The following is a 91,277-nucleotide window of genomic DNA, read 5'->3' on the forward strand; positions in this document are numbered from 1 at the left end:
ATATTTGACAATCTCAGCTAAGAAGAACTTGAATAAAGATGAAAAGAATAAAGATGGACAATATATCCGACAGGAAAGATACGCAGGAAGCATGAGTCGAAGCTTCTATGTAGGAGAAAATGTTCCACAGAGTGATATTAAAGCAAAATTTGAAGATGGTGTTTTAAGAATTTCAATTCCAAAACAGGATATGAAAGTCATTGAAAACAACAACACAATCATGATTGACTAAGCAGGGAAAAATCCCTGCTTTACTTATTCTTAATCAAAACTTTAGGTAATGAGATAGTAGATAAGAAAAAAAGTTTATATATTATAAGCAGTTATCAGGTTTTCTCTCCACATTTAACATTCTTTATACTGATAACCAAGTGGGCAACCACTTTTTATAAATAAAAAGATTCCTTTCATTTTGAAGGAATCTTTTTGGTTATCTGACAATCACAGCAGTTCCAGATACTGTCACCATTAACATGCCATTATCAGCACCTAAAACTTCATAATCAACATCAATACCCACTACAGCATTTGCCCCTTTTTCACGAGCACGTTCTTCTAATTCCTGTAATGCTTTTTCTCTGGCTTCCAAAAGTTCATTTTCATATGTTGCTGATCTGCCACCAAAGATATTAGATAAACCAGCCGTGAAATCTTTGATAAAATTAATACCAGAAATCACTTCACCAAAAACAATTCCTTTGTATTCCATAATTTCTTTTCCTTCAATAGAAGGAGTTGTTGTTAAAATCATATTCTCGCCTCCTAACTTTAATATATCATATTTGTTTGGAAAAGATATGAATAAGAATTGCCTTTTTAATAATTTTTCGCTAAAATGGAATGGAGTTAAGGAGTGATGAAAAGATGGCATTAACAGCCGGAATTGTTGGACTTCCTAATGTGGGTAAGTCAACATTATTTAATGCAATTACAAATGCACAGGTTGAAGCAGCAAACTATCCATTTGCGACAATTGATCCTAATGTAGGTGTTGTGGAAGTTCCTGATTATCGTTTAGATGAATTAACAAAGATTTTCAATCCTAAAAAGACAATTCCTACAACATTTGAATTTACTGATATTGCAGGTTTGGTCAAAGGAGCAAGTCGTGGAGAAGGTTTAGGAAATAAGTTTTTAGCAAACATTCGTGAAACAGATGCAATTTGTGAAGTTGTTCGTTGTTTTAGAGATAAAGATATTACTCATGTAGATGGGGATGTAGATCCTGTTAGAGATGTGGAAACAATCAATTTAGAATTGATTTTTGCTGATTTGGAAACAGTGGAAAAGCGTATTGGTAAAATTGAAAAGAAAGCTAAATCTGGTGATAAAGAAGCAAAGGCTGAAATGGAAGTTTTAGAACCTTTAAAAGAAACTTTAGAAGCTGGAAAACCAGCGAGAGTATTATCTTTTTCTAAAGAGGAAATGGATATTGTTAAACAATACACATTATTGACAATGAAGCCTTTAATTTATGTAGCTAATCTTGGAGAAGAAGATTTAGAAAATCCAGAAAGTAATCCTTATTATGTTCAATTAAAAGAATATGCTGAAAAAGAAAACTGTGATGTTGTTCCTATCTGTGCCAAGATTGAAAGTGAACTTGTTGGTTTAGATAAAGAAGAAAAACAGATGTTCTTGGATGATTTAGGTATTGATGAAAGTGGTTTAGATAAGTTAATTAAAGAAGCTTATGCTTTGCTAGGTTTAAATACTTTCTTTACCGCTGGAGCAGATGAAGTCAGAGCCTGGACCTTTAAAAAAGGTATGCTGGCACCAGAAATGGCAGGAATTATTCATACTGATTTCCAAAGAGGATTTATTAAAGCAGAAACATATAGCTATGATGATTTAATGGAATATGGTAGTGAACATGCTTTAAGAGAAGCTGGAAAAATTCGTCAGGAAGGAAAACAATATGTAGGGCATGATGGTGATATTATGTTCTTCAAGTTTAATGTTTAATGAAAAAGATTATTAGAAGAATATTACTTGTTGTTTGTATATGTGTTTTTCTTTTTTCAGCTTTTCAATTGGGAAAGATATTCTATAATTATTATACTATTGAAAAAGAGAGTACAGAACTTATTACAAAATATGTAGAAGAACCCAAAGAAGATGAAAATGATCCATTAAAACGTGTTATTAATTTTGAAGAACTTCAAAATATCAATTCAGATGTGATAGGATGGTTATATATTCCAGATACAAAGATTGATGAGCCTATTCTTAAAGGGGAAAATAATGATACATATTTACGTACAGATTTATATATGAAAGCAAATACGGCAGGAAATCTTTTTATTGATGAAATCAATTCAAGAGATTTTAGTGATGATAATACAATTATCTATGGACATAATATGAAAAATGGTTCTCGTTTTCATGATTTAAGATACTTCGTAGAAAAAGATTATTTTAATGAACACCAAAATATTTATATTTACTTACCAGATGGAAGTATTAATATTTATCAAGGTGTAGCTTCTGCGGTCATTGATTCAAGAAGTGATTTATATCAAAAAGGTATTGATTATCAAAAATATATGAATCAAGTCAAGAGTGAAGCTTCTGTTTATCAAAATGTCAGTGAAAAACAAGTCAATATGATTATGTTAAGTACATGTTATACTGGAACTGAAAATAGATATGTTGTTTATGGACAGTTAAAAGAAAATGTAAAGAGGTAATGTTGAAGCATTATCTCTTTTTTTGGTAAATAATGCAAAATAATAAAATGATTAAATATAAAGAAAACGTTAATAATTTCAAATAGAGTTCATATGATAGAAAGGAAAAGAGGTGTCATATGCTTACACAATTTCATGAACAGGCACAAAAAGCCATTGTTATTGCTGAAAGTATAGCGTTTGATTTGGGGCATAGTCATGTAGGAAGTGAGCATCTTTTATTATCAGTATTAAAAATGAAAGAAATCCCTTTAACAAAAATGTTAAAAACCTATCATGTTGATGATGATGTCATTTATAAAGATATAGTCAGGTTGTTTGGCAAAAAAGATATTCAACCTTTTTATATGGAATATAGTGAAGTTGTAAAAAAGATATTAGAAGAAGCTATTCGTCTCACACATGAAAGAAAAGAAAGTAAAGTGACAATCAATACTTTATGTTTGGCTTTACTATTGCAAAGAGAAAGTGTTGCTGTAGAATTATTAAACAAATATCATGTTTCATTTAATCAGTTAAAAGAAAAATTAAGTGAAAAACAATCCCTTCTTTATGAATTAGATAAAATACATGAATTAATTAATTTTAATGAACGTGTAAAAAACGAAAATCGTTTGATGATTGGAAGGGAACAGGAGTTAGAACAACTTTTTTTAACGCTTTGTAAGAAAGAAAAGAATAATGTTTTATTGATTGGTAAAGCCGGTGTAGGAAAGACAGCATTAGTGGAAAAACTGGCATATAAGATTAATCAAAAAGAAGTTCCTGCCTTATTACAAAACAAAGTGATTTATGAATTAAGTTTATCAAGTATTGTTGCTGGAACAAAGTATCGTGGAGAATTTGAAGAAAAATTCAAAAAATTAATTGATAAGGTCATTCAAGCTAAAGATGCAATTTTATTTATAGATGAAATTCATAATTTAATAGGGGCTGGAGGAGCTGAAGGAGCTATTGATGCATCTAATATTTTAAAACCTTTTTTAGCAAGAAAGGATTTAACTTTGATTGGAGCGACAACCATTGAAGAATATTATCAATACTTTGAAAAAGATCAAGCGATGAACAGACGTTTTTCAATATTGAAAATCAATGAAAATACAAAAGAAGAAACCAAAGATATTCTTTTAGGACTTAAAAAGCAATATGAAAATTATCATCATATTCATATCCCCAATGAACGACTTGATGAAATTATAGACCTTTGCGATCAATATTTACTTTCACGTGTTTTTCCAGATAAAGCCTTAGATGTTTTGGATTTATCTTGTGTCAAAGCTATATTTCAAAACGAACAGGTTTTACAGACATGTCATATTGAAAAAGTGATAGAAGAAATTTCAGGAAGTTGTTTACAAGAAAGTTCTTATCTTGATATTGAACAGACACTTCATCAACATATTATTGGACAACAGGAAGCAATTCATCAATTGGTAGAATCTTTAGAATCACTTGCTCAATATCCTCATTCACATCGTCCTAAAGGTGTTTATTTATTAACAGGAAGCAGTGGTGTTGGAAAAACCGAAACAGCAAAGATTCTAGCGAAAACTTTGCATAAACACTTTATCAAATTAGATATGTCAGAATATAGTGATGCAACTAGTGTCAACAAACTTATAGGGTCTTCTCCAGGTTATATTGGTTTTGATCAGCAATCTTTTTTATTTCATGATATGATTTTATATCCCGATAGTATCGTTTTATTAGATGAAATTGAAAAAGCCCATCCACAAGTTATACATTTATTTTTACAAGTCTTTGATGAAGGTATTTTAAAGGATCATCAACATCATATTCTTTCTTTTAAAGATACTATTATTATGATGACATCTAATATTACAAGACAAAATCAACCTGTGGTAGGTTTTAAAAAGAAACTTCAATCACACCAATATTTAGAATCGTTCTTTTCTAAAGAATTTTTAAATCGTATAGATGAAATTATTGAATATCAACCATTACAAAAACAACATCTTCAACAAATTCTTTTAAATCAAACTCCAATCCCTTTAACAGATTGTATGATTAAAGATATTTTAACAAATTATGATTGTCAACAAGGAGCAAGAACGCTTTTAAAAGAAATGAAGAAGTATCTTGTTTCTAGAAATAGATAGTGCCATTGTGAAGTGGCACTTTTTGCATGAAAAGAAATTGATAGTTAGGTTATTTATGCTAAAATAGGATTTCGTGAGGTGAAAGAAATGAGGAGAATATGGGGAATCATAAAGAAAGATACGGTTTTAATGATAGCTTGGATTTTAGCTATCTTATCTTGCTTTTTTGTGAAACCTTCTTTTGAGTATTTAGGATATATTGATTATACAACTTTAGCTTTATTATTTTGTTTAATGGTTATAGTGAATGGTTTGCAAAATATCCAATTATTTCAACAGATTGCTATCTTTTTTATGAAGAAAATCAAAACAACCAGACAATTAGACTTATTGCTTGTAGGATTATGTTTTTTATTGAGTATGTTAATAACAAATGATGTTGCATTAATTACTTTTGTTCCTCTAACAATTGTTGTTTTAAAAATATTAAGGATGGAAGAAAGAGTCGTTCATATCGTTGTTTTACAAACTTTAGCTGCTAATTTAGGGAGTATGTGTACACCAATAGGAAATCCACAAAATCTTTTCTTGTATACTTATTTTGATATGTCCTTGAGTCATTTTATGATAATGATTTTACCATTTGTCATGTTATCTTTGATACTTTTATTGATACATATATTTATGCATAGAAATCAATCCATTGAAACACCAAAGATTTATCAAAAAGAAGATACGAATATCACTTATCTATGGATTTATATGATTTTATTTGTATTATGTATTTTAAGTGTTTTGCATCTTTTAAGTATTTTTTATTTATTACCTGTTATAATGATTGTATGTGGTTTTATGGACTATAAAACCATCGTAAAAGTAGATTATTTATTATTGTTGACATTTGTTGGTTTCTTTATTTTTATAGGAAATTTAAAGAATATAGATATGATTGCACAATTTTTAAATCAGATTGTCAATGGTTATGAAATGATTATCAGTGTTATTTGTTCACAAGTATTTTCTAATGTTCCAACAGCAATATTATTATCTGGATTTACAAAGAATGTTTATGATTTATTGATAGGTGTCAATATTGGAGGGTTAGGAACATTCATTGCTTCAATGGCTTCGCTTATATCTTATAAGTATATAACACGTATTTATCCGCAATATAAAAAACGTTATTTTATGTCTTTTACAAAATATAATATCATTGATTTAATTGTATTAGTGATTGCAGCAGAAATATTTTTGTTGATTGTATAAGGAGTGAAGGAGTATGTTTGATAGAGATTCACAGGAATGTGTACCAACTTTATCTATGATTAGTCAATATATCCATAATACATTGTGGGATGAATGATACTTATATATGGAAAATGAATTTCATGCAAAGCCACAGTATGAGTTCAGCCATTGTAGCTGGGAACATGGCTGGAATGTGAAATTTAAAAAAGGGAGTCATTCGATATGTACGGTTTATCCACGATAGGGATTTTTGACTGTCATGGTTGTGATTGGACCAAAAGAAAAAGAACTGTTTGAAAAATTGTTACCGACAATGGATATACGTATTCAAGACATTTATATGCATACAAAGGAAGGGAATTATCAAAAATGGTTAATGATTGATGTAGAAGATAAAAATCAAGTCTATGAAGATTTAAAAACAATATTGCATATAAGAGCTGATAGAAAAATAAAGTGATTGTGAAGTAAAATTATTTTGATTATACCGTTACTTATTGACAAAAAGGTGGATTTATGGTATAAACTTTTTTGCATGTAATATATTTACTGCCTGTCTATATGAAGAATATAGACCATTAGACCATAGGAGGAGGTAAAAAGATGAATAAATACGAAATCATGTTTATTGTAAAACCTGACGTTGAAGAAGAAACAAGAAATGCATTAATCGAAAACTTCAAAAACATTTTAACAAATGGTGAAGGAACTGTAGATAATGTCAACGAATGGGGATTACGTGATTTTGCTTATGAAATTCAGGATTACAAAAAAGGATACTATGTTGTTATTGATACAACAACAACTCCTGCAAACATTTCTGAATTTGAACGTATTTCACGTATCAACGCAAACGTTATCCGTCATATGACTCTTAGAAAATCTAAATAAGAGGTGAGTTCTGATGATTAATCGTGTTGTATTAGTTGGAAGAATGACAAGAGATCCTGAGCTAAGAACAACAAATACTGGTGCTTCTGTAACAAGTTTCACTTTAGCACTTAATCGTAACTATAATTCGGCAGATGGACAACAAGCAGATTATATTAACTGTGTTGTCTGGAATAAAGTTGCTGAAAATGTAGCAAAATATTGTTCTAAAGGATCATTAGTAGGTGTTGAAGGAAGACTTCGTTCACGTAGCTATGATAATGCTCAAGGTCAAAAAGTATATGTTGTTGAAGTTGTTTGTGATAGTGTACAGTTTTTGGAAACAAGAGCTGCCAGAGAAAGAGCACAGCAACAACAACCACAAGTATCACAAGATAACTTCTATGATATGAAGACAGTAGAATTAGAGAAAGATTTTGATAATTCTTTTGATTCATTTGATATCATGGAAGATGATATTCAATTTTAAGGAGGAAATGGTTTATGGCATTCAAAAGACAAAGACCTAGAAAAAAAGTTTGCTATTTTACAAAAAACAAGATTGATTACATTGATTACAAAGATGTTGAATTATTAAAAAGATTTATATCTGCTAATGGGAAAATCATTCCTAGACGTGTAACTGGTACAAGTGCTAAATACCAAAGACAATTAGCAGTAGCAATCAAAAGAGCTAGACAAATGGCTTTATTACCATACGTTGGTGAATAATAAGTATTAAAAAACCTTGATAAAATCAAGGTTTTTTTGTTTCTTGAGGAGTTTCTGGTACTAATTTGGTACTATTGTTTAATTCATCAAGCTTATTAACGAGATGAATTTGTTTATCAGGGTATAAATGACTGTAAGTTTTTAATGTTGTTTCAACGGTATCACCTATACGTTCTGCTATCATGAGTGCACTATAACCTAATTCAATAAGCATGGAAACATGACTATGTCTAAAGGAATGGATGGTAAACTCAGGATTAAGATTTGCTTTTCTTTGTGCATATTTCAATCGCCCTCTAGCTTTTGTGTAATGATTCATAAAAATATAATCATCATCCTTTGGCTTATAGAGATTATCAATATATTGCTTAATAATATCTACAAGGAATTGTGGAATACTAACATCCCTATAGCTATTGTGCGTTTTAGGAGATGTAATGACATCCTTTTTATTAATACGTTGATATGATTTTGTAATGTGAATAACTCCTTTATCTAAATCTATATCTTTTTTTTGTAATGCAAACAATTCATCCTTTCTCATACCTGTGTAAAAAAGAGTAGAGAATATAGTGTAATCATTATAGTCTTGTACGTTTTCTAATAAAGTTTTCATTTCATCGATAGTACAAATTTGCATTTTTTTGCTTTTATGGCTACCAATGCTTCCAGCTTTAGTACAAGGATTCGTTTTTAAGTCATAATATTTTGTAGCGTGATTAAAAATGGCATTTAGTATTCCATTTATCTTTTTTAAATAGGCTTCAGAATAGTTTTGGCTTATAAGCTCATTTTGCCATCGTCTTATTATTATGGCAGTAACCTCGTTCATTTGATATTGTTTAAAAAAAGGAAGAATCTTTTTCTCGATAATATTGTTTTTAACATGTAATGTCTTTGGTTTCAGTCGAGGCGACATATCATCTTGGTAAAGTTTTACAAAGTTCTCAAATGACATATTAAGATCTGTACTTTGTTGTTCTAGAAAATGTCGTTCAAACTCTTTAGCTTCACGTTGTAATTTGAATCCTCTTTTTTTCTTTTGTTTTTTCTCACCTTTATAATCAGTATAATAAAACTTACAAAACCAAGTTTTGGTTTTCTTATCATAATATGTTGGCATTGTATTTCGCTCCTTTTCATGTTAAAATTGGAGCATGAAAAATGATTGCTGTGGTAGGTAATTCTTTTTCATGCTGTGCACTCTAGTTGGCGCTGGAGTGCTTTTTTTATTTACTGTAATATTTTTTTAATGCGACACGATACATCGTATCAATTGATTGATCATCTTCTAAATCAAGGTCTAATTCTTTGTTTGTAAAGAGAACTTTGTAAATAATATCTTTCTTATAATTTGGATTATTTGCTTTATATTGATTAATTGTTTCTTCATTCATAAATTGAGATTCATATACAACTTTTTGATATTGGTATTGAGCATCTTGTAAACTTCTATTAATGAGAAGATAAGCATCATTACGCAATTGTTCAAATTGAGACTGATTAACAGAAACAAAAGAGAGTTTGCGAAAATCCTTTAGTAATGTATAGAATTCATCAAAATTTGTGTAAATATCTATCTCATAATCTTCTATTTTTTCATGTTCTTTATCAAAATTTTCTTTCATGTCAAAGAATTTACCAGAATCGTACAATAAAATATCATTTAGTTCGTCGTGTTGTACAGGATGGTAGCTATGATCAAAAAGAAAATCAGTATTCTCTAAGTCAAAAAATATGCTCGGACAAATAGAGAGTTCATCAGATATTTGTTTGATAACATCTATTTTTGGTTCACGACCATTTTCATAATTTTGATAAGTTGTATAAGGGATATTGAGCCGTCTGGCTAACTCGGCTTTAGATAGACCTTTTTTCTTACGTTCTCTTGCTAATATATCTGAAAAAGTAGCCATATATATGTATTTAACCTCCTTTCTTGAGTTAATTATATCAAATTTGTACAACTTGTAAATAAATATAACTCATTTTGAATAAAAATATATGAAAATTATTTAAAATGAGTTATTTATATTGACAACAACCTAATATATGCTATTATTTAATTGAAAATAACTCAAATTGGGTATAAAAGGAGGTGGAAATATGAAGATTGATTCAACAAGAATTAAAATATTACTGATAGAACGTCAATTATCGGTAAAGGAGTTTTGTAAAATCAACAACTTGTCTTATAGTACGATCTCTGCAATATTAAGAGGTCAAAGGATTGGGCAACTCAAAACTATCGGACAAATTGCTGATGCGTTAGATGTAAGTATTGATAGTATATTAAAAGAAGGAGAATAGAAATTATGGAAATTGAAAAAAGTTATTATGATGTATACGATGTAATTAAATTATTAGGAGTTAGTAAAAGTAAAGCTTATGCAGTGATGAGAGAGATGAATGATTATCTAGAAGAACAAGGATATTTAGTTATTTCTGGTAAAGTCCCTGCAAGATATTTTAATGAAAAGTGGTATGGTGGAACACATGCCTAGTTTAAAAGAAAGTGCACTAGCCTATGCTAAAGAAGGGCTACGAGTCTTTCCACTGGCGCCAAACAGTAAAGGAAAGCAAGTTCTTCATTCATGGATAAAAGAAGCAACCACGAATCCAGATACTATTGAATATTGGTGGGATACAAATCCACAATATAATATTGGTATCGTAACGGGCGAAAAACTATTTGTTATAGATGTTGATATAAAAAATCAACATAATGGAATTGAATCTTTAAAACAATATGGAAAAGAATTACCTACCACAAAAATGGTGAAATCTCCCTCAGGGGGATTTCATCTTTACTATTATGATGATAGTCAAGAAGTTAAAACACGTACAGGATTGTATGATGGTATTGATATACGAGGAAAAGGTGGCTACATTGTAGCACCGCCAAGTATGATAGATGGTAATAAATATCAGTTTGTTAATAAAGAACCGGTTGCAAAAATAAATGATGCATTACGAAACTTTTTAAATAGACATAAAGAAAACGGAGAGAGTTCATTTACAAGTCAAGATATCGTTAATGAAGGATGTAGGAACGATTATCTATTTCGTATGGCGTGTTTCTTACAACAAAAAGGTTTTAGTGATGAAGCCATCAAAGAATGTATTAAAAAAGAGAATGAAGCAAAATGTCAACCATCATTGGGAATCCAAGAAATAGAACGTATTATTCAAAGTACACTAAAGTATAAAAAGGGTATAGTTCAATTACGAAATGAAAAAAAGTATGAAGGATCGTTTACTTTAACACAACTTTATGCTTCTAAAGATGATGATGAAGATGATATTGTTGAAAATATGATATCGGTAGGCCTAACTCTTTTAGGTGCACCACAAAAATCAGGAAAAACTTTTTTTGGATTGCAGCTATGTGATGCTATTGTAGAAGGTAAAAATTTCTTAGGAAGGAAAGTACAAAAAGGAACAGCGGTCTATCTTGCCTTTGAAGATAAAAAGACAAAAATCAAAAAAAGATTGCAAAGAATGCAAGTAGACCCAAATGATAAATTTGTTATTGATATTCTAAAGCCGAATCATTTGTATGATTTAGAATTAAGAATTGAACAAGAGCTTCAAAGAAATGCAGATTTAAAACTTGTAGTGGTTGATACATTCCATAAGATAAGAAAATCAAAAGATAGATACTATGATAGTGAGTATGCTGAAGCGACAGCTTATCATGAATTAGCTTGTAAATATCATATTGCGATTATCTTAATAACACATGTAAAAAAAGAGGTAGATGTCAATCATCCTTTTGATTCAATCTATGGAAGTAGAGGTTTAACAGCCGGGTCTGATTCGATCCTTGTTATGTATAAGAAAAACCATTTATCCAAGATACGTCAGTTAGCAATACAAGGGAAAGATATACCGGATGATGAAATAACACTATTACAAAATGATAGTATGATTTTAGAAATCACTGAAAATGAGGATGATGGTGATGTTGATGAGAATGTTATGAAAGTTATTAATTTTATCATTCGAAAAAAAGAATTTATTGGTTCTCATGAAGATTTGTCATCCATTCTTTCACTTTCGCTGACAGGAAGACAGCTTCAAGCTTTACTAGCAAAAAACAGTACTATCCTAGAGTCAACATTTATCTCTTACGAGAAGCAACCACGACAAAATAAAGCAAGACCAATTTGTTTAAGATATCATGGAAATGAAGAAATTTAGTGACAGTGTGACAGTTGTCTGACAATACCTTTTGACCGTCACACCGTCACTCCTTAAATAAGTTAAATTTAATATTTTATGTATTAGCAAGCAACGTATTTTGTCCCCAAAATACAACATCATAAGCTGGTATGACCAGCAAGATTGGAGGTTCATATGAAAAGAAATCATGAAATAAAGATACGATTCAATGACGATGAATTTGAAACGTTAGTTAAGAAATTAAGAAAAACAAAATTAAGTAGAGAAGCATTTTCTAGAGCTTGTATATTAGGTAAAGAGATAAAAGTACCACCTGATCTAGAGTATTATAAGTTAAAAAATGAGTTCAATCATATCGGTAATAATTTAAATCAGATTGCTAGAACGTTGAATAATAGACAAGAAATATCTCCAAAAATCATTGAGGTAACAATCGAAGAATTAAGACAGATGATCAAGAATCTTGATGAAAAAGTAAGGGGCTGATCAAAGCAGTAACATCAATTTGGGCTATCCGGGATCGTTTGGATAACGCCATCAATTATGTCGAAGATGAAAAAAAGACGATGCAAACGCTCTTGGATTACATCAGCCAAGATAATAAGATCAAACAAAAACAGTATGAAACTTGTCTTAATTGTGATGCATTTGATCCATTAAAATCGATGCAGATGACCAAGAAATTGTTCCATGATCATAAAAGAATCGTAGCGTTTCATGGTTATCAGTCATTTAAAATAGGTGAGGTCGATGCAAATATTGCACATGAAATTGGAGTAAAGTTAGCACAAAAAGTATTTGGAAATCGTTATGAAGTTGTCGTTAGCACACACCTAGATAAAGACCATATTCACAATCATATCTTATTAAATTCAACTTCATTCATCGATGGAAAACGGTTCTGTAATACTAAAAAAGATTACTGGAACATGAGAAATAAGTCCGATGAACTATGTAAAGAATACGGATTATCTATTATCGAAGATCCATCCTACGATTCAAAAAAGTTGAATTATCATATCATGAAAACCTATATGAATGACATTAAAAAAGATATTGATGCTCTTGTAAAGGAAAGTAATTGTATTAGGGATTTAAAGGATAATATGAAAAAGAAAGGGTATGAGTTCGAAAGAATCGATGGAGAAGATGTCGTTTATCATCCGTATTGTAATGAACCGATATATCTAAAGTCATTAGGAGAAAGATATCATCTTGATGAAATTGAAGAAAGATTGACCGATAAATGGATCCTTCCTCAAAACGTTGAACATACAAAAAGTTATTATCGGTGTAAGGAATACTATCAACTTTATAGAAGAAAACAGTTACCAAAACTTGCAGGAATCCATGTTGCTTATCTTATTTCGATCAATATCTTACCTACAAGAAAGCAACATATATCCAAAGAAGCAAGACAAGCACTCAAGAAAATGGATCAATATTCAAGAGAAATCGAACTTCTTGCCAAGAACAAGATAGAAGATATCGATCAATTAAATGGCTATCAACAACAAAAACAAGATGAACTCAATGACTTATTAAAACAAAGACAAGGGTGTTATTATCAACGACAACGAGCAAGAACGAAGGATGAAAAAGAAGAATGGTCAGCAAGAGCCAAGTTATTTACATCAGAAATCAAGAAGCTAAGGCTTCAAATCAAAGCGTGTGAGAACATCAGGAATCGTAGCTTTGATAAAGATATTTATAAATGCTACTATTAATATGTACAAAAACGATCATATAAAAATGTACAAAATCAATTCAACATAATATAATAATTCAGTTTTTATTGGAGGTTATATTATGATTATGAATTTAACAGTTAGTTCAAGTATTGAGATTAATTGTTTGCTTGATTTACCAAAATTGAAAGTATTAGTAGAGGAGTTAAAATTGAAAATAAATAAATCACAAATTGCCCGAGAGCTTGGTGTAGATAGAAGATTGATTGATAAATATATGAATGGTTATACTAAGCCAAAGAAAAGAGAAAGAAAAAGTAAGTTAGATAATTTTTATCAAATAATATATGACTTGCTGATCAATCAAAATACTCAGGTTTTCTTTTATAAAAGAGTTTTATGGCAATATCTAAAAGATAATCATGGATTAGAGTGCTCAGCTTCCCATTTTAGAAAGTGGATCAGCCAGCATGAGGAATTTGATAAATACTTTAATGGCAGAACAAACAGGACAGTAAATGGTAAAATTAGAAACAATATGACAAATCATCGGTCAATCAAAAGAGAGACTGGTATGGGAGTTGAGGCACAATTGGATTGGAAGGAAAATATGCATTATACCTTAAGCACAGGTGAGGTTATTGAATTAAATATCTTTGCACTTGTATATTCCTATTCAAGATATAGGATTAATTTCATCTCACTTACAAAAAAGCAGGGTGCTCTATTTCATTATCTTGATCAGGCATTTGAAGCAGCTGGTGGTGTGCCTGACATCTTAAAAACCGATAATATGAAAACAGTCATGGATGAGGCAAGAACAGAATATTCGAGTGGAAAGGTCAATGCAAAGTTTCAACAGTTTGCGGATGATTATGGCTTTATAGTGAAACCTTGTATTGCCGGAAAACCATGGAGTAAAGGGAAGGTTGAAGCGCCAATGAAATTATGGGATGAACTATATGCTTATAATGGGAAGCTGAACTATGCACAACTGAATGAAAAAGTAATGGAAATCAATGAAAGAAATAATTGCCAGGTGCACAGTGAAATAGGAAAAATTCCGAAACTTCATATCCAAAAAGAAAAAGATTTCTTATCTCCTTTACCACAAGAAAAGATAAGAAATCAGTATAAAATCACCATTAGACCAGTAAAAGTAGATTCACAGAGTTTGTTTTCCTATAAAGGTAATAAATATTCCGCACCACCAGAATATATTGGTAAAACAGTGAAACTACAGATATTTGATGATTATATACATGTGTATTCTAACACAAGACTTATAACAATTCATCAAATATCTCAATCAAAATATAATTATCATGAAGAACATTATCAAAAAATATATGAAGTAAGTTTTAAAGACAGTTCGGATGAAATCAAACAATTAGCCAAGGCAAATTTAAATTTGATAGGAGAAATATACAATGAGTAGTACATATATGCAATTGAAAAATAACCTGAATTACTTGAAGTTAAGTCAAATGAATGAAAATTTAGATGAGATGTTGGATTATATAACCAGAAACAATCTATCTTTTACAGAAGGATTGATCAAATTGACGCAGATAGAAATCGATCATAGAGAAAAGAATATGGTCAAGTCAATGGTTAAGGTAGGGGCATTTCCTCATCATAAAGAATTAAGGGATTTTGATTTTGATTTTCAGTCATCAATAAACAAACAGCAGATATTGGATTTTGAGACACTCAGATTCATCGAGAATTGTGAAAACATCGTATTTCTGGGTAATAGTGGTGTAGGTAAAACACACCTGGCTGTAAGTATAGGCATTGCCGCGGCAAAGCGTAGAAATAGTACATATTTCATCAAATGTCATAATCTTATTCAACAATTGAAGAAAGCAAATAACGAGAACAGATTGGAAGATAGACTTCGCCATTTTACCAAATATAAAGTACTGATCATAGATGAACTTGGCTATCTTCCGATTAATAAAGATGATGCGAAATTGTTTTTTCAATTGATAGATAGACGTTATGAAAAAAGAAGCACGATATTAACTACAAATATCAATTTTAGTGAGTGGGATGAAGTCTTCTGTGATGTGGTCATGGCAAACGCTATTTTAGACAGAATCCTTCATCACGCGCACGTGGTAACTATAACGGGTAAATCCTATCGATTAAAAGATCAAATGAAGCCAAATGAAGAGGAATCCTAATACTTAAAAATGCTCTTGATTATATTGAGAAGGAACACAATTGTACATCATAAATGATCATTTTTGTACAAAATTATATTGACATTTATAATATTGAAAGAATAGCACAGAAGAAAATTAAACAAAGAGATGCAAGATAGGAGGGAAATGACAATGAAAAAGATCAAATATAACAAAGTAGGAGATTATGAGTTTCCATCATTAAAACAAGAAAGACCTTTACCCAATTTATCAAGATTTGGAAGAGAATATCTAAGAATATTAAAAGAAAAACATCCAGGACATTACCTTGCTTTACGAGTAAGAGACGAACTGAATGAAGAATTGATTCGTTTTGATAAAGAGTTAAATCAACAATATGAAACCTTTGTTGAACAATACAAAATATCAAGAAATATAACAGAAGAATTAAAGAAACAAGATCAAATGAAGTGGGTGAAGGAAATGAATGATATCAAATATTTTGCTAAGAATATGTTAATAGATGAATATAAGTATTTGATTTTGATCTGGTGATTTATAGTATAAATATAGGAAAAAGACCTGTTTTTTCAAAAAAATCAAGTGTAACATACTTACACTTGATTTTTTTTGAAAAATATGTGATAATGATTTTGTCAAATGAAAAAGCTCTATATCCCAAGGCTGAGTAAGGACATAGAGCTTAGCATCTTGCGATACTATAACACACATTCATTTTATTAAAAGATGCTGCATTTGTCAATATAAAATGAAAGGAGGACCTTGGTTTATGGTCTATATTGATGCAGTACATTATGAAAAAAATATATATGGTTTTGAAGTGATTTCACACTTGAAATGGACAAATACTTTGTCGCAACCTGCCACAAACATTTGTACTAAAAGTGAGTTGATTGATTTTATTAACAAAAATCCTAACAGTACAAAAACTAAATATTATAATTCATGGAAAGGCTGGGTTGTTGGCGAAGATGTGAGAGTAGTAGATAATAGCTATTTGAGAACTGATTCCAATAATATTAAGGCTGATAATTTGGGCTCTCTCCCTAGATTTTAAAAAAATAGACCAATGAAGCTCAGCATCGATTGGTCTTTTTTTGCGAAGGTGGTTTGATGAAAAAGAAATTAAAAGATGTGGCTAAAATAAAATTTTGTTTATCACAAAAAGTGATTTCAGACGAAAAACATAAAATAATAACGCCAATTAATTTATTGGAGAATAATGTCATAGATAATTTTGTTTTTGATGATAGGGTTCGAGTTAATAAAGATACAAAAGTACATAAAGGAGATATTCTTATAAAAAGAGTAAGTCCTTCATTTGTAAATTATATTGATGAGATTGATGAGGATACGTATGCTTCTGGAAATTTGATAATAATTTCGGCAGTATCTGTTGAATCTAAATATCTTGCTTATATTCTTAACAAAGAAATTTCAAAGATTACTCAATCTCTATCTGGAGCAAAAATCCCGTCTATTGGAAGAAATGATTTAGAAGAGATAGAGGTTCCAATCCTTTCTATAAAAAGGCAAAAAGCAATTGGCGATTTGTGGCATAAAAGTATTGAAGTTTATAAATTAAAAACAAGGTTAAATGAGTTAGAGTTTATTAAAGTAAAAGGGATTTTAAGTGAATTGGTGAATGGAGGAGAGCAAAATGTCAACTAAAAAAACAACTTTTGAAGATATCAAAAATGCTTTGTGGGCAGGTGCAAATACATTTAGAGATAATATTGATGCTTCTAATTATAAAGATTATGTCTTGTCTATGTTGTTTGTAAAATATTTAAGTGATACTTTTGAAGAAAGTGTAGAAAATCTAAAGAAAGAATATGAAGGGCTTCGACTAGAAAGACAAATTTCTAATCTTCCTTTTGTCCTTAAAGAGGAATATACATTTAATTATTTGTTAAAAAATAAATTTTCTGTAGACATAGGATCTAAAATTAGTGAAGCTTTAACTGGAATTGAGAGCACAAATGCGATTTTGTCTGGAATTTTTAGAGGCATTGATTTTAATAGCGAAGCTAATTTGGGCAAGAAAGAGCAAAAGAATCCACTTTTAAGGACGTTACTTGAAGATTTTGCTGATTTAGATTTAAGACCTAGCCATATTGAAACGAAGGATAATGAAGTTCCAGCTGATGTTGTAGGAGATGCTTATGAATATATGATAGGTGAATTTGCAACTATGGCTGGGAAAAAAGCAGGAAGTTTCTTTACTCCACAGCAAGTATCAGAGGTTATGGCGCAAATTGTATCTCCACAGGAAAAAGACCGTATATATGATCCTACTTGTGGATCTGGCTCTTTGCTTATTAGAGCAGCAAAAAAAGGAGGACTTGACAAAGTTTCAATATATGGTCAAGAGGTAAATAATTCAGCTATATCTATGGCAAGAATGAATATGTTTATTCATGATATAAAAGATGCACATATAGCTTGGGGAGATACTCTCGCAAATCCTCAACACCTAGATAGCGATGGAAATCTTATGAAATTTGATTGTATTGTTGCTAATATGCCTTTTAGCAAGAACAAATGGGCAGAAGGTTTTAACCCCGGCGGTGAGGTTTCAGTTGACGAAGATGAATCTAATGCTAAATCAACTAAAAAGGGTAAGAAAAAAGAGTTTAAGATGGAGCCGTCTCTTGATAGACATCATCGATTTGACTTAGGTGTACCACCGGCAAGTAAGGGAGACTGGGCATTTTTGCTCCATATGATTGCGAGTATGAGCGGAAATGGAAGAATTGCGGCAGTTGCTCCTCACGGAGTTTTGTTCAGAGGTGCATCTGAAGGACGAATTCGTCAAGCGATAATTGAGAAAAATCTGATTGATGCTGTTATTGGGTTGCCGGAAAATTTGTTTTATGGTACTTCTATTCCTGCATGCATTGTTGTATTTAGAAAAGGGCGTACCACAACTGATGTTCTTTTTGTTGATGCTTCGAAAGATTTTAAAAAGGAAAAAGCAAAGAATAAATTGCGTGACGGTTCGAACGGAGAACCGAACGACATCAAGAAAATAGTTGATACTTATAAGGCATTTATAAATGGAGAAGAAACAGCAGAACAAGAAAAATACAGTCATGTTGCAACTCTCAATGAAATTCAAGAAAATGAGTACAATCTGAATATTCCACGCTATGTGGATACTTTTGAGGAAGAGGAACTTATAGATTTGGAGAGTGTAAACAAGGAAATTGCAGAGATTAAAACTCAAATTGCTTCACTTGAAAAAGAGATGAATCAATATATGAAGGAACTTGGTTTATGATTGATATTGTGACATATAGTGAAAAACTATTGAAAACATTAAATATATAAACGAGTACGAAGAATTTTGGTATACAAGAGAGCTGCGGGTAGTTCTTATATATGTAAAATGGTTGAGATCGGTTCAGGAGCAGAACGCAAAATCGATGACATTATGCTTTCCTGATATGCGTGCTATCTAATTGTAATGAAAGAAAATCTAAAAAAGGAAGCCATTGCAGTATGTCAAACCTATTTTGCTGTTAAAACAAGACAGCAGTAAATAGTTGCTAATTTTGACATACTAACAGAAGTAAAGTGGCATTTAGCAATCTAAAATGAAATTTTCTGCTGGGTGTCATTTGTGGTAGGCACTGTCATTGGGATTGTGGGTATTTTAATTGGAATTATCGTTTAGGAGGTCGGCATATGACTGAAGAAATAAAACAAAGAATAGAAATTATAAAAGCCGGAAAAGTGCCTGTCGGCTATAAAAAAACTCAATTTGGTGTTTTCCCCGATGATTGGGTTACTGATAAAACATTAGGCGACATGTTTCTTTTTTATGGCGGTTTAGGGATATCAAGAGAACAGTTGGGTAGTAAAGGAATAGCATATTTGCACTATGGAGATATGCATAAAGGAACTTTCAAAAAAGTTTCTTATGAACAATATAGTTTATTACCAAAGTATGATATACAACTAGATGGAAATGAAACATTTCTTATGAAAGATGGAGATATTGCATTTCTCGACGCATCTGAAGATTTAGAAGGGACTTCAAGATCAGTGTTGATCGATAATCCTGATAATAATTTTTTTATAGCTGGTTTACATACTACTCTGGGTAAATCCAAAGATGATTTTTTAGATAAGTGGTATAAACAGTATATTACAACAACAGATGTTGTAAAAAAACAGTTTCAGGAATTGGCTGTAGGATTTAAGGTGTACGGCGTTAATCGCAAAGAGATTACCAAAATAGTAATACCATGTCCTAGCAAAAAAGATGAGCAAAACCGTATCGCAAAAATCCTGTCTAAGTGGGACAAAGCAATTGAGTCACAGGAAAAACTGATTGAAAAGTTAGAATTGCAGAAAAAGGCTTTGATGCAGAAAATTTTTATTCCCTCAAAGGAATGGGATGAAAGAACTTTTAAAAGTCTTTATGATAAGGCTGGAGAAGGAGGTACACCTAGTACTTCTGTTGCGAAGTATTATGATGGTGGTAATATTCCTTTTATAAAAATCGAGCATCTTAGTCATAAATACATTGAAGAAGTTGATTCGTATATCACGAAAAAAGGACTGGAAAATTCAGGAGCGTGGTTGATACCAGAAAACTGTATTTTATTCTCTAATGGTGCAACTATAGGAGAAGTTGCTATAAACAAGATATCTGTAGCTACTAAACAAGGAATTTTGGGTATCGTTCCTGCTAACAATATTGATGTTGAGTTTCTTTATTATTATTTTAGTACAAGTTATTTCTTATCTTTAGTTGCTTCGATAACAACTAAAGGAACAATGCCAATTGTTTATTTAAAAGATTTAGATAAATTGAAAATTAAAATTCCACCATATGAGATGCAAAAAAAAATATCGCAGTATATCTCTTTGTTCGATAATGAAATAGCTCTTAATAAAGAAAAGTTAAAGAGCATAACACAACAACAAAAAGCAATGCAGCAGTTGCTGTTAAAAGGAATCGTAAGAGTATAAGGAGGAATTTTGATATATGAAAGAATGGTTATCTATACAAGGTGAATTCAAAAAAGAAAATAACGCAATTAAATTTATTGGAGGAGATGCGCCGTATAAAGATATTCAAACTAATGAGATGAAAGATGGAAGTAAATATGGTATATTGCTCTTCGATGAAAACTTTTTTAACGGAACCATAGAAATGACTTTAGAATTTGATGACTTATGCGAAGGCGACGAGGCAGAAATAATATATAATTATACTGGAGATACTAATTTCTCTTGTGTCGGAATTGCGAACACCTTTTTTAAGTTTGAATATAAAAATTTTAATGGTAATTGGAATTTAAATAAATGTGTTGGTCAAACCACATTAGAAAAGTGTAAAAAATATTTATTGAAAGCAGAAATTATAGGATCTATTTTGACTCTATTTGTTAATAATATAAAAATTTTCAGTACTTATTTAAAAGATCCTCAAAATCGCACACAAGTGGGAATTTGGGCAAGAAGTAAAAGTTCAATAACTATACACGATTATAAAGCTATTACTGAAAAACCAAAAGCTTTTGTGGTAATGCAGTTTGGTGAAAATTATAATGATTTATATCAAGATGTAATAAAAGATGTGTGCGAAAAAAATGGCTATAGTGTATATAGAGCTGACGAAGGATCAGGTACAGGATTAATATTAAACGATATTGTATCTGCTATAAAAAATTCAGCTTTAGTAATTGCAGATATTACACCAGATAACCCTAATGTCTTTTATGAGGTAGGTTTTGCACATGCTTTAAATAAGCCAACAATATTATTAAATGAAAAAAGTCAGCGTGAAAAATTGCCTTTTGATATATCTGGTTTTAGAACTATATTTTATGATAATTCTATCGGAGGTAAAAAACTAGTAGAAAAAAAGCTAACTCAATTTATTCAAAATATTAATTTAAATATACCATCTGGATATTTCACAGAAAAGTAAAGGAGTATTCATTATGCCAAACCATACAATTTTTAACGAACGTCCGGAATGTCAGGATAGGCTTATACAAATTTTAGTCAATATGGGATATGAATATGTTTCACGCAGTGAAGCAGAAAGTAAAAGAAAAAATTTGTCTTCCGTACTGTTTGAAGATGAGTTGATTCGCTTTTTACGAAAACAAACATATATATACTATGGACACGAATTGCTTTTCTCGGGGAAATCTATTACAAAAGCGATTAAGGAATTGGATGCTTCTCTTTTGCAAGGTCTTTCTATGGCAAGCAAAGAAATTTATAATCTCATTACTTTGGGAATCAGTTTGGAGGAAAGCATTGCAATAGACAGTGATATTCCAGTAAAACAGTCGTTTGACTTGCATTATATTGATTTTGAGCATCCTGCAAATAATATTTGGCAGGTAACAGAAGAATTCAGCGTTCAGCGTCCAAACGGAAGTTATGCTCGCCCTGATGTTGTTTTAATGGTCAATGGTATTCCTCTTGTTGTAATTGAATGCAAAAAGTCCAGCATCGATGTTATGGAGGGTGTTCATCAAAATGTCCGCAATATGATGCCTGACTTTATCCCTCAGCTATTTAAATTTTCCCAACTTGTAATTGCAATGAATCCACAGAAAGTTCTTTACGGTACAGGTGGGACAACATCTGACTATTTTGTAGAGTGGAGAGAAGATGAAGTTGAATGGCAGGATGAAATCTGCAGAAAATGTTCGCCGTACAGTTCAATTTTGGAGCAGGATAAAATTGCAGTCTCTTTGCTCAGTAAAGTAAGACTACTTGATCTGGTTCAGAATTTTATACTTTTTGATAATAACATCAAAAAGATTGCAAGGCATCAGCAATACTTTGCAATTAATAAATCTATGGACAGAATTAATGGTAAAGATGGAAGTTCTTCAAAAGGCGGCGTTATTTGGCATACACAGGGAAGTGGAAAATCTCTGACAATGGTTATGCTAGTTAAAAAAATTCAGGCAGTAAAAGGATATGAAAATCCCAGGTTTATCATTGTTACAGACCGTATAAACCTTGATAAACAAATCCGTGATAATTTTGCTAATTCTCAAATGGCACCTGTTCGTGCTGCGACCGGAAAAGGACTTAATTCTTTGTTGAAGAATAAAGATAACATCGTTATCACAACACTAATAAATAAGTTTGAAACAGTGTACAAAAATAGATATTTAGAGCCTGACAGCGATAAATTCTATGTATTGGTAGATGAGGCGCATCGTTCTCAGTATAAATCGATGTTTAATTATATGAAAGAAGTTTTGCCGAATGCAACGCTGATTGCGTTTACTGGCACACCGCTTATTGCAAAATCAAAAAAGAATACTTACAAAACTTTTGGAGAGCCGATTCATAACTATACAATGAAGCGAGCGATAGAAGATGGTATTACGGTTCCGCTTGTTTATGAAGGGCGTAAAGTCAAACAGGAAGAACCTGCATTGACGATCAACAACTATTTTGAAAGTTTGACTGATGGTCTTCCGCAAGAACTTAAGGATAAACTTTCAGACAAGTTTAGTAGATTTAAGGCTATATCAGAAGCCAGAAGCCGTATCAATTTAATAGGATTTGATATTGCAGATCATTTTAAAAATTATTGTGTTCCAAAAGGCTTAAAGGCGATGGTTGTGTGTTCTTCACGAGCAGCAGCGGTTGAAATGTATGAAGTGCTAAAAGGTATGTCCGGAATTAACCCTCGTGTAGTAATCACATTTGGAGATAAGAGAGAGGGTGATGATGACGAAACCACAGATGAAACTATAAAAAAAATAAGGGCATATTATCAGAAAATGGTAAAGCCTTTATTTGGCGACAATGACGAGAAATATGATGATCATGTTTGTGAAGATTTTAAAAACCCGGAAGGCGAAATCAATATGCTCATTGTCAAAGATAAGCTGTTGACCGGATTTGATGCCCCTGTTGCCGGTGTTTTGTACTTAGATAAATCTATTCAACAACATTCCCTATTACAGGCTATTGCAAGAGTGAATCGAGTTTATAAAGGGAAAGATTTCGGCTTGATTGTAGATTATTGGGGAGTTTTTAAAAAGTTAAATAAAGCAATAGATATGTATGAAGACGCTGAGTCCGGAATGAATGGATTTGATAAAGCCGATATTGAAGGCGCTATCTTTGGTCCGATTGATGAAAAAAATAAACTGGCAGCAGCGTATGAAAATCTAATTACTATGTTTGAATCGATTAAAGATTCCCAATCTTCTGATGTTTGGCAAAAAAGTCTTGCTGATGAAAAAACAAGAAAAGAGTTTTATAATAAACTAAAAGAATTTGCTAACTTACTCAATTTGGCATTATCTAATCGGGATATATTTGTAGAGGTAGGTTTTGAGTTAATCGAAAAATACCGCAAGGAATATTTATTCTATCGAAAATTAAAAGATAGTGTTATGCTACGATATGATGATGAAGTTGATTTGTCTAAGTATGAACAAGGGATAAAAAACCTAATTGATACTTTTGTGAATGCAACAGATATTGTATCTGTAGTTAAGCCGGTTTCTATCGGCGATGAAAAAGCGATGAAAAGGCTTCTTGAGAATATGGATTCAAATGAATCTCGAGCTGATGCGATAAAAACAAGAATGGAATCTAAACTCAAACAGATAAGATATGATGATCCATTGCTGTTCGAGGAATTTTCGTCTAAAATTAAAAAAACTATTGATTTATACAATGAAACACGCGACGCAGATGCGTATTTAGAAAGTATGAAGATAATGGCTGATGATTTTAGAAACGGAATAACCTCACAAGATTATCCTTCTCAAATTGCAAACGACAGTGATTCAAAAGCATTTTATGGTGCTATTATTACTCAACTCAAAAAAAATGAAACAATAAAAGTTATAACTGATAAAGAGGAATTGATTGCAAAATATTCGTACCGAATTAAAAAAGTTATCAGCGATAATGCAAAGCGAGACTGGAAACACAACGAGGTTGTACATAAAGCGATGCACAGAAATTTAGATGATTGTTTATTTGATATGTTTGAAGATATGGGCATTGTCATTGATAAATCAAATATTGATTTGCTCGACTTAATTATTGATGAAATAATGAAAGTTGCGGTGGCGAGATACTGATGAATAAGTATATTCTAAAATTAACATCCCCTTTTGATAAAACCATTGTCTGTATCCATCATAAGAATATCAAAAACATTCATCTTAAAGTTTTTAGGGATTTGAAAGTTGTTTTGTCTGTGCCAAATGGAGTAACAGACGAGTGGATTACTGAGTTTCTTATTAGTAAATCAAGTTGGATAGAAAAGCAACTACAAAAATACAAACAATCGAGCGGATATAATAACTTAATTGATATCAAAAGTGGAACATCTACTCAATTGTTAGGAAAAGATTGTAGAATCATTAAGAAAATCTCTGAAAAAAATTATGTGCTTGAGGATGAGAAAAATATTATTGTTTATGCAAATAAAATGAGCAAGAAACATCAACAAGTATTAGAATATTGGTGGCGTGAAAAAGCATATAAGACTTATCAGAATGAGATGAACGAACTCTATAATAAGATTTTTAAAAAGTATGGAATAGAAGAACCGTCTTTATATGTCAGAAAGATGAAGACTTTATGGGGAAGCTGTACACCGTCAAAAAATAAAATTACAATAAATGAGTATTTGTTAAAAGCTAATATTCGTTGTATACAATATGTTATCTTGCATGAATTAACACATCTTATTTATCCGTATCATAATAATGAATTCTATACTTTTCTGACTATTCATATGCCTGATTGGAGTGAAAGAAAGAAACAATTAGATTTTGAGGTTGTACAAGGAATATGATAAAAATAGAGCATATATATTAATGTGAAAAATAATTTTATATACATAAAACATGAGTTTAATGTAAATTTTGTTAAATGAATATGATGAGTATAACAATTCATTTTGTTTATATTTGATTTATTCATAGAATATAGAAAGTATTTTGAGATGCTCTGAATTAGAATTTTATTTGTAAATTAGTTTTTAATGTTACAGAAAGTATGATAAATCAAGATATTAAAATGATATACGTATTTTGTAAAAATATATTACAGTAAGGAATCGTAGGAGGAAAATTTATGAAAGGCTCTGAAGCTAAAATGACTGGCTTTATGGAAGGTGCTGACAAACGTTATGTGATTCCGGTATACCAGAGAAAGTATGATTGGAAATACGAAAACTGTCGTCAATTATACGAAGATTTAAAGAAAATAGCAATTGATGGTAGAGATAGCCATTTTTTTGGTAGTATCGTTTCTGCTATCGTTCCTAATGGCAGTAAAATAGAATATCATATCATAGATGGTCAACAAAGATTAACAACTATAACATTATTGCTTTTGGCAATTCGTAATCTTATAGCTCAAGGTAAGGTAAAGACAGACGAAGATAAACTAGATGATCAGATTAGCCAACGTTTTCTTATTTCGCCATGGGCTAGTGAAGATGATAAGATAAAGCTTCGCCCAGTTAAGAGTGATAGAGATGCACTTGCAAAATTGTTTGGAGATGAAGAAGATTATGATCATAGTTCTAATCTTACAATAAACTATCAATTTTTCTATGATATAGTAAAAAAAGAAGAAATTCCAGTATCAGACTTATATGCTGCAATTGGTAAATTAGAAATTATCAGTATTACGTTGGATCAAGGAGATAATGCGCAACTAATTTTTGAAAGTCTAAATTCAACTGGTTTAGCACTTACTGAAGGTGATAAAATCAGAAACTATGTATTGATGGGACTTCCTGCTCAAGAACAGACAAAGTATTATGATACATATTGGGCAAAAATTGAAAAATGCACTAATAATGATGTAAGTGGTTTTATAAGGGATTATTTAAGTATAAAACAGCAAGTTACACCAACAATCAGTAATGTATACAAAGCATTTAAAGATTATGCAGAATTTATTTCTCTTCCTATTGATGCATTGCTTTACGATCTTCTTCGTTATGCGAGATTCTTTGAAAAACTTCTTACTTGTAAGAGTGGATTAAAAGAACAAAAACTGGATGATTGTCTGTATCGCTTAAAACGACTAGAAATTGTTGTTACCCGTCCATTTTTAATGGAAGTGTTAAGGTTACATCAAGATAAAAAATTGTCGACAGAAGATGTACTAAGAATTTTTTTGATCACAGAAAATTATTTATTTAGAAGAAATATCTGTGAAGTTCCCACAAACGCATTGAATAAGATTTTTTTAAACTTAAATAAAGAGATTTTTCGATACGATAATACTGTAGATGATTATGTTTCAAAATTTATTTATGCTTTGCTTTCCAAAAGAGAGAGTGGGCGTTTCCCAGATGATGATGAATTTAGAATGGCTCTTTCTGAGAAGCAAGTGTATCTGATGCGCGGTAAGTATAAAGCATATTTATTTGAACGTTTTGAAAATTATGGAACTATTGAAACTAAGGATGTGTACACTCATCTTGATAATAATGTATATACTATTGAACATATTATGCCACAGCATTTGACCCCCGCCTGGAATGAAAGTTTGGGAACAAATGCAGCTGAAATACATGAAACATGGCTTCATCGGTTAGCAAATCTTACTTTAACCGGATATAATCCTAATTTGAGTAATAATACTTTTATTGAAAAACGTGATGCCAAAGTAGGTGGTTACAAGGAAAGCGGATTAAAGATGAATCAGAAAATCTCTACATTGCAGAAGTGGGGGTTAGAAGAATTAAAAGAACGTAATGAAGAAATGTTAGAACTAGCAATGAAAATCTGGAAATATCCGAAAACAGATTTTTCACCATTAGAAAAGGAATTTGATTCATGTACTTTAGATGATGAAAATTTTGATTTTACTGGAAGAGATATTGCTAAGTATAGCTATTTAAATATTGAACAACCTGTAACGAGTTGGACTGACATGTTTGAACATGTTATTAAATACCTCCATCAGAAAGATAAATCTGTACTTATGACGCTTGCTTATAGTAAGAAGGAAAATACTGACCTTGCTAATTATGTTTCAAATAATGAATCTAATTTGCGTAGTGCACTCAAAATAGATGAAAATCTATATATTGAAAAAAATACAAGTACAGCACTTAAAATGTCTATTCTAAGAAGAATTTTTACGTTGTATAAAGTGGATCCGATGGATTTGATTTTCTATCTAAAAGATTTTAAAATCAAGAAACTTTCCTATGCGAATAGATTTGATATTAGGAGGCGATATTGGGAATATGCACTTCCAATTATACAAGAAAAAAATATGTATAGAGGTACATTTAGTGGATGTAATCCAACTACTTCAAACACTGAGTCTGGTTTTTTTGGTATAAGAGGAATATGTATAAGTTGTATTGCAAACTACGATAATGCGCGAATTGATTTCTATTTAGGCAATGGAGAAAAAAAGAAAAATAAAGAAATTTTCGATACATTGTATAAATATAAAAATGAAATTGAAATCAAATTAGGAATATCATTAGATTGGAATAGAGCGGATGATTATAAAGCATCATGGATTAGTTATTATCTTAATAATGTAAGTATTACAAACGAAGCTGATTGGCCAATAATGGCGAAGTTTCATGCAGAATGGAGTGATAAGATTTCTTCCATAATGTTAGAATACTTGCTTACTGATGAAGAGAAACGTATGGATAATATTGTAGCTATTTTCAAAGAATGGGCACAATCAAAATCAGAAATTCATCTTGATGTTTCTAGATGTAATCGAACTTATACCCGATTTACTACAAATAAAATGAGTTCAATTCTACCAAATATTCCTGGATCACCAAGTGGGTGGAATACGGATAATCATTATTTTTACGAAATAGTAAATAGAAATGGAAAGCAATCTTATATTCAGTTAGTAATTAGTTCAAAAAATATTACTGATGATTTTCGAGGCATATGTGATGAAATTAATCAACACTATCCTGCTAAGTTGAAAAAAGATAATTGGCAGTGGCGAACTCCATTTAGGACAAAAACGTTTGACCTTGGTGAAAATTTAGATAAGATGGATATTTTATCTAAATTGAATTCTTGTATGGATGAGGTACTTGCGTTTGAATTGGATTTGAGTAACAAAATGGGAAAAAGTTTAGAATGATAAGTTACTATAGTTTATTTCATTAATACTGTAACTACATATTTATTGTGATATCCTCCTATGCTTGTGCTACCGCTTTGATACCACGATGGTTAAAAGAATTAATAAAAAGAACAAATTATAGTGAAAATAGCTAAATTTCCATACACAACGTTAACAAATATGTTCACTATAGATATTTCATTTTGGATTTCGAACAGCGTATTGTCTGCTACAAAACTAACACAACTCTTACCGTGCAACACAAGCTGCTGGGCGAGGAAAAGTTCTGTCCGATGACATTGCGTGGTATCAGTTACACCGAAAAAGCCGCCGCAGGTGAAATGCTTCTTGCGATTTTCAATGAATATCCTTTGTCCGCACCTATCGAAATCGGCTCATATCGCTGCTTCAAAATGGAGAATTTCTACGATAAGGTGGGTACTCATTACTACCTTAACTTCACGGGCAAACAAAGTATAAGGTGGAATTAGGCTCTGACCCTTTAGAAAACCTGATCTGAATTGAAAACGAGCTTGCCAAGCTCCCCCGCACAATTGGAAGATGCACAGACTAAACGGGAGGAAACTATCGCACAGCCTGAAACCGCAAAAGTCGAGGTACAAAAGCCATTTACCTTTGAGGAAGAACTGAAAGAAAAGTCGGAACAGCTAAATGTTCTCAATATCGAGCTAAATCTGGATAAAAGAGACCCTATCGTACTATATGCAGAGCTAGAACAAACCGATGAACAACCCAAAAGAAAATGTGCAAATCATGAGAGATAAAGCGGTTTGCAGATTTATATTGCATTATTTGGGGCAATATAATAATGACAGATAGAACAAGTCGGAGGTGCAAAAATGTCTGGAGAGTTCAGATTTGAAACCTTTGTAGATACCCACAGCAACATTTTTAATGAGTATTTAAGCTCTGTTATCGCTCATCTTTCTAAGAAAAACGAGGAATATAAAGCCATTCAGAATAGGATTGAGAGTCTGTATCAGCAATACCCTAAAGTGTTGAGCGTGTTTGATAAGGAACAGGCGGCAGAACTGACAAAGGAAGAATGCACGGCGGTTATTAAAGTGACGGAATTAAAAAACAGGCTTACCGATATGGAATTGCAGTCGGTTTACTTCCGTGGTTGCTATGACAGTGTTGGGTATCTCAAAAAAGCAGGAATATTATAACAGACAAAAGCGTCATTGGCGTGAAGCTGATGCCGCTTTTACATAGTCGAAAAGTGGAAAAATTAACATATACATGCTATAATAACGATAATAAATCTTATCAGACAGGAGAAAAGAAAAATGAAGTATGATAAGGCAGAATTAAAAACTGGTATTCCAAAACTATAAATTAATTATCATGGCTTTATAATAAGTTTTTATGTAGATAGTAAGCAAATAAAAAACATATATCGATTTAAATAAAGTGTTTAATTGTTCGAAGGGTGTGAAAAATATGCTTAATGTTAATTATGATTTAAGATATGTTGCTTTTTTAGATTTGATGGGGTTTAAAAATATGGTTAGTCAATCAACTAAAGATACTGTTATTTTAAAGACCATAAATCAGGCGTTAGATTATACTGGTCATATACAACACGATAATTATAATGGAATAATTCCGATGGTTGAATTAGGAAAGCGAGTAACAGCATTTTCTGATAGCGTTGTGATATCGTATGATGCATCAATGCCAGGTGCGGGTTTTCATGTTTTAATGGATCTTGTGCATATATGTAATGATTTGTTGGGACTTGGAATTCCTGTCAGAGGAGCGGTTACAGTGGGACAACTTATTCATACCGAAAGAAAATGCTTTGGACCTGCGATGGTTGAAGCTTATTTAATGGAGTCTGAAAAGGCAAAATTTCCAAGAGTAATTGTTGATTCAAAAGTAATTGAATATGATTTGAAGAATCCAGGCAAAGCAAATACAGTTAAATATGAAGCAGAATATTTAGACAAAATAATACAAAAAGATATTAATGATGATGAATATTTTTTAGACTATTTAAAACAGTGGAATGAATTTGATGAGCCTGAAATTTATGATAATTATATATTAAGAACAAAAAGATTTATTATTGAAAAATTATCAACATATAAAGATGATGAGAAAATATATGAAAAGTATGTGTGGTTAAAAAAATATTACAATACAACAATCAGAGAGGTTTATTCAAGTCCAGAACAATTACTTATTCTGTAAATTACTAACGAATTCGTATTGTTCAATTCCATTTTTTTACTTATCAGCAAACTATATATTCGCTTACATAGCCGAGAGGTGTAAAAATCATACTTATATGGTATTATTCAATTAGAAAGGATGATGAATATGGCTACATTTAAGGATAGAGATGTATTTGAATTTTGCGAAAAACTATTTGAGCAGTTGAAGAAACAGGATAATGGTTATTTTCCACATAGACATGATAAACAGGTTTTTGATAAGGCTGCGGAGCATTTTAGTATGAATGTTGATGAAGTTGATAGGATATATGGTTCATACACAAAACTTGCTGCCAAAGTAGAGATGATGAAAATCAATAGATTGCCAAAGGTAAAGCGACAAGATGCAATGATGCGTAAGATACAAGATATTATGTTGAATAATAAAGATTTACCATTTTATAAAATGGAAGGTGATCCATCAGAGCCAATAATCCCCGCAACAGATATTATTGAAGAAGAATTTAAAGATTGCATAGCTGAGATTGCACAGTCAGGGTGGACAATTCCGTTGACAATAGATGTTGAGAGATTGGACGAGTTGAGGGCTTGTTCTTCAAACCATACAGATATTGATGCGTTTTTCTCAGCATTTTATTCTGATGATGTATTAGATGGTTTGTACGATACTATTTATAATTCTATTGATAATTTGGGACAAAAGAAAAGGTTTGAAGAGTGTTATATAATTTTCAAACAGGGATTATATTCATCTTGCTTGACAACTTTGACCACAATTTTAGAGGGTGCTATTTCTACTTTTGGCGATGACCCTAAAGATGTAAGAATAAAGAGAATATGTAATTTCCACGCAGAAGAAGAAAGAAATAATGGAAATAAAATCAAAAGTTTATGTTGGCAATCAATGTATGAATATACAAAGTTACTATTTGAAAAAAGCGATTTTTCAAAAGCTGAGCCAGATGAAGCTAATCGTCATTGGTTAGTTCACGGAAGAACAAGCCAAATTGGAGATAAATTGGATTGTATTCGTTTAATAAATGCACTTACTACCTTATCAAATCTAAAATAATACAGAATATATAGCCGAGAGGTTTTCCTTGTGAAAATCCATCGGCTTTTTCTCTTATATTTTGATAAGCCCACCAAATAAAAAACAGTGTTTTTGTAGTGAACCCAAAAAGTTAGACCAACTTTAGGAGGTCACTACAACTACAGCTTCTATTTTTCATCATCTTGTGGAACGTAACCATCATGAATACTAATAATTTTCTTTCCAATTTTTTTGGAAGAAGTTTTTACATCATCAAATGATTTTTGTAATGTAGCAATATTACTATCCACTTTATCTAATCGTGTATATAACCTGTCTACATCTTCATACATTCTTACTATATCTTTTTCTAATGATTTGATATTTTTACTTCTTTTGAAATCTTTTGTCACATTTACTAATGTAAAGACTATACCAATTAGCGTAGTTGGACATGTAATAAGAACATGTTTTTTATGTGCAATCTCTATTAATTCACTACAATATCCGCATAAATACATATAAATTGCTTCGCTAGGAATAAACATTATAGCATTTTCAACAGTTTCAGATGTTATATATTTTTGAGATATATCATTTATGTGTTTTTTAATATTTAATTTAAATTCTTTTTCGAAGTTGACTTTTTCTAATTCAGAAAAATTATCATTAATCATATTTTGATAATTTTCTAATGGGAATTTTGAATCAATAATCATAACTTTTTCTGTTCCAGGTAAATGAAGAGCAACATCGCCAATACTTCCGCTTTTTAATGAATATTGTATTTCAAAGATTTCTTGATTATCACCAGCATAAACACTTAACAGATTATTTAATTGATATTCTCCCCAATTCCCTCGAGCTTTTTTATTAATCATGATATTATTTAAAGAAATGACTTTTGAAGCAATATCTTCAACTTTTCCTGAAGAAATCGTAGATTCTTTTAATAAATCTTGAACATTCTGATTCATATTTCTTAAACGTTCTGCAATTGTTTCTTCTTTTTCTATAGATTTAAGGCTATTTTGATTCAAAGAATCAATTGACTTTTGTTGGCTGTTTATTAATGCATGTAGTTGGTTCATTTCTTCGTTTTTCTTAGACATTGTTTCAGTCATTGATTGAAGTTTTAATACTAGTCCTAAAAGAATGATAATACCAATAAGTAAAATTATTTCCAATTAAATCCCCTCCCAAAATGTTAAATATTGTTAATTTTACTTTCAAAATTAATATATCAAAAATGTAACTTTTTATCAATTAATGACAATCCAATGATTAAGTAAAAGCAAATATTATTATTAATATAAGAAATTAATGGTACTATTTTGGTACTAAGATGTGTTGTATATAAAAATAATCAGAAGATACAAAGACAAAATTGCGCTAAAAAGTAAGTTAAAAGTACTCATTAAATCTAAAAAATAATAAGACTTATCATACGTTGGTGAATAATAAGTATTAAAAAACCTTGATAAAATCAAGGTTTTTTTGTTAATTTTAGTTCACAAAATTAAATGTTGATCAAATTTATACGATAAAAATAAAGAAAAACAACCAGTATTGGAAGCTACAAAGAATTTTTTATGTTACTTTGTAAAAAGAATAGATAATTTAAAAATATGCTTTATACAGAAATTTAATTCATTTATATCAAAATATTTATTGCATATTCCTATAAAGTCATACTTTTTCCATAAAGAGATGCTACTATAAAAGTAGGAGGGAAAGTTATGGATACACACAATATAGGAAGTTTTATAATAAGATGTAGAAAGAAAAAAGAAATGACTCGAAAAGAGTTGGCAGAACAATTAGGTGTAAAAGAACAATTAGTCAAAAAATGGGAAACGAATCTGTCATTTCCCAAAGGGACAGTTTTATCTTCTTTATGTGATTGCTTAGATATACGTGTTGAAGAACTGATTTTAGGTGAACATATAGAACAAGACGAACTACTAGAAAAATCAGAACAGATTATTTTAGAACTTTATCATAAAAAGAGTGATGATGCATTTCTAACATATAAAATGATATGGTTTTTTATCCTTTTGCCTGTTGCTGTTTTTCTATTTGCATCTATACAAACAAATTCTTTCATTAATGATTGTATAAATATGCTTTTTATCTTTACACCATTTACACTTATATATGGCTTTATAAAAATAATATCTTGTCTTTTACAAAATCGAGATTATTTTAAATATTTCTTACTCACTTCATGGAGTTTATTTATACTTGTTTTCTTCTTTTTTAAATAGAAATGTAGAATATAATAAGGATAGTCTATATTTTTAATCCTGAAAAATGTTATGATATAGAGGGTGATAACATGTTATTAAAGGATAAAATGACAAGTATAACTTTGACAAGAGTAGAACAGGATATTGTTGATTATCTTCTTAGTCATCAATCTTTACTTCACAAATTATCAACGAGAGATATTGCTAAAAAGGTATATTGTTCATCTTCGGCTTTGATTCGATTAGCCCACAAATTAGGCTTTCAAGGCTATAGTCAATTGAAAGAACAATTAATCAAAGAGCAGGAATATCTTGATTCTCATTTTGATCATATTGATGCTAATATACCTTTTACAGAATATGAAACGATGATGGGGGTTGTAGGAAGTGTTTATCAAGTTATTCAGGAAGCTATGAATGATACAATTTCCCTATTACATCATGATAGTTTGCAAAAAGCTGTAAAAATAATTAATCAATCACAACATATCTATATATTTAGTTTTAGTTCATATATATCATTGGCAACTGTTTTTCAACAAAAAATGTCAAGAGTTCATAAGCATGTTATTGTACAAAGTTGTCCGGGTGAAGACAATTATCAAGTAGATATGATGAATAAAAATGATTGTGCAATTATTATTTCATACTCAGGTGAAAATCAGACATTATTAAGTGCTTCTCGTTTGATTAAGCAGAAAAATATACCTATCATTGTTATAACGAGTCTAGGGGAGAATACATTAAGTCATGATGGAGAAGTTGTTCTTTATATGTCAACGAGAGAAAAACTGTTTTCAAAAATTGCCAATTATACTTCGGAACATTCTGTATCATTATTATTTGATATTCTTTATTCATGTTATTTCCGTTTAAAGTATCAAAAGAATTTAGAACATAAGATACATTATTCTAAATCTGTAGAACAAGAACATTTTTCATCAAATCAAATGATTAAGGAGTGAGAATATGAAAACATATGCAGATGTTTTGAAAAATGCAAGAGAGTGTATAGGACCATATTGTAAAGCGTGTCCGGAATGTAATGGAAAAGCCTGTCGTCATTGTATTCCCGGTCCAGGAGCTAAAGGTGTAGGAGATGTTGCGATTAGAAATTATGATCAGTGGAAAAAAATAAGAGTGCAAATGGATACAATTGTTGAAAACAAGGAACCGGATCTTACCCTTCATATTTTTGATCAGACATTTCGTTATCCGATTTTTGTAGGTCCAGTTGGTGCGGTTCAAACTCATTATGGTAAACAATATGATGATATTACATATAATGAAATCATGGTGTCAACTTGTGCTCAGTTAGGAATTGCTGCTTTTACAGGTGATGGACTTGATCCTCAAGTTATGATTGGTGCCTGTCAAGCTATCAAAAAAGTGCATGGTAAAGGGATTCCAACAATTAAACCTTGGAATAAAGACACGATTCAAGAAAAACTCACTTATATTCAAGAAGCATATCCTATTGCTGTTGCAATGGATATTGATGCAGCAGGTTTACCATTTTTAAAAAATATGAATCCACCTGCAGGAAGCAAAACCGTATCACAATTAAAAGACATAATATCCTTGTGTGATGCACCATTTATTGTTAAAGGAATTATGACGGTAAAAGGCGCAGTAAAAGCTAGAGAGGCAGGAGCAAGTGCTATTGTTGTTTCTAATCATGGTGGGAGAGTTTTAGATCAGACATTGTCAACAGCAGAAGTTTTAGGTGATATTGTTGATGCTGTTGGAAAAGATATGAAAGTTTTTGTTGACGGAGGTATTCGCAGTGGTGTGGATATTTTTAAAGCACTGGCTTTAGGTGCTGATGCTGTGATGATTGCTAGACCATTTGTGACAGCTTTATATGGTGGAAAAGACAAGGGTATTGAAATATATTTAAAGAAATTAGTTAGTGAATTGGAAGATACAATGAAAATGTGTGGAGCAACATCATTAAAAGATATAACACGAGATATGATTGTATGTCTTTAATTCAATCACTGTTCTAATTTAAGGCATAAAAATCAGATGAATATGAGAGCATTGTTTTAAAATGGTACAATGCTCTATTTTTTTATATTAAGTTGTGATAAAAAGATGATATGAAATAAAAGGAGGTAGAAAATATGAGTTTTCCAGAAGGATTTTTATGGGGTGGGGCACTTGCAGCTAATCAATGCGAAGGTGCTTATTTAGAAGATGGTAAGGGATTATGTGTACCAGATATGATTTTGGGTGGTGATCAAAATACACCACGAACAATTTGTAAGATTATTCAAGAAGGAAAGTTTTATCCAAGCCATGAAGCGATTGATTTTTATCATCACTATAAAGAAGATATTAAATTATTTTCTGAGATGGGATTTAAGATTTTAAGACTATCTATCAATTGGGGAAGAATTTATCCTCATGGGGATGATTTAGAACCTAATGAAGCAGGACTCCAGTTTTATGAAAATGTTTTTGATGAATGTTTAAAATATGGTATTCAACCAATGGTGACTTTATCTCATTATGAGATGCCTTGGCATCTTGTTGAAAAATATCAAGGATTTTATTCAAGAGAAGTTATTGATTTCTTTATAAAATATGCGAAAACATGCTTTCAAAGATATCAACATAAAGTGAAATATTGGTTGACTTTTAATGAGATTAATGCTGGAACAATGGGAGATCCTCTTGCTAGTCTAATGGGACTTGGTTATATGACAAAAGAAGATTTACAAAGAGAACAACCATGTTCGTTTGATGAATTGAAAGATAACCCTCAACAACGTTATACAGCTTTGCATCATCAACTTGTTGCCAGTGCATTAGCAGTGATTGAAGGACATCGTATAAATAAAAATTTGATGATTGGCAATATGATTAGTCATATCACATGGTATCCTCATACATGTCATCCTCAAGATATTTTAGCGTGGCAACAAAAAGATGCATTGTTCAATGATTTTTGTGCAGATGTACAGATAAGAGGAGAATATCCAAATTATATGATAGCTTATTTAAAAAATCATCAAATAGATTTATCTTATATTCTAGAAACTGATTTAGATATTTTGAAGAAAGGAACTATTGATTTTTATACTATGTCTTACTATATTTCTAATTGTGTAAGCGCAGATCCTCATGCTGAGCATATTGGTGGCAATCTTGTTGGAGGCGTTAAAAATCCTTATCTTAAAGCAAGTGAATGGGGATGGCAGATTGATCCTCTAGGCTTAAAATACACACTAAAAGCTGTTGCAAGTCGTTATCCTCATATACCGATTATGATAGTTGAAAATGGATTTGGAGCTGTAGATAAAATAGAAAAAGATGGTAGTATTCATGATGATTATCGTATTGAATATTTTAGAGCACATATACAGGCTATGAGTGAGGCTATTGATGAAGGGGTACCTTTAATAGGATATACAAGTTGGGGACCTATTGATATAGTATCAGCGGGGACAGGACAATTTTACAAAAGATATGGATTTATTTATGTAGATAGAAATGATGATGGAACAGGGGATTTGTCAAGATATAAGAAAGATTCATTTACTTGGTATAAAAAAGTTATTGAAACAAATGGAGAGGAAATATAAATAATGAAGGTAAGGCATGAAACCTTACCTTCATAAAGCTTAGATGTCAATATTAACTGATTTCTTCCTTCAATAGTTCTAAAAATCTTTCGGCTTGTTTAGAAAAAAGATGATATTTTTTCCATGCAATATGAATACCATCCTCTAATTGTGGAGAAAGAGGTTTAAAGCATAGTAAACTATTTTCATCAGTGGAAATAATATTGTTGAAAGTTAAAGCATAACCTCCACCTTCTTCGACTAATAAAGCAGAATTATGAATCAAATTGTAAGTGACTTTAATATTCAGTTTTCTTTCATTACCACCAATCCATCCAGCAATTTCATTTTTTACAATATCCTGATCAGATAAAATAATCGGTTGATTTCTTAACATATCAGGTGTAATGGCATCATGTTGAGCTAAAGGATCGTCTTTTCTCATTAATACACCCATCACTTCTTTTCCTGGTAGTGTAAAATAATCATATTGAGAAAGATTGACAGGGTCAAAGAAAATACCAAAATCTAATAATCCACTCTCCAATTTATCAGCAACATCTTGAGCATTACCACTAAAAAGATGAAATTGAATTTTAGGGTGCATTTTTTGCATACTGGCAATCACACGCATAATCAGACGCATAGAAGCACTCTCCCCACCACCAATATAAATATCACCAGAAAGTTCTTCTTGATTTTTTGATAATTCACGTTCAGCTTTTTGGGTAAGAGTGATAATTTCTTGAGCATATTGTTTTAGAATGATGCCATCTTTTGTGAGTGTGATTTTGCGATTACCACGAATAAATAATTGCTTTTGAAATTCATCTTCTAATTCTTTCATCTGTCTTGAAAGAGTTGGCTGTGTAATATGCAAAACTTCAGCTGCTTTAGAAATGCTTTCTTCTCTTGCGATAGCTAAAAAATATTCTAAGACTCTTATTTCCATGATTCATCACCTATTATCATTATAGCCGCATTTGCTATGCCTTACAAGTATAGGAAAATATAAAATATAAGTATTTGATATATGTTGGGTGAATTCATATAATAAAGGCAAAATGAAAGGAGAAAATATATGACAGCTTTATCAACATTATTCCCCGTATTTTTTATGATTGGTTTAGGAGTATTTGCAAGAATAAAAGGATGGATTACACCCCAACAAAAAGAGGGAGCCAACCATATTATATTTAATATTTTATTTCCTATTATGATCTTTAATGTCTTATTTACTGCCAATATATCAGTTTCGGTAATTTGGATTGTATTATATGTTTTTATCGCATTTGTATTAACAATGGTATTAGGAAAATTGTTAAGTCAGTTTACAGGAGCAAAAATGGCTCATATTTCACCCTATTTATTAACAACAACAGAAGGTGGGAATGTCGCTTTACCATTATACACATCTATCGTTGGGTTAAGTTATGCGAGTAATACAGTGATTTTTGATATTGCAGGAAGCTTAATAGCTTTTGTTGTGATGCCTATCATGGTCGCAAAAGAAACATCTGGGAAAACAAGTTTTAAAGAGTTGTTGAAAACAATTTGTACAAGTTCATTTTTGATTGCAGTAGCCTTAGGGTTAATTCTTAATTTAATAGGGGGTTACACTTTTTTACAAACAACACCACTCATAGATATTTATACAAATACAATTAATCAGGCAGCGGGTCCTATTGTAGGAATGATTTTATTAATTATTGGTTTTAATTTAAAAATACAAAAAGAAGCATTACCATCACTTATCAAATTGCTCTTTGTAAGATTTGTATTGTTTGCAGGAATTATTGCAGGATTCTTTATCTTATTTCCATCAATGATGGCAGATCAAATTTATATGATTGCAGTTTTGATTTATTTTATGAGTCCAACAGGATTTGCTGTTCCTATGATTATATCCCCACTTAATAAAACAGAAGAAGATGAAGATTTTCAATCAGCATTTATTTCTTTATATATGGTTATTACATTAATCGTTTACGCTTTGATTGTTGTATTGATTTAACAATATCATTTTAATGGTATTTGAGGGATGCATGACATCGCCTCTTTTTCTTTTTTAAAGAAAGATGTAGACTTGTTTGATATATATTTGAACAACTATAAATATTCTATTCTTACATCCATTGTTTTCATTTAGATAATGATTTTATCAAAAGAAAAAGTAGAAATCCGTATGAAAATTCAATAAGTATTGGTCTATTTTAGCCTATATGAAATAAAAACTAGGAATTATTTTAATATCATTCCTAGTTAAAAATCTATAAATTGGATTCGATGACATTGGGTTATATAACTGATTTTTATTTCATAATTGTCTTAATGAGTTGCATCATAATATCTTTATCTTCTGGTCTTGAAGTAGCTACTAATATAGTCAAGGTTGCAAGCGTATCATTATTGATTCTTTCTATTCCATTTTTATATAAAGCATTGATCTTATCTAAAAAATATAAAAATATCGTTGCCTCTATTCTCTTGTTCCATCAATAAAGCTATGATTCTTAACAATAAAATATAATAATGCACTGGCTTTATCTTCAAGTGTTGGATATAAATCATTTCCGCCAAAACTTTGATAGATGGTTGATATACTACTTTTAAATGAATCATCTCTTTCAATGGCAAATTGATCTCCCTGATCTGCAAACATTGTATTGTGTATTAATTTTATACATTCATCGTATTGAATGATATAAATATCTTTTTGTCCTTTGGGTACTTCTAAACAATGATGATCATAATCATCTAATATTTTAAATCCTCTCTGGTAGGCTTTTAAAAACTCTAGCATAGCATCACTACTTGGCAATTGACCACCTGCTTCTTTGTATTGATCAAGCATTCTTGTAACATATTCAATATCTTGAAAGTGTCTATCATTAACAACATATCCTTTTAATAAATATTCTCTTAATATATTATTAGCCCATTTTCTAAAAAGAATACCATTTTTAGATTTTACTCTATATCCGATACTTATTATCATATCTAAATTATAATATTCAATTTGTCGAGTGACTTGACGATTGCCTTCTTTTTGAACTGTCGCAAATTTTGCGATAGTTGAATTATCTAATTCTTCCTTTAATGCATTGTTAATATGTTTTCCTATTGTCTTAATATCTCTATCAAACAATTGTGATAATTGTTCTCTATTTAGCCATACTGTTTCATTATTGGAATCAATAGTAACATCTAATACAAAATCTCCATTTTTAAATTGAACAACTTCATTTTTTTCTACAGTATTAATCATAGCATCATCTTCTCCTTTTCTATTTTTATTGATGAGTTTATGATAACATTTGTTTGTTTCTATTTTATGACCAAATACAAAAAAGATTGAATAATAGAATAAAAAATAAATAAATGAGAAAGAATATATTTTTATATCATTCTTTGTTGAAACATGTTTTTAATTGATGATAGTGTTTATTGATATTTTTATTTTACGAAGATATGTCCTTAAGATATAATATATAAGTCAGGAGATGAGAAAATGTTTGATTATGAATCAGAAATTATTACAGCAATCAGAGAAAGTCATGAAACAATTCTAGAAAGTATTATCAAAGATACCAAAGAAGTTTATCAACTCTATTATGAAATACGACAACTGTTGGCTCAAGGTGGTCATATTTTGATGAAAGTTTTTATTGGAATGATGACTCTTTTTATAGCGTTATGTATCTTCTTTATCCAACAACATATTTATCCTTTGGGTATTCTCTTTTTTATTCTTGCAATCATTGTTATGGGATTGGTTATCATTGTCCGTTTTATTTTAAGTGTAGATGCTTCTCATTGGATAGATTGTTTAAGAGATGATGAAGCATTAGTTATGAATAGATATTTAAAAGCTAAGCATATTGAAATTCGATTAAAGAATCAAACAATATCTAAATATTTAAGACATCGACATCAAAAAGAAGTTTTATCTTTAGATGAAGATATGAATGAATCATAAGGTATATTCTATTGAAGAATATGCTTTTTTATTGAAAAGAAATAGATAAACCTATGGAAAGACTATCTTAATTTTTATGGAAAGTATATAATAAGATATATCTTTACATAAACAAAGTAGGTGAAATAATGCAAATAGGAAAGAAAAAGATTGTTGTTATGAGTTTATTTATCGTTGTCATGTTAATTGGTACTCTTATTTATAATAATGATTATTTTCCTAAAAGACAGAATTATCTTTTTGGGGTAACATATATGACAATGAACAATACGTTTTATGAAGTTATCAACAATGAATTATTAAAGGAAATTGAAAATAGGGGAGATCAGCTTCTTGTAAGAGATCCAGCTTTAGATATAGATAAACAAATTGAACAAATTTATGATTTTATTGATGAAGATGTAGATGGGATTTTTATTAATCCAGTAGATTCAAAGAAAGTAACTCCTGCTTTAAAAGCAGCTAAAAAAGCCGGGATACCTATTATTGTTATGGATGCATCTATAGAACAGGAACAGTTTGTTGATTGTACGATTGTGTCGGATAATTATGATGCAGGTGTTCAATGTGCTAAAGACATGATGAAAAGATTGAAATCAGCAAATATTGTTCTATTAAAACATACAAATGTCCAATCTGCGAAAGACCGTATAGATGGATTTTTAGAAACAATTGATGGATACTCTCAATATCAAATTATCGATCAGGGAGAATGTGAAGGACAGCTGGAATTAGCCATGCCTATTATGGAAGATATTTTAGAAAAAAATAAAGATGTTGATGTTGTGATGTCTTTAAATGATCCAAGTGCTTTAGGAGCATTAGCGGCTTTACAGGCATATCAATATCATCATACTATCGTTTATGGGGTTGATGGGACACCAGATATTAAAACACTTATTGGTAATCATTCGATGGTTGCAGGAACTGTTGCACAATCACCTATTTCTATTGGCAATATTGCGGCACAAAATATGTATGAATTATTACGAGGGAAAGCTATTGAAAAAAATATTATTATTCCAGTTCAGTTAATCAATGAAAATAACATAACAAAGTATGATCAAACGGGGTGGCAATAATGAAATATTCTTATCAACAAGTTCTATCTATATTACGTCATTCCCTTAGTATATTAAATTTTGTTATTATTCTTTTTTATAGTATGTTGATTTTAATGACAACACAATATATTGTACAAATACAATACGCCAGAGAATTTTTAGATCGTATCACACATCTTCCACAACACCCACTCGTTACTTTTTTGGGTTCTATATCATTATATGCAGTTTTAATTTTTGTTATATATAATAGAAATACAACAAAAGTTTCATATAAAATGAATGTTTTTTATAGTTTTTTAGAAGTTTTGATTGGTTTTCTTTTAATTTATTTTTTATACATGTCCTATAATGGTGTTTTATTCCTTATCTTCTGTGATTCTATTTTTAACCTAAAACAAGAAAAATATTCCAAAGGATTATTAGGTGTATTGATTATTGTGTATATCATATCTAGTTATGATGTTTTTTCTATATTTGTACCTATGACCAATATGTTTGAATATTTTCAGATATATGGTTCACAAGTCAATGGTATTCTTATGATTATTACTTCATGTTTAGAGATGCTCAATATTATCTTGTTTATTGCATTTATGATTGTTTATCTTGCCGATGAAATGCGACAAAATCAATATATTTCAGAAGAATTAGATATGGTGAATCAAGTCAATAAAGAACTTCAAAATTATGCAGCTATTACTGAAAAAATTGGGGAAAACAAAGAACGAAAACGTCTAGCAAGAGAAATTCATGATACTTTAGGTCATGCATTAACGGGCATAGCAGCAGGAGTGGATGCCTGTATTGCGATGATTGATCAAAATCCTACAGCTACAAAGCAACAGCTTCAAGTGATTTCTAAAGTTGTTAGACAAGGAATAACAGATGTGAGAAATTCTTTAAATAAGTTACGTCCTGGAGCTTTAGAAGAACATGGCTTTAAAGAGGCACTTGAACGTATGATTGCAGAATTTTCAAGTGTCAGTGATTTAACAATTGAATTAGATTATCAACTGGAAGATATTGATTTAGAGAAAACAGATGAAGATATTATTTTTCGTATTATACAAGAGTCAATTACGAATGCTTTAAGACATGGACATGCCACTGAGGTTAAAATTAATATGCATTATGATAAAAACTTTTTGCATCTGAAAATAAAAGATAATGGTATAGGGTGTGATGATGTTCATTTTGGTTTTGGTTTAACGCAGATGAAAGAACGCTTAGCGATGATTAATGGAGAAGTTCATTTTGATGGACATCAAGGATTTTTAACAGAAGTGACATTACCAAGAAAGGAGAGGGATAAGCATGATTAAAGTTGTTATTGCTGATGATCAGGAACTTATTAGAGAGTCATTAAAGATTATTTTAGGAACACATGATGATATACAAGTTGTGGGAGTAGCAGGAGATGGATCAGATGTTTTACATATTTTAGAACGTGAAGCAGTGGATGTTATTTTGATGGATATACGAATGCCTGGAATGGATGGTGTTCATTGTACGAAGATTGTCAAAGAACAATATCCCCATATAAAGATTATTATTTTAACAACTTTTGATGATGATGACTTTGTTTTTAGTGCATTGAAATATGGAGCGAGTGGATATCTTTTAAAAGGTGTAGGAATGGATGAACTGTATCAAGCAATTATTACGGTCAATAGTGGTGGTGCCATGATTAATCCGGATATTGCGACAAAAGTCTTTAGTATGTTTTCAAAGATGACTCAAAATAACTATGCTGTCCAAGTAGATGAAAGTTCGATAAAAGATATTAGTCATCCAGAATGGCGTGTTATTCAACAGGTTGCTTTTGGATTGTCTAATAAAGAAATAGCTCAAAAATTATATCTTTCTGAAGGAACAATTAGAAATTATCTAAGCTCTATTTTATCAAAACTCAATCTAAGAGATCGTACACAATTAGCCATATGGGCTGTACAAACCGGTATAACAACAAAGGATTTTCATGATGAATAAGAAAAAGATAATTTGCATCCTTGTGATGATTGCATGTTTTATTTTGATTATTTATCGTCCACGTCAGCTCACTCTTACGATTGGTGTTTTTGCAGGGAGTAATTGGGATGTTCCGAATGGAGATTGTTATAAAATTATTGATCAGGCCATTGAAAGGTATGAAAAAGAATATCCAATGGTTCAAATCGAATATGAGAGTGGAATTTTAAAAGAAGATTATTCAGAATGGCTTTCAGCTAAATATTTAAAAGGGGAAGAACCAGATGTCTTTATGATTCTGGGAGAAGATTTTAATACTTTAAGTGCGTTAGGGGCATTAAAAAATTTAGATAGTTTGATACAGAAAGATCAGCAATTTCATATTGAGAATTATTATGCCAGTGTTTTATATTCTGGACAATATCATAATCATCAATATGCATTGCCTTATGAAAGTAATCCAACGTTAATGTTTGTTAATCAAACGTTATTAAAAAAAGAACATATTCATCTTCCAGATAATGATTGGACATTGGATGATTTCTATACGATTTGTCAACAGGTGACAAAAGATACAAATAATGATGGACAAATAGATCAATATGGTTGTTATAATTATGATTGGTTAGATTCTGTTTATAGCCATAAGGTCAATTTATTTGATGAAAATGGAGAATTTTGTTATTTAAATCAAAAAGATGTTAAAAATGCTATTTCATTTGTACAAAAAATATATAATCTTAATCAGGGGTACACTGTCACATCACAAGATTTTGATATGGGGAAAGTTGCTTTTGCACCTATGTCCTTTGCTGAATATAGAACATACAAACCTTACCCTTATCGTGTTAAAAAATATTCACAATTTGAATGGGATTGCATTCAAATGCCCGGAGCAGATGAAAATAATAGTAGTGAGGTTTCATCGTTGTTGATGGGGATTTCTTCAAGAACATCTCACATACAAGAAGCTTGGGAATTTTTAAAACTATTAACTTATGATACGCAGACACAAAAAACACTTTTCCAGTATTCACAAGGTATTTCATCTTTAAAAACAGTTATTCAGTCTGATGATGTAGAAAGTTTATTAAATAGTGATATTTTGGAAGATACACAAGTGAATTTAAACTTGTTGAATGATGTTATGGAAAATGCTATGAGTCAAAGTCAGTTTAGAAAATATAATTCTGCAATTGTAACTATGAATACTCAAATCAATCAAATGATTCAAAACAATGAAGATTTAGATTTATCATTGATTTCTTTACAAAATGAAATCAATGAATACTTAAGAGAATAAGATAATGATAAAGTCAAGGATTCTTGGCTTTTTTTGTATTGTGACATTTGTCATATTGATTTCCTATCATCTGTCATGATGAAAATATGACAATAGACAGATGGAATAGAACCTTATCATTGATACAATGATAGTGTCAAATGAAGGAGGGGAAAAAGGTGAAATATTTAATAATGGTAAGTCATGGACAGTTTGCTGAAGGATTGAAAGATGCTCTTTCTATGTTAGCAGGGCAACGTGAAGATGTTTTAGCATTAGGGTTACAAAATGGTAAAAGTGCTGATGAATTTGCAGAAGAATTTTCAAATATCATAAACCCGATTTGTCAAGATGATGAAATAATTTTATTAGGTGATTTAATTGGTGGATCACCACTTACAACAGCTATGAATGTTGTAAGTGAAAAAGGACTCCATTGTACAATCATTGGAGGTATGAATTTACCATTAGCTCTTACGGCTGTTTTGATGAAAGATACAATGTCAACAAATGATCTTGTTAGACAAATCTTGAATGAAGCAACCACAGCATTAAGAGAATTGAAAATTGAAAATGATGAAGATGAAGATATTTAAAGGAGGAAAGAAAAATGTCAGTTTCATTTATTCGTATTGATGATCGTATGATTCATGGTCAAACATGTACACGTTGGGCTCGTGAATATCCTTGTGATGGTTTAATTGCTGTAAATGATAAAGCAGCTAAAAATGATGTGTTAAAAGCGGCCTATAAAGCTGCCAGTGGAAAGAAAACATTTGTCTGGACTTTAGAAGATTTTCAAAAGAAAGCACAAAAAGTATTAGATAGTGATACACGTTATTTCTTGATTACAAAAAATCCTGTAGATATGTGCAAAATATTAGTGGATCAGGGATTTCAGTGTGGTATTGATACAGTCATTGTAGGTCCTTGTAATGATCGTGAGGGAGCAGTGAAATTAGGAAATAATCAATCTATTACACAAGAAGAAGCTGATGCTTTTGAAAAAATTGCAAAAGCAGGATATAAAATTAAATTTGCTTTATTGCCAGATGTTTCTATAGGAACATGGGATGATTTTAAAGGAAAGTTCGGTTATTAAAAAGGGGAGGTTTCATTTATGGAAATTAGTTGGTTACAAGCTGCCTTATTAGGTTTATTTGCTTGTTTATCAAGTATGCCTGGTTTAGGTGGAACATCAATTGGGAACTACACATTAGGTAGACCATTAATTGGTGGTTTAGTCTGTGGTATTATTTTAGGGGATATTTATTCAGGTATTTTGGTTGGAGTCGCTATGCAAGTTGTGTATATTGCTTTGGTGACACCGGGTGGAACGGTTTCAGCAGATGTACGTGCCGTAAGTTACATTGGTATTCCATTGGCTATGATTGCTTTAAAGAGTTATGGTTTAGATGCTGGAAGTGCAGATGGACAAGCAATGGCAACTTCATTTGGAACAATGGTTGGAACTTTAGGAACTGTCTTATTCTATGGAACAGCAACAATTAACCTTGTCTGGCAACATATTGGATGGCGTGCCGTTGAAAAAGGTGAGTTCAATAAATTATATGTTGTCAATATGGGATTGCCTTGGATTTCACATATTCTTTGCTCATTCATTCCAACTTTAATCATGTGTAAAATGGGAGCACCAATGGTAGAGTTGATTAAAAATTACTTACCAATGGATGGAATAGCAATGATGACATTATTTACAGTTGGTTCATTACTTCCATGTGTCGGAATTGCGATTTTATTAAAACAGATTGCCACAAAAGCAGTTGACTTCATTCCATTCTTCTTTGGTTTTACTTTAGCAGCTGCATTAGGAATTAACCTTGTATCTGCAACTGTGATTGCTGGTATGTTTGCATTAATTAATTATCGTATTAAAATGTTGACAATCAATAAACCAGCAGTCAATTCAAATGTTGATGATGATGACGAGGAGGATATTTAAGATGGAAAAGAAATTAACAAAAAAGACTCTGACAAAGTCATTTCATAATTGGTATTATGGAAACTTAACATGTTTCTCACAAGAACATATGCAGACTTTTGGATATCTTTGTTCTATGCTTCCAATTGTTAATGAATTGTATAATCAAAAACAAGATAAAGCAAAAGCTATGCAAACTTATACAGCTTTCTTTAATACAGAACCACAGATTGGTTCAGTCATTGTTGGTATGACAGCAGGGTTAGAAGAAGCCCGCGCCAATGGTGAAGATGTAGATGATGAAACAATTAATGGATTACGTGCTGGGTTAATGGGACCTTTAGCAGGAATTGGAGATTCATTAGTCGTTGGAACAGTTATTCCCATTTTATTAGGTGTAGCACTAGGAATGTCTAATGGGGGTTCACCACTAGGAGCTATCTTCTATATTATTGTTTGGAATTTATTTGCTTACTTTGGAATGAAATTCTTATATTTCAAAGGTTATGAATTAGGTGGTAAAGCTGTTGATTTCTTAGTAGGACCTCAAGGAGAGGCTTTAAGAGAATCTATAACAATGTTAGGTGGAATTGTTATTGGAGCTGTTGCAGCTACTTGGGTATCAGTGCAAACAAGTTTTACTTTAATAGCTAAAGGAGCAACAGAACCATACTTGAATTTACAAAAAACATTAGATAGTGTTTATCCAGGATTTTTAACAGCTGCATTTGTTATGCTTTGCTGGTATTTACTAGCAAAAAGAAAAATGTCACCAATCAAAGTTATGTTATTACTTGTTGTGATTGCCTTAGTTGGTGTATTAGTTGGATTTTTTAATCCAGGTTTACAATATTAAAAGGAGGACAGTGTCATGGATACCAAACGCAAAGAAGCTTATATAGCAGAAGTACAATATCAAACAAAAATGCTCAATCATTTAAAAAAATGGTTAAGAAACCTTATCATATTTTCCTCAATTTCTCTTGTCTTTGTTTTGTTTGGATCATCCATTCATCCATTTGTACAAGTCATAAGTGTTATATTCATGATATTAAGCATCCTATCATGTATACTTGTTGGATTGGGATATAAAAATGGATATGATAATGTTCGTAAAATACTTAATATAATGAAATCATAAGAGGATTGTTGTCAAAACAATCCTCTTTCAATAAGGAGAATAAAATGTATCAAATTGTATTCAGTGATGTTGATGGAACTTTGTTGAATGATCAACATCAAATGACACCATTAACACAACAATCTATTATTTGGCTACATAATAAACAAATTCCATTTGTGATTGTATCAGCACGTAGTCCTTCAGGTATTTTTCCAATCATGGAAGAAAATCATTTTAAATCTCATCTCATTGCCTATAGTGGAGCACTTATTATGGATGAGTATCGACATATACTCTATGAAAAAGGGATGAAGACAGCACTAGCTATGTTAATTATTCAGAAGTTAAATGCCATGAATATAACATGGTGTGTATATTCTTTTGATCAATGGTATGTTCAAAATCGCCAAGATGAAAAGATTCAAAGAGAAGAAAACATTGTAAAAGCTCAATCTCAAGAGGCTTCTTTAGATGATTTGTTGTCATTACCAGTTGTTCATAAAATATTATGTATCTGTCGTCCCAATCAGACATTAATAGTTGAAAAGCAATTAAAAAAAGATTTTCCACAACTGACAATCGTTAAATCTTCCGATATACTTATTGAAATCATGGAACAGGGAATTAATAAAGCACAAGCTGTTAAACAATTATGTCAATTATGGAATATTCCTATTCAAAAAGCAGTAGCATTTGGAGATCAGTATAATGATTTAGACATGTTGTTAGAGGTAGGATATGGATGGGCAATGGGAAATGCACCAAAAGAAATCAAAAAACAAGTCAAATATGCGACATTGGATAATAATCATGATGGTATTCATTATGCATTAAATAATATGAATGATGAAGGAAAGAAAATTTGAAATGATTTTCTTTTTTTATTTTCATTTCCTAATTTAGGAAATACATTGTTGAAAGTGATGAAACAGTTTATGATACAGGCAAGAAAGGAAGATGATGGGTATGAAAAAGGTAGCAGTTGTTGTGGCACCGGGATTTGAAGAAGGAGAAACACTCACAATTGTCGATATTATGCGTAGAGCACATATCCAATGTGATATGTTTGGATTTGACAAGGTTGTTCAAGGAGGACATGATATAGAAGTTGCGTGTGATGATGTTTTAAGTGAAAGAGTTCTTGATTATGATATGATTGTTTTACCAGGAGGTTATGGTGGATCGAGAGCTATGCGTGATAGTGATTTGATGATGGATTTATTGCATCAAATGAATGAAAAAGGAAAATATATTTGTGCTATGTGTGCGGCTCCGATTGTATTAGAAAGAGCTGGATTATTAGAAGGAAAAAACTTTACAGCATATCAAGGTTATGATCAAAAGATACATCAAGGAAATTATTTAGAAGATAAGGTTGTTATTGATGGTCAAATTGTAACAAGTCGAGGACCGGCAACAGCCTATGCTTTTGCTTATAAACTGGTTGATTTATTAGATGGAGATTCTTTGGCAGTGAAAAAACGTATGATTTATTTTAATGCTTTTGATGTAAAGGAGGACGAGTCATATGAAGCGTGTTGCTGTATTGATGGAGAAGGGATATGAAGAAGGAGAAACCCTTACGATTGTTGACTTATTAAGGAGAGCCAATATAGAATGTCATACATTTTATTTTGATAATGAATTTGTGGAAGGAATGCATCATATGATGATCAAAGCAGATCAGCAGTTTGGTGATGAAATCAAAGATTATGATGTCCTTGTTTTACCAGGAGGTAGACCAGGTGGAGAAAACTTAAGAAATAATGAAGATGTGATTCAAATGGTTCAATATTTTAATCAACATCATAAAATTTTAGCAGCTATGTGTTCAGGTACAATCGTTCTATCTGATGCTAAAGTCATTGAAGGTAAAAAAGTTACAGGATATACAGGTTATGAAGAAAAGTTAAAAGGTGGTCTATTCTTAAATGATGTTGTTGTTTATGATCAAAATATAATCACAAGTCAAGGACCAGCGACACCTTATCCTTTTGCTTTTCAAATCATTGAAGCATTAGGTCAAGATACAAGTGAAATGAAGGAGAGATTGATGTATAATTTTGCTGGAGGAAGATAAAGAAAGTGAGTGATTAAGGATGATTTATGGAAAGTTACCGGTTGTGTTTTTAAGTGTTTTAACAAGTGAGAAAAAAGATTCAACCAATCATCAAATAGCAACCTATATTTTAGAGCATATTGATGAAATGCAAAATATTGGTATTCAAGATTTGGCTAAGCGTTGTCATGTGGCGATGAGTTCTATTTCTCGCTTTTGTAAGGAAATTGGTTTAAAAGATTTTGCACAGCTCAAAGAATTATTGGCAGATTCTAATTTCTATTTTGAAGAACAGTCACAGTCTACTTCTTTACAAGTGAGAGTAAGAGATTATGGACAGAAGATTTATGAAAGCATACAAATGGTAGAATCATCATTAAATCTCAAACAACTTATCTCTTTGTGTCAAGATTTATATCAATATCAAAGAGTTGGTATTTTTGGTTTATTAAAGGCACAAACAGCTGCCATGAATCTACAGACAGATTTATTAATGACAGGAAAACAAGTTGAATCTTATGTATCTTATTTCCAACAAATGGATTATATTTTAAATGCAGATGAAAATGATTTAATTATTATCCTTTCTTATACAGGTTCCTATTTTGAATATGAAAATTTGAGAGTTTTACAAAAGAAACTAGAAGCACCTAAAATATGGATGATTACAAGCGTTCAAGAAAACTATCCCTATTTTGTTGATGAAGTTTTAACTTTCCAATCTTTACAGGATCAAGGAAGTCATCCTTATCAATTACAGTTTATCGCAAGTTTAATTGCTCAAGAATATAATTACAGATATAAAATATGATTATGAAGGCAAGATGATTCTTGTCTTTTTTTTATATGAGATAAGTTTTGGTTTATGGGAGATGTTTTTATTCAAGAATATATTTAAGAAAGTCACAAAAATGATGCTTTGTTTTTGATGTGTTACTTTTGTGTGACATTAATCAAAGATTTCTATCTTTTTTGTATACTGTTATTTAACTCATAATGTGAAGGAGGAGATAATATGAATTATGGGTATATAAGAGTATCATCTAAGGATCAATGTGAAGATCGTCAATTGATGGCATTAAAACAATATGATATTTGTCACAAAAATATATATGTGGATAAAATCAGTGGAAAGAGTTTTAATCGACCACAGTATAAACGATTAATGAAAAAATTGAAAAAAGGAGATGTGCTTATGATTTTATCTATTGATAGATTAGGTAGAAATTATGATGAAATACAAAATCAATGGCGAATCATCACAAAAATAAAACAGGCAGATATTGTTGTTTTAGATATGCCATTATTAGATACGAGGCAAAAAAATGAAAATGATTTAACTGGTGTTTTTATTGCTGATATGGTTCTTCAAATCCTGGCTTATGTTGCTCAAATTGAAAGAGAAAACATCAAACAACGACAAAAAGAAGGGATTTGTGCAGCTAGACAAAGAGGTGTTGTTTTTGGTAGACCACGTAAAGATGTACCAGAGAATTTTTGGGATATCAGAAATAAATGGCAAGAAAATGAAATATCTTCTAGACAAGCAGCCAGAGCATTAGGTATTGCTCAAAGTACTTTTTTAAGATGGGTTGAAGAAATTTTATAATCGTTATAAATATGATATAATATGAAATCAAGGAGGGATCATATGAAAAAGACAATAATTGTTGTGGATATGCAAAATGATTTTGTGACAGGAAGTTTAGGAACAAAAGAAGCTTGTAAAACAGTTCCTGTAATTGAAAAACTGTTAAAAGAAAATCAAGAAAATCAAATTATCTTTACCCAAGACACACATCATGAGGATTATCTTTCAACGAGTGAAGGAAAAATGTTACCTGTTGAACATTGTATGAAAGGAACAAAAGGATGGGAAATTATCCCAGAATTAAAAGAATGGACACATCAAGCTATAATGGTGGAAAAACCTACATTTGGAAGTTTAAAATTACCTCAACTTATATCTCAGAATCAACCAGAACAAATCGTTCTTGTAGGTGTTTGCAGCGATATATGTGTGATTTCTAATGCTTTGATTTTAAAAGCATATTTCCCTGAAACGCCTATCATCGTTTATGAAAATGCTTGTGCAGGAGTCACACCAGATAAACATCAGGCAGCCATTGAAACAATGAAAAGCTGTCAAATTGATGTTCAAACTTATTTATAGACATATTTTGAAATGGCTAAGGTCATTTCTTTTTTTATAAGTAAAACTTATGGATTGGATTAGAAATTGAAATTGTTACAAAATGATAAAAATCATACAATAAACATAACAAAGGAGGAAGCATTTTATGAACGATTTTATTTTTCAAAATACAACAAAAGTTTACTTTGGTCAAAATCAATTAAAACATTTACACGAAGAAGTTTTACGTTTTGGCGATAAGATTTTAATTGCTCATGGTGGAGAATTTATTAAGAATTCTTCATTATATAGTCGAGTGATCAATGAACTTCAATCACATCATATTACTGTATATGAATTGGGGGGCAGTAGAGCCTAACCCTAGACATACAACAGTCAATCGTGGTGTGAAAATCTGTAAAGAAAATGGGATTCCAACTGTATTAGCTATAGGTGGTGGTTCGACCATTGATTGTTGTAAAGCTATTGCAGCAACAACTTTATCAAAGACCGACAATATTTGGGATTTAGTAGAAGGTAAAGAATGGAATCAAGCCTTAGCTGTCATAGCCATGCCAACAATAGCTTCAACAGGCAGTGAAATGGACAAATCATGTGTCATTGCCAATGTTGAATTAGGAGTCAAGAAGGGGATTCATGGTGAAGCTATTAGACCAAAAGTTGCCTTTTTGGATCCAACGAATACAATGACAGTTCCACCATTTCAAACAGCTTGTGGGGGATTTGATATTATGGCTCATATGTTAGATATGAATTATTTTGTAAATGCTCAAAAATATCCATTACAGTTCAATGTTGTTGAAACATTACTTAAAACAGTCAGACAACAGTTACCGGTTGCTGTTCAAGAACCAGAAAATTATGAAGCAAGAGCAACGATGTTGTGGGCAGCAAGTTGGTCATTAAATAGTTTTTGTACTTCTGGATTTCAAACGCAACCCTCTTTACATACTTTAGAACAGTTTTCAGCAACTTATGATATGACTCATGGTTTAGCTCTAGCAATTATTATGCCACAATGGATGAAATATTTATTGGATAGAGATGAAACAGTCATTGATGATTTTGCAAGATTTGGTGTTAATGTGATGGGTATTGAAGCAAGTGATAATAAAAAGATTGATGCTTATCAAACGATTAAGGCTCTACAATCTTTTATTCAAGATGAACTAGGATTGCCTATGTTTTTATCACAATTGAAGATAGATGATACAAAATTTAAAGAAATTGCAGTCAAAGCTTGTGGTGGTCAAGAAATAATATCTCGAGCATATCGACCATTAACACAAGAAGATTGTTTCAATATTTATAAAATGTGTTTATAGGAGGTAAAAATAATGAAAGATGTGATGATTGTTACAGGGGCAGGACAAATCAGTATGGCTATCGCTAGAAGAATGGGCTATGGTCAAAAGATTATTATGGGAGATAAAAATATCAACAATGCAAAAGCAATTGCAGAAGTTATGAATAAGGCAGGATTTGATGTTATTCCTTTTGAAATGGATTTAGCTTCTAGAAAATCTATATTAAGTATGATAGATGAAGCTAAAAAATATGGACCTATAACGATGCTAATCAATGGGGCAGGTGTTTCACCAAGTCAGGCATCTATTGAAATGATTTTAAAAGTTGATTTATATGGAACAGCTGTTTTATTAGAAGAAGTTGGGAAAGTGATTGAGCCCGGAGGTGTCGGAGTAACAATTTCTTCGCAGTCCGGACATCGTATGGAGCAATTAGGTGAATATAAAGATCGATTGTTGGCGATGACTCCAACAGAAGAATTATTGCAATTGGATTTTTTGCAACCACATCAAATAAAAGATACTTTACATGCATACCAACTTGCAAAAAGGTGTAATGAAAAAAGAGTAATGGCTGAATCCGTCATTTGGGGTCAAAAAAGAGCCAGAATTAATTCTATTTCACCGGGCATTATTGTGACACCGTTAGCTATTGATGAATTCAATGGACCAAGAGGTGATTTTTATAAAAATATGTTTGCTTCATCTCCAGCGAAACGACCGGGTACAGCAGATGAAGTTGCCAATGTGGCGGAACTTCTTATGAGCCCACAAGGTGCTTTTATAACAGGTTCAGATTTTTTGATTGATGGTGGAGCAACAGCAAGTTATTTTTATGGTTCATTACAATCAAAGTAAAAGATATTTATTTTATGATATAGATGATTTGACTATTCTTTTTCGTTATAGCAGATTTCTATATTGATATTGTACAAAAAGAATAAGAATCATTAAAATGAATGATGGAAGAAAGATAAAACATTCTATAAGTTTAAAAATGAAAATGATAAAAAAGATGATAGGAATGTGATGATATTTATTTGTGCTAGAGAACTTTTTGAAAAGACTATCAAAATGATAAATTAATTTCAATATATGAATAAAAGTGCTGATATATAAGAGGAGGTTTAAACAATGGAAAAAAGAAGATTAGGACAAACAGATATGTATGTCAATATGGTTGGGCTTGGATGTATGGGACTATCCCATGCCAGTGGAACACCTGTTGCTAGAGAAGAAGCCATTCATATTTTACAGGAAGCACATCATATAGGTTATGATTTATATGATACAGCTGAATGTTATACGGGTATTTATCCTGATGGAAGTATTAGTCATAATGAAGAAATTGTTGGCGAAGCTGTGAAAAACTTTAGAGATGAGATTGTTCTGTGTACAAAATTTGGTGTAACACACAAAGGTAATCACTTAGAATTAGACAGTTCACCACAAAAGATTAGAGAATCTATCGAAGGATCATTAAAAAGATTGCAAACAAATTATATTGATATTTATTATCAACATAGAATTGATCCTCAAGTAGAACCAGAAATTGTTGCAGGTGTGATGAAAGAACTCATTCAAGAAGGAAAAATCAAAGCTTGGGGAATTAGTGAAGTGAATGAAGACTATTTAAGAAGGGCACATGCTAACTGTCCAGTGACTGTTATTCAAAATAGATATTCAATGATGGCTAGGTGGCATGAACATTTAATAAATGTTTGTCAAGAATTAGGAATCACATATATTGCTTTTTCGCCATTAGCTAATGGTGCATTAACAGGAGCTTATCATTCTCAAGCAGATTTTAAAGATGATAAGCAGGATTTTAGAAGAAATATGCCACAATATAGTGAAACAGGTATGATAAAAACAAATCAATTGTTAAAAATAGTAAGTGAGCTTGCTAAAAAATATAACGCTACAAATGCTCAAATATCTTTAGCGTGGATGTTGTCTAAATTCGATAATCTTATTCCTATTCCGGGTTCTAGAAAAATAGACAGACTAGCATCAAATTTTGCGGCTGGAAACATTCATCTTTCTTATGAAGATATCGAAATAATTGATTATCAATTAGAACATATGGAATTTGAAGTTTTTGGTGGACATTAAATCATAGAGAGTTATAACATCAATTCATTTTATAAAAATATAATAAATAGAGAGTATGATTTCATATTCTCTATTATTTTTCTAAAAAAATAAAATTCACAGACAAAGCATAATTATCATAAACAATTAGCAACATATATAGTCATAGTATTTTACCCTACAAATGTATAATAAAACAAGATAAGAAAGCGGGTGAAAGCATGAGATTATATCTCAATCCAAGAAATAATAGCTTTCAACAGGCACTTAACAATCCTATATATGTAGATAAGTCATTACTAATTAACTCTATACGAATTGATTAATAGGCACTGGTGATAATAAATTATGCATATCAAGACCTAGATGTTTTGGAAAGAGTACAGATGCTAATATGTTAGTTGCCTATTACTCTAAAGGTTGTGATTCTCATCATATTTTTGATTCACTCAAAATCAGTCAAACTGATTATTATTTAGAACATCTTAACCAGCATCATGTCATTCATATTAATATGCAAAGCTTTTTAAGCAATACACACAATATTGATAAAATGATCCAATTACTAACAATAAGAATTTTAAATGAGCTCAAACAGGAATATTCAATCACTTTCTTTGATGAAGCAAATCTTTCATTATCTCTAGAAGATATCTACGTATCCACAAAAGATCAATTTATTTTTATTATAGATGAATGGGATTGTATATTTAGAGAATATGTTCAAGATAAAGAAGCACAGAAACAATATCTTGATTTCTTAAGAAATCTATTGAAAGATCATCCATATGTAGAACTTGCTTATATGACAGGGATATTGCCTATTAAGAAATACGGAACACATAGTGGTTTGAATATGTTTGAAGAAATATCCATGTTGAATGCAACACCTTTAGAATCTTTTATGGGATTTACTGAACAGGAAGTTTATGATTTATGCTTAAAATATAATATGGATTATAATGAGATGAAACAATGGTATGATGGCTATCGCATGTCCAATGATATTTCTGTCTACAATCATCGCTCTGTTGTTTATGCTCTTATGGACAGAAAGTATGAAAACTATTGGACATCAACAGAAACTTATGAAGCCCTACAAGTTTATATAGATATGAACTTTGATGACTTGAAAGATAATATCGTTCAATTATTGTCAGGAGAGAGTGTAGATGTTAATACAAGCAAGTTCCAAAATGATATGACAACGTTCAAGTCAAAGGATGATGTCTTAACACTTCTAATACATCTTGGATATCTGGGATATAATAATTCAGATCATACCTGCTATATTCCTAACAAAGAAGTATCAACAAGCTTTATTGATTCCATAGAAGATTCAAACTGGGAAGAAACGACAAAGGCATTATTAAATAGTCGTGAATTATTAGAGGCAACATGGAGAAAAGATGAAGAAGCCGTTGCCAGATATATCGAAGAAGCCCATCTCAACACAGCAATACTGACTTACAACAATGAAAATGCATTGTCATATACACTCGCTTTAGCATATATCTATGCCAGAAATCATTACACAATGATAAGAGAAATGCCTACTGGAAAAGGTTTTGCAGATGTTGTTTTGATTCCATATCGAGATAAACCAGCTATGATTATAGAGCTGAAATGGAATCAAGAAGTCAAGACAGCGATAGATCAGATCAAAGAAAAGAAATATCCAAAAGGATTAGAGAAGTATAAAGATAACTTACTGATTGTTGGAATCAGTTATGACAAGAAAACAAAGAAACATACATGTCATATAGAAGAAATGAAGGCTCGTTAAAAAGTGAGCCTTTTGTGAGTTTTCATTTATTCTCAAATGTGAAAAATGAACTTAGAAAATATTGGATAAAAGATGAAATATTGGTCAGTTGTTTGATAAAGTCTTTTTTGATAAAATGAAATTAGAGGTGAGAAATGATGCTACTGAAACAAATGAAGTATTTTATTACAATTGCAGAATGTGGAAGTTTTACAGAAGCTGCTATACAGTGCTATATTTCTCAATCTGCAATTTCTCAACAAATTCGAGCATTAGAAGCTGATTTACAAGTACAATTGTTGATAAGGCAAAAAAGGCATATTGAATTAACGGAAGCAGGAAAATATTTTTATCGTCATGCGAAAGCTATTTTAAAAGAAGTAGAACACATAACTGAAGAAACAAAAAGATTAGGAGAAGATCATGAATTAGCTTTAAGAATTGGATATCCTAAAAACTTTAGTTTGCATGAACTTCAACAAGCGATTACTCAGTTTTATGATTTATATTCAGAAGTTAAGATTTCTATTGTGAGTGGGACACATGAAGAATTGTATGAACTTTTATTACAAGGAAAAATAGATTTAAAAATCAGTGAACAAAGAAGAACCTATAATCAAGATTACTATAATGATGAACTAAAATATAGTGAATCATATGTGGAAATAGCTTCTGTTCATCCTATGGCTAAAAAACCAATACTAACAACAGAAGATTTAAAATCTATGTCATGTATATTGGTTGTATCTAAAGGTTATGAACAATCAGAAAAGAATTTTTATGAAAAGGATTTAGGTTTATCACATCAATTTTTATATGTAGATTCTTTGGAACAGGCACGTTTGATGGTGGTAGGGAATCGAGGATATTTACCAATTGATGTGATAGGGCATATGGATATACCTGTAAAAGGTATCAAAAGGATTCCACTTTATAAAAATGGAAAACCAGTTCAAAGGAATTATTTTGTATGCTGGAATAAAAGGAATACAAATTATTATATTGAAGAATTTGCTGAAATATTGAAAAATATTTTTAATTAATAGAAGATTGCTCAGAAATTGGTTTTTATTATACCTAAAAGGTATTGCTAGAGATAAAATATAAGTATTAGACATAGGTTGGATACAGGGCTATGATAATGATGAGGGGTGAAATGAATATGAAAATATTGATCATAAAAGGAAGTCCTCATATCAAAGGTTCTTCCAATCTTCTAACAAGTCAATTTATAAAAGGAGTTCAAGAAAATCATCATGAGGTTACAGAATTTGATGTTGCACATCATCATATAGCGCCTTGTTTAGGATGTGAACATTGTGGCATGGATGGACCTTGTGTACAAAAAGATGATATGAATGAATTAAAGGAATTGATGTTAAGTCATGATGTGATTGTTTTTGTATCGCCATTATATTATTTTGGTATTTCTGCACAGTTAAAAGCCGCTATTGATCGTATTTATAGTTTTACAATGAAATTATCCTCAATGCATAAAAAGACAGTTTTTATTTGTGCCGCATGGAATAGTTCAAAGAGAACAATGGATGCTGTGGAAGCACATTATCAGGCATTGGTTGATTACATGCATTTTGAAGATTTAGGTATGATTCTCGCTACTGGCTGTGGAACACCGTCTATGACATCACATTCTGCTTTTATGAAACAGGCATATGAATTAGGAAAAAGTATTGATTAAGACTCTTGAAATCATCAGAGTCTTTTCTTTATAATAAAATAAATGGTAAGGATAATGAGAATGATTTTTAATCAAGTTCAACGCAGAAAGAAGGAATGATTATGCAAAAGATATTTTTCTTTGATATTGATGGGACATTAGCTATTCATGGGGTTATCCCTGAAAGTAATTTAAAAGCATTACAATTATTGAAAGAACGTGGCTATTATACATTTATTTGTACAGGAAGATCGCCTTTCTATGCACAAAATCTGTTTGCCAATCTTGTGGATGGGTTGATTACATGTAATGGCAGATATATTTTATATCATCATCAAAAATTACATGGTGAGGCATTTTCAAAGGAAGAATTATATGATTATCAGGAGAAAATAAAAAAATTAGAAGCTGGAGCTATGTTTGTGTCTGATAATGTTGCAGTGCCTTATTTATTAGATGAAAAGCAGATACAAGAAATACAAAAAGAATATGGAAAACAACATATTCAATTGTTGCCAAAGGATTTATCTTTCTATACGTTTGATTTGTTTTATGATAGTCTTTCAAAAAGGGATGAACTGATTGAGGCTTTTCAAAAAGAACTTGTAATTAATGATCATGGTGGACATGGTTCATGTGATTGTTCTACTATTGGTTTTGATAAAGGTGACGGAATTGCATATCTTTTAAATCATTTTCATATTGATAAAGCAGATGCCTATGCTTTTGGTGATGGTTATAATGATCAGGCAATGTTTAGAGAAGTAGGTCATGCCATTGCAATGGGGAATGCAGTAGAAGAATTAAAACAAAAAGCGACATATATTACCGATTCTATTGATTGTGATGGGATTATGAAAGCTTTAATCCATGAAGGAATAGCATAAAGTTATTCCTTTTTGCATAAATGATTCCTTTTATGCTATAATAGCGATACTTGAAAAGAAAGGATCATCCATATGGGAAATATTAAAATAAAAAAGATGGTGCAAGGTGCTATGCTATCAGCGATCTTTGGTGCTTTATCGATTTTTAATACGTATACAGGAAGTTTATTAGATATATTTATTTGTTATGTTATGGTTATACCTCTTGTATGGTATAGCTATCATTATTCCTTACAGGATAGTTTGATAGTCGCTTTTGTATCTATGCTTATTATTATCATAACTGGTTTACCTTTTTTTGCAATTTCAGCCTTTTCATCTTGTCTGATTGGTTTGTTTTTAGGACAAGCTTTAAAGCGTCACGCTTCTCGAGGCGCTTTGTTGTTAGGTACTTTATTTTTAACTTTTTTAAACAATGTTTTGCTTTATGAAGTTTTTGCCGGTTTATTAGGAATGGATTTAATAGCGGAAATGAAAGAAATGTATATTATGATGCAAGATATAATCCCCTCTTTATCACAAAGTATTTCCTTGACTTCTTTTCTTTCTTTAGCACCTTTACTACTATTAATCATGTCAATATTAGAAATGTATGTTATTCTTCTTTTTTGTCAAATGGTTTTATCACGATTGGATATTTCTTTTCCATCTTCATTTCATATTGCATATATGCATATCAATAGAATAATAGGGTGGCTTGTCTTATTTTTGTGGATATTCAGTTATTGTTTGCAAAATATTTTTCATTTCCATTCTTTATATTTCACATATATTCAATTAATGAGTTCATTGGTGTTTGCAGTGGAAGGCATTGCTTTTTTATCTTGGTTATTGATTTTATATCAAAAACCACGTGGTATTATTTTAGTTATGCTTGGTTTTTTAATACCATTTGTTTTACCGGTTTATATTGTCATAGGAATCATAGATATATTTAGTGATTTAAGAGAAAAACTATTGTATAATAAACATAATAGACAAGGAGGGGTATAATGACAAGAAAAATGATACAGATTAGAAATCTCATTATGGCCATACTGGTTGGAGAATGTGCTTTATTATTTGGATTATATCTTTTGTTGAATACTTCAATCTTGTTGACGTTTAGTGTGTATGCTTTAATTAAAAATATAATTATTTTTACTATTATTGTTTATATATCTTATATATTAGAAAATAATCATTTAAGTGTAGAAGAAGTTTTAAATAAGGATGCTAAAAATGCTTTTCTTTTTGGTGGGATTGCTTTAATTCAATATGATGAAAATAGAAATATTGTATGGACGAGTGATTTATTAAAAGCTATGAATATTAATGTTGTGGGGGTAAAGTTATTAGAATGGCAACCTCATTTAGCTAGTCTTTTTGATGATGAAGATGTTAAAGTCATTGATATTAAGGGGAAGAAATTTGAAGCCTATAATAGCCAAGAAACAAAATTGATTTATTTAAAAGATGTCACACAACTGTTATCGTTGCAACAGGATTATTTAGATCAACAAGTCTGTATGGCCTACATTACCATAGATAATTATGAAGAAACATTAGAAAATGCAGATGAACCAAAGATGGCTTTAATACAATCACGTTCTCGTCAAGTGATTGTCGATTGGGCTTATTCTAATGGGATTATTATTAGACGTTTTAAATCTGGTGGATATCTGGCTTTCTTTAATGAACGTATTTATCGTAAACAAGTTGAAAATAAGTTTGCAATTTTAGATACTTTTAAAGAAATGTCTAAGGAATTAGATGAAGTCATGACTTTGAGTATTGGAATTGGGAAGGATTCCCGTGTTTTAAGAGAACTGGATGAAATGGCTTCTGCTGCTTTAAACTTAACTTATTCACGTGGTGGTGATCAAGTTGCGATTAAATCGGGTGAAGATAAGAAAGTGAGATTTTTTGGTGGTAACAGTGATACATTTGAAAAGAGCAGTAAGGTTCGTGCCAGAGTTATTGCTCAATCTTTAGCTGGACTGATTAAAAATGCTGGACAAGTTCTTGTGATGGGACATAAAAATTCTGATTTAGATTCTTTTGGGGCTTCGATTGGTGTAGCTAAAATTGCGATGGCATATGGAAAAAAGACAAATGTGATTATTGATTTTGATTCGATTGAAAAGAAAACAAAAGAAGTTGCTGTGATGGTAAAGGCTGATCAACGTTATAAAGGATTATTAATATCAGCTAATGAAGCAATGGAAAATATTAATAAAAATACTTTATTGATTGTGGTAGATAATCATAAATCAAGTTTAGCTCTTTCTAAACCTTTGCTTGATCGTGTAAAAAATAAGGTCATTATTGATCATCATCGTCGAGGAGAAGAATTTATTGAGGCCCCCGTATTAACATATCTGGAACCGGCTTCTTCTAGTACCGTAGAATTAGTGATTGAGCTTTGTGATTATCAGAATGTGGATTTGAAAATCAATGAGCTAGATGCTACAATAATGTATGCAGGTATGCTTGTTGATACCAACAATTTTAAACAGCGTGTCGGTGTTAGAACATTCCAATCAGCGGCTCATTTAAAAGAGCTACAGGCGAATGTTCCAATGGCTTATGAGTTTATTAAAGATTCTTATCAAGAAACCTTGCAACGTTTATCTATTACGCAAACTGCTTATCAATTTAATCCTCAAATCTTAATTGCCTGTGGACAGGAAAGTGAGGAATACACACGTAGTTTACTGGCAAAATCAAGTAATGCACTATTGGAGATTAGTGGGATTAAAGCAAGTTTTTCGATTGGAAAGGTATCAAAAACAACGGTGGCCATTAGTGCTAGAAGTACAAAAGATATTAATGTACAAGTGATTATGGAAGCAATGGATGGTGGAGGTCATTTTAGTATGGCTGCGGCTCAATTTGAAGATCAGTCCATTGAACAAGTGCGATTGTTATTGGAAGAAAAAATACAGGAATATTTAGATGATAGAGGTGAAGCATAATGAAAGTGATTTTATTACAGGATGTTAAAAAATTAGGAAAGAAAAATGATATTGTGAAGGTGGCAGATGGATACGGTCAAAATTATTTGATTAAAAATCATTTAGCCATTTTAGCAACTGAACATGGAAAAGAAATGGTTGCTCAAACAAAAGAAAAAGAAAGATTACAGGAATTAGAAAATAAGAAAAATGCTGAAGCATTAAAAGAAAAGATTGAAAGTTTGACTTTGGAATTTCAATTATCTTCTGGTAAAGATGGAAAAACTTTTGGAAGTATTTCAACAAAAAATGTGGTTGAAGAATTATCTAAAAAATATGATATTAAGGTGGATAAGAGAAAATTTATTAATGCTAGACCAATTCAGGCATTAGGTTATACAAATTTAAAGATTGAATTATATAAAGGTGTTATTGCAACTATTAAGGTACATTTATCTGAAAAATAAGGAGGAATCATATAATGGCTAGAGAATATCCCCATGATCTTGTGGCTGAAAGATCGTTATTAGGTTCTATGTTAATATCAAGTGATATATGTCAAAATATTTTATCTCTAGCTTCAAAGGATGATTTTTATTTGGATAGTCATCGTATTATTTTTGAGGCTATGCAAAACATTTATAATGAAAATAAGCCGGTTGATGTAACGACAGTCACGTCTTATCTGATAGATAAAAAATTATTGGATAAAACAGGTGGAGTGGAATACTTACTGGAATTAAGTGAATCAGTTCCAACTACGGCTCATAGTGAACATTATTTGAGAACACTAAATGAAAAATCTTTATTGAGAAGACTGATTAAAGAGTCAACACAAATCATTGAAAGAGCCTATGATGATGTAGGCAATATTAATGATTTTATTGGAGAAGTTGAAAAAGATTTTTTAAATGTCACAAGAGATCGTAATGCTGGAGAATTTCAAAATGTAAAATCTGTGATTCAAAAAGTGACTGATCGTTTGGTGATGTTACAAAAAGCAGATGGAAAAATATCTGGTGTTAAAACTGGATATTATGATTTGGATAAATTGACATCGGGTTTTCAAAAAGGTGACTTAATTATCTTGGCTGCCCGTCCATCCGTTGGAAAAACAGCTTTTGCTTTAAATGTGGCTTATAATGTATCTTATAAATCAGATGAAGCAGTGGCTATCTTTTCATTGGAAATGCCTGCTGAACAGTTAATTCAGCGTATTATTTGTTCTGCCGGAAGCTTAAAGGCTGAATCTTTGCGTTCAGGTTCTATTTTAAAAGAAAGTAGTGAAAGATATTATGCAGCGGCAGATAAGGTATCGAAATGTAACCTATATATTGATGATACACCCGGTATTCGTGTTGGAGAAATTGCTGCCAAATGTCGTCGTTTAAAAAGAGAACAGGGCTTAAAGATGATTGTCATTGACTATTTGCAGTTGATTTCTGGACCAGCGAATAGTCGTGAATCTAGACAACAGGAAGTTTCTGATATTTCAAGACAGTTAAAAATGATTGCCAGAGAGCTGGAAGTTCCAGTATTGGCTTTAAGTCAGTTATCACGTTCAGTTGAAAAACGTGATAATAAAAGACCGGTTTTATCAGACTTAAGAGAATCTGGAGCTATTGAACAGGATGCTGATATTGTTTCTTTTATTCATCGTGAAGATTATCAAGATCCAAAGAAAGAAGCAGAAACACAAGGAGCAACAGATATTATTATTGCAAAACATCGTAATGGGGCTTTGGCTGATATACGTCTTGTTTTCTTAAAACAATTTAGTAAGTTTGCCAATCCAGCAAGATCAGATCAGCAAATTAATCCATTAGAAGGTGTTAAAGATTTAAGAACATAAATATTTGACAAAATGAAGGAGTTTTGACTCCTTTTATTTAAAAATGATTTTATAAAGGAGGAACGCTTATGATTTTCACAACCAAAAGGTTAATTCTTAGACCGTGGGAAGAAAGTGATGCGCAAAGTCTTTTTCGATATGCCAGTGATCCTGATGTTGGACCGATTGCAGGATGGCCACCCCATCAAAGTGTGGAACAAAGTTTAGATGTGATACGTCATGTTTTTAATGGTGATGAATGTTATGCGATTTGCAAAAGGAATATTCATGAAGCTATTGGGGCTATAGAACTAAAACTCAATGGGCATACAGATATGACTGAACGTGATGATGAATGTGAGCTTGGATACTGGCTGGCCAAACCCTATTGGGGAAGAGGCTATATGCCTGAAGCTGGTAGAGAATTGATTCGACATGCCTTTGAAGATTTAGATATGAAGACTATCTGGTGTGGGTATTATGATGGAAATACGAAATCTTTAAGAGTACAAGAAAAGCTAGGATTTATTTATCATCATAGTTGTGATGAAGTGCCTGTGCCTTTGTTGAATGAAGTAAGAATTGGTCATACAAATTATATGACAAAAGAATCTTGGGAAAAGATGAAAGAAGGGAATTCATAATGTTATTTCCTTTTGAAGATGCACCCAATACAGCAACGCTGATCTGTTGTCATATTCTTGATCAAAATGCTTCCATTTTATATGTTTTTCATGATGAAGATGATGGAATGTGGCAATTTTTATGTGATCAACAACATAGTAGTAATGAGGCAAGGTTAGTTTCTCTTGAATATGTATTCCATTTAGATCCTTCCATTGCAGCTTTAAAAGATATGCCCTGTGGCTATTATGCACAAAGAAAGTCAAAATACGAGAATTGGATCATAAGTAAAAAATCATGATATGAAAGACAAAATAAAAACACACCTGCGGGTGTGTTTTCAATATATCATTTATCCTTCAAATGTAGGACGGATAACTAAATCAGAAACATCAACACCATCTGGTTGAGAAATCGCATATAGGACAGCATTCGCAATTGTTTCTGGTTGAAGTCCAAATTGTTCATAAAATCCTTCGACCATCTTCTTATGATCATTTTCAACGACATGATTTAATAATTCTGTCTTGATAGCTCCAGGATAAATTGTTGTTGTACGAATATTTTTACCTTCCTGATTTGTTTCACTGTTAAAAGATTGTAACATCACTTTGACAAAATGCTTTGTTCCACAATAGACTGCATTTCCTGGAACCAATGTCGTTCCTGCTCTTGATGAGGTAATAATGATATGTCCAGAATTTTGCTGATAGAATTCTGGAATAATAGCGTACATGGAATTGAGGACACCTTTGATGTTGATATCAACCATATCCATCCATCCTTTGAGATCTAATTCAGACATATTTCCAGCTGGCATAATACCTGCATTTGCAAATAAGACATCGACCTTTCCAAATTTTTCTTTAGCTAATTTTACAATAGCTTTCATATCTACTATATTTGTTACATCCGATTTTAAATAAATAGCACTATCACCTAATTCATTAGCTAATTTTTCTAAACGTTCTTCTCTTCTGCCACTTAATACAACTTTAGCGCCATGCTTTGCTAAAACTCTAGCTGTGGCTTCACCAATACCAGAAGTGGCTCCTGTAATGATAATGACTTTGTTTTCTACATTTTCCATTTGATTTTCCCCCTTTTGACAACATCATTTTATCAAAGAGATTAATAAAAAAATAATTGTTAGAAATCATAGATATATGATTATAAATCATAGTATAATATGATTACAAGGCATAAGGAGAAGATGTTATATGGAATTAAGACAATTACAGTACGTTATCAAAATAGCAGAATGTGGCACAATGCTCAAAGCGGCTCAAGAGTTGTATATATCACAATCGGGTTTAACACGTTCTTTAAAAACATTAGAAAAAGAACTTGGTATGGAATTATTTGATCGTATCAACAATCGACTCATATTAAACGAATATGGAAAAACAGTTGTGGAAGAAGGAAAAGATATACTCAATCATGTTGATAAGCTACAGGAGAAAGTCAAGAATCAATATAATCGCAATATGAATATGTTCATTGGTTCTTGTGCCCCGGCACCATTATGGGCTTTGAGATATACGATGAAACGTCAATACCCTGATATGTCTTTTGGATATGAAACAAAGGCTGACGCTGAAGAATTGATTCAAGGCTTCAATGAACATGATTATTCAGCTATTATTTTAGACTATCCAATAAATAAAGAAGATGTTGTTTGTTTTCAAATATGCCAGGAAGTTTTAAACATTTCAACAACATCCCATCACCCCTTAGCAAATAAAAAAACCATAACTTTTGAAGAATTAAACGGTGAAAATTTTTTGGAATATAATAATACAGGTTATTGGCATGAAGTGTGTGTAGACAATATGCCTGATTCACATTTTATTGTACAGGATGATTTGGAATTGTATGGGATTCTTCAAAGACAATCTTCTTTGTTGACTTTTAGAACAAGTTTGACAATACCAAGATTTCATCTCTATGAAGATAGAGTTTATATTCCTATTACGAATCCAGAAGCTACACTGACTTTCTATTTGATATGTCATCAAAATCATTTTGATAAAATTAAAAAGGTACAAGCGCATATCAATGAAGTAGACTGGATACATTATCGTAATGAAGATTTTGAAATTATATAAAAACACAAGGAAAGTTATATTATGATTGTCTTTTGGATTATAGGAATTTTATTTTTCGTTGTAGGGCTTTTATGTTGTGTACCTGAATATGTGAGATTATTAAGGTATCATGGTCGTGTCATAGGAACAATAACAAAAATAGAGGATAATGGACAAAATGCCATAGCTATATTTGAGTATGATGTGGATGGACATCACTATACACAAAAAACGCAATGGACATCAAATGGTGTGTTTATTGTTGGAAAAACATGTGATGTCATCTATAATCAGAAAAAACCTCATCTTTCATATATCAAGAAGAGTGGACAATGGATACGTTGTCTTGTAGGGACATTATTTGTAATTGTGGGAGTGATTGTGCTTTGTTTAGGTTTCTTTTTTCAAAGCATATTATAGATAAAAGATAAGGGGGAATATCATGATTTTAGAAACAGAACGTTTGTTTTTAAGAGAATGAGAACAAAGTGATTTTGATGATTTAGCTCAAATATTACAGAATCCACATGTGATGTATGCTTATGAACATGATTTTTCAAAAGAAGATGTTCAGACATGGCTAGATCGTCAAAGAAAAAGATATAAGGAATATGGTTTTGGATTATGGGCCATGATTTTAAAAGAGACAAATGAAATGATTGGTCAGGCAGGGCTGACAATGCAGCTTTATCAGAATACCCAGATATTGGAAGTGGGTTATCTGTTAAAAGAGGAGTTCTGGCATCATGGATATGCCAAAGAAATTGCATTAAGCTGTCAAAAATATGCTTTTGAAAATTTACAGGCAGATCAGTTATATGCCATCATTAAAGCTGATAATATTTCATCTATCAAGGTGGCAGAGAGTCTTGGTATGAAAAAGGTAGATGAGTTTATGACAGGATATTATAACGGAGAGACACTTCATTATTTATATACAATTGAACGTACAAAATAAAATCAATAAAAAAATGATAGACATCAAAAGATGAATATCATTTTTTATGTGCGTTTATCAAATTGTTGATGGCATGTAGGACAGGTAATAGTAATATTTCCTTTACCTTTAGGAACTCTTAAATACTGATGGCAATGGGGGCATTTTAAATATTTATGTGTTTTACGATATTTCCATTTGTTTTTTTGACGATTAAAGAATTTTCTAATCCCAGTTGTTTTTGATAAGAACCATTCATTTTCTGCCTGTCGTTTATAGATTTGTTTAGAGAACATTCTAAAAAGACTATAAATAATCAAAGCATAGCATAAAAATCCAACATAAGGAACAAATAAGGAAATAACAAACAAAATAATATAACTGATAAACAAAAAGTTACCCAATTGATCGACACCATATCTACCATACATAAAATTTCTTAACCAATTCATTTTTATCACCTGTGCTTTATTATAAAGATGAATTATGAATGAAATATGTACTTCTATAATTTTATAAATGATGTATAAATTTGTAGATATTTATAGTATAATAATTATTCGTGGAGGTTGAAATTATGTATAATCAATATCGTGAAGGTTGGCTGGAAGTCATCTGTGGATGTATGTTTGCTGGAAAAACAGAAGAACTGATTCGTCGTATTAATGTTCTTTCTTATGCTAAAAAAAATATCATTGTTTTTAAACCGGCTATTGATAATCGTTATTCGGAAAAAGAAATTGTTTCTCATGCTGGGACGAAAGTTCCTTGTATTGTGGTGAAAGATTCAAAGGAAATTTTAAAATATGTCAAACCCGATACAGAAGTGATTGCCGTTGATGAAGTCCAGTTTTTTGATAGAGATATTGTTGATGTATGTGAATATCTGGCAGATAAAGGATTACGTGTGATGGTGGCTGGATTGGATAAAGACTTTAGAGGTGAACCTTTTGGTGTTTTACCTGAATTGTTGACACGTGCTGAATTTGTAACAAAATTAACAGCTGTTTGTGCAAAATGTGGTGCTCCAGCAACACGTACGCAAAGACTTGTTGATGGACATCCTGCATCATTTGAAGATCCAATTGTTCTAGTAGGGGCAGTTGATCATTATGAACCACGTTGTCGTCATTGTCATGAAATTTTAAATAAACCACATAAATTTTAAAAGTTCATACTCAAGACATATTTCTCATATATATTAATAGTGTCGAAAGACAAATACGATAGTATTGATTCCCCTCAAATCTATCATATATCCCTAAGAAAGAGATGCAACCCCAAAGCATCTCTTTCACTTTTTTGTATATTTTTTTGTTTGATGCATAATCATATATGAGGAGGGGTTCATATGGATTTATGTCATCAGGAAAATATATCTCAACTATCAAATCAAGATTTATTCCAACAACATGATTATATTTGTTATTTAAGAGGAGATGGATGGCAAAAAACGCAACATTATGTTTTTGCATACCCTTATTTATATCTTTATACTTTCCATATGTATATTATTAAAGAAATAGAAAACAGGGGTTATAGTGTTAATCCCTTATGGAAAGATTCTTGTTATAGGGGGATTCATCGAGGTTATGAAATATCTTATGCCACATTTGATGATATTGAAATACCTCAACATTTATATAAAGAAAATTAAAGAAAAATGAAATGTTCATATCTAATTCATATTGACAAAGTATATTATGGGTGTAAAGATAATAGAATTCATAAAAACTCCCTTTAAAATATGTATTCTAGAAAGAATCAGGTTTCTGATTCTTTTTTCTTTTTGGAAATCATGTATAATAGATAATGGTGATGATGAAATGAAAAATATTTTATTTGATTTAGATGGAACTTTGACTGATCCTTTTTTAGGTATTACACACTCTGTTGCGTATAGTTTGAAATCTTTTGGTATTGAGGTGCATGATTTAGAAACATTAAAGCCTTTTATTGGACCTCCTTTAGATGTGTCTTTTCAAGAATATTATCATATGGATGAAAAACAGAGCTGGGAAGCTGTAGAAAAATATCGTGAATATTTTTCAACTAAAGGATTATTTGAAAATAAGGTGTATGATGGAATGGAAGAATTTTTACAATCCTTATCTGATAAACATTTATATGTATGTACAAGTAAGCCTGAAGTCTTTGCTAGAAAAATTTTGGATCATTTCTCTTTGACTCCTTATTTTACAGAAATTTATGGAGCTAGTTTAGATGGAAAACTTAAAAATAAAGGAGATATTATTGCACATTGTTTAAAGCAAGAGCATTTAAATAATCAAGATTGTATCATGGTAGGAGATCGTCAACATGATATTGTTGGAGCACATCAAAATCATATACCATGTATTGGAGTTTTATATGGTTATGGAAATTTAGAGGAATTTCAACAATATCATTGTGATTATATTGTTGAAGATTTAAAGGAATTAAAAGAAATCATAGAGGAATGGGAAAATGTTAAGTAAATATCTGCAAATTTATGAAGATTTGAAACAAAAAATTGAAAGGAAAGAAATTCCATCACATACTTTCTTACCAAGCGAAAATGAACTGATGACACTTTACCATTCATCACGAGATACTATACGTAAATCATTATCTCTTTTACAACAAAATGGATATATTCATACATCTAAAGGGAAAGGTTCACTTGTTTTGGATCATGAAAAGATTGCTTTTCCAGTTGCCGGTTTAACAAGCTTTAAAGAACTTTCACATACTTTACCGGGAGATGTAATGACTATTGTGCATTGTTTTGAAAAGATACCTGTGACAACTTATTTGAAAAAAGAACTTTATATGCAAAAAGGTGATGTTTATCATATCGAAAGAATTAGAGATATTGATGGGGAAAAAATTATCTTAGATATTGACTATATTAATGCTCAAGTCATACCTCATTTAACAAAAGAAATTGTTCAAGATTCTATTTATGAATATATTGAAAATGATTTGGGATTAAAAGTTTCTTTTGCAAAAAAAGAAATTACAGTCATTCAAGCAAGTGATCAAGAAAAAGAATTATTAGATATGGATGGTTTTGATTTGCTTGTATGTGTGAAAAGTTATACTTATTTAGAAGATGCGACATTGTTTCAATATACGGAATCAAAACATCGTCCGGATAAGTTTAGATTTGTTGAATTTGCCAGAAGATCGCATATGGATTATTAGACACGTCATGTGTCTATTTTTTTGTGAAAAATCATATTTTCTTATTGACAAAGGTGTACGTACAAGTTAAAATGTAAGCGAAAACAAAAACATGTACGTACAAGATAAGGAGAAAAAAATGGGAAAGTTTGAAAAGGATGCTAAAGATTTATTAGAGTATGTGGGTGGCAAAGAAAATATTAATGCTGTTTCACATTGTGTCACAAGAATGCGTTTTGTTTTAGTTGATTCTAAGAAGGCAGATATTGATAAAATTGAATCATTGCCTTCTGCAAAAGGAACATTTACACAATCAGGACAATTTCAAGTCATTATTGGTAATGAAGTTTCAGAATTTTATAACGATTTTGTTAAAGTGAGTGGTATTGAAGGTGTAAGTAAGGAAGCTGTGAAGAATGCTTCAAAAACAAATCAAACATGGTTACAGAAAATGATGGGAGCATTAGGAGAAATCTTTGCTCCATTGATTCCAGCATTGATTTGTGGAGGTTTGATTTTAGGATTTAGAAATATTATTGGAGAAATTAATTTCTTTAATAATGGAACACAAAGTTTAGCAGATATTTCACAATTCTGGGCAGGAACATATAGCTTTTTATGGCTAATTGGTGAAGCTGTTTTCCATTTGTTACCAGTAGGTATTGTCTGGTCTATCACAAAGAAAATGGGAACAACAGAAATGCTGGGAATTGTGCTTGGATTAACACTTGTATCGCCTCAGTTATTAAATGGATTTAGTGTAGCCAGTACACCGGCTAATCAAATTCCAGTATGGGATTTTGGATTTGCTCAAGTGCAGATGATTGGTTATCAAGGGCAGGTCATTGCTGCCATGATGGCTGGATTTGTTTTGGTATATCTTGAAAAATTCTTTAGAAAAGTCACACCAAGTGTCATTAGTATGATTGTTGTTCCATTTTGTTCATTAGTACCCGCAGTGATTATTGCACATACTGTTGTTGGACCAATTGGATGGGCTATTGGTAATGGTATTGCTGATGTTGTTTATGGTGGTTTAACTTCAAGTTTTGGTGTATTATTTGCTGCTGTGTTTGGATTGGTTTATGCACCTATCGTTATGACAGGATTACATCATATGACAAATGCTATTGATACAACATTAACAAATATGTTTGGTGGAACTATTTTATGGCCAATGATTGCTTTATCTAATATTGCGCAAGGATCAAGTGTATTAGCAATGTCTATCTTACAAAGACATGATGAACGTGCTCAACAAATTAATGTTCCAGCATGTATATCTTGTTATTTAGGAGTTACTGAACCAGCGTTATTTGGTGTCAATATGAAATATGGTTTCCCACTTGTTTGTGGAATGATTGGATCAGCAATTGCAGCAGTCATTTCTGTTGGTTGTGGCGTACAGGCATTTAGTATAGGTGTTGGAGGTTTACCAGGAATTATTTCTATTAAACCAGAATTTTGGGTTTATTTCTTATTAGCTATGGCAGTTGCCATTGTCGTTCCTTTTGCTTTAACAATGATTGTGGGTAAAAAGAAATTAACAGTTCCAACAAAACAAGAAGAAAAAGATTTTATCTCACCAATGCAAGGACGTTTGATGCCATTAACGGAAGTAGAAGATCAAGTTTTCTCTCAAGGATTAATGGGTGATGGTTTTGCAGTTGAATTAAAAGATGGGCAAGTTCTTGCTCCATTTAGTGGTGAAGTTGTCATGACTTTCCCAACAAAACATGCTTATGGTTTAAGACGTGAAGATGGTCTGGAAGTTTTGATTCATATTGGTATGGATACTGTTCAATTAAATGGTGAAGGTTTTGAATCTTATGTTCAACAAGGTGATCATGTTGTTCAAGGACAAGTTTTAGCAAAAGTTGATATTGATTATGTTTTATCACAAGGAAAATCTGTTGTTTCACCTGTCGTTTTTACAAGTGGACAACATATTGAATGTCAAGGGCAGGATGTTCAATATAAACAAGAAAATATTTTTCAATGGAAAGGAGCTGATAACTAATGATGACTTTTCAAGATAAAGTTGTTTATCAGATTTATCCTAAATCTTTTCAAGATACGAATCATGATGGATTAGGAGATATACAAGGAATTATTCAACATCTTGACTATTTGCAAAAATTAGGTGTTGATTATATTTGGATGAATCCTATCTTTGTATCACCACAAAATGATAATGGTTATGACATTCAAGATTATTATTCTATTGATTCTCGTTATGGAACAATGGAAGATTTAGAATTATTAATTAGCGAAGCAAAGAAAAGAAATATCTATTTGATGTTTGATATGGTGTTTAATCATACATCAACTTATCATGAATGGTTTCAAAAAGCTTTATCAGGAGATCAAAAATACAAAGATTATTATTTCTTTAAAAAAGGAAAGAATGATAATCCACCAACTAACTGGGAATCAAAATTTGGTGGAAATGCATGGAAATATGTAGAAGAATTTGATGAATATTATCTTCATCTTTTTGATGAGACACAGGCTGATTTAAATTGGAAAAATCCAGAAGTCAGAAAAGAAATGGCAAATATTATTAATTTCTGGATTGAAAAAGGGATTAAGGGATTTAGATTTGATGTTATTAATTTGATTGATAAAGAGTCTTTTGAAGATGACTTTGAAGGTGTTGGAAAGAGATTTTATACAGATCGTCCTTTGGTTCATACTTATCTTCGAGAACTTGCTCAAAATTCTTTTGGACAATATGATGATATTATCACTGTTGGAGAAATGTCAGCAACTTCTATTGAAAATTGTATTGGATATACTAATCCTGAACATCATGAACTTTCAATGGCTTTTAATTTCCATCATTTGAAAGTTGATTATAAAAATAAAGAAAAATGGACATTAATGCCCTTTGATTTTAAAGAATTAAAACAATTATTAAACGATTGGCAAGTAGGTATACAAGAAGGTCATGGATGGAATGCTGTATTCTGGTGCTGTCATGATCAACCACGTGTTTTATCACGTTTTGGAGATGACAAAAATTATCCAAAAGAATCAGCGAAAATGCTGGCAACAACAATCCATATGCTAAGAGGAACACCTTATATTTATCAAGGTGAAGAAATTGGTATGACAAATGCTTATTTTACAGATATTCATCAATATCGTGATGTCGAGAGCTTGAATGCTTATCAGATTTTAAGAGACAAAGGTATACCAGAAGATGAAATTTATCAAATCTTATTAGCAAAATCAAGAGATAATGCACGTACACCAATGCAATGGAATGATAAACCTTATGCAGGATTTAGTGATGTTGAATCATGGATAGAACCAATTTATAATTATAAAGATATTAATGTAGAAAAAAATCTACAAGATGAAGATTCAGTATTCTATTACTATCAAAAATTAATTCAATTAAGAAAGCAATATCAAGTCATTAGTTTGGGAACATATGAACCTGTATTGTTAGAGCATCCAACACTTTATGCATATAAACGTCAATATCAAGATCAAGAAATCATTGTCTATAATCATTTCTATGGTGATGAAACAACAACTATTGAAGTTGAGGCTTCACAATATGATATTCTATTATCTAATGTAGGGCGTCAAACATTAGAAAATACAATTCAATTAAAACCATATGAATCTCTTGTTTTAATTAAAAAATAATAATGCTTTTAAAAGAAATGCATTGTAAGATGTGTTTCTTTTTTTGTATAAATAACAAAAATAATATATAATTTTATATTTTTCATGATTAAAATCTATTTTTGTATTTCACAAATTAACTGAATAATGTTAAAATATGAGCCATATAGATTTGGGGTGAAATAATGAAAAGAACAATGAAAGAAGCCTTGATTGCTTCCATTCCAGTTATGATGGGTTATATTGTCTTAGGTATGGCTTTTGGTATGCTTTTAGAGAGTAAAGGATATTCATTTATTTATGCTTTAGCCATGTCTGTTTTTATTTATGCTGGAAGTATGCAATTTGTCGCTATTAATTTATTAACATCAGGAGCAACATTAATAAATGTGGCTATAATGACATTATTGATTAATGCTAGACATTTGGTTTATGGATTATCTATGATTAAAAAATTTGAGGATATGGGGAAGTTAAAGCCTTATATGATTTTTTCTTTAACGGATGAAACTTATTCTTTGTTAGTGAGTGCAAAAACACCAAAAGGATGTTTACCTCAATATTATATGTTTTTTATTTCTTTCTTTGATCAATGTTATTGGGTGATAGGGAGTTTAATAGGAAGTATTGTTGGTTCATTACTAACAATCAATACAACGGGATTAGATTTTGCAATGACGGCATTATTTGTTGTGATTGTTGTAGATCAATATTTAAATTCAACAAAGCATCTTTATACTTATATTGGCTTTGGAATCAGTATTGTTTGTTTATTGATTTTTGGTAGTGATGCTTTTATTATCCCGTCTATGATAGGTATTATTTTAAGTTTGATTTATGTATACGAAAAAGGAGGAAAGGAAAATGCATGGGATTATACTGATTAGTATTATTGCAGTTATAACCTTTTTAACCAGAGTTCTACCTTTTTTCATCTTTAAAAATAAATCATATCCTATCATTGAATATCTTGGAGATGTTTTACCTTATGCTATTATGGCAATGCTCGTAGTGTATTGTTTAAGAAGTGTTGATTTACTGAGTGGAAATCATGGGATTTGTGAAATGATTGGTGTAGGAACTGTCATTCTTTTACATCTTATCAAACGTAACACGTTATTATCTATTATTGGAGGAACTCTTGTTTATATGTTATGTGTTCAAATTATTTTCGTATAAAATAAATAAGTTTACATTTTTATTGTTTGTGCTATACTATAAGTGTAGTCAAAAGACTGGTAAAGATATAAAGAAAAGGAAGAGCGGGAACTCTTCCTTTTAGCTATTTTAGCTAACTGTTAAAGATATAAATTTAATGAAATGTAGTTTTCACTAGTTTTTATTTAAAAACTTGTATGTAACTACAAGAATTAAATAGAATACTCCATTAATATTCCTCCATTAAATCACATCAATACCAGTTTTCCTCCATAGCACACTATTGATAAATGCAATAATAATTATATCATATATAAAAAATCTTTAACAATAAATACATACATTGTTCAAATTCTTTTCATATAAGCTATGTTATAATAGTGATAAGGAGATGGTTGTATGCGTGAAAGTATGAAATATGATACAAATGTTTATCAGTTGAGAGAATCAGTTTTAAAAAGAATGATTCAAATTATTCAACAACAAAGATATATTCAAGACAATAGTATTGTTTTCTATGGGGATTCTATTATTGAATATTATGATGTAGAACATGTTTTTAAGGATTTAGGGCCTGTTTATAATTGTGGTATTGGTGGCATAACTTCAGATATGTTGCTGCATTTTGTTGATGAAGGTGTTATTAAATATCGCCCACGTGAAGTTTTTATATTAATAGGAACAAATGATTTAGGAAATACGATTATGGCAAGTCCTAGAGATATTGCTTTGAATGTTAAAGAGATGGTGGAGATTATTCATTATAATTTACCAGAATGCCAAATTCATTTGTTAAGTCCTATTCCGTGTATTGAAAAGCTTCATGGTTATCAATCAATGCATCAAGGATTAAGAAGTAACGATATTTTACAAATGATTATGAAAGAATATAAACGTATGATTCCTTATGAATATGTTCATTTTATTAATGTTTATGATTCTTTATTTGAAAATGGACAATTAAATGCAAATTATTTTATTGATGGTTTACATATTAATGAAGATGGTTATCAAGTTTTAACAGAAGTGATTCTAAAAGCCATAAAGGAGAAATGATATGCAAGAGTATTATGAAATGAAAACAAAACGTGGAACAATGAGAGGTTTCTTTCATAAACCACATGCTAATCAGTTTCCTGTATGCCTTATTTTTCATGGGTTTACAGGTCAAAAAACAGGAACAAAATTTTCTTATGTTCAGTTGTCAAGAATGTTAGAAAAGCAAAATATTGGAACTTTGCGTATGGACTTTTTAGGAAGTGGAGAATCAGATTTGGAATTTAAAGATATGACTTTTCAAAATGAACTGGATTCAGCTATTCAGCTTTTAGAAGAAGTTAAGAAAATGGATTGTGTGACAGATATTTATTTATTAGGTCATTCTATGGGTGGAGCCATTGCAAGTGAAGTAGCAAAAAGATTCCCACAGGATATTTCTAAAATGTGTTTATGGGCACCAGCTTTTAATCTACCTGATGCGATTGAATATTTAAAAGGACATGTTGAAGAAGCTCCTTATTATGATCATGGTGGTTTTGAAATTTCTCATGAGTTTGTCGAAGATATAACATCGAGAGATTTATATAAGGATTTGGATATTTATAAAAATGATTTAATGATTATTCATGGAACAGAGGATACAACAGTTCCATTTCAAATATCAAATAAGTATTTAAAAGGATTTGTGAATCCAACTTTTTATCCTATTGAAGGAGCTACGCATAACTATGATAATTTGAAACATATTCGTCAAGTTATTCAATTAACATATGATTTTTTTATACAGGGATAAAAACCCTGTATTTTTCGTTATGAATTACATAAAGTGATAAGCTTTTTGTATTGTCTTTTCAATGAATTGTGTTATAATCAAAAAGGCAAAAAAGGAGTGAAAATACATGAATAACATTAGAAATATAGCAATTATTGCACACGTTGATCATGGGAAAACAACTTTAGTAGATCAGTTATTAAAATTATCTGGAACTTTGAAAGATAATGAACAAATTGCTGAAAGAGCAATGGATTCAAATGCGATTGAAAGAGAACGTGGAATTACAATTTTAGCAAAAAATACAGCTATTCATTATAAAGATTATCGTATTAATATTATGGATACACCGGGACATGCTGATTTTGGTGGCGAAGTAGAACGTATCATGAATATGGTTGATGGTGTATTATTAGTTGTTGATGCATATGAAGGGACAATGCCTCAAACACGATTTGTATTAAAGAAAGCACTTGAAGCAAAGGTCAAACCTATTGTTGTGATTAATAAGGTAGATAGACCTGTTGTACGTATTCATGAAGTTATGGATGAAGTATTGGAATTATTTATGGAATTAGGTGCTGATGATAATCAGTTAGATTTCCCAACTGTCTTTGTATCGGCTTTGATGGGAACATCAAGTTTGGATCCAGATATTTCAACACAAGTACCAAATATGGATTGCTTATTTGATATGATTATTAAAGAAATTCCTGCACCATTAGTTGATGAAGAAGGTGGATTGCAATTCCAACCTGCATTACTTGATTACAATGATTATGTAGGACGTATTGGTATTGGTCGTATTCAAAGAGGTAAGGTTAAAGTCAATGAAACTGTTGTTTGTTTAAGAGCTGATGGTACAAAAACACAATTTAGAGTTCAAAAATTATTTGGTTTTTTAGGATTACATCGTATTGAAATTGAAGAAGCTAGTGCTGGAGATATTGTTGCTATTGCAGGACTTGCAGATATTGGTGTAGGAGAAACAGTTTGTACAATTGGACATGAAGAACCATTACCATTGTTACGTGTTGATGAACCAACAATTCAAATGGTATTTGGTACAAATACTTCACCTTTTGCTGGAAAAGAAGGAAAATTTGTCACAGCAAGTAAGGTTGAAGAAAGATTGTTTAAAGAAACAAATAAAGATGTATCTTTAAAGATTGAAAGAGTGCCTAATGCAGAAGAATGGATTGTTTCAGGACGTGGAGAATTACATTTATCTATCTTAATTGAAAATATGCGTCGTGAAGGATTTGAATTACAGGTTTCAAAACCAAAAGTTATTATTAAAGAAATTGATGGTGTTAAATGTGAACCATATGAAGAAGTGTTTATTGAAGCTCCTGATGAATGTATAGGAAGTATTATTGAATCTTTAGGATTTAGACGAGGAACACTAGAAAATATGGAATCTGATAATGGGATGACAAAAGTACATTACATCATTCCATCTCGTGGTTTGATTGGTTTTATGACAAACTTCCTCACTATGACAAAGGGTTATGGAATTATTAATCACTCATTCTTAGATTATCGTCCAATGGAAGGAGATTCTGTAGGAGAAAGACAGTTAGGTGTACTTGTTTCTATAGATACAGGACAAACAACAGCTTATGCTCTTGGTGGTGTTGAAGATCGTGGAGTAATGTTTGTTGGTCCAGGTGTAGATGTTTATGAAGGTATGATTGTTGGTGAACATAGCCGTGATAATGATTTGGTTGTCAATGTCACAAAAGGAAAACAATTAACGAATACACGTTCATCAACAAAAGATTCAACAGTTGTATTAAAGAAACCAAGAGTTTTCAATCTTGAAGCTTGTTTAGATTATATTAATGATGATGAACTTGTAGAAGTCACACCAAAGAATATTCGTTTAAGAAAACGTTTATTAACAGAAAATGAAAGAAGAAAAGCTTATACTAAAAAAATGAATGGATAATGAAAAGAGTTCTTGCTTAAATGATAGTAAGAACTCTTTTTATAATGATAACTAATCTAGCGTTTCGTTTATTTTAAAACAAGGAAAGTTGAGAAATACGATTATTTACATTTTTTGCATTGTGATATAAAAAGTTCGATTGATGAATAGATTATATAAGTCATTTTCATACATCAAAAAATGTTAATTGTAAAATGAAATTCTATTTTATGATATTTTAATGTAGAGTTTAATATTACAATATTTTACCATTGTCCAGTATTTTGGATGTTCACTATTAAAGGGACCGAAAAAGTGGATATTTAATATGGTTCAGTAGTCTTTCGGTGATTTATATTTTTTGATTATCTGATTAAAAAGCAGATTATAACATAGATCTTTCAAATTTTAAGCACGATTTTTACAGATTTAGACAAGAATATTGCTATGCATTTACTTTTGAATATAGCCAATGAAAAACTTACTTTTTTGTTAAGTAAAGTTATATTTTTAATTGTTAAATTTAAATTGTATTGATTTCATCACTGTTTATTTCTTGACATTATTTGTGGTCATAAGATAACCTCTCTTTTGTTTACAAGAATCAAAGAGAGGCATATAGGTATAAATATAATCATAATGTTGATGCTTATTAATAATAAAATCATTTTAAGTATTAGAAGTTGATTTTTAAAATTAAAAATCATGATGAACAAACATATTGATAAACTTACAATTATGTCTATAAGTATAATTTCTTTGATATATCTAAGAAATAGTATTTTAAGAGTCTGCATTGATGAAGAACCATTTGCCTTAAGCAGTGCAAGTTCTTTCTTTTGGTGAAACAGTTCTTTTGATCGATCATATATAATGAATAGAAATACCATAAGCAAAATAATGAAAGAGAATTGTGATATTTTTTCAACAATACTTTTATTAAATGTCTTTAGCTGTTCAATTCCTATAGGAGAATATATTGTTAAGTCATTATCAACACGTTTTAAAGCATCATAGACTTCATCTATATTGGCATCTTCTTCTATATTTAAAAGTACCATATATACAGGATAGTCTTTATCTTTAAAATACTCTAATGGAAAATAAATAATGTTTTCCCCACTATTACTATAACGATTCATAACCTGTTTTTCTAATACAGCACCAATCTTTATGGTCTGCTTTGAATCAGTTTCTAATTCAATTGTAGATTTATGTTTTATTGTTTCATACAGATGGTTTGAAATAATGGTTTGACTATCTTTATTCAATGTATCTTTTGTTTTTGAAAAAAGATTGTTGTTGTAGGATTGTACAACCACAGAAATATTATTTATCGTTCCATAAAATTCATAGAAAGGTGAGACGCTTTTAATGCCGTTAATATTTCTCATCTTATTTATATTCGTAAGTGAGATTGGAGTTGTAAGTTCCTGATATACTTTTAACTTATCTGATCCATAATATACTCTTATTTCACCGAAACTATTATTCAACAGATCGCTCATCGTTGAATTGTAGTATGCCATGTACATCTGAGTAAAGACAGCAATGCTAAGTATAATTGCAGTTATAAAAGATGTATAAAAAGAAGATTTTCGTTGGTGTTTTTTGTTGTAATACTGAATACTTTTTCTAATAACTTGAGGTGATCTTTTAATAGAAATTCCAGAATTCTTTACATTAGATATTTTATCGTATAACTTGATTGACCATCAGACACAGGATATAAAATTAAATTTTTAGAATTTCAAAATTTACTATATTCTCGTAATTAATTGTGCTTGATTTCATGATTTTTCTAAAGACATTATCGTATTCCTGTGTCATGTGGTCAATCAAAAATGATTTTCTTATTTATAACATATTAAAGAAAATACTTCTTTATCTCTGTCCTTTATAAATCGAATGCAGTAATAAATAATCGGCTATTTTGTACAATAAGAATGATATAACCACCATCTTTATTTTTTATATAATATTCATAATCTTTTGAAAAGTCAGGAAGATATTTTTCAGGAATATTTATTTCTTTAACACATTGATTAAAATTTTGTTCTACTTTTTGATTCTTTTGAGCTTGTAATGATATGTTAAGTTCTTGATGGCTCATATCATATACCTCATAATAGACCCCATCGTTATGAAAAGAACTCTCGGGATATTGGTGATAAATAGAAACAGTTTTATCTGGTAATTTGATATCCCAGTTTTCTACAAAAGAGTTTTGATTTTTGCTGTAGACATAAAATAAAGTCCCGATAACTATTAAAACTATAAAAATTATCATTGTCATCACTTTTTTATTTTTCATATCTATCCTTCTTTCTATTTGTTATTGTAATTATACTGTAACAGTAATGGATACATTAAATGGAACAATTGATCCATTTTTTTGCGCATTAACCATTGCATCCACAGCTAATCCTTCAAGGCCATTGTAATCACCTGATGCATAATCATAATAATCTTTCACCTTTACAGTTGTCAAGCAAATTTGAAAATGTCCTCAAAAATTTTAAACATTAGCACCAGAACGGTGCTTTTGTTTTGCAAGAAAATTTAAGTAGGAAGCCTGTTTCCAAGGATGATCTATAGGTGGAATATATTTTTTCTTTGGTCTGGCTTCTTTTTTTACTTCATCAAATTCTTTTGAATACAATTCATGTTTTGGTATTTCCTGCATGATATATATGTGATCAAGTACATTGACATACAGATTCCCATCAAATGCCTCGATAACCATACAATCTGTTCTGTTCTTTAAATAAACAGATGTTCCATTTTCTGTTACGGGCAAATACAGCCTGTTTTGAAATCTGATACTATGACCTGAATCAATTTTTCTAGGAGAAAGAACAGCTAAGGTACGATTGATTTTTTCAATTGATGGTTGCGTTTCAAATACCGATTTGGTAGTATTGAGGTGTAGAGCAAACATGTCATTGAATTTTTTTAGGTAGGATTTTAAAAATTTATTGGCTGACTCTATATCGGTTATATGAGCACGTCTGAGTTCAACAGGTAAACGGGATTGGAATGTCTGGTTCATTCTTTCGATTCTGCCTTTGGCTTGGGCGATGCTCGTTGTCCTAATATCAACGCCAAGATTATGACACGCATAGGAAAACTGGGTAAAAGTGTCGTCATCATCAAAAGCGTTGTTTTTCTTTTTGTATTCAAAGACAGTACGTCTATCGGTATAAAACATGGCAGGAATACCATAGTTGGTCAAAATCTGATAGAAGACATTATAATAGCCATTTAGCGTTTCCTGAGTATCAAAATAAGCGCCAACAACTTCACCAGTAGCATCATCGACAGCCAAATGAAGATGCCAGATATGACCATCAATCCATTCAAAGCTGGAAGCATCCATCTGGATCATTTCACCCATATACTTGCATCTGGGTCTTCTAGGATGAGCATTTTTACTGTCTATGATGGAAATAGCTTCTTTGATGTCATTTTGAGATTTTTTGGAACGAGTCATTTTCAATTGAGCCTTCAAAGAATCTTTTAATATCTTTTTCGTTTTCTTTCTGGCTTTAGGGGAAATGATATTTTCATCTCTAAGCCACTTGTTAAGAGTCGTATCACTAATTTTAACATTGAAATCATCATAAATGATTTCACAGAAATGAGTAAAATTAGTGTCACAATAATGATCGATATAAAGTTTGATAATCCTGTTTTTGATATCGAGAGGTATAGTGGTGGCAGGAGCTCTGCCTCTGTTGCCATGAATAAAAGCAGCTTTACCATATTTTTTATATTTAAGGATGAGTCTATTGACAGTTCTGACAGTACATCCCAACTTGATGGCAGCTCTATTTTTATTGCCGTTAGTTTCAACCAGTTTTTTAATAATCAAATATTTATTTTCTTCATTCATTCTTAATTCAACCTTTCTCATACAACAACCTCCCAATAAAAGTGAGGCTATATCATAACATAGATTTTTGAATATGTCCTGTATACAGGACATATTCAACTTGGATATATTAAGACATTATCATATTTGAATCATAGTTTTCTTTTAAAAAACAAAAAAAGTGTTGACTTTATAAATTTTGTCGTATATAATTGCTTTCGGTACTCGACTAAGAGTGCATTTTATCTCATCAAAAAATGAAACACCCGGAATTGTGTGTTAAGAAGAAAGGAAAGGAGAAAAACATGCCTACAATTAATCAATTAGTCAGAAAAGGACGTAGTGAAAAAACATCTAAATCAAAATCACCTGCGTTAAATAGAGGTTACAACTCATTATTAAAGAAACCAACTAATATTAGTTCACCTCAAAAACGTGGTGTTTGTACTCGTGTTGCCACTATGACACCAAAGAAACCTAACTCGGCTTTACGTAAATATGCCCGTGTTCGTTTGTCAAACGGAATGGAAGTAACTGCATATATTCCAGGAATTGGGCACAACTTACAGGAACACAGTGTTGTGTTAATTCGTGGAGGACGTGTTAAGGACTTACCAGGGGTTCGTTATCATATTATTCGTGGTACTATGGACTGTGCTGGTGTAAAAGATCGTATGCAAGGACGCTCTCGTTATGGAGCTAAAAAACCTAAAAAATAAGAGATAGGAGGAAAAACTGATGTCAAGAAGAGGACGTGTAGCAAAAAGAGATGTACTACCTGATCCAATTTATAATTCTAAGGTAGTTACAAAATTAATTAACAATATCATGCTTGATGGTAAAAAAGGTGTTGCTCAAAACATCTTATATGAAGCATTTAAAAAAGTTGAAGAAAAAACTGGAAATCCTGCAATGGAAGTATTTGATCAAGCAATCAACAATATCATGCCTGTACTTGAATTAAAAGTAAGACGTATTGGAGGAGCTAACTATCAAGTACCTGTTGAAGTATCTCCAGAAAGAAGAATGACATTAGGATTAAGATGGTTAGTTAACTATTCTCGTTTAAGAAACGAAAAAAGCATGATTGATCGTCTTGCTAATGAAATTATTGATGCCTCTAATGGAACTGGTGCTTCTGTGAAAAAGAAAGAAGATACTCATAAGATGGCTGAAGCTAATAAAGCATTTGCACATTTCCGTTGGTAATATATGATTTAGAGGAAATATTTGAAAGGAGAAAAATATGGCTCGTGAATTTTCGTTAGAAAAAACTCGTAATATTGGAATCATGGCTCACATTGATGCTGGTAAAACAACAACAACTGAACGTGTTCTTTATTACACTGGAAAAATTCATAAAATTGGTGAAACACATGATGGTGCTTCACAAATGGACTGGATGGAACAAGAGCAAGAACGTGGTATTACAATCACTTCAGCAGCAACAACTGCACAATGGAATGGATACCGTGTTAACATCATTGATACTCCAGGCCATGTCGATTTCACTGTTGAAGTAGAACGTTCTTTACGTGTACTTGACGGTGCTGTTACTGTATTAGACTCAAAAGCTGGTGTTGAACCACAAACAGAAACTGTTTGGCGTCAAGCAACAACTTATGGAGTTCCTCGAATTGTCTTCTGTAACAAAATGGATGCAACTGGGGCAGATTTCTTAATGTCTGTTGAATCTATTGGAAAAAGATTAGATGCTAACGCTGTAGCTATTCAATTACCAATTGGTGCCGAAGATACATTTGAAGGTCTTATTGACTTAATTAAAATGAAAGCTGTTCATTTTGAAGGAGCTAAGGGTGAAAACGTTGTTTATTCTGAAATTCCTGAAAATATGAAAGCTCAAGCAGAAGAATATCGTCAAAAAATGATTGATTCAGCTGCATCTTTTGATGATGATTTAATGATGAAAGTCTTAGAAGAAGAACCAGTTACTGAAGAAGAAATTAAAGCAGCAATCCGTAAAGGAGTATTAGCTGTTGAATTATTCCCAGTATTATGTGGATCTGCTTATAAAGACAAAGGTGTACAGTTAATGTTAGATGCTGTTATTGACTTCTTACCTGCACCAACTGATGTTCCATCAATTAAAGGTGAAGATGAAGATGGTAACGAAATCGAAAGACATGCAAGTGATGATGAGCCATTCTCTGCATTAGCATTTAAGATTATGGCTGACCCATTTGTTGGTAAATTAACGTTCTTCCGTGTATATTCAGGACATATTGAATCTGGATCATATGTTTTAAACTCTTCTAAAGATAAAAAAGAACGTTTAGGACGTATCTTACAGATGCATGCAAATACACGTAAAGAAATTAGCGAAGTTTATGCTGGAGATATTGCTGCAGCTGTTGGATTTAAAAATACAACAACTGGGGATACTATCTGTGATGAAAAGAATTTCATTATCTTAGAAAAAATGGAATTCCCTGAACCAGTTATTGAATTAGCAATTGAACCAAAAACAAAACAAGACCAAGATAAATTAAGTAACGGTTTAGCAAGATTAGCTGAAGAAGACCCTACATTCAGAGTCACTACAAATCCTGAAACTGGTGATACAATTATTGCCGGAGTTGGGGAATTACACTTAGACGTTATCGTTGATCGTTTAAAGAGAGAATACAAAGTTGAAGCTAATGTTGGGGCACCACAAGTTGCTTATCGTGAAACAATTAGAAAAGCTGCTGATTGTGAAGGTAAATTCGTACGTCAGTCAGGTGGTCGTGGACAATACGGACATGTATGGATTAAATTCGAACCAAATGAAGGTAAAGGATTTGAATTCGTTGATGCTGTAGTTGGTGGAACTGTCCCTAGAGAATACATTGGTTCTGTTAAAGCTGGGCTTGAAGAAGCATTAGAAAATGGTATGATTGCTGGATATCCAGTATTAGATATTAAAGCAACTTTATTTGATGGTTCTTACCATGATGTCGACTCATCAGAAATGGCATACAAGGTTGCTGCAAGTTTAGCATTAAAAGAAGCTGGTAAAAAATGTGATCCAGTTATCTTGGAACCAATTATGGCTGTAGAAGTCACTGCACCTTCTGAATATTTAGGAAGCGTTATGGGAGATATTTCTTCTAGACGTGGTATGATTGAAGGACAAGAAGAAAGAGGAAATGCTGTTTTAGTACAAGCAAGTGTACCTTTATCTGAAATGTTTGGATATGTTACTGATTTAAGATCATTCACACAAGGTCGTGGAAACTATACTATGCAATTTGATCGTTATGAACCTGTTCCTAAATCAATTGCTGAAAGTATTATTAAGAAAAATGGTGGAAATAATTAATCACTAAAAGTATTGCATTTTTCAACCAAATCATTTAGAATGTATATGTAAAAATTTAAAGAAATTTATATAGGAGGAAGCTTAAATGGCTAAAGAAAAATTTGACCGCTCTAAAGCGCATGTTAATATTGGAACAATTGGTCACGTTGACCATGGAAAAACAACTTTAACTGCAGCTATCACTACTGTTTTAGCTCAAGAAGGAAATGCTAAAGCAATGGACTACGCTGCAATTGATGCTGCACCTGAAGAAAAAGAACGTGGTATCACAATCAACACTGCACACGTTGAATATCAAACAGCAACTCGTCACTATGCACACGTTGACTGTCCAGGTCATGCTGACTACATCAAAAACATGATTACTGGTGCTGCTCAAATGGATGGAGCTATCTTAGTAGTAGCTGCTACTGATGGACCTATGCCACAAACAAGAGAACACATCTTATTATCTCGTCAAGTAGGTGTACCTTACATCATCGTATTCTTAAATAAATGCGATATGGTTGATGACGAAGAATTAATTGAATTAGTTGAAATGGAAGTTCGTGAATTATTAAATGAATACGGATTCCCAGGAGATGATACTCCTATTATTCGTGGATCAGCTTTAAAAGCATTAGAAGGAGATCCAAAATGGGTACCAGCTATTCATGAATTAATGGAAGCTGTAGATACTTATATCCCAACTCCAACTCGTGATACTGACAAACCATTCTTAATGCCAGTTGAAGACGTATTTACAATCACTGGACGTGGAACAGTTGCTACAGGACGTGTTGAAAGAGGACAATTAAAATTAAATGACCCAATCGAAATCGTTGGTATTCATGAAACTCAAAATACAGTTGCTACTGGTATCGAAATGTTCCGTAAATTATTAGATTACGCTGAAGCAGGAGATAACGTAGGGGTATTATTAAGAGGTATCAACAGAGATCAAATTCAACGTGGACAAGTATTAGCTAAACCAGGATCAGTACATCCACACAAAAAATTCGTATGCCAAGTTTACGTTTTATCAAAAGATGAAGGTGGACGTCATACACCATTCTTCTCTAACTATAGACCACAATTCTATTTCAGAACTACTGACATTACTGGTGTTATCGAATTACCAGAAGGTGTAGAAATGGTTATGCCAGGAGATAACGTAGAATTAACAGTTGAATTAATCCATGCTATCGCACTTGAAAATGGTACTAAATTCTCAATTCGTGAAGGTGGAAGAACTGTTGCTTCTGGAACAGTTACTGAAGTTATTGAATAATTTTCATGAAAAGGTATCTTATTGATACCTTTTTTGTTTACACTTTTTTATAAAAAGGTTATGATGTTAAAGTATGGAGGTGTGATATGAGCAAACTATTTTTCTTTGATATAGATGGAACGCTTATTGAATGTAGTAAAGGTATTTACAGCATTCCCCAAAAAGTTAGAGAAGCTATGGATAGTCTAAAAAGACAAGGACACGCTGTTTTTTTGGCTACTGGGAGATGTAAGTGTTTTATTGTAGATGGTGTCATGGATTATCCGTTTAGTGGATATGTGACTTGTAATGGTGCTTATGTAGAATATGAAAATAAAGAAATATATAAAAGTATCGTATCAAAAGAAGCAATTATAAAGACTCATGAGTTTTGTTTAGAAAGAAATTTAGCTTATTATTTTGAGGGTAATGATTATATTTATGTCTTAAATAAGGATAACCCTAAACATATAGAGTTTAAAAATAATTGGGGAATGAAAGATAAGGTTATTGTTGATTCTTTTGATGTTAATGAAATAGAAACTTATATTGGTATGATTGTTTTGAATTCTGATCAAGATATAGAACCAATGAAAAACGTATTATCGCCTTATTTTCATATCCAGCAGCACCAAAGTGGCTTATCGTTTGATTTAACCTTGAAAGGTGAATCTAAAGCCAAAGGGATTGAGAAATTGATTAATGGTTTAGGTAAAACAATGAAAGATACAATTGCATTTGGTGATGGACGTAATGATATAGAAATGTTAAGGTGTGTAAATTTGGGTATTGCAATGGGAAATGCAGCTATGGAAACAAAAAAAGTTGCTGATTTTATCACTGATAATGTTGAGAATGATGGAATTGTGAAAGCACTTAAACATTTTTCTTTTCTTTAATCTTTATAGTTGAAATTATAAAGGTGATTTGATAAAATAAATATACAGAGTAATTCTGAATTTGTTTGTTAAAGGAGAAATTGAAAATGGATGAACAAGAACAAGTAGTTATCAACCTTATTGTAAACAGTGGTAGTGCTCGTAGCTCAGCAATTGAAGCTATTCAATACGCTAAAGCTGGTGATTTAGATAAGGCTGATGAATCATTACAAAATGCAAAAGAAACTGTAAATGAAGCGCATCATGCACAAACTGAATTAATTCAAGCAGAAATCAGAGGAGAAAAAGCTCCATTAAACTTATTAATGGTACATGCTCAAGATCACTTAATGACTGCATTAGTTGTTATTGATTTAGCACAAGAATTTATTGATCTTTATAAAAAAATCAAATAATTAAAAGGTTAGTGATTCAAGCAAAACCCCAATGACGGAGGATTAACTCAGTTAATGGGGTTTTATTTTTGAATTTCTGAGTAAATCTTTACAAAATAACAAATAAAAAAACATTGATAAAATCAATAAAAAATAGAATTTTTAAAAAAAGAGGGATAAAAAAACGAAAAAAAGTGAAAAAAAGGGTTGCAAAGGGGAGGAATAGATGATATTATAGATGAGCACTCGACGAGAGGGCACAGGGACATTGAAAACTGAACAGTAAACACGTCAATAAAGATAGGAAAAAAGAAAGAGTCAAGAAGACATGAAATTGTCTGAAGATAGAAAAGGACAATGGAGAGTTTGATCCTGGCT

The 91,277-nt window shown here is 31.1% G+C and carries 92 protein-coding genes and 3 pseudogenes; 83 read left to right on the forward strand and 12 right to left on the reverse strand.

What is annotated here, in order from left to right:
- On the forward strand, nucleotides 1-232 hold a 232-nt coding region (locus B5E75_RS02695), incomplete at its 5' end, for an Hsp20 family protein (protein ID WP_143746938.1).
- Between the two features lie 198 nt (nucleotides 233-430).
- Here B5E75_RS02695 and B5E75_RS02700 read toward each other — a convergent pair.
- Entirely contained in the window at nucleotides 431-751 is a 321-nt protein-coding gene (locus B5E75_RS02700) for a putative heavy metal-binding protein (RefSeq protein ID WP_087357258.1), read from the reverse strand.
- A 113-nt stretch (nucleotides 752-864) separates the two neighbouring features.
- Here B5E75_RS02700 and ychF point away from each other — a divergent pair, with 113 nt between their 5' ends.
- The 8 genes and pseudogenes from ychF to rpsR all read left to right on the forward strand — a co-directional run bounded on the left by ychF (nucleotide 865) and on the right by rpsR (nucleotide 7,600).
- Entirely contained in the window at nucleotides 865-1,965 is a 1,101-nt protein-coding gene (ychF, locus tag B5E75_RS02705; RefSeq protein ID WP_087357259.1) for a redox-regulated ATPase YchF, read from the forward strand.
- Nucleotides 1,965-2,690, forward strand: coding sequence for a class B sortase (gene srtB / locus B5E75_RS02710; protein WP_087357260.1), 726 nt, complete (start codon nucleotides 1,965-1,967; stop codon nucleotides 2,688-2,690). The genes ychF and srtB overlap by 1 nt, the downstream gene beginning before the upstream one ends.
- A gap of 119 nt (nucleotides 2,691-2,809) precedes the next feature.
- Nucleotides 2,810-4,810, forward strand: coding sequence for an AAA family ATPase (locus B5E75_RS02715; protein ID WP_087357261.1), 2,001 nt, complete (start codon nucleotides 2,810-2,812; stop codon nucleotides 4,808-4,810).
- A gap of 87 nt (nucleotides 4,811-4,897) precedes the next feature.
- Nucleotides 4,898-6,016, forward strand: a complete 1,119-nt coding sequence (locus B5E75_RS02720; RefSeq protein WP_087357262.1) for an SLC13 family permease — start codon at nucleotides 4,898-4,900, stop codon at nucleotides 6,014-6,016.
- 106 nt (nucleotides 6,017-6,122) lie between these two features.
- Nucleotides 6,123-6,458, forward strand: a pseudogene (locus B5E75_RS14805) (DUF3788 family protein).
- A gap of 143 nt (nucleotides 6,459-6,601) precedes the next feature.
- Nucleotides 6,602-6,889, forward strand: coding sequence for a 30S ribosomal protein S6 (gene rpsF / locus B5E75_RS02735; protein ID WP_087357265.1), 288 nt, complete (start codon nucleotides 6,602-6,604; stop codon nucleotides 6,887-6,889).
- Nucleotides 6,890-6,902: 13 nt separating this feature from the next.
- On the forward strand, nucleotides 6,903-7,358 hold the full coding sequence (gene ssb, locus B5E75_RS02740; protein WP_087357266.1) for a single-stranded DNA-binding protein: 456 nt from the start codon (nucleotides 6,903-6,905) through the stop codon (nucleotides 7,356-7,358).
- 14 nt (nucleotides 7,359-7,372) lie between these two features.
- Nucleotides 7,373-7,600, forward strand: coding sequence for a 30S ribosomal protein S18 (rpsR, locus tag B5E75_RS02745; protein WP_087357267.1), 228 nt, complete (start codon nucleotides 7,373-7,375; stop codon nucleotides 7,598-7,600).
- A 25-nt stretch (nucleotides 7,601-7,625) separates the two neighbouring features.
- Here the strand turns inward: rpsR and B5E75_RS02750 are convergent, their stop codons facing one another.
- Nucleotides 7,626-8,723 (reverse strand): tyrosine-type recombinase/integrase, encoded by a 1,098-nt coding sequence (locus tag B5E75_RS02750; RefSeq protein WP_087357268.1) that lies wholly within the window; start codon nucleotides 8,721-8,723, stop codon nucleotides 7,626-7,628.
- Between the two features lie 106 nt (nucleotides 8,724-8,829).
- Nucleotides 8,830-9,516, reverse strand: coding sequence for a helix-turn-helix domain-containing protein (locus tag B5E75_RS02755; RefSeq protein ID WP_087357269.1), 687 nt, complete (start codon nucleotides 9,514-9,516; stop codon nucleotides 8,830-8,832).
- A 190-nt stretch (nucleotides 9,517-9,706) separates the two neighbouring features.
- On the opposite strand from B5E75_RS02755, the gene B5E75_RS02760 reads away from it, so the two are divergent.
- The 19 genes and pseudogenes from B5E75_RS02760 (at nucleotide 9,707) to B5E75_RS02855 (ending at nucleotide 32,018) form a co-directional block, all read left to right on the forward strand.
- The gene (locus B5E75_RS02760; RefSeq protein ID WP_087357270.1) at nucleotides 9,707-9,910 is read left to right on the forward strand and encodes a helix-turn-helix domain-containing protein; all 204 of its coding nucleotides are present in this window, start codon (nucleotides 9,707-9,709) and stop codon (nucleotides 9,908-9,910) included.
- Between the two features lie 5 nt (nucleotides 9,911-9,915).
- Complete coding sequence (locus tag B5E75_RS02765) at nucleotides 9,916-10,104, forward strand: hypothetical protein (protein WP_029482170.1); 189 nt, start codon at nucleotides 9,916-9,918, stop codon at nucleotides 10,102-10,104.
- A complete protein-coding gene (locus B5E75_RS02770; RefSeq protein ID WP_087357271.1) occupies nucleotides 10,097-11,803 on the forward strand; it encodes a bifunctional DNA primase/polymerase in 1,707 nt (568 codons plus the stop codon). The genes B5E75_RS02765 and B5E75_RS02770 overlap by 8 nt, the downstream gene beginning before the upstream one ends.
- Before the next feature lie 156 nt (nucleotides 11,804-11,959).
- Complete coding sequence (locus tag B5E75_RS02775; protein WP_087357272.1) at nucleotides 11,960-12,271, forward strand: plasmid mobilization protein; 312 nt, start codon at nucleotides 11,960-11,962, stop codon at nucleotides 12,269-12,271.
- A 38-nt stretch (nucleotides 12,272-12,309) separates the two neighbouring features.
- The gene (locus B5E75_RS02780) at nucleotides 12,310-13,512 is read left to right on the forward strand and encodes a relaxase/mobilization nuclease domain-containing protein (RefSeq protein ID WP_087357273.1); all 1,203 of its coding nucleotides are present in this window, start codon (nucleotides 12,310-12,312) and stop codon (nucleotides 13,510-13,512) included.
- 82 nt (nucleotides 13,513-13,594) lie between these two features.
- Nucleotides 13,595-14,907 (forward strand): annotated as a pseudogene (gene istA, locus B5E75_RS02785) (IS21 family transposase).
- On the forward strand, nucleotides 14,904-15,662 hold the full coding sequence (gene istB, locus B5E75_RS02790; protein ID WP_087357274.1) for an IS21-like element helper ATPase IstB: 759 nt from the start codon (nucleotides 14,904-14,906) through the stop codon (nucleotides 15,660-15,662). The pseudogene istA and the gene istB overlap by 4 nt, the downstream one beginning before the upstream one ends.
- Before the next feature lie 153 nt (nucleotides 15,663-15,815).
- Nucleotides 15,816-16,178 carry a TnpV protein gene (locus tag B5E75_RS02795; protein WP_087357275.1) on the forward strand — a complete coding sequence of 121 codons (363 nt, stop codon included), beginning with the start codon at nucleotides 15,816-15,818 and terminating at the stop codon, nucleotides 16,176-16,178.
- A gap of 235 nt (nucleotides 16,179-16,413) precedes the next feature.
- Nucleotides 16,414-16,701, forward strand: coding sequence for a DUF3892 domain-containing protein (locus B5E75_RS02800; protein WP_162607625.1), 288 nt, complete (start codon nucleotides 16,414-16,416; stop codon nucleotides 16,699-16,701).
- A 56-nt stretch (nucleotides 16,702-16,757) separates the two neighbouring features.
- Complete coding sequence (locus B5E75_RS02805; protein ID WP_087357277.1) at nucleotides 16,758-17,315, forward strand: restriction endonuclease subunit S; 558 nt, start codon at nucleotides 16,758-16,760, stop codon at nucleotides 17,313-17,315.
- Nucleotides 17,305-18,927 carry a type I restriction-modification system subunit M gene (locus tag B5E75_RS02810; protein ID WP_087357278.1) on the forward strand — a complete coding sequence of 541 codons (1,623 nt, stop codon included), beginning with the start codon at nucleotides 17,305-17,307 and terminating at the stop codon, nucleotides 18,925-18,927. The genes B5E75_RS02805 and B5E75_RS02810 overlap by 11 nt, the downstream gene beginning before the upstream one ends.
- 407 nt (nucleotides 18,928-19,334) lie before the next feature.
- On the forward strand, nucleotides 19,335-20,627 hold the full coding sequence (locus B5E75_RS02815; protein ID WP_087357279.1) for a restriction endonuclease subunit S: 1,293 nt from the start codon (nucleotides 19,335-19,337) through the stop codon (nucleotides 20,625-20,627).
- Nucleotides 20,628-20,643: 16 nt separating this feature from the next.
- Nucleotides 20,644-21,591: a TIR domain-containing protein gene (locus B5E75_RS02820; protein WP_087357280.1), complete on the forward strand. Its 948-nt coding sequence runs from the start codon at nucleotides 20,644-20,646 to the stop codon at nucleotides 21,589-21,591.
- Between the two features lie 13 nt (nucleotides 21,592-21,604).
- Nucleotides 21,605-24,742: a type I restriction endonuclease subunit R gene (locus tag B5E75_RS02825; protein WP_087357281.1), complete on the forward strand. Its 3,138-nt coding sequence runs from the start codon at nucleotides 21,605-21,607 to the stop codon at nucleotides 24,740-24,742.
- Nucleotides 24,742-25,464, forward strand: a complete 723-nt coding sequence (locus B5E75_RS02830; protein ID WP_087357282.1) for a M48 family metallopeptidase — start codon at nucleotides 24,742-24,744, stop codon at nucleotides 25,462-25,464. The genes B5E75_RS02825 and B5E75_RS02830 overlap by 1 nt, the downstream gene beginning before the upstream one ends.
- A gap of 281 nt (nucleotides 25,465-25,745) precedes the next feature.
- Entirely contained in the window at nucleotides 25,746-28,763 is a 3,018-nt protein-coding gene (locus tag B5E75_RS02835; RefSeq protein ID WP_087357283.1) for a DUF4268 domain-containing protein, read from the forward strand.
- Nucleotides 28,764-29,605: 842 nt separating this feature from the next.
- Complete coding sequence (locus tag B5E75_RS02845) at nucleotides 29,606-29,935, forward strand: DUF6664 family protein (RefSeq protein ID WP_087357285.1); 330 nt, start codon at nucleotides 29,606-29,608, stop codon at nucleotides 29,933-29,935.
- Nucleotides 29,936-30,209: 274 nt separating this feature from the next.
- Complete coding sequence (locus B5E75_RS02850) at nucleotides 30,210-30,962, forward strand: hypothetical protein (protein WP_087357286.1); 753 nt, start codon at nucleotides 30,210-30,212, stop codon at nucleotides 30,960-30,962.
- A 129-nt stretch (nucleotides 30,963-31,091) separates the two neighbouring features.
- Entirely contained in the window at nucleotides 31,092-32,018 is a 927-nt protein-coding gene (locus tag B5E75_RS02855) for a hypothetical protein (RefSeq protein ID WP_087357287.1), read from the forward strand.
- Nucleotides 32,019-32,167: 149 nt separating this feature from the next.
- On the opposite strand, the gene B5E75_RS02860 is transcribed toward B5E75_RS02855, so the two are convergent.
- Nucleotides 32,168-33,166, reverse strand: a complete 999-nt coding sequence (locus B5E75_RS02860) for a DNA recombination protein RmuC (RefSeq protein ID WP_241146611.1) — start codon at nucleotides 33,164-33,166, stop codon at nucleotides 32,168-32,170.
- A 552-nt stretch (nucleotides 33,167-33,718) separates the two neighbouring features.
- On the opposite strand from B5E75_RS02860, the gene B5E75_RS02865 reads away from it, so the two are divergent.
- The 4 genes from B5E75_RS02865 to B5E75_RS02880 all read left to right on the forward strand — a co-directional run bounded on the left by B5E75_RS02865 (nucleotide 33,719) and on the right by B5E75_RS02880 (nucleotide 37,818).
- Nucleotides 33,719-34,246 carry a helix-turn-helix domain-containing protein gene (locus tag B5E75_RS02865; protein WP_087357288.1) on the forward strand — a complete coding sequence of 176 codons (528 nt, stop codon included), beginning with the start codon at nucleotides 33,719-33,721 and terminating at the stop codon, nucleotides 34,244-34,246.
- A 71-nt stretch (nucleotides 34,247-34,317) separates the two neighbouring features.
- Nucleotides 34,318-35,193: a MurR/RpiR family transcriptional regulator gene (locus B5E75_RS02870; RefSeq protein ID WP_087357289.1), complete on the forward strand. Its 876-nt coding sequence runs from the start codon at nucleotides 34,318-34,320 to the stop codon at nucleotides 35,191-35,193.
- 4 nt (nucleotides 35,194-35,197) lie between these two features.
- Nucleotides 35,198-36,220, forward strand: a complete 1,023-nt coding sequence (locus B5E75_RS02875; RefSeq protein ID WP_087357290.1) for an alpha-hydroxy-acid oxidizing protein — start codon at nucleotides 35,198-35,200, stop codon at nucleotides 36,218-36,220.
- Between the two features lie 134 nt (nucleotides 36,221-36,354).
- The gene (locus B5E75_RS02880; protein ID WP_087357291.1) at nucleotides 36,355-37,818 is read left to right on the forward strand and encodes a glycoside hydrolase family 1 protein; all 1,464 of its coding nucleotides are present in this window, start codon (nucleotides 36,355-36,357) and stop codon (nucleotides 37,816-37,818) included.
- Between the two features lie 52 nt (nucleotides 37,819-37,870).
- Here B5E75_RS02880 and B5E75_RS02885 read toward each other — a convergent pair whose 3' ends face one another.
- On the reverse strand, nucleotides 37,871-38,749 hold the full coding sequence (locus tag B5E75_RS02885) for a LysR family transcriptional regulator (protein WP_087357292.1): 879 nt from the start codon (nucleotides 38,747-38,749) through the stop codon (nucleotides 37,871-37,873).
- Between the two features lie 129 nt (nucleotides 38,750-38,878).
- Here B5E75_RS02885 and B5E75_RS02890 point away from each other — a divergent pair, with 129 nt between their 5' ends.
- Nucleotides 38,879-39,811 carry an AEC family transporter gene (locus B5E75_RS02890; RefSeq protein WP_087357293.1) on the forward strand — a complete coding sequence of 311 codons (933 nt, stop codon included), beginning with the start codon at nucleotides 38,879-38,881 and terminating at the stop codon, nucleotides 39,809-39,811.
- Between the two features lie 465 nt (nucleotides 39,812-40,276).
- Here B5E75_RS02890 and rhuM read toward each other — a convergent pair whose 3' ends face one another.
- Nucleotides 40,277-41,065, reverse strand: a complete 789-nt coding sequence (rhuM, locus tag B5E75_RS02895) for a RhuM family protein (RefSeq protein WP_241146612.1) — start codon at nucleotides 41,063-41,065, stop codon at nucleotides 40,277-40,279.
- 243 nt (nucleotides 41,066-41,308) lie between these two features.
- Between rhuM and B5E75_RS02900 the strand changes: the two genes are divergently transcribed.
- The 30 genes from B5E75_RS02900 (at nucleotide 41,309) to B5E75_RS03040 (ending at nucleotide 66,795) form a co-directional block, all read left to right on the forward strand.
- The gene (locus B5E75_RS02900) at nucleotides 41,309-41,776 is read left to right on the forward strand and encodes a hypothetical protein (protein ID WP_087357294.1); all 468 of its coding nucleotides are present in this window, start codon (nucleotides 41,309-41,311) and stop codon (nucleotides 41,774-41,776) included.
- 128 nt (nucleotides 41,777-41,904) lie between these two features.
- On the forward strand, nucleotides 41,905-42,858 hold the full coding sequence (locus B5E75_RS02905) for a sugar ABC transporter substrate-binding protein (protein ID WP_087357295.1): 954 nt from the start codon (nucleotides 41,905-41,907) through the stop codon (nucleotides 42,856-42,858).
- Nucleotides 42,858-44,165, forward strand: coding sequence for a sensor histidine kinase (locus B5E75_RS02910; RefSeq protein ID WP_087357296.1), 1,308 nt, complete (start codon nucleotides 42,858-42,860; stop codon nucleotides 44,163-44,165). Before B5E75_RS02905 ends, B5E75_RS02910 begins: the two co-directional genes overlap by 1 nt.
- Complete coding sequence (locus B5E75_RS02915) at nucleotides 44,158-44,832, forward strand: response regulator transcription factor (protein WP_087357297.1); 675 nt, start codon at nucleotides 44,158-44,160, stop codon at nucleotides 44,830-44,832. Before B5E75_RS02910 ends, B5E75_RS02915 begins: the two co-directional genes overlap by 8 nt.
- Nucleotides 44,825-46,114, forward strand: coding sequence for an ABC transporter substrate-binding protein (locus B5E75_RS02920; RefSeq protein WP_087357298.1), 1,290 nt, complete (start codon nucleotides 44,825-44,827; stop codon nucleotides 46,112-46,114). Before B5E75_RS02915 ends, B5E75_RS02920 begins: the two co-directional genes overlap by 8 nt.
- 158 nt (nucleotides 46,115-46,272) lie before the next feature.
- Nucleotides 46,273-46,689 carry a PTS sugar transporter subunit IIA gene (locus B5E75_RS02925; protein ID WP_087357299.1) on the forward strand — a complete coding sequence of 139 codons (417 nt, stop codon included), beginning with the start codon at nucleotides 46,273-46,275 and terminating at the stop codon, nucleotides 46,687-46,689.
- Nucleotides 46,690-46,703: 14 nt separating this feature from the next.
- Nucleotides 46,704-47,195 carry a PTS sugar transporter subunit IIB gene (locus B5E75_RS02930; protein ID WP_087357300.1) on the forward strand — a complete coding sequence of 164 codons (492 nt, stop codon included), beginning with the start codon at nucleotides 46,704-46,706 and terminating at the stop codon, nucleotides 47,193-47,195.
- Nucleotides 47,196-47,213: 18 nt separating this feature from the next.
- Nucleotides 47,214-48,056, forward strand: a complete 843-nt coding sequence (locus B5E75_RS02935; RefSeq protein WP_087357301.1) for a PTS mannose/fructose/sorbose/N-acetylgalactosamine transporter subunit IIC — start codon at nucleotides 47,214-47,216, stop codon at nucleotides 48,054-48,056.
- Between the two features lies 1 nt (nucleotide 48,057).
- Nucleotides 48,058-48,891 carry a PTS system mannose/fructose/sorbose family transporter subunit IID gene (locus B5E75_RS02940; RefSeq protein WP_087357302.1) on the forward strand — a complete coding sequence of 278 codons (834 nt, stop codon included), beginning with the start codon at nucleotides 48,058-48,060 and terminating at the stop codon, nucleotides 48,889-48,891.
- A 15-nt stretch (nucleotides 48,892-48,906) separates the two neighbouring features.
- Nucleotides 48,907-49,176, forward strand: coding sequence for a hypothetical protein (locus B5E75_RS02945; protein WP_087357303.1), 270 nt, complete (start codon nucleotides 48,907-48,909; stop codon nucleotides 49,174-49,176).
- A 44-nt stretch (nucleotides 49,177-49,220) separates the two neighbouring features.
- Nucleotides 49,221-50,024 (forward strand): Cof-type HAD-IIB family hydrolase, encoded by an 804-nt coding sequence (locus tag B5E75_RS02950; RefSeq protein WP_087357304.1) that lies wholly within the window; start codon nucleotides 49,221-49,223, stop codon nucleotides 50,022-50,024.
- 100 nt (nucleotides 50,025-50,124) lie between these two features.
- The gene (locus B5E75_RS02955) at nucleotides 50,125-50,724 is read left to right on the forward strand and encodes a DJ-1 family glyoxalase III (protein WP_087357340.1); all 600 of its coding nucleotides are present in this window, start codon (nucleotides 50,125-50,127) and stop codon (nucleotides 50,722-50,724) included.
- Nucleotides 50,687-51,238 carry a DJ-1 family glyoxalase III gene (locus B5E75_RS02960; protein ID WP_087357305.1) on the forward strand — a complete coding sequence of 184 codons (552 nt, stop codon included), beginning with the start codon at nucleotides 50,687-50,689 and terminating at the stop codon, nucleotides 51,236-51,238. The genes B5E75_RS02955 and B5E75_RS02960 overlap by 38 nt, the downstream gene beginning before the upstream one ends.
- A 19-nt stretch (nucleotides 51,239-51,257) precedes the next feature.
- Entirely contained in the window at nucleotides 51,258-52,028 is a 771-nt protein-coding gene (locus tag B5E75_RS02965; protein ID WP_087357306.1) for a MurR/RpiR family transcriptional regulator, read from the forward strand.
- 204 nt (nucleotides 52,029-52,232) lie between these two features.
- Nucleotides 52,233-52,826, forward strand: a complete 594-nt coding sequence (locus tag B5E75_RS02970) for a recombinase family protein (RefSeq protein WP_087357307.1) — start codon at nucleotides 52,233-52,235, stop codon at nucleotides 52,824-52,826.
- Nucleotides 52,827-52,868: 42 nt separating this feature from the next.
- Nucleotides 52,869-53,390 (forward strand): cysteine hydrolase family protein, encoded by a 522-nt coding sequence (locus B5E75_RS02975; protein ID WP_087357308.1) that lies wholly within the window; start codon nucleotides 52,869-52,871, stop codon nucleotides 53,388-53,390.
- A 127-nt stretch (nucleotides 53,391-53,517) separates the two neighbouring features.
- On the forward strand, nucleotides 53,518-53,730 hold the full coding sequence (locus B5E75_RS14915; protein ID WP_211962171.1) for an iron-containing alcohol dehydrogenase: 213 nt from the start codon (nucleotides 53,518-53,520) through the stop codon (nucleotides 53,728-53,730).
- Nucleotides 53,705-54,697: an iron-containing alcohol dehydrogenase gene (locus tag B5E75_RS02980; RefSeq protein ID WP_275086199.1), complete on the forward strand. Its 993-nt coding sequence runs from the start codon at nucleotides 53,705-53,707 to the stop codon at nucleotides 54,695-54,697. The genes B5E75_RS14915 and B5E75_RS02980 overlap by 26 nt, the downstream gene beginning before the upstream one ends.
- 12 nt (nucleotides 54,698-54,709) lie before the next feature.
- On the forward strand, nucleotides 54,710-55,537 hold the full coding sequence (locus B5E75_RS02985) for an SDR family oxidoreductase (RefSeq protein ID WP_087357309.1): 828 nt from the start codon (nucleotides 54,710-54,712) through the stop codon (nucleotides 55,535-55,537).
- Nucleotides 55,538-55,813: 276 nt separating this feature from the next.
- Nucleotides 55,814-56,794 (forward strand): aldo/keto reductase, encoded by a 981-nt coding sequence (locus B5E75_RS02990; protein WP_087357310.1) that lies wholly within the window; start codon nucleotides 55,814-55,816, stop codon nucleotides 56,792-56,794.
- A gap of 373 nt (nucleotides 56,795-57,167) precedes the next feature.
- Nucleotides 57,168-58,559, forward strand: coding sequence for an AAA family ATPase (locus B5E75_RS02995; RefSeq protein WP_241146613.1), 1,392 nt, complete (start codon nucleotides 57,168-57,170; stop codon nucleotides 58,557-58,559).
- A 137-nt stretch (nucleotides 58,560-58,696) separates the two neighbouring features.
- Nucleotides 58,697-59,581 (forward strand): LysR family transcriptional regulator, encoded by an 885-nt coding sequence (locus B5E75_RS03000; protein WP_087357311.1) that lies wholly within the window; start codon nucleotides 58,697-58,699, stop codon nucleotides 59,579-59,581.
- 119 nt (nucleotides 59,582-59,700) lie between these two features.
- Complete coding sequence (locus B5E75_RS03005; protein ID WP_087357312.1) at nucleotides 59,701-60,237, forward strand: flavodoxin family protein; 537 nt, start codon at nucleotides 59,701-59,703, stop codon at nucleotides 60,235-60,237.
- Between the two features lie 101 nt (nucleotides 60,238-60,338).
- On the forward strand, nucleotides 60,339-61,103 hold the full coding sequence (locus B5E75_RS03010; protein ID WP_162607626.1) for a Cof-type HAD-IIB family hydrolase: 765 nt from the start codon (nucleotides 60,339-60,341) through the stop codon (nucleotides 61,101-61,103).
- A gap of 72 nt (nucleotides 61,104-61,175) precedes the next feature.
- The gene (locus B5E75_RS03015; protein WP_087357314.1) at nucleotides 61,176-62,096 is read left to right on the forward strand and encodes a DUF2232 domain-containing protein; all 921 of its coding nucleotides are present in this window, start codon (nucleotides 61,176-61,178) and stop codon (nucleotides 62,094-62,096) included.
- On the forward strand, nucleotides 62,096-64,060 hold the full coding sequence (locus B5E75_RS03020) for a GGDEF domain-containing protein (protein WP_087357315.1): 1,965 nt from the start codon (nucleotides 62,096-62,098) through the stop codon (nucleotides 64,058-64,060). Before B5E75_RS03015 ends, B5E75_RS03020 begins: the two co-directional genes overlap by 1 nt.
- Nucleotides 64,060-64,506 (forward strand): 50S ribosomal protein L9, encoded by a 447-nt coding sequence (gene rplI, locus B5E75_RS03025; protein WP_087357316.1) that lies wholly within the window; start codon nucleotides 64,060-64,062, stop codon nucleotides 64,504-64,506. Before B5E75_RS03020 ends, rplI begins: the two co-directional genes overlap by 1 nt.
- A 14-nt stretch (nucleotides 64,507-64,520) precedes the next feature.
- Entirely contained in the window at nucleotides 64,521-65,891 is a 1,371-nt protein-coding gene (gene dnaB / locus B5E75_RS03030; RefSeq protein ID WP_087357317.1) for a replicative DNA helicase, read from the forward strand.
- 68 nt (nucleotides 65,892-65,959) lie between these two features.
- Entirely contained in the window at nucleotides 65,960-66,514 is a 555-nt protein-coding gene (locus B5E75_RS03035; protein ID WP_087357318.1) for a GNAT family N-acetyltransferase, read from the forward strand.
- A complete protein-coding gene (locus B5E75_RS03040; protein WP_087357319.1) occupies nucleotides 66,514-66,795 on the forward strand; it encodes a hypothetical protein in 282 nt (93 codons plus the stop codon). Before B5E75_RS03035 ends, B5E75_RS03040 begins: the two co-directional genes overlap by 1 nt.
- A 51-nt stretch (nucleotides 66,796-66,846) precedes the next feature.
- Here B5E75_RS03040 and B5E75_RS03045 read toward each other — a convergent pair whose 3' ends face one another.
- Entirely contained in the window at nucleotides 66,847-67,584 is a 738-nt protein-coding gene (locus B5E75_RS03045; RefSeq protein ID WP_087357320.1) for an SDR family oxidoreductase, read from the reverse strand.
- A gap of 130 nt (nucleotides 67,585-67,714) precedes the next feature.
- Here B5E75_RS03045 and B5E75_RS03050 point away from each other — a divergent pair, with 130 nt between their 5' ends.
- From B5E75_RS03050 to B5E75_RS03060, 3 genes and pseudogenes are all read left to right on the forward strand, one after another.
- The gene (locus B5E75_RS03050) at nucleotides 67,715-68,602 is read left to right on the forward strand and encodes a LysR family transcriptional regulator (RefSeq protein WP_087304961.1); all 888 of its coding nucleotides are present in this window, start codon (nucleotides 67,715-67,717) and stop codon (nucleotides 68,600-68,602) included.
- A gap of 21 nt (nucleotides 68,603-68,623) precedes the next feature.
- Nucleotides 68,624-69,001, forward strand: coding sequence for a DUF3592 domain-containing protein (locus B5E75_RS03055; protein ID WP_087357321.1), 378 nt, complete (start codon nucleotides 68,624-68,626; stop codon nucleotides 68,999-69,001).
- A gap of 73 nt (nucleotides 69,002-69,074) precedes the next feature.
- Nucleotides 69,075-69,539, forward strand: a pseudogene (locus B5E75_RS03060) (GNAT family N-acetyltransferase); the annotation flags it as partial.
- 44 nt (nucleotides 69,540-69,583) lie between these two features.
- Here the strand turns inward: B5E75_RS03060 and B5E75_RS03065 are convergent.
- Complete coding sequence (locus tag B5E75_RS03065) at nucleotides 69,584-69,970, reverse strand: hypothetical protein (protein WP_087357322.1); 387 nt, start codon at nucleotides 69,968-69,970, stop codon at nucleotides 69,584-69,586.
- Between the two features lie 125 nt (nucleotides 69,971-70,095).
- Here B5E75_RS03065 and B5E75_RS03070 point away from each other — a divergent pair, with 125 nt between their 5' ends.
- From B5E75_RS03070 to typA, 11 genes are all read left to right on the forward strand, one after another.
- Nucleotides 70,096-70,686, forward strand: coding sequence for a thymidine kinase (locus B5E75_RS03070; RefSeq protein ID WP_087357323.1), 591 nt, complete (start codon nucleotides 70,096-70,098; stop codon nucleotides 70,684-70,686).
- Nucleotides 70,687-70,869: 183 nt separating this feature from the next.
- Nucleotides 70,870-71,175 carry a pyrimidine dimer DNA glycosylase/endonuclease V gene (locus B5E75_RS03075; RefSeq protein WP_087357324.1) on the forward strand — a complete coding sequence of 102 codons (306 nt, stop codon included), beginning with the start codon at nucleotides 70,870-70,872 and terminating at the stop codon, nucleotides 71,173-71,175.
- Between the two features lie 169 nt (nucleotides 71,176-71,344).
- The gene (locus B5E75_RS03080; protein WP_087357325.1) at nucleotides 71,345-71,995 is read left to right on the forward strand and encodes an HAD family hydrolase; all 651 of its coding nucleotides are present in this window, start codon (nucleotides 71,345-71,347) and stop codon (nucleotides 71,993-71,995) included.
- Nucleotides 71,985-72,704: a trehalose operon repressor gene (gene treR, locus B5E75_RS03085; protein WP_087357326.1), complete on the forward strand. Its 720-nt coding sequence runs from the start codon at nucleotides 71,985-71,987 to the stop codon at nucleotides 72,702-72,704. Before B5E75_RS03080 ends, treR begins: the two co-directional genes overlap by 11 nt.
- 118 nt (nucleotides 72,705-72,822) lie before the next feature.
- Nucleotides 72,823-74,703, forward strand: a complete 1,881-nt coding sequence (gene treP, locus B5E75_RS03090; RefSeq protein WP_087357327.1) for a PTS system trehalose-specific EIIBC component — start codon at nucleotides 72,823-72,825, stop codon at nucleotides 74,701-74,703.
- Nucleotides 74,703-76,343, forward strand: a complete 1,641-nt coding sequence (gene treC / locus B5E75_RS03095; protein ID WP_275086200.1) for an alpha,alpha-phosphotrehalase — start codon at nucleotides 74,703-74,705, stop codon at nucleotides 76,341-76,343. The genes treP and treC overlap by 1 nt, the downstream gene beginning before the upstream one ends.
- 164 nt (nucleotides 76,344-76,507) lie before the next feature.
- Nucleotides 76,508-77,209: an AzlC family ABC transporter permease gene (locus tag B5E75_RS03100; RefSeq protein WP_338037062.1), complete on the forward strand. Its 702-nt coding sequence runs from the start codon at nucleotides 76,508-76,510 to the stop codon at nucleotides 77,207-77,209.
- Entirely contained in the window at nucleotides 77,187-77,501 is a 315-nt protein-coding gene (locus B5E75_RS03105; RefSeq protein ID WP_087357329.1) for a branched-chain amino acid transporter permease, read from the forward strand. Before B5E75_RS03100 ends, B5E75_RS03105 begins: the two co-directional genes overlap by 23 nt.
- Before the next feature lie 378 nt (nucleotides 77,502-77,879).
- Entirely contained in the window at nucleotides 77,880-78,536 is a 657-nt protein-coding gene (locus B5E75_RS03110; RefSeq protein WP_087357330.1) for an SGNH/GDSL hydrolase family protein, read from the forward strand.
- A gap of 1 nt (nucleotide 78,537) precedes the next feature.
- The gene (locus B5E75_RS03115) at nucleotides 78,538-79,272 is read left to right on the forward strand and encodes an alpha/beta hydrolase (RefSeq protein ID WP_087357331.1); all 735 of its coding nucleotides are present in this window, start codon (nucleotides 78,538-78,540) and stop codon (nucleotides 79,270-79,272) included.
- A gap of 106 nt (nucleotides 79,273-79,378) precedes the next feature.
- The gene (gene typA, locus B5E75_RS03120) at nucleotides 79,379-81,202 is read left to right on the forward strand and encodes a translational GTPase TypA (protein WP_087357332.1); all 1,824 of its coding nucleotides are present in this window, start codon (nucleotides 79,379-79,381) and stop codon (nucleotides 81,200-81,202) included.
- A gap of 551 nt (nucleotides 81,203-81,753) precedes the next feature.
- Here typA and B5E75_RS03125 read toward each other — a convergent pair.
- From B5E75_RS03125 to B5E75_RS03135, 4 genes are all read right to left on the reverse strand, one after another.
- A complete protein-coding gene (locus B5E75_RS03125) occupies nucleotides 81,754-82,677 on the reverse strand; it encodes an ABC transporter permease family protein (protein ID WP_087357333.1) in 924 nt (307 codons plus the stop codon).
- A 401-nt stretch (nucleotides 82,678-83,078) separates the two neighbouring features.
- Entirely contained in the window at nucleotides 83,079-83,495 is a 417-nt protein-coding gene (locus B5E75_RS03130; RefSeq protein WP_087357334.1) for a hypothetical protein, read from the reverse strand.
- A 30-nt stretch (nucleotides 83,496-83,525) separates the two neighbouring features.
- The gene (locus tag B5E75_RS14530; RefSeq protein ID WP_162607627.1) at nucleotides 83,526-83,672 is read right to left on the reverse strand and encodes a hypothetical protein; all 147 of its coding nucleotides are present in this window, start codon (nucleotides 83,670-83,672) and stop codon (nucleotides 83,526-83,528) included.
- A 27-nt stretch (nucleotides 83,673-83,699) separates the two neighbouring features.
- Nucleotides 83,700-85,097 carry an ISNCY family transposase gene (locus tag B5E75_RS03135; protein ID WP_206413956.1) on the reverse strand — a complete coding sequence of 466 codons (1,398 nt, stop codon included), beginning with the start codon at nucleotides 85,095-85,097 and terminating at the stop codon, nucleotides 83,700-83,702.
- Between the two features lie 263 nt (nucleotides 85,098-85,360).
- Here B5E75_RS03135 and rpsL point away from each other — a divergent pair, with 263 nt between their 5' ends.
- The 6 genes from rpsL (at nucleotide 85,361) to B5E75_RS03165 (ending at nucleotide 90,920) form a co-directional block, all read left to right on the forward strand.
- Nucleotides 85,361-85,774 carry a 30S ribosomal protein S12 gene (gene rpsL, locus B5E75_RS03140; RefSeq protein ID WP_087244288.1) on the forward strand — a complete coding sequence of 138 codons (414 nt, stop codon included), beginning with the start codon at nucleotides 85,361-85,363 and terminating at the stop codon, nucleotides 85,772-85,774.
- Nucleotides 85,775-85,793: 19 nt separating this feature from the next.
- The gene (gene rpsG, locus B5E75_RS03145; protein WP_087244287.1) at nucleotides 85,794-86,264 is read left to right on the forward strand and encodes a 30S ribosomal protein S7; all 471 of its coding nucleotides are present in this window, start codon (nucleotides 85,794-85,796) and stop codon (nucleotides 86,262-86,264) included.
- Between the two features lie 37 nt (nucleotides 86,265-86,301).
- The gene (fusA, locus tag B5E75_RS03150; protein WP_087357335.1) at nucleotides 86,302-88,377 is read left to right on the forward strand and encodes an elongation factor G; all 2,076 of its coding nucleotides are present in this window, start codon (nucleotides 86,302-86,304) and stop codon (nucleotides 88,375-88,377) included.
- An 85-nt stretch (nucleotides 88,378-88,462) separates the two neighbouring features.
- Nucleotides 88,463-89,647, forward strand: a complete 1,185-nt coding sequence (gene tuf, locus B5E75_RS03155) for an elongation factor Tu (RefSeq protein WP_087357336.1) — start codon at nucleotides 88,463-88,465, stop codon at nucleotides 89,645-89,647.
- Between the two features lie 86 nt (nucleotides 89,648-89,733).
- Nucleotides 89,734-90,525 (forward strand): Cof-type HAD-IIB family hydrolase, encoded by a 792-nt coding sequence (locus B5E75_RS03160; protein ID WP_087357337.1) that lies wholly within the window; start codon nucleotides 89,734-89,736, stop codon nucleotides 90,523-90,525.
- 86 nt (nucleotides 90,526-90,611) lie between these two features.
- The gene (locus B5E75_RS03165) at nucleotides 90,612-90,920 is read left to right on the forward strand and encodes a PTS lactose/cellobiose transporter subunit IIA (RefSeq protein WP_087244283.1); all 309 of its coding nucleotides are present in this window, start codon (nucleotides 90,612-90,614) and stop codon (nucleotides 90,918-90,920) included.
- The last annotated feature ends 357 nt before the right edge of the window (nucleotides 90,921-91,277 follow it).

The organism is Massiliimicrobium timonense (assembly GCF_002160865.1).
In the GTDB taxonomy this organism is placed as follows: Bacteria; Bacillota_I; Bacilli_A; order Erysipelotrichales; family Coprobacillaceae; genus Allocoprobacillus.

Bases quoted from the DNA above. Each gene is read 5' to 3' on its own strand.
- B5E75_RS14915 (WP_211962171.1), top strand. From the start codon at position 53,518: ATGAACGATTTTATTTTTCAAAATACAACAAAAGTTTACTTTGGTCAA.
- B5E75_RS02975 (WP_087357308.1), top strand. From the start codon at position 52,869: ATGAAAAAGACAATAATTGTTGTGGATATGCAAAATGATTTTGTGACA.
- B5E75_RS02800 (WP_162607625.1), top strand. From the start codon at position 16,414: ATGGTCTATATTGATGCAGTACATTATGAAAAAAATATATATGGTTTT.
- B5E75_RS03050 (WP_087304961.1), top strand. From the start codon at position 67,715: ATGGAATTAAGACAATTACAGTACGTTATCAAAATAGCAGAATGTGGC.
- B5E75_RS02940 (WP_087357302.1), top strand. From the start codon at position 48,058: ATGGAAAAGAAATTAACAAAAAAGACTCTGACAAAGTCATTTCATAAT.
- B5E75_RS03080 (WP_087357325.1), top strand. From the start codon at position 71,345: ATGAAAAATATTTTATTTGATTTAGATGGAACTTTGACTGATCCTTTT.
- B5E75_RS03165 (WP_087244283.1), top strand. From the start codon at position 90,612: ATGGATGAACAAGAACAAGTAGTTATCAACCTTATTGTAAACAGTGGT.
- rpsF (WP_087357265.1), top strand. From the start codon at position 6,602: ATGAATAAATACGAAATCATGTTTATTGTAAAACCTGACGTTGAAGAA.
- rpsL (WP_087244288.1), top strand. From the start codon at position 85,361: ATGCCTACAATTAATCAATTAGTCAGAAAAGGACGTAGTGAAAAAACA.
- B5E75_RS02930 (WP_087357300.1), top strand. From the start codon at position 46,704: ATGTCAGTTTCATTTATTCGTATTGATGATCGTATGATTCATGGTCAA.
- B5E75_RS02755 (WP_087357269.1), bottom strand. From the start codon at position 9,516: ATGGCTACTTTTTCAGATATATTAGCAAGAGAACGTAAGAAAAAAGGT.
- B5E75_RS02720 (WP_087357262.1), top strand. From the start codon at position 4,898: ATGAGGAGAATATGGGGAATCATAAAGAAAGATACGGTTTTAATGATA.
- B5E75_RS02960 (WP_087357305.1), top strand. From the start codon at position 50,687: ATGAAGCGTGTTGCTGTATTGATGGAGAAGGGATATGAAGAAGGAGAA.
- B5E75_RS03065 (WP_087357322.1), bottom strand. From the start codon at position 69,970: ATGAATTGGTTAAGAAATTTTATGTATGGTAGATATGGTGTCGATCAA.
- B5E75_RS02770 (WP_087357271.1), top strand. From the start codon at position 10,097: ATGCCTAGTTTAAAAGAAAGTGCACTAGCCTATGCTAAAGAAGGGCTA.
- B5E75_RS02980 (WP_275086199.1), top strand. From the start codon at position 53,705: ATGAATTGGGGGGCAGTAGAGCCTAACCCTAGACATACAACAGTCAAT.
- B5E75_RS03040 (WP_087357319.1), top strand. From the start codon at position 66,514: ATGTTATTTCCTTTTGAAGATGCACCCAATACAGCAACGCTGATCTGT.
- B5E75_RS02750 (WP_087357268.1), bottom strand. From the start codon at position 8,723: ATGCCAACATATTATGATAAGAAAACCAAAACTTGGTTTTGTAAGTTT.
- treR (WP_087357326.1), top strand. From the start codon at position 71,985: ATGTTAAGTAAATATCTGCAAATTTATGAAGATTTGAAACAAAAAATT.
- B5E75_RS02935 (WP_087357301.1), top strand. From the start codon at position 47,214: ATGGAAATTAGTTGGTTACAAGCTGCCTTATTAGGTTTATTTGCTTGT.
- B5E75_RS02875 (WP_087357290.1), top strand. From the start codon at position 35,198: ATGAAAACATATGCAGATGTTTTGAAAAATGCAAGAGAGTGTATAGGA.
- B5E75_RS03130 (WP_087357334.1), bottom strand. From the start codon at position 83,495: ATGAAAAATAAAAAAGTGATGACAATGATAATTTTTATAGTTTTAATA.
- B5E75_RS02920 (WP_087357298.1), top strand. From the start codon at position 44,825: ATGAATAAGAAAAAGATAATTTGCATCCTTGTGATGATTGCATGTTTT.
- B5E75_RS02890 (WP_087357293.1), top strand. From the start codon at position 38,879: ATGACAGCTTTATCAACATTATTCCCCGTATTTTTTATGATTGGTTTA.
- B5E75_RS02900 (WP_087357294.1), top strand. From the start codon at position 41,309: ATGTTTGATTATGAATCAGAAATTATTACAGCAATCAGAGAAAGTCAT.
- B5E75_RS03110 (WP_087357330.1), top strand. From the start codon at position 77,880: ATGCGTGAAAGTATGAAATATGATACAAATGTTTATCAGTTGAGAGAA.
- treP (WP_087357327.1), top strand. From the start codon at position 72,823: ATGGGAAAGTTTGAAAAGGATGCTAAAGATTTATTAGAGTATGTGGGT.
- B5E75_RS03015 (WP_087357314.1), top strand. From the start codon at position 61,176: ATGGGAAATATTAAAATAAAAAAGATGGTGCAAGGTGCTATGCTATCA.
- B5E75_RS03020 (WP_087357315.1), top strand. From the start codon at position 62,096: ATGACAAGAAAAATGATACAGATTAGAAATCTCATTATGGCCATACTG.
- B5E75_RS02950 (WP_087357304.1), top strand. From the start codon at position 49,221: ATGTATCAAATTGTATTCAGTGATGTTGATGGAACTTTGTTGAATGAT.
- tuf (WP_087357336.1), top strand. From the start codon at position 88,463: ATGGCTAAAGAAAAATTTGACCGCTCTAAAGCGCATGTTAATATTGGA.
- rpsG (WP_087244287.1), top strand. From the start codon at position 85,794: ATGTCAAGAAGAGGACGTGTAGCAAAAAGAGATGTACTACCTGATCCA.
- B5E75_RS02810 (WP_087357278.1), top strand. From the start codon at position 17,305: ATGTCAACTAAAAAAACAACTTTTGAAGATATCAAAAATGCTTTGTGG.
- rpsR (WP_087357267.1), top strand. From the start codon at position 7,373: ATGGCATTCAAAAGACAAAGACCTAGAAAAAAAGTTTGCTATTTTACA.
- ssb (WP_087357266.1), top strand. From the start codon at position 6,903: ATGATTAATCGTGTTGTATTAGTTGGAAGAATGACAAGAGATCCTGAG.
- srtB (WP_087357260.1), top strand. From the start codon at position 1,965: ATGAAAAAGATTATTAGAAGAATATTACTTGTTGTTTGTATATGTGTT.
- B5E75_RS02805 (WP_087357277.1), top strand. From the start codon at position 16,758: ATGAAAAAGAAATTAAAAGATGTGGCTAAAATAAAATTTTGTTTATCA.
- B5E75_RS03045 (WP_087357320.1), bottom strand. From the start codon at position 67,584: ATGGAAAATGTAGAAAACAAAGTCATTATCATTACAGGAGCCACTTCT.
- B5E75_RS02880 (WP_087357291.1), top strand. From the start codon at position 36,355: ATGAGTTTTCCAGAAGGATTTTTATGGGGTGGGGCACTTGCAGCTAAT.
- B5E75_RS02760 (WP_087357270.1), top strand. From the start codon at position 9,707: ATGAAGATTGATTCAACAAGAATTAAAATATTACTGATAGAACGTCAA.
- B5E75_RS02830 (WP_087357282.1), top strand. From the start codon at position 24,742: ATGAATAAGTATATTCTAAAATTAACATCCCCTTTTGATAAAACCATT.
- B5E75_RS02945 (WP_087357303.1), top strand. From the start codon at position 48,907: ATGGATACCAAACGCAAAGAAGCTTATATAGCAGAAGTACAATATCAA.
- B5E75_RS02885 (WP_087357292.1), bottom strand. From the start codon at position 38,749: ATGGAAATAAGAGTCTTAGAATATTTTTTAGCTATCGCAAGAGAAGAA.
- B5E75_RS03055 (WP_087357321.1), top strand. From the start codon at position 68,624: ATGATTGTCTTTTGGATTATAGGAATTTTATTTTTCGTTGTAGGGCTT.
- B5E75_RS02775 (WP_087357272.1), top strand. From the start codon at position 11,960: ATGAAAAGAAATCATGAAATAAAGATACGATTCAATGACGATGAATTT.
- fusA (WP_087357335.1), top strand. From the start codon at position 86,302: ATGGCTCGTGAATTTTCGTTAGAAAAAACTCGTAATATTGGAATCATG.
- B5E75_RS02765 (WP_029482170.1), top strand. From the start codon at position 9,916: ATGGAAATTGAAAAAAGTTATTATGATGTATACGATGTAATTAAATTA.
- ychF (WP_087357259.1), top strand. From the start codon at position 865: ATGGCATTAACAGCCGGAATTGTTGGACTTCCTAATGTGGGTAAGTCA.
- B5E75_RS03005 (WP_087357312.1), top strand. From the start codon at position 59,701: ATGAAAATATTGATCATAAAAGGAAGTCCTCATATCAAAGGTTCTTCC.
- rhuM (WP_241146612.1), bottom strand. From the start codon at position 41,065: ATGATTAATACTGTAGAAAAAAATGAAGTTGTTCAATTTAAAAATGGA.
- treC (WP_275086200.1), top strand. From the start codon at position 74,703: ATGATGACTTTTCAAGATAAAGTTGTTTATCAGATTTATCCTAAATCT.
- B5E75_RS02870 (WP_087357289.1), top strand. From the start codon at position 34,318: ATGTTATTAAAGGATAAAATGACAAGTATAACTTTGACAAGAGTAGAA.
- istB (WP_087357274.1), top strand. From the start codon at position 14,904: ATGAGTAGTACATATATGCAATTGAAAAATAACCTGAATTACTTGAAG.
- B5E75_RS03075 (WP_087357324.1), top strand. From the start codon at position 70,870: ATGGATTTATGTCATCAGGAAAATATATCTCAACTATCAAATCAAGAT.
- B5E75_RS02995 (WP_241146613.1), top strand. From the start codon at position 57,168: ATGTTAGTTGCCTATTACTCTAAAGGTTGTGATTCTCATCATATTTTT.
- B5E75_RS02905 (WP_087357295.1), top strand. From the start codon at position 41,905: ATGCAAATAGGAAAGAAAAAGATTGTTGTTATGAGTTTATTTATCGTT.
- B5E75_RS02965 (WP_087357306.1), top strand. From the start codon at position 51,258: ATGATTTATGGAAAGTTACCGGTTGTGTTTTTAAGTGTTTTAACAAGT.
- B5E75_RS02915 (WP_087357297.1), top strand. From the start codon at position 44,158: ATGATTAAAGTTGTTATTGCTGATGATCAGGAACTTATTAGAGAGTCA.
- B5E75_RS02850 (WP_087357286.1), top strand. From the start codon at position 30,210: ATGCTTAATGTTAATTATGATTTAAGATATGTTGCTTTTTTAGATTTG.
- B5E75_RS03070 (WP_087357323.1), top strand. From the start codon at position 70,096: ATGTATAATCAATATCGTGAAGGTTGGCTGGAAGTCATCTGTGGATGT.
- typA (WP_087357332.1), top strand. From the start codon at position 79,379: ATGAATAACATTAGAAATATAGCAATTATTGCACACGTTGATCATGGG.
- B5E75_RS02715 (WP_087357261.1), top strand. From the start codon at position 2,810: ATGCTTACACAATTTCATGAACAGGCACAAAAAGCCATTGTTATTGCT.
- B5E75_RS02845 (WP_087357285.1), top strand. From the start codon at position 29,606: ATGTCTGGAGAGTTCAGATTTGAAACCTTTGTAGATACCCACAGCAAC.
- B5E75_RS02985 (WP_087357309.1), top strand. From the start codon at position 54,710: ATGAAAGATGTGATGATTGTTACAGGGGCAGGACAAATCAGTATGGCT.
- B5E75_RS03135 (WP_206413956.1), bottom strand. From the start codon at position 85,097: ATGAGAAAGGTTGAATTAAGAATGAATGAAGAAAATAAATATTTGATT.
- B5E75_RS03115 (WP_087357331.1), top strand. From the start codon at position 78,538: ATGCAAGAGTATTATGAAATGAAAACAAAACGTGGAACAATGAGAGGT.
- B5E75_RS03000 (WP_087357311.1), top strand. From the start codon at position 58,697: ATGCTACTGAAACAAATGAAGTATTTTATTACAATTGCAGAATGTGGA.
- B5E75_RS02970 (WP_087357307.1), top strand. From the start codon at position 52,233: ATGAATTATGGGTATATAAGAGTATCATCTAAGGATCAATGTGAAGAT.
- B5E75_RS02835 (WP_087357283.1), top strand. From the start codon at position 25,746: ATGAAAGGCTCTGAAGCTAAAATGACTGGCTTTATGGAAGGTGCTGAC.
- B5E75_RS03105 (WP_087357329.1), top strand. From the start codon at position 77,187: ATGCATGGGATTATACTGATTAGTATTATTGCAGTTATAACCTTTTTA.
- dnaB (WP_087357317.1), top strand. From the start codon at position 64,521: ATGGCTAGAGAATATCCCCATGATCTTGTGGCTGAAAGATCGTTATTA.
- rplI (WP_087357316.1), top strand. From the start codon at position 64,060: ATGAAAGTGATTTTATTACAGGATGTTAAAAAATTAGGAAAGAAAAAT.
- B5E75_RS03100 (WP_338037062.1), top strand. From the start codon at position 76,508: ATGAAAAGAACAATGAAAGAAGCCTTGATTGCTTCCATTCCAGTTATG.
- B5E75_RS02700 (WP_087357258.1), bottom strand. From the start codon at position 751: ATGATTTTAACAACAACTCCTTCTATTGAAGGAAAAGAAATTATGGAA.
- B5E75_RS02820 (WP_087357280.1), top strand. From the start codon at position 20,644: ATGAAAGAATGGTTATCTATACAAGGTGAATTCAAAAAAGAAAATAAC.
- B5E75_RS02815 (WP_087357279.1), top strand. From the start codon at position 19,335: ATGACTGAAGAAATAAAACAAAGAATAGAAATTATAAAAGCCGGAAAA.
- B5E75_RS02955 (WP_087357340.1), top strand. From the start codon at position 50,125: ATGAAAAAGGTAGCAGTTGTTGTGGCACCGGGATTTGAAGAAGGAGAA.
- B5E75_RS03010 (WP_162607626.1), top strand. From the start codon at position 60,339: ATGCAAAAGATATTTTTCTTTGATATTGATGGGACATTAGCTATTCAT.
- B5E75_RS02865 (WP_087357288.1), top strand. From the start codon at position 33,719: ATGGATACACACAATATAGGAAGTTTTATAATAAGATGTAGAAAGAAA.
- B5E75_RS02910 (WP_087357296.1), top strand. From the start codon at position 42,858: ATGAAATATTCTTATCAACAAGTTCTATCTATATTACGTCATTCCCTT.
- B5E75_RS03035 (WP_087357318.1), top strand. From the start codon at position 65,960: ATGATTTTCACAACCAAAAGGTTAATTCTTAGACCGTGGGAAGAAAGT.
- B5E75_RS02795 (WP_087357275.1), top strand. From the start codon at position 15,816: ATGAAAAAGATCAAATATAACAAAGTAGGAGATTATGAGTTTCCATCA.
- B5E75_RS02855 (WP_087357287.1), top strand. From the start codon at position 31,092: ATGGCTACATTTAAGGATAGAGATGTATTTGAATTTTGCGAAAAACTA.
- B5E75_RS03160 (WP_087357337.1), top strand. From the start codon at position 89,734: ATGAGCAAACTATTTTTCTTTGATATAGATGGAACGCTTATTGAATGT.
- B5E75_RS02990 (WP_087357310.1), top strand. From the start codon at position 55,814: ATGGAAAAAAGAAGATTAGGACAAACAGATATGTATGTCAATATGGTT.
- B5E75_RS02825 (WP_087357281.1), top strand. From the start codon at position 21,605: ATGCCAAACCATACAATTTTTAACGAACGTCCGGAATGTCAGGATAGG.